This window comes from Paenibacillus sp. LBL (assembly GCF_029893715.1).
Taxonomy (GTDB): domain Bacteria; phylum Bacillota; class Bacilli; order Paenibacillales; family Paenibacillaceae; genus Paenibacillus_AQ; species Paenibacillus_AQ glucanolyticus.
In genome coordinates this window covers 288357-403699 of the sequence record NZ_JARXYU010000001.1, presented here as the reverse complement: position 1 = coordinate 403699, position 115343 = coordinate 288357, and the positions used below count along the sequence as shown (strand labels likewise).

Annotated in this window: 107 protein-coding genes; 83 read left to right on the top strand and 24 right to left on the bottom strand. The window is 48.7% G+C overall.

Translation table 11 applies throughout. The features are described 5' to 3' along the window. Positions 1-72: 72 nt before the first annotated feature. From M2277_RS01950 to M2277_RS01935, 4 genes are read right to left on the bottom strand one after another with little or no spacing between them, the layout of a single operon-like run. A complete protein-coding gene (locus M2277_RS01950) occupies positions 73-888 on the bottom strand; it encodes an ABC transporter ATP-binding protein (protein WP_036641744.1) in 816 nt (271 codons plus the stop codon). Continuing rightward, positions 888-1919, bottom strand: a complete 1032-nt coding sequence (locus M2277_RS01945; protein ID WP_280754011.1) for a FecCD family ABC transporter permease — start codon at positions 1917-1919, stop codon at positions 888-890. The genes M2277_RS01950 and M2277_RS01945 overlap by 1 nt, the downstream gene beginning before the upstream one ends. Continuing rightward, the gene (locus M2277_RS01940; RefSeq protein WP_280754010.1) at positions 1916-2956 is read right to left on the bottom strand and encodes a FecCD family ABC transporter permease; all 1041 of its coding nucleotides are present in this window, start codon (positions 2954-2956) and stop codon (positions 1916-1918) included. The genes M2277_RS01945 and M2277_RS01940 overlap by 4 nt, the downstream gene beginning before the upstream one ends. Continuing rightward, positions 2949-4046, bottom strand: a complete 1098-nt coding sequence (locus M2277_RS01935; protein WP_280754009.1) for an iron-siderophore ABC transporter substrate-binding protein — start codon at positions 4044-4046, stop codon at positions 2949-2951. The genes M2277_RS01940 and M2277_RS01935 overlap by 8 nt, the downstream gene beginning before the upstream one ends. 647 nt (positions 4047-4693) lie before the next feature. On the opposite strand from M2277_RS01935, the gene M2277_RS01930 reads away from it, so the two are divergent. The 6 genes from M2277_RS01930 to M2277_RS01905 all read left to right on the top strand — a co-directional run bounded on the left by M2277_RS01930 (position 4694) and on the right by M2277_RS01905 (position 15077). Continuing rightward, complete coding sequence (locus tag M2277_RS01930; RefSeq protein ID WP_481857759.1) at positions 4694-6733, top strand: alpha-galactosidase; 2040 nt, start codon at positions 4694-4696, stop codon at positions 6731-6733. Positions 6734-6794: 61 nt separating this feature from the next. Continuing rightward, complete coding sequence (locus tag M2277_RS01925) at positions 6795-9371, top strand: carbohydrate-binding protein (protein ID WP_481857758.1); 2577 nt, start codon at positions 6795-6797, stop codon at positions 9369-9371. A 141-nt stretch (positions 9372-9512) separates the two neighbouring features. Then, the gene (locus M2277_RS01920) at positions 9513-11822 is read left to right on the top strand and encodes a glycoside hydrolase family 95 protein (protein WP_280754006.1); all 2310 of its coding nucleotides are present in this window, start codon (positions 9513-9515) and stop codon (positions 11820-11822) included. Positions 11823-12202: 380 nt separating this feature from the next. Then, a complete protein-coding gene (locus tag M2277_RS01915) occupies positions 12203-13048 on the top strand; it encodes a sce7726 family protein (protein ID WP_280754005.1) in 846 nt (281 codons plus the stop codon). A gap of 5 nt (positions 13049-13053) precedes the next feature. Beyond that, positions 13054-13989 (top strand): sce7725 family protein, encoded by a 936-nt coding sequence (locus tag M2277_RS01910; protein ID WP_280754004.1) that lies wholly within the window; start codon positions 13054-13056, stop codon positions 13987-13989. Positions 13990-14006: 17 nt separating this feature from the next. Beyond that, positions 14007-15077 (top strand): RES family NAD+ phosphorylase, encoded by a 1071-nt coding sequence (locus M2277_RS01905; RefSeq protein WP_280754003.1) that lies wholly within the window; start codon positions 14007-14009, stop codon positions 15075-15077. A gap of 85 nt (positions 15078-15162) precedes the next feature. On the opposite strand, the gene M2277_RS01900 is transcribed toward M2277_RS01905, so the two are convergent. Beyond that, on the bottom strand, positions 15163-16056 hold the full coding sequence (locus M2277_RS01900) for a carbohydrate ABC transporter permease (protein WP_280754002.1): 894 nt from the start codon (positions 16054-16056) through the stop codon (positions 15163-15165). Positions 16057-16076: 20 nt separating this feature from the next. After that, positions 16077-17054, bottom strand: coding sequence for an ABC transporter permease (locus M2277_RS01895; protein ID WP_006211556.1), 978 nt, complete (start codon positions 17052-17054; stop codon positions 16077-16079). 173 nt (positions 17055-17227) lie between these two features. Between M2277_RS01895 and M2277_RS01890 the strand changes: the two genes are divergently transcribed. The 4 genes from M2277_RS01890 (at position 17228) to M2277_RS01875 (ending at position 24520) form a co-directional block, all read left to right on the top strand. Continuing rightward, positions 17228-18769, top strand: coding sequence for a response regulator (locus M2277_RS01890; protein WP_280754001.1), 1542 nt, complete (start codon positions 17228-17230; stop codon positions 18767-18769). Beyond that, positions 18747-20585, top strand: a complete 1839-nt coding sequence (locus M2277_RS01885; RefSeq protein WP_280754000.1) for a cache domain-containing sensor histidine kinase — start codon at positions 18747-18749, stop codon at positions 20583-20585. Before M2277_RS01890 ends, M2277_RS01885 begins: the two co-directional genes overlap by 23 nt. Positions 20586-20703: 118 nt before the next feature. Next, positions 20704-22317 (top strand): ABC transporter substrate-binding protein, encoded by a 1614-nt coding sequence (locus M2277_RS01880; protein ID WP_280753999.1) that lies wholly within the window; start codon positions 20704-20706, stop codon positions 22315-22317. A 91-nt stretch (positions 22318-22408) separates the two neighbouring features. Then, on the top strand, positions 22409-24520 hold the full coding sequence (locus M2277_RS01875; protein WP_280753998.1) for an alpha-galactosidase: 2112 nt from the start codon (positions 22409-22411) through the stop codon (positions 24518-24520). 95 nt (positions 24521-24615) lie between these two features. Here the strand turns inward: M2277_RS01875 and M2277_RS01870 are convergent, their stop codons facing one another. Both M2277_RS01870 and M2277_RS01865 read right to left on the bottom strand, forming a co-directional pair. Beyond that, positions 24616-25101 (bottom strand): DUF3221 domain-containing protein, encoded by a 486-nt coding sequence (locus M2277_RS01870; RefSeq protein ID WP_152825609.1) that lies wholly within the window; start codon positions 25099-25101, stop codon positions 24616-24618. A gap of 68 nt (positions 25102-25169) precedes the next feature. Then, positions 25170-26063 (bottom strand): AraC family transcriptional regulator, encoded by an 894-nt coding sequence (locus tag M2277_RS01865; RefSeq protein ID WP_006211551.1) that lies wholly within the window; start codon positions 26061-26063, stop codon positions 25170-25172. A 165-nt stretch (positions 26064-26228) separates the two neighbouring features. On the opposite strand from M2277_RS01865, the gene M2277_RS01860 reads away from it, so the two are divergent. Then, positions 26229-29567 carry a DUF5107 domain-containing protein gene (locus tag M2277_RS01860; protein ID WP_280753997.1) on the top strand — a complete coding sequence of 1113 codons (3339 nt, stop codon included), beginning with the start codon at positions 26229-26231 and terminating at the stop codon, positions 29565-29567. A gap of 161 nt (positions 29568-29728) precedes the next feature. Then, entirely contained in the window at positions 29729-30667 is a 939-nt protein-coding gene (locus M2277_RS01855; protein ID WP_280753996.1) for an aldose epimerase family protein, read from the top strand. 51 nt (positions 30668-30718) lie between these two features. Here M2277_RS01855 and M2277_RS01850 read toward each other — a convergent pair whose 3' ends face one another. Next, positions 30719-31468: an MBL fold metallo-hydrolase gene (locus M2277_RS01850; RefSeq protein WP_280753995.1), complete on the bottom strand. Its 750-nt coding sequence runs from the start codon at positions 31466-31468 to the stop codon at positions 30719-30721. Between the two features lie 184 nt (positions 31469-31652). On the opposite strand from M2277_RS01850, the gene M2277_RS01845 reads away from it, so the two are divergent. The 14 genes from M2277_RS01845 (at position 31653) to M2277_RS01780 (ending at position 41288) form a co-directional block, all read left to right on the top strand. After that, complete coding sequence (locus M2277_RS01845; protein WP_036641781.1) at positions 31653-32120, top strand: hypothetical protein; 468 nt, start codon at positions 31653-31655, stop codon at positions 32118-32120. 184 nt (positions 32121-32304) lie between these two features. Then, positions 32305-33093, top strand: coding sequence for an ABC transporter ATP-binding protein (locus tag M2277_RS01840; RefSeq protein WP_280753994.1), 789 nt, complete (start codon positions 32305-32307; stop codon positions 33091-33093). A 49-nt stretch (positions 33094-33142) separates the two neighbouring features. Next, positions 33143-34234: a winged helix DNA-binding domain-containing protein gene (locus tag M2277_RS01835; protein WP_280753993.1), complete on the top strand. Its 1092-nt coding sequence runs from the start codon at positions 33143-33145 to the stop codon at positions 34232-34234. Between the two features lie 40 nt (positions 34235-34274). Next, positions 34275-34718, top strand: a complete 444-nt coding sequence (locus M2277_RS01830; protein WP_006211544.1) for a DinB family protein — start codon at positions 34275-34277, stop codon at positions 34716-34718. 384 nt (positions 34719-35102) lie between these two features. Next, a complete protein-coding gene (locus M2277_RS01825; RefSeq protein ID WP_280753992.1) occupies positions 35103-36017 on the top strand; it encodes a Gfo/Idh/MocA family protein in 915 nt (304 codons plus the stop codon). 132 nt (positions 36018-36149) lie between these two features. Beyond that, positions 36150-36626, top strand: a complete 477-nt coding sequence (locus M2277_RS01820; RefSeq protein WP_006211541.1) for an NUDIX domain-containing protein — start codon at positions 36150-36152, stop codon at positions 36624-36626. A 24-nt stretch (positions 36627-36650) separates the two neighbouring features. Beyond that, on the top strand, positions 36651-37064 hold the full coding sequence (locus M2277_RS01815) for a VanZ family protein (protein ID WP_036641793.1): 414 nt from the start codon (positions 36651-36653) through the stop codon (positions 37062-37064). A 267-nt stretch (positions 37065-37331) separates the two neighbouring features. Further along, positions 37332-37643 carry a hypothetical protein gene (locus M2277_RS01810; protein ID WP_036641796.1) on the top strand — a complete coding sequence of 104 codons (312 nt, stop codon included), beginning with the start codon at positions 37332-37334 and terminating at the stop codon, positions 37641-37643. A gap of 37 nt (positions 37644-37680) precedes the next feature. Continuing rightward, positions 37681-38085, top strand: a complete 405-nt coding sequence (locus tag M2277_RS01805; RefSeq protein WP_076150851.1) for an RDD family protein — start codon at positions 37681-37683, stop codon at positions 38083-38085. A gap of 22 nt (positions 38086-38107) precedes the next feature. Next, complete coding sequence (locus M2277_RS01800) at positions 38108-38665, top strand: hypothetical protein (protein WP_006211536.1); 558 nt, start codon at positions 38108-38110, stop codon at positions 38663-38665. Positions 38666-38673: 8 nt separating this feature from the next. Then, positions 38674-39333 (top strand): HAD family hydrolase, encoded by a 660-nt coding sequence (locus M2277_RS01795; RefSeq protein WP_280753991.1) that lies wholly within the window; start codon positions 38674-38676, stop codon positions 39331-39333. 51 nt (positions 39334-39384) lie between these two features. Next, complete coding sequence (locus M2277_RS01790) at positions 39385-39666, top strand: hypothetical protein (protein WP_280753990.1); 282 nt, start codon at positions 39385-39387, stop codon at positions 39664-39666. Between the two features lie 64 nt (positions 39667-39730). After that, complete coding sequence (locus M2277_RS01785; RefSeq protein ID WP_280753989.1) at positions 39731-40591, top strand: Cof-type HAD-IIB family hydrolase; 861 nt, start codon at positions 39731-39733, stop codon at positions 40589-40591. Positions 40592-40733: 142 nt separating this feature from the next. Next, on the top strand, positions 40734-41288 hold the full coding sequence (locus M2277_RS01780; RefSeq protein WP_280753988.1) for a GNAT family N-acetyltransferase: 555 nt from the start codon (positions 40734-40736) through the stop codon (positions 41286-41288). Here M2277_RS01780 and M2277_RS01775 read toward each other — a convergent pair. After that, positions 41283-42149 carry a LysR family transcriptional regulator gene (locus M2277_RS01775; protein ID WP_063480114.1) on the bottom strand — a complete coding sequence of 289 codons (867 nt, stop codon included), beginning with the start codon at positions 42147-42149 and terminating at the stop codon, positions 41283-41285. The two genes, M2277_RS01780 and M2277_RS01775, sit on opposite strands and share 6 nt — an antisense overlap. 152 nt (positions 42150-42301) lie before the next feature. Between M2277_RS01775 and M2277_RS01770 the strand changes: the two genes are divergently transcribed. From M2277_RS01770 to M2277_RS01715, 12 genes are all read left to right on the top strand, one after another. Beyond that, a complete protein-coding gene (locus M2277_RS01770; protein WP_006211530.1) occupies positions 42302-42649 on the top strand; it encodes a DMT family transporter in 348 nt (115 codons plus the stop codon). After that, positions 42649-42963: a DMT family transporter gene (locus tag M2277_RS01765; RefSeq protein WP_036641804.1), complete on the top strand. Its 315-nt coding sequence runs from the start codon at positions 42649-42651 to the stop codon at positions 42961-42963. Before M2277_RS01770 ends, M2277_RS01765 begins: the two co-directional genes overlap by 1 nt. 141 nt (positions 42964-43104) lie before the next feature. After that, positions 43105-44799 carry a M3 family oligoendopeptidase gene (locus M2277_RS01760; protein WP_280753987.1) on the top strand — a complete coding sequence of 565 codons (1695 nt, stop codon included), beginning with the start codon at positions 43105-43107 and terminating at the stop codon, positions 44797-44799. Between the two features lie 147 nt (positions 44800-44946). Next, on the top strand, positions 44947-45828 hold the full coding sequence (locus M2277_RS01755; RefSeq protein WP_280753986.1) for a GNAT family N-acetyltransferase: 882 nt from the start codon (positions 44947-44949) through the stop codon (positions 45826-45828). 41 nt (positions 45829-45869) lie between these two features. After that, positions 45870-46418: an NUDIX hydrolase gene (locus M2277_RS01750; protein WP_006211527.1), complete on the top strand. Its 549-nt coding sequence runs from the start codon at positions 45870-45872 to the stop codon at positions 46416-46418. Positions 46419-46582: 164 nt separating this feature from the next. Beyond that, positions 46583-47590 carry a phosphotransferase enzyme family protein gene (locus M2277_RS01745; protein ID WP_006211526.1) on the top strand — a complete coding sequence of 336 codons (1008 nt, stop codon included), beginning with the start codon at positions 46583-46585 and terminating at the stop codon, positions 47588-47590. A 31-nt stretch (positions 47591-47621) separates the two neighbouring features. Then, complete coding sequence (locus M2277_RS01740) at positions 47622-47831, top strand: hypothetical protein (RefSeq protein ID WP_234973042.1); 210 nt, start codon at positions 47622-47624, stop codon at positions 47829-47831. Positions 47832-47842: 11 nt separating this feature from the next. Further along, positions 47843-48535 carry a Type 1 glutamine amidotransferase-like domain-containing protein gene (locus M2277_RS01735; RefSeq protein ID WP_280753985.1) on the top strand — a complete coding sequence of 231 codons (693 nt, stop codon included), beginning with the start codon at positions 47843-47845 and terminating at the stop codon, positions 48533-48535. Between the two features lie 50 nt (positions 48536-48585). Then, positions 48586-48939: a DUF952 domain-containing protein gene (locus tag M2277_RS01730; RefSeq protein WP_036641816.1), complete on the top strand. Its 354-nt coding sequence runs from the start codon at positions 48586-48588 to the stop codon at positions 48937-48939. Between the two features lie 45 nt (positions 48940-48984). Next, positions 48985-49272: an antibiotic biosynthesis monooxygenase family protein gene (locus M2277_RS01725; protein ID WP_076150845.1), complete on the top strand. Its 288-nt coding sequence runs from the start codon at positions 48985-48987 to the stop codon at positions 49270-49272. 170 nt (positions 49273-49442) lie between these two features. Further along, positions 49443-49970: a DinB family protein gene (locus M2277_RS01720; protein ID WP_006211521.1), complete on the top strand. Its 528-nt coding sequence runs from the start codon at positions 49443-49445 to the stop codon at positions 49968-49970. A 22-nt stretch (positions 49971-49992) separates the two neighbouring features. Then, a complete protein-coding gene (locus tag M2277_RS01715) occupies positions 49993-50904 on the top strand; it encodes a phosphotransferase family protein (RefSeq protein ID WP_280753984.1) in 912 nt (303 codons plus the stop codon). Positions 50905-50938: 34 nt separating this feature from the next. On the opposite strand, the gene M2277_RS01710 is transcribed toward M2277_RS01715, so the two are convergent. Together M2277_RS01710 and clpP are read right to left on the bottom strand one after the other, a co-directional pair. Then, entirely contained in the window at positions 50939-51151 is a 213-nt protein-coding gene (locus tag M2277_RS01710) for a hypothetical protein (protein WP_006211519.1), read from the bottom strand. Between the two features lie 75 nt (positions 51152-51226). Further along, positions 51227-51808 carry an ATP-dependent Clp endopeptidase proteolytic subunit ClpP gene (gene clpP, locus M2277_RS01705; protein WP_006211518.1) on the bottom strand — a complete coding sequence of 194 codons (582 nt, stop codon included), beginning with the start codon at positions 51806-51808 and terminating at the stop codon, positions 51227-51229. A 177-nt stretch (positions 51809-51985) separates the two neighbouring features. Here clpP and M2277_RS01700 point away from each other — a divergent pair, with 177 nt between their 5' ends. The 11 genes from M2277_RS01700 (at position 51986) to M2277_RS01650 (ending at position 62795) form a co-directional block, all read left to right on the top strand. Then, positions 51986-52729: an RNA polymerase sigma factor gene (locus M2277_RS01700; RefSeq protein ID WP_280753983.1), complete on the top strand. Its 744-nt coding sequence runs from the start codon at positions 51986-51988 to the stop codon at positions 52727-52729. A gap of 326 nt (positions 52730-53055) precedes the next feature. Then, positions 53056-53817, top strand: coding sequence for an IclR family transcriptional regulator (locus tag M2277_RS01695; RefSeq protein ID WP_006211516.1), 762 nt, complete (start codon positions 53056-53058; stop codon positions 53815-53817). A gap of 22 nt (positions 53818-53839) precedes the next feature. Then, positions 53840-54826 carry a tripartite tricarboxylate transporter substrate binding protein gene (locus tag M2277_RS01690; protein WP_280753982.1) on the top strand — a complete coding sequence of 329 codons (987 nt, stop codon included), beginning with the start codon at positions 53840-53842 and terminating at the stop codon, positions 54824-54826. A gap of 72 nt (positions 54827-54898) precedes the next feature. Further along, positions 54899-55345: a tripartite tricarboxylate transporter TctB family protein gene (locus tag M2277_RS01685; protein WP_006211514.1), complete on the top strand. Its 447-nt coding sequence runs from the start codon at positions 54899-54901 to the stop codon at positions 55343-55345. A gap of 15 nt (positions 55346-55360) precedes the next feature. After that, entirely contained in the window at positions 55361-56863 is a 1503-nt protein-coding gene (locus M2277_RS01680; protein WP_280753981.1) for a tripartite tricarboxylate transporter permease, read from the top strand. A gap of 149 nt (positions 56864-57012) precedes the next feature. Further along, the gene (locus M2277_RS01675) at positions 57013-57972 is read left to right on the top strand and encodes a sugar kinase (RefSeq protein ID WP_231888202.1); all 960 of its coding nucleotides are present in this window, start codon (positions 57013-57015) and stop codon (positions 57970-57972) included. Positions 57973-57983: 11 nt separating this feature from the next. After that, positions 57984-58637 carry a bifunctional 4-hydroxy-2-oxoglutarate aldolase/2-dehydro-3-deoxy-phosphogluconate aldolase gene (locus M2277_RS01670; protein ID WP_063480106.1) on the top strand — a complete coding sequence of 218 codons (654 nt, stop codon included), beginning with the start codon at positions 57984-57986 and terminating at the stop codon, positions 58635-58637. A 173-nt stretch (positions 58638-58810) separates the two neighbouring features. Next, positions 58811-59323, top strand: coding sequence for an 8-oxo-dGTP diphosphatase (locus M2277_RS01665; RefSeq protein WP_063480105.1), 513 nt, complete (start codon positions 58811-58813; stop codon positions 59321-59323). Positions 59324-59470: 147 nt separating this feature from the next. Further along, a complete protein-coding gene (fosB, locus tag M2277_RS01660) occupies positions 59471-59896 on the top strand; it encodes a metallothiol transferase FosB (RefSeq protein WP_063480104.1) in 426 nt (141 codons plus the stop codon). Between the two features lie 42 nt (positions 59897-59938). Next, a complete protein-coding gene (gene pgsA / locus M2277_RS01655; RefSeq protein WP_036641855.1) occupies positions 59939-60523 on the top strand; it encodes a CDP-diacylglycerol--glycerol-3-phosphate 3-phosphatidyltransferase in 585 nt (194 codons plus the stop codon). Between the two features lie 136 nt (positions 60524-60659). Beyond that, on the top strand, positions 60660-62795 hold the full coding sequence (locus M2277_RS01650) for a hypothetical protein (RefSeq protein ID WP_063480102.1): 2136 nt from the start codon (positions 60660-60662) through the stop codon (positions 62793-62795). 112 nt (positions 62796-62907) lie between these two features. Here M2277_RS01650 and M2277_RS01645 read toward each other — a convergent pair whose 3' ends face one another. From M2277_RS01645 to M2277_RS01630, 4 genes are read right to left on the bottom strand one after another with little or no spacing between them, the layout of a single operon-like run. After that, positions 62908-64353, bottom strand: coding sequence for a methyltransferase domain-containing protein (locus tag M2277_RS01645; RefSeq protein WP_280753980.1), 1446 nt, complete (start codon positions 64351-64353; stop codon positions 62908-62910). Position 64354: 1 nt separating this feature from the next. After that, positions 64355-65215 (bottom strand): hypothetical protein, encoded by an 861-nt coding sequence (locus M2277_RS01640; protein ID WP_006211505.1) that lies wholly within the window; start codon positions 65213-65215, stop codon positions 64355-64357. Positions 65216-65243: 28 nt separating this feature from the next. Next, complete coding sequence (locus tag M2277_RS01635) at positions 65244-66842, bottom strand: glycosyltransferase family 2 protein (protein ID WP_280753979.1); 1599 nt, start codon at positions 66840-66842, stop codon at positions 65244-65246. Beyond that, a complete protein-coding gene (locus tag M2277_RS01630; RefSeq protein WP_280753978.1) occupies positions 66842-67951 on the bottom strand; it encodes a glycosyltransferase in 1110 nt (369 codons plus the stop codon). The genes M2277_RS01635 and M2277_RS01630 overlap by 1 nt, the downstream gene beginning before the upstream one ends. A 227-nt stretch (positions 67952-68178) precedes the next feature. Here M2277_RS01630 and M2277_RS01625 point away from each other — a divergent pair, with 227 nt between their 5' ends. From M2277_RS01625 to M2277_RS01540, 18 genes are all read left to right on the top strand, one after another. After that, positions 68179-68505 carry an alpha-helical endospore appendage domain-containing protein gene (locus tag M2277_RS01625; RefSeq protein ID WP_063480097.1) on the top strand — a complete coding sequence of 109 codons (327 nt, stop codon included), beginning with the start codon at positions 68179-68181 and terminating at the stop codon, positions 68503-68505. A gap of 476 nt (positions 68506-68981) precedes the next feature. After that, complete coding sequence (locus tag M2277_RS01620; RefSeq protein WP_280753977.1) at positions 68982-69314, top strand: alpha-helical endospore appendage domain-containing protein; 333 nt, start codon at positions 68982-68984, stop codon at positions 69312-69314. Positions 69315-69350: 36 nt separating this feature from the next. Beyond that, a complete protein-coding gene (locus tag M2277_RS01615) occupies positions 69351-72131 on the top strand; it encodes an alpha-helical endospore appendage domain-containing protein (RefSeq protein WP_280753976.1) in 2781 nt (926 codons plus the stop codon). 210 nt (positions 72132-72341) lie between these two features. Next, on the top strand, positions 72342-72989 hold the full coding sequence (locus tag M2277_RS01610) for a GntR family transcriptional regulator (protein WP_006211501.1): 648 nt from the start codon (positions 72342-72344) through the stop codon (positions 72987-72989). A 266-nt stretch (positions 72990-73255) separates the two neighbouring features. After that, positions 73256-74389, top strand: a complete 1134-nt coding sequence (locus M2277_RS01605) for a betaine/proline/choline family ABC transporter ATP-binding protein (RefSeq protein WP_036641876.1) — start codon at positions 73256-73258, stop codon at positions 74387-74389. Then, positions 74386-75042, top strand: a complete 657-nt coding sequence (locus M2277_RS01600; protein ID WP_006211499.1) for an ABC transporter permease — start codon at positions 74386-74388, stop codon at positions 75040-75042. Before M2277_RS01605 ends, M2277_RS01600 begins: the two co-directional genes overlap by 4 nt. Before the next feature lie 64 nt (positions 75043-75106). After that, positions 75107-76024: a glycine betaine ABC transporter substrate-binding protein gene (locus M2277_RS01595; protein ID WP_148246863.1), complete on the top strand. Its 918-nt coding sequence runs from the start codon at positions 75107-75109 to the stop codon at positions 76022-76024. A 195-nt stretch (positions 76025-76219) separates the two neighbouring features. Then, on the top strand, positions 76220-77113 hold the full coding sequence (locus M2277_RS01590; RefSeq protein WP_280753975.1) for a PhzF family phenazine biosynthesis isomerase: 894 nt from the start codon (positions 76220-76222) through the stop codon (positions 77111-77113). A gap of 34 nt (positions 77114-77147) precedes the next feature. Continuing rightward, positions 77148-78077 (top strand): phosphotransferase family protein, encoded by a 930-nt coding sequence (locus M2277_RS01585; RefSeq protein ID WP_063480092.1) that lies wholly within the window; start codon positions 77148-77150, stop codon positions 78075-78077. A 61-nt stretch (positions 78078-78138) separates the two neighbouring features. Further along, positions 78139-79233: a saccharopine dehydrogenase family protein gene (locus M2277_RS01580; protein ID WP_280754299.1), complete on the top strand. Its 1095-nt coding sequence runs from the start codon at positions 78139-78141 to the stop codon at positions 79231-79233. 269 nt (positions 79234-79502) lie between these two features. Continuing rightward, positions 79503-80114 carry a hypothetical protein gene (locus M2277_RS01575; protein ID WP_006211494.1) on the top strand — a complete coding sequence of 204 codons (612 nt, stop codon included), beginning with the start codon at positions 79503-79505 and terminating at the stop codon, positions 80112-80114. Positions 80115-80167: 53 nt separating this feature from the next. After that, positions 80168-81388, top strand: coding sequence for a glycosyltransferase family 4 protein (locus M2277_RS01570; RefSeq protein ID WP_143767829.1), 1221 nt, complete (start codon positions 80168-80170; stop codon positions 81386-81388). A 25-nt stretch (positions 81389-81413) separates the two neighbouring features. Then, positions 81414-81587: a hypothetical protein gene (locus tag M2277_RS01565; protein WP_006211492.1), complete on the top strand. Its 174-nt coding sequence runs from the start codon at positions 81414-81416 to the stop codon at positions 81585-81587. 24 nt (positions 81588-81611) lie between these two features. Beyond that, a complete protein-coding gene (locus M2277_RS01560) occupies positions 81612-82181 on the top strand; it encodes a class I SAM-dependent methyltransferase (protein ID WP_076150384.1) in 570 nt (189 codons plus the stop codon). A 163-nt stretch (positions 82182-82344) separates the two neighbouring features. Next, positions 82345-83232, top strand: a complete 888-nt coding sequence (locus M2277_RS01555) for a TIGR01777 family oxidoreductase (protein ID WP_280753974.1) — start codon at positions 82345-82347, stop codon at positions 83230-83232. Positions 83233-83587: 355 nt separating this feature from the next. Continuing rightward, a complete protein-coding gene (locus tag M2277_RS01550) occupies positions 83588-86917 on the top strand; it encodes a DEAD/DEAH box helicase (RefSeq protein WP_280753973.1) in 3330 nt (1109 codons plus the stop codon). Positions 86918-86965: 48 nt separating this feature from the next. After that, entirely contained in the window at positions 86966-87541 is a 576-nt protein-coding gene (locus tag M2277_RS01545) for a hypothetical protein (protein WP_280753972.1), read from the top strand. 90 nt (positions 87542-87631) lie between these two features. Further along, positions 87632-87982, top strand: coding sequence for a potassium channel family protein (locus M2277_RS01540; protein WP_006211489.1), 351 nt, complete (start codon positions 87632-87634; stop codon positions 87980-87982). A gap of 121 nt (positions 87983-88103) precedes the next feature. On the opposite strand, the gene M2277_RS01535 is transcribed toward M2277_RS01540, so the two are convergent. Beyond that, positions 88104-88412, bottom strand: coding sequence for a hypothetical protein (locus tag M2277_RS01535; protein WP_216642867.1), 309 nt, complete (start codon positions 88410-88412; stop codon positions 88104-88106). Positions 88413-88600: 188 nt separating this feature from the next. Here M2277_RS01535 and M2277_RS01530 point away from each other — a divergent pair, with 188 nt between their 5' ends. Then, positions 88601-89218, top strand: a complete 618-nt coding sequence (locus M2277_RS01530) for an NUDIX hydrolase (protein WP_063455942.1) — start codon at positions 88601-88603, stop codon at positions 89216-89218. A 30-nt stretch (positions 89219-89248) separates the two neighbouring features. Next, entirely contained in the window at positions 89249-91315 is a 2067-nt protein-coding gene (locus M2277_RS01525) for a peptidoglycan D,D-transpeptidase FtsI family protein (protein WP_481857757.1), read from the top strand. Positions 91316-91524: 209 nt separating this feature from the next. Here the strand turns inward: M2277_RS01525 and M2277_RS01520 are convergent, their stop codons facing one another. The 6 genes from M2277_RS01520 to M2277_RS01495 all read right to left on the bottom strand — a co-directional run bounded on the left by M2277_RS01520 (position 91525) and on the right by M2277_RS01495 (position 99269). Next, the gene (locus M2277_RS01520) at positions 91525-92556 is read right to left on the bottom strand and encodes a glycoside hydrolase family 88/105 protein (protein WP_280754298.1); all 1032 of its coding nucleotides are present in this window, start codon (positions 92554-92556) and stop codon (positions 91525-91527) included. Between the two features lie 76 nt (positions 92557-92632). Beyond that, entirely contained in the window at positions 92633-93466 is an 834-nt protein-coding gene (locus M2277_RS01515; protein ID WP_006211486.1) for a carbohydrate ABC transporter permease, read from the bottom strand. Positions 93467-93471: 5 nt separating this feature from the next. Further along, on the bottom strand, positions 93472-94371 hold the full coding sequence (locus M2277_RS01510; protein WP_006211485.1) for a carbohydrate ABC transporter permease: 900 nt from the start codon (positions 94369-94371) through the stop codon (positions 93472-93474). 123 nt (positions 94372-94494) lie between these two features. Continuing rightward, entirely contained in the window at positions 94495-95835 is a 1341-nt protein-coding gene (locus M2277_RS01505; protein ID WP_036641893.1) for an ABC transporter substrate-binding protein, read from the bottom strand. Positions 95836-95981: 146 nt separating this feature from the next. Beyond that, complete coding sequence (locus M2277_RS01500) at positions 95982-97520, bottom strand: response regulator transcription factor (protein WP_036641895.1); 1539 nt, start codon at positions 97518-97520, stop codon at positions 95982-95984. 15 nt (positions 97521-97535) lie between these two features. Further along, the gene (locus tag M2277_RS01495; RefSeq protein ID WP_063480080.1) at positions 97536-99269 is read right to left on the bottom strand and encodes a cache domain-containing sensor histidine kinase; all 1734 of its coding nucleotides are present in this window, start codon (positions 99267-99269) and stop codon (positions 97536-97538) included. 220 nt (positions 99270-99489) lie between these two features. Here M2277_RS01495 and M2277_RS01490 point away from each other — a divergent pair, with 220 nt between their 5' ends. Next, positions 99490-100587, top strand: a complete 1098-nt coding sequence (locus M2277_RS01490; protein ID WP_280753970.1) for a rhamnogalacturonan acetylesterase — start codon at positions 99490-99492, stop codon at positions 100585-100587. 95 nt (positions 100588-100682) lie between these two features. Continuing rightward, complete coding sequence (locus tag M2277_RS01485; RefSeq protein WP_036641899.1) at positions 100683-101057, top strand: sensory rhodopsin transducer; 375 nt, start codon at positions 100683-100685, stop codon at positions 101055-101057. A gap of 96 nt (positions 101058-101153) precedes the next feature. Here the strand turns inward: M2277_RS01485 and M2277_RS01480 are convergent, their stop codons facing one another. Then, positions 101154-101555 (bottom strand): hypothetical protein, encoded by a 402-nt coding sequence (locus M2277_RS01480; protein WP_280753969.1) that lies wholly within the window; start codon positions 101553-101555, stop codon positions 101154-101156. Between the two features lie 632 nt (positions 101556-102187). Here M2277_RS01480 and M2277_RS01475 point away from each other — a divergent pair. The 12 genes from M2277_RS01475 to rbsK all read left to right on the top strand — a co-directional run bounded on the left by M2277_RS01475 (position 102188) and on the right by rbsK (position 115245). Beyond that, the gene (locus M2277_RS01475; protein WP_280753968.1) at positions 102188-103255 is read left to right on the top strand and encodes a Gfo/Idh/MocA family protein; all 1068 of its coding nucleotides are present in this window, start codon (positions 102188-102190) and stop codon (positions 103253-103255) included. A gap of 248 nt (positions 103256-103503) precedes the next feature. Further along, complete coding sequence (locus M2277_RS01470; protein WP_148246871.1) at positions 103504-104295, top strand: lipid II flippase Amj family protein; 792 nt, start codon at positions 103504-103506, stop codon at positions 104293-104295. Positions 104296-104335: 40 nt separating this feature from the next. After that, complete coding sequence (locus M2277_RS01465; RefSeq protein WP_006211476.1) at positions 104336-104626, top strand: hypothetical protein; 291 nt, start codon at positions 104336-104338, stop codon at positions 104624-104626. Positions 104627-104978: 352 nt separating this feature from the next. Next, the gene (locus M2277_RS01460) at positions 104979-105677 is read left to right on the top strand and encodes a FadR/GntR family transcriptional regulator (RefSeq protein WP_006211474.1); all 699 of its coding nucleotides are present in this window, start codon (positions 104979-104981) and stop codon (positions 105675-105677) included. Between the two features lie 91 nt (positions 105678-105768). Next, on the top strand, positions 105769-107118 hold the full coding sequence (locus M2277_RS01455) for an acyclic terpene utilization AtuA family protein (protein WP_036641907.1): 1350 nt from the start codon (positions 105769-105771) through the stop codon (positions 107116-107118). A gap of 13 nt (positions 107119-107131) precedes the next feature. Further along, positions 107132-107458 (top strand): DUF4387 domain-containing protein, encoded by a 327-nt coding sequence (locus tag M2277_RS01450; protein WP_006211472.1) that lies wholly within the window; start codon positions 107132-107134, stop codon positions 107456-107458. A 3-nt stretch (positions 107459-107461) separates the two neighbouring features. After that, positions 107462-108355, top strand: a complete 894-nt coding sequence (locus M2277_RS01445) for an ABC transporter permease (protein ID WP_280753967.1) — start codon at positions 107462-107464, stop codon at positions 108353-108355. 14 nt (positions 108356-108369) lie between these two features. Next, a complete protein-coding gene (locus M2277_RS01440) occupies positions 108370-109242 on the top strand; it encodes a carbohydrate ABC transporter permease (protein WP_006211470.1) in 873 nt (290 codons plus the stop codon). Positions 109243-109306: 64 nt separating this feature from the next. Next, the gene (locus M2277_RS01435) at positions 109307-110800 is read left to right on the top strand and encodes an extracellular solute-binding protein (protein WP_280753966.1); all 1494 of its coding nucleotides are present in this window, start codon (positions 109307-109309) and stop codon (positions 110798-110800) included. Positions 110801-110813: 13 nt separating this feature from the next. Next, positions 110814-111974, top strand: coding sequence for an ADP-ribosylglycohydrolase family protein (locus M2277_RS01430; protein WP_063480077.1), 1161 nt, complete (start codon positions 110814-110816; stop codon positions 111972-111974). A 218-nt stretch (positions 111975-112192) separates the two neighbouring features. Then, positions 112193-114313 carry an ADP-ribosylglycohydrolase family protein gene (locus M2277_RS01425; RefSeq protein WP_280753965.1) on the top strand — a complete coding sequence of 707 codons (2121 nt, stop codon included), beginning with the start codon at positions 112193-112195 and terminating at the stop codon, positions 114311-114313. Between the two features lie 20 nt (positions 114314-114333). Continuing rightward, positions 114334-115245: a ribokinase gene (rbsK, locus tag M2277_RS01420; protein WP_063480075.1), complete on the top strand. Its 912-nt coding sequence runs from the start codon at positions 114334-114336 to the stop codon at positions 115243-115245. Positions 115246-115343: the final 98 nt, after the last annotated feature.

Below are 115343 nucleotides of genomic sequence, written 5' to 3'. Positions count from 1 at the left end.
ACATGAGTTTGCATTCTTTAACTTCATCGCGAGAATTGGAAGCAGCCCCCGAGGGGGGGGCTTGTTCCTTATTTAAGAAGGATGTGGATCACTCACATGATATCGTCCTTTGGGTACTACCAGAGGCGATCCCGAGACGGGGTCCGAGATCACTGTGCAATTAAGCCCGAAAATGTCTTTGACCAGCGTGCTAGTAATAACCTCGGTTGGCGTACCTTCAGCGACAAGCTTTCCTGTATCCAGCGCAAAAATATGGTCTGCATAACGCGCGGACAAGTTGATATCATGAAGCACCATGACAATTGTTGTTCCGTGTTTTCGGTTTAGATCGGTGAGCAGGTCCAGAATCTCGACTTGATACGTGATATCCAAAAAGGTTGTCGGTTCATCGAGAAACAAGATATCGGTTTGCTGCGCCAGAGCCATGGCAATCCAGACGCGCTGTCGTTGACCGCCAGAAAGCTCGTCAATATTATGGTTGGCAAACTCGGTTATATTCATAATGGTCATCGCTTCGGCAACAGCCTCGTGATCCTTCTTGGTCCATCCGCTCAGCAGCGATTGGTGCGGAAACCTTCCTCGTCCAACCAAATCCGCTACAGAGATCCCTTCCGGAACAATGGGGGACTGCGGCAGCAATCCTACCACTCGCGCCAATTGTTTGGCCGGGATTTTGCTGATGGGCTTGCCGTCCAGAGTAACGCTCCCCGATATGGGCTTGATAAGCCTGGCCAATGTTTTAAGCAGCGTAGACTTCCCGCAGCCATTGGATCCAATAATAACGCTTATTTTGTTGCTCGGGATAAGCAGGTCTACACCGTGAATAACTGCTTTATTATCATAGCCCGCTACGATTTGCTCACCTTGAAAAATAGGTGTCGGTTTCATTATAATTCCCCCTTTCGATTCATTCGGATTAACAGGAAGATCAGATAAGGCGCTCCGAGTAATCCGGTAATGATGCCTACGGGGAATCTGTACTCAAAAGCAAACTGTCCGATTAGATCTGCCGCCAGGACTAGATTAACGCCAACAAGGCCTGCCGGAAGGGCGTTCGAGGAGCCGGCGCCAACGAGTCTTTTGGCGATTGGTCCCGCCAGAAAGGAGACAAAGGCGATCGGACCGGTCGTAGCGGTAGCAATGGCAACCATGCAGACGGAACTCACAATAAGCGCAATTCGGGTCTTGTCCGTGTCCACGCCGAGAGAGGAAGCCGTTTGTTCTCCAAGCTCCAATATGCTTAGATGTTTGCTCAGCATTATGACGATTGGCGAACAGATGATCACCGTAATAACCAGAGGCGGCAGCTCTTGCAATTGGGAGCCGTTGAGGCTGCCCGTGAGCCATCGGAGCGCTGAGGGAACATCTTTCTCGGAACTAACCAATAGAAGGTAAGAGATGACAGCGTCAAGCATAGCCTGAATGCCGATTCCGATCAGGATTAACCGTCCGATGGAGAATACCTTGCCTCTGGAGAGTACATAAATGAATAATACTGTGGCCAGGCCCGCAATGACCGCAGCCAGGGAAACGACAGCTCCGTTTGCATGAAGGATTACGATGCAAAAAACAGCTGCAGCGCTTGAGCCTGACGTAATCCCGATGACATTGGGGTTCGCCAGGGGATTTCGCAGCATGGTCTGGAACGTGAACCCGGCAACGCCGAAGGCAAACCCGGCAAAAAGACCCGCCAGCATTCTCGGTAGACGTATGGTACTTACGGCAAAAGAAACACCTTTGATTTGTTCTCCCGAAAGCGCTCGGATTACATCTTGAATCGGATAGATGGTGTTCCCGAGTAATAACATGGCACAGCACAGCAAACATGCAAGCACAGCAAGGAGACTGGTAACAAGTATCCAGCGGCGGCGTCTTTGACGTCGGCCCGCCATAATAAATTCCATAGAATGATTTGTCATAATGAACGCACTTTCGATCGCATCGCTAGTATGATTAAGATGGGAGCTCCTATAAACGCTGTAACTACACCCACTTCAAGTTCTCCCGGGTTGCCCATGAGCCGGCCGCCGACGTCGGATACCGTTAGAATGATGGCTCCGGCGATGGCTGACATCGGTATAACAAAACGTAAATCAGGTCCAAGAATAAGGCGTACGACGTGAGTGGATAACAAGCCGATAAAACCGATAGGTCCAGCCAGAGCGGTAGCGGCTCCGCACAACAGAACGCCAGCAAGCGCTGCAATAAAACGCAGGGTTCCTGTTCGTACGCCGAGTCCTGTCGCAACATCGTCTCCCAGTGCCAGCGCGTTTAATGCCGGGGCGGTCATAAATGCGATAATTACACCCACAATCAGAAACGGGATGAAGGTGCCAATCGCACTCCAGGTTGCCGAGCCAACGCTTCCCACTTGCCAGAACCTGAACTGGTCCATGACGTAAGAGCGTGGAATCATGATGGCTGTAACCAGGGAAGATAGAGCAGCGCTTACGGCGGCACCGGCCAGCACAAGCTTAATGGGCGTGGCTCCGCCACGCCCCATCGAGCCGATTCCGAATACAAACACTGCAGTAATCGCAGCCCCGGCTAAAGCCAGCCATATATATTGACTCGCGCTGGTGATGTTCAAGAACGCGATGCCGCACACCACAAACAGGGATGCGCCTGTATTTACGCCCAATATACTGGGGTCGGAAAGTGGGTTGCGGGTGACTGCCTGCATAAGGGCTCCGGAAACGCCCAGAGCCGCCCCGCAAAACAAACTGAAAACGGTTCGGGAAACCCGTTTGCGGACAATGTTTGCCCCGAAGGAATCCACGTCCGGGCGAAATAAGCCGTCAATCAGCTCATGAAATCTCACGGGCCGAGAGCCAAACGCCAGTGAAGCTACCACGCTTGCACCCAGCAGGATAACACACATGACCAGAACCCATGTAAAATGCTTCGGGGTATTTGAGCGCAGCGTATTGTTATTCGGAATCGATGAACTATTCATTTATCTTGTCAATAGCTCCGCCAATTAATTTCAGGTAATCATCGATGGTATAAGAGATCGACAGCGGATTTGGCGTTCCGGCAGCTACCAATGGTGTGTCGCTCTCAATAAATGCAACAGAACCTCTCTTGATTGCAGGGATTTTACCAAGCAGCGGATCGGCCTGAATGGCTTTCAACAGCTCGTCATTGCCATATCCAACGATTAGATCTGCATCATTTAGGGCCTCAGCATTCTCTCCGCTTAAATTCAAGGAGTAGCTGTTAGGGTCCGTGATCTGTTTCGTAATGCTCTCAGGATAAACCATCCCGAGCTCATGCAGGAAAGATACGCGAGAATCCACGGGTGTGTATATATGTAGTTTAGACATATCTTCAGCGGAGAAGTTAACCCATACGACTTTTTTGTCTTTAATCTGAGGATAGGCGCTTAGTTTTTCTTTAATCATGTCCTCGGTGTCCTTAATGAGCTGTTCGCCTTCGGCTTCCATACCCATGCCCATTGCGTTATAAGTGACTTGCTCACGCCATGTGGTTGCCCAAGGAGCGGTTGGATAAGCTACAACCGGAGCGATTTTGCTAAGAAGATCGTATTCTTCCTGGGTTATGCCGGAGTAAGCGGCAAGAATAACATCGGGGTTGGAGTCTGAAATAGCTTCAAAATCAAGGCCGTCCGTATCCTGGAATACATTCGGGTCCTTGACGCCGAGCTCTTCAAGCTTCTTCGCTGTCCAAGGCAGAAGTCCGCTGTCATCCTGAACGCCGAAGTTCGCCGCCGAGAAACCTACAGGAACCACGCCAAGAGCGAGAACAACGTCGTGATTGGCCCATTGAACGGTAGTGATGCGTTCAGGCTTGCTCTCAATAACCGTTTCTCCAAAAGCATGTTTGATGGTAAGTGGATATTGAGTCTCTGTATCTGAGGAAGCGGGTGTTTCCGTACTTGGTGTTTCGGTGCTTGCTGAATTCGTAGCGGCTGAATCAGTTGCAGGCGTTGAGCTGGATTCCGGGCTGGAACAACCCACTAATGCTACTGTAAGCACGAGCAGAAGTATTAGTGTTTGTAGTAAAAATTTACGGTTTGCCATCATTGAAATAACCCTTCCTTATTATGATCTGAGTTTGTAAATCGTCTATCTTGGAAAATATGTATTCGCTTTCTGCTCCGGAGATCAAAATCGTAACTTTCGGGCCCTTGACAGTCATGATAATGATTATCATTTTCATCTTAATATATAGTCTCTTTTAGAGGTTGTCAATGAAAAAATTTGTCGTTTTATCACAAATCATAGGGGTTGTGATGGGATAAAAGATGGTTATGACGTTAGTGTTTTCACCATGATATCCTGTACATATGAAGTGAATATCATTTAGCGCATCTGCGCACGTTCCTTAGATGGAGTGTGCGCTTTTTTGCATTTGGAGGAGGAACTTCAATGATGGCTAACCAAACCACAGGTTGGCTGGCTTGGGTGGACTTAAATACCCCCGAGTATTGGCACGACCAGAACGTTCTATGGATTCCTTAGCGTAAAGGGCCATATTGCATTTCAACAACGGCATCGTTCAAGAAACGTTACATCCCGATATGGATCGGAAGATCGTTGTATAGTAAGCGCTTTACCCACGCTTCTATAATGGTAGCAAGCTGCGAAAGGCGTGTTCACCAAACGGCTTCAATGCAGCACAGATGCAAGTGTAAAAAGGAGGCAATCTACAAGTGATAACGAATCGCGATATGGCCGTGAAGGTGGGGGTGAATGCCGATACTCACGTTCGGGTAACAAACGGCTTGATGGCCCTTGAAGTGGATCTGGTAAAAGGCGAGTACGCTTATGCAGGCAGCAAGGGATTTACACTGCAAGCCGTGCGCAGCGGCTTCCGGTGGCATGGCCGGGAATACCATACGGGGAATTATGACCGCCACGTTATGGCAGGTCAGCCCGAGAAGATTGAGGATGCATTCGGAACAGGCGTGCACGCCGTAATTCAGCATGAATCCGACCTGCTTCCTGGACTGGAGCAGCATTTTTATGTTTACGAGGGAGCTTCGTTCTTCATCTCTCGGGTCGTCGTCGTAGGGCAGGAGGAAATCAAGGTCAACCGCATCGCGGTTGTGAGCACCCAAGCGGTATCGAGCGGGAATGAGACGGTTCCGGATGAGGCGCTGCATGTGCTTCGCGTTCCTTATGATAATGACAAATGGGTGCGTTATCTGACAGAGACGGCTCCGCTGGAAACCGAGAGTTATGAAGTGACGGCCTTGTTCCAGCCGGATAGCCGGAGCGGGCTGATTCTCGGCTCGATCAGTCATGATGTGTGGAAGACCGGGATTCGCGTGAAGGGAGAGACGCCGAAAAGACTGGATGAACTCGAAGTGTACGCAGGCGCAGCGGACATCATGACCCGCGATTCGCAGCCCCATGGTCATGTGAGAGGAACGCGCATCGAATCTCCGCTGGTTTTTGTAGGGGTTTATGACGATTACCGGGCAGGGCTCGAAGCGTATGGGGAAGCAAACACAAAGGTTGCGCCAGCGCTGACATGGGAAGGCGGCGTCCCGATGGGCTGGAACAGCTGGTCAGCGGCGATGAGCACGCTGGATTACGAGCTGTATACGGCAACCAGCGATTTTCTGAAGCGGGAGGTTCAGCCGCAGGGTTTTCACAATGAGAACAGGCTGTACATTAATTTCGATGCCTTCTGGGATCGGCTTACACCGGCCGAGATGGAGGATGCCTTGCGAAGGGTCCGCGAGAATGGGCATCGGCCCGGTACATACTGGACGCCGTTTGCATTTTGGGGAAGTCCGGCTGGGTTCGGCAGCCCCGTTGAGGGCACCGATGGGAAGTATACCTATGGCGATATCCTGCTTCGTGATCAGGATGGCGAGATTTTGCCGGATATTGCAGGCGGACTTGCGATTGATCCTACGCATCCCGGGAATCTGGCCCGAATTGATTGGTACATGGATAAATTCGTAGCCGAGGGCTTTGAGTACATCAAGCTGGACTTCATGGCGCACGGGGCTCTGGAAGGCAAGCATTATAACCCGGATATTACGACGGGGATCGCTGCATACAATTACGGTCTATCATATCTGACGGATAAGCTCTCTCCTAAGCGTATCGGCAGACCGTTCTTCATCAACCTGTCGATCGCGCCGCTGTTCCCTTATTCCTATGCGCACAGCCGCAGAATCTCCTGCGATGTGTTCGGGACGATCCAGGACTCGGAATATTTGCTGAACTCGCTGACGCACGGGTGGTGGATGAACGATACGCTGTACCGTTTTAACGATCCGGATCATGCCGTGATCTATAAAAGCTTCAATCAGGACTCGACGACCCGTCACGAAGGGCGAAGCCGCCTGACCGCGTCCGTGATCTCGGGCACGGTGCTGCTGCTGGGCGATGATTTCCGTCATGAGGAAGCCGCATGGCGCGCCAAGAACTGGCTGGGGAATGAGGGGATCATCGAGATTGCCAGACTGGGCAGAACCTTTGTCCCTGTCGAGGGGAATCTGGGCAAACATGCTGCGGATACGTTTGTGTTGACACATCCAAGCGAAGCGGGAACGGCTTATATTGCGGTATTCAACTTCGATGGGGCCCAGTCCGCACAGAAGACCGTATCCTTGGCGCGCTGTGGGCTGGATGCTCACGCTTCTTACAAGGTGCTGGACGTGTGGGAAGATACGGTCGCTGAGGCCAATGAAACACTCGTGGTTGAGCTGGCGCCAGCCGAGTCGAAAATCCTGAAGCTAAGTCCAAATTAAGAAGATGAGGAGGAGAGGTTCAGTGAATATCCCAATACACAGGTTCTTCCGAAGGTCATTCATGCTGTTCTTATCGATTCTGCTTGCAGGTGCTGCGCTTGGAGGCTCACTGGCTGCGGCGGAGCAGCAGGAGACGGCGAGTACGACGGCGGGAAGCGTCCTATCTTACGAGGCGGAGTCCACTCCGAACACGTTGACCGGGAATGCGGGCGTTGTCGATTGCGGCTTTTGTTCAGGCGGGCAAAAGGTCGGCAATCTGTATGGCGGCTCCTCGCTGAAATTTAATCAAATTCAGGTCGATAAAGCCGGTGTCTACGATATGAATATGTTCTACATCTCCGGGGATTCCCGCGCGGCTTCGATCTCGGTGAACGGGGCGGAGAAGGAGAACTTCAGTTTTCCGAAAACAGCGGATTGGGACACGATGGGCACCTATAAGATTCAAATTGTCTTGCATCAGGGCAGCAACACGATTCTGTTCGATGACGCAGGCGGTTACTCTCCGGATCTCGACAAGATTGAGCTGAGCTATCATTCTGCGGGCGATGACGGATCAGGCAGCGATGGGAACATTGGCGATCTGGGCCGGCAAAAACAAGTCACTCCCTACGGCGGCTCCATCACCCTAACCGAGTATGCCAAGGGCTTCAAGGTATCCAATCCGACGTATGAGCTGATGTACAACACCTCAACCGGGTTGTCGCAGTTCAATTGGAACGGCCAAGCGGTCGCCAAGGGGTTATACAGCGAGATTGAACTCGACCAGATGGTGGCGAGCACCGATTACAAACATCACAAGTTTAACAAAAATCAAATTATCCCGTTTCAGGATGCAACCGGCGAGGGCATCAAGGTAACAGTCGTGAATGAGCACGGCGGATTGCCATCGCTTAGTCAAATCTATTACATCTATAATGACGGACCGTATTTACTTACGGAAACGGCAGCCTCACACAAAACGGAGCTATCTACGGCGAATATAGCACCCATTGCGATGGAAGCGAGGGGCGGCATCGATATCGGCAGCTATGACGATAACCGGGTTCTCGTCGTCCCGTTCGATAATGATGCGTGGTCCAGATATCAGGCGAAGACGATGAATACGGGTCTCAACAACGATCTGTACATCAGCTCGGAGCTTACAGCCATCTATGACAATACGAGCCGGAACGGCCTGGTCATCGGTTCGGTAACGCATGACACGTGGAAGACCGGCATCTATTGGAGCGGCTCGAATGATAAATTGAATACATTGCGTGTATATGGCGGATTTACGTCATCCACCTCCACGTGGGACACGATCCCGCATGGAAAAGTAACGGGCAAGCAAGTTGCTTCGCCTAAGATCATGGTCGGTTTTTTCGAGGATTATCGGACCGGTCTTGAGGAGTTTGGTCATGTGAATGCAGCCATCGAGCCTCCGTTAGCCTTTGGCGAGGGTATTCCTCAAGGCGTTCCGGTCGGCTGGAACAGTTGGGGAGCGTATGACAGTGGTCTGAGTTACGACAAGGCGGTTTCCGTCTCGAATTATTTCAGAGATCATACTCAGGATGAGTCTTTTAACAATGAAGGTCATATCTATATCAATCTCGATTCCTACTGGGATAATATGACCGATCAGCAGCTGAGCGATCTGGTTCAGGTGATTCACGGCAATGGACAGAAGGCGGGCATCTATTATTCGCCATTTGTGTATTGGGGCAACAACATGGAGCAGGTAGTGGAAGGGACGAATGGTCAGTACAAGTACGGTGACATTGTGCTTCGTGATCCGGAAGGCAATGTGCTGCCAACGCTGGACGGTGCATACGCCGTCGATCCGACGCATCCCGGCGTGAAGCAGCGGATCTATTATTATATGAATAATTTTAAGAGCAAGGGCTTCGAATATATCAAAATCGATTTTCTAAGCCACGGGGCAATGGAAGGCAAGCATTATGATCCGAAGGTTCAAACCGGCATACAGGCCTATAACCAAGGGATGGCTTACCTGAATGAGGTGCTGGACGGCTCGATGTTCATCAGTGCTTCCATCGCGCCGCTGTTCCCTAGCCAATATTCGCACAGCCGCCGCATCTCCTGCGATATCGACGGCAGCATCGGCAGCACGGAATACCAATTGAACAATCTGACGTACGGCTGGTGGCAGAACGGAACGATCTATCATTATACCGATCCGGACTACATGCACTTGACCAAGGGCGGATCGATAGAAGGAGCGCGTTCGCGCGTGAATGCGGCTGCCATCTCCGGCACGGTCTTCCTGAATTCGGATGATGTAACCGATGCAACGGCCCGGCAGTACATGGAGACGCTGCTGACGAATCCGGAAGTGAATAAGCTTGCGATGAAGGGCAAGGCGTTCCGGCCGGTAGAAGGCAACACGGGCACGCAGGCCGCGAACGTATTCGTGCTGGACGATCAGGGAACCCACTATGTAGCCGTGTTTAACTATACTCAAGTCTCGGCACAGCGCACCGTGGATCTCGTCCGGGCAGGTATTACGTCCGGAGGGTCGGCGTCCTATACGGTGACGGACCTGTGGAGCGGTGAATCCCGGACGGTGTCTGGCACTTCGCTGGATGTGGTGCTGCAAGCGGCTGAATCCAAGCTTTTGAAAATTGTCCCTAATCCATAACAAGTCGTCATCGATTCATTATGTACATCTACAAGTTCATCGCGGTTCTCGGCTCCATCCGGGGATCGCGATTTCTTGCTTTTGCTGTAAGGATAGTGCTTGTCTCCATACTGGAAAATCAAATGAAGAGGAGAAAACAACATGACAGATATGAAACTATGGTACACGAAACCGGCTCAGAGCTGGACGCAAGGACTGCCGATCGGCAACGGCCGAATGGGGAATGTGGTTCTGTCCGCCCCGCATCGGGAAGTCTGGAATATTACCGAAACCACCTACTGGTCCGGGCAGCCCGAGCCGGTCCAGGGCCGCAGCAATAGCCAAGCGGATTTGGAGCGGATGCGGCAGCATTTTTTCCAGGGTGATTATCGCGGAGGTGATCGACTGGCCAAGGAGTATCTGCAGCCGGAGAAGCTGAATTTTGGCACGAATCTGGGACTATGCCAGGTTATTCTGGATTTTGAGCAGAACACGAAGCCAGAGCCAGCCTTGGATTCTAGTGGAGAGGCGGAACCGCTGTTCCACCGGGAGCTGGATCTGGATGAGGCGGTTGTGCGTTCGGCTTGCGAGGTGGAAGGGATGGAGATGGCGCGGGAGGTATTTGCTACCCATGCGGATCAGGTGATGGTATCCCGGATACGGAGCCATGGTTCGTTAGGCGTGACATGCAGCATCTCGATTCAGGGGGACAACGGTCCTTTTCAAACCACGGTTACAGGGAAGGACACAATCGAATTCCAGGGGAAGGCATGGGAAAACATTCACAGCAACGGCGAGTGCGGCGTGTCCTGCCAAGGCTTGCTGCGCGTAGTGGCAGAAGGTGGGCAGTTGAGCGGCTCTGCTGGTACCCTTACGGTCGCGGGCGCGGCTGAGGTGTCGATTTATTTTGCGGTGAATACGGATTACCGTCAGGAAGGTGAGAGCTGGCGAGCGAAAAGCGCGTTGCAGCTGGAGCAGGCCATGCGGAAGGGATACGAGGCGCTGCGGACAGATCATCTTGCGGATTATCAGCCGCTGTATGCACGCGTAAGTATGGATCTGGGAAGCTCGGTGCACTCGGGTCTGCCAACGGATGAGCGGATCGCCAGGTTCAAGGGGGGGCAGTTGGATGACCCGGCGTTGTTTGCACTGTTTTTTCAATATGGGCGGTATTTGACGATCAGCGGTTCCCGCGAAGATTCTGTCCTGCCGATGCATCTGCAGGGGATATGGAATGACGGTGAGGCCAACAAGATGGCCTGGAGCTGCGATTATCACCTGGACATGAACACCCAGATGAACTATTTTCCGACGGAGGCGGTGAACTTAAGCGAGAGCCATCGGCCGCTCATGCAGTATATCCAGGAATTATCCGAGGCTGGTCGCTCGGCAGCCCGACATTATTACGATGCCGACGGCTGGGTGGCGCATGTATTCTCCAACGCGTGGGGATTCGCGTCACCGGGGTGGGAGACGTCCTGGGGCCTGAACGTGACGGGCGGGCTGTGGATCGCCACGCATATGATGGAGCATTATGCTTACAGCCGCGACGAGATGTTCTTGGAGGAGCTGGCTTATCCCGTTCTGAAGGAGGCAGCGGCCTTTTTCATGGATTACATGACCTTACATCCGAAGTATGGCTGGCTGGTGACCGGACCGTCGAATTCGCCGGAGAACAGTTTCTATACGGACAATCGGGAGGAAGGGCATCAGCAGCTGTCCATGGGTCCGACCATGGATCAGGTCCTGGTCCGGGATTTGCTGGAGTTCTGCCTGAAAGCCGCGCAGACACTGGGCAGGGACGAGGAGCTTCAGCAGAAGTGGCAGGCTGCGCTGACTCAGCTTCCGCCGCTGATGATCGGCAAGCAGGGGCAGCTGCAGGAATGGCTGGAGGATTACGAGGAGGCGCAGCCGGAGCACCGCCATCTGGCGCATCTATTTGCCTTGTATCCAGGCAGCCAGATCACGCCGCACCATACCCCGGAACTAGCTGCGGCCGCCCGAGTGACCTTGGAGAAGCGCAACAGCCGGGCCGACCTGGAGGATATCGAGTTTACCGCCGCCCTATTCGGTCTCTTCTACGCCCGACTGCATGACGGTAACCAGGCCGTCCAGCATATTGCTCACCTGATCGGAGAGCTCTCCTTCGACAACCTGCTCACCTACTCCAAACCCGGCGTAGCCGGTGCCGAAGCCAACATCTTTGTCATCGACGGCAACTTCGGCGGCACCGCCGCCATTGCAGAAATGCTGCTGCAAAGCCACGAAGGCGAGATTCATCTCCTGCCTGCACTGCCGGCCATATGGCCTACGGGCAGCGTGAAGGGGCTGAAGGCGAAAGGGAATATTGAGGTGGATATGAGCTGGGAAGATGGGAAGTTGGTTGAGGCGAGGGTGAAGGGGAATGAGGACTGGAGTGTGAAGGTGTTTTATGGGGGGAGGGAGAGGTGGGACTGCTCATGGAAAGATTAATGGAACGATTTTTATGGTCGGCATAATAAAGCTTTATGAAATAAATTACTTTAAGGGATAAACGTCTTATTATGGGCTGAATTCAATATGGATAATATAAACAATCCTCTGGTTCTAATTAGAGGGTTGTTTAGAATGAAACACTGTTTTGGCTTTGATATCTCTAAATTAGGAGATCATTTGTACTTAATCACTTTAGAAAGAAAAAGTAATAATGAAGAGCGAAAATGGCTAAAACTAATTTATGTGCACTAATTTACGATTTCAATAGTGTCAGGGGAGTATTAAAAAATGATTTTAAGTAGCAATCAGAATGGATATACTGTATGCTTTAGACAAAAAGATTTGAATTGAATTTCTTAAGAAGTCAGGTGAAAAAAATGAGTAATAATACTATTCTTAGCCGAGTATTTACTCAAAATACTTTTAAAGATTTAATCAACGGAAAGCCAAATGAAGTTTACATCAACTGTGTTGAAAGGTATACAAGCAATACAGTTGATCTCGAAAATAAGTTTGTTATTGATCAAATATATAAGTTTTTAACACTGGAGTACCGTAATGAATATTTTTATAAAAATACTTTATTAAATAAGTTACTTCTAGGAAGACATAGTATTAAAAGTACAGTAGCATTAACAGAAATTCCAATTAGAAAATCAAAAGCAGATTTTATTTTAGTTAACGGTAAGGCAGTGGTGTATGAAATCAAAACAGAATTGGACTCATTTGATAGATTAGAAAATCAAATAAATGATTACTACACAGCGTTTAATAACGTTTGTGTAGTAACTTGTGAATCCAATTATGACAAAATAAATTCTCTTTTAAAAAAGACAGATGTTGGAATTTATATTCTAACATCTAGAAACACCTTAAGTGTTAGAAAAGAGCCAGTCGAGAATAATTCCAAACTCAATCATCATTCGCTTTTCGGAGTTTTAAGGAAGCATGAATTTGAACAAATAATATTAAAACATTTTGGAGTGTTACCTAAAACAAATCAATTTAATTATTATAAGGAATGTCTCAAAATGTTTGAAAATATTGATATTATGAAAGCTTATAAATATACACTTTCTGAGCTGAAATCTAGAAAGCTTAAGAAAATTGATGAATATAAAAAAGTACCATCTCAATTAAAATTTCTAGTCTATTTTTCAAATTTCAAGGATAATGACTATGACAAATTAAATATTTTCTTAGAGAGAAAAATAAGGGGGTAAGGAAAATGTATTTTCCATATCTACGAGCTAAACAGTTCGAATTAATTGCATTAAGAGAATTAGTAGAATACGGATTGATTGGTACTAAAATATTTCCAATTATCGAGCCTGTTAAGTTCTCTTCTACACTAATAAAAACAATTGAACAGTTTAGCATTGAAAAAAAATTCATAGGTGTAGTACGTAATCCACAGGTAGGGAACTTTATTAATGAGATAGGGAATGTCAATAATGATAAGTCAGCAGAAAAGTTAATTGAATTATTGAGAGTTCAGACTGTTCTTAGTTCGCACATTACAAACGAAAATTCTGTTTTTGATTTAATGAAGTTAATCGAACAAGGCATCAATAAAAACGATATTATTTTGATTCATAATAATAGAGATTATTTAAGTCAATATGCCGACACATTTCACGATACAGCAGCACGATACAATTTAATACCTGATGAGAGTGTTTACAGAAGAACAGTTAGACATAATAGAATATTATTTAATGATAAGTTTGCAAAAAAAACAAGGAATACGGATTACACTGAGGACGAAGATGAATTTTTCTCGGACGATCATTTATACTACGAAGAAGATGGATATAAGGGATTTTCGGACTATTCGATTATTGGCTCGGATTATAATGAGACTGGATTCGCTCCATATGCGGTTGCCATACATATTGTATATTTTGATACTAAGAAAAATCTAAGAATTAGGCACTTTGTTTCTGATTCAAATAAAGATACAAAGGATCCCGCTGGTAAATTTGGTGAAGCTTTACTCAAGCTCGTTGAGTGGAACAAAGCACAAAACTTAAATACATATGGAATTATGCAATTAATTAGCCATTTCAAAAAAGGAACTTACCCTGGTCTTGGAACAGTAAAGAAGTTATCGCTTATGCACCATTTTGAGCTTATGAGCAATTTTTTAGAAGAGGTACAATAGTTATGATATGTTGCTCGATGTGTTTCAAGGATCCTGAAATCAAGGCAATCATAGAAGGACTTCAGGTAATAGGGGATTGTGACGTTTGCGGTAAGAGTCATGTCTATATATATGATACTGGCGAACCTAATACTGATCTAATTCAATTGTTTGATGGTTTACTTGATATTTATATTCCATCAGCTAATCTTCCTGATCATTTTCCTAAAGAAAAGAGAGATTTTTTACGTAATGAGCTTTTTGAAAAATGGAATATATTTAACATCGAAAAAGAAAAGATAGAAAGATTAATGAAAAATATCTGCAAACAGAGATATGAAGAAAATCCGAGTGTTTTTGATGAACCAGTTGGTATTCTTTCAACCGAAGATGAAAGCTACATTAAAAACAACTCCATTCTTAAAGGTTACGCGTGGGAAGATTTTGTAAAAGGAATTAAGGGTGATAACAGGTTTCATACTGATTTTTTTAATTTAGAAATTCTTAATACGTTTTTAAAATACGCTCAAAAATCTTATGAAAAAGGAACTATTTTCTTTAGAGCAAGGATATCTGATGTAGGAGGACTAGAAAGAAATAAAATGGGTGCCCCTCCTGTGGGTATAGCAACAGATGGACGTGTAAATGCTTCTGGAATTAGTTGTCTTTATTTATCATCAGAGAGAGAAACAACTATACATGAGATAAGAGCTGGTACTCATGACTATGTCACAATAGGTAATTTTAGGCTAAAAGAAGATATTTCAGTAGTTAATCTTATGAAATTGCATCAAATATGTCCTTTTCGTACAACAGATGACATTGATTTTATTCAACATGCAGTAAATAGAAAACATCTAGAAAAAATAGGAAATGAAATAGCTAGACCTTTGAGACGACAGGATAGCCCGCTTGATTATTTGCCCACTCAATACATAAGTGATTTTATTAAAAGTAAAGGTTATCAAGGAATTGAGTACAAGAGTACAATGTATGAAAACGGAAAAAATCTTGCTATCTTTAATGAAGATCTATTGGAATGTATAGATGTTTCAGTTGTGAAGATAAAAGAAATAAATTATAGGCACAACCCCGAATCAGTGGAATGAGGAAATGATTGTTATTATATTATAATTCGTAAGAGAGCCCTTACCCCTCCCGGGTAAGGGCTTCACTTTCTTTCCCAACAAACCCCTAACTCTTAATAGCCCCCATCATAATCCCCTTCACAAAATACCTTTGCACAAAAGGATACACCATAATGATCGGCAGCGTGGCGACCATGGTCACCGCCATCCGGATGCTTTCGCTGGATACCGGGATGCGCTTGGAGCCCTGCGCAAGCTGCTGCGCGTCGGATATCATGCCGGCGGTTTGGAACTGGTTGAGGATCTTGACCAGGACGGCTTGCAGGGTCTTGAGCTCTGGCTTGTAGGTATAGACATAGGAGTCATACCAGGAGTTCCAGTGGCCGATGGCCAGGAACAGGCCAATTGTGGCGAGCACCGGCACGCACAGCGGCATGATGATGCGGAAGAACGTCTGCAGGTCGTTGGCGCCGTCGATTTTGGAGGATTCCTCGATCTCGCCGGGGATCTGCTCCATGAAGGTACGCACGAGAATCATCAGGAAGACGCCGATCAGGCCGGGGAAGATGTAGACCCAGAAGGAGTCGATCAGTCCCAGGGATTTGATAATCATATAGGTTGGAATGAGGCCGCCGCCAAAATACATCGTGAACACAAAGAAGAAGGAGAAGTATTTCCAGCCGAGCAGGCTGCGCTTGCTGAGCGGATAGGCGAGCAGCGTGATGAAGAAGATGGAGGCCGCCGTTCCGACAACCGTCCGGAGTACGGTCACCTGAATGGCGTTCCATATCTCCGGATTCCGGAAGATGGTCACGTAACTCTCGATGGTAGGCACTCTTGGCCAGAAGTACAGATTACCCCGCATCGTATCCGTTGCATCGTTCAGGGAGATGACCAGGATATTCCAGAAGGGATAGAAGGTCACGAGAAAGATGCCGGCCAGGAATACATATAAAGAGGCATCAAAGATACGTTCGGGCATGGTTTTTTTGCTGATCATGGGTGGACCTCCTTATGTGTTTAGAATAGGGACTGGCCGTTGAGCTTCTTCGCCGTATAGTTGACGATGACCACAATGATGAAGGCCACAACGGAGCTGAACATGCCGACGGCTGCTGCATAGGAGAACATGCCGTTCTGGATACCGTAACGGAACGAATAGGTGGACAGGACGTCGGAGTAATCCCGCGTCAAGTCGTTGCCCAGCAGGAAATGCTGGTCGAAGCCCGCATTCAGAATGCCGCCGAGTGCCAAGATCAACAGAATGACAATGGTCGGTTTCAGATGAGGCAGGGTGATGAACCGGATCTGCTTGAATCGGTTCGCGCCATCCACCTTGGCAGCCTCGTACAACTCCGGGTTAATGGACGATATCGCTGCCAGATACATAATCGAGCTGTAGCCCATATCCTTCCACGTATTGCCGAGCGCGACGATCCACCAAAAGTATTTTCCATTCTGCAAGAATAAAACGCTTTCATTGGTGATATGGAAGAACTTCAATATGCCGTTTATTGCACCGTCTGAAGACAGCAGGGTGACGATGATATTTGCCGCAATTACCCAGGAAATGAAATACGGAAGATAAGAGGCGGTTTGCACCGTCTTTTTGAATTTCACGTTCTTGATTTCGTTAATCGCGATGGCGATCAGGATCGGCATCGGGAAGGAGAACAGAAGCGTGATCAGCGTGGAAGCCAGCGTATTGCGCATAACGATCCAGAAGTCGCCGTTGTTGAAGAAGTAGCGGAACCATTCGAAGCCGACGAACTCGCTTGTGAACAGGGTCGACCAGAAGCCGCCCAGGGTAGGCTGGTAATTGACAAACGACATGTATAAACCAACCATGGGCGTGTAGGCAAATACAATGGCCCAGATCAGACCTGGCAGCATCATCAGGAATAGATATTTCTGCTGCTTCAGAATGGCCCATCGTCTTTTTCCGGGAGGACTTATGTTGATGTCACTCCGCGTCTGTAGTGTTGTAGCAGGTTTCATATGGGGCACCTCGCATCTCAAGTTATCTAAAATTATAAGACTCCCAAAAAAAGAGTGTCGATATGACAATGTAACGAATGATGCTTGAAAATAACTTACATTGTTTGTTCCCATAGTTAAAATGGCGAAATCGCTATAATATTAAGGGATAAGCTGACACAGGGGGTATGAACATGTATAGCATTTTTCTCGTGGATGACGAAGAACTAGAGCTTGAGATGATCCGAGATTATATTCGTTGGGAAGAGATGGGGATATATGTCGCCGGAACAGCCCTGAATGGCAGGGATGCTGCTGAGAAGATTGAAGTGATCCAGCCTGATATCGTGCTGACGGACGTCCAGATGCCTGTGATGAACGGACTTGATTTGGCTAAGCAGGTGAGTGAGCAGTTCGACTGGATTCAGTTCGTATTCCTGACCGGACATGATGAATTCAATTATGTGAAGTCAGCTTTGAATGTGGGAGCGGTCGGCTATTTATTGAAGCCGCTGGACTTAAGTGAAATTGTAAGCGTTATCGATAAAGTGAAACGGCGCTGCGAGGAAGTACGGATGAAGAACCGTTCGATTCGCGTGACCAAATCCAATATTGTTAGAGAAATGATTTTTGAGAAGAACGAGGAACGCTTATTGAACCTGGCTGGCAGCTACCATAAGCTGTCCCGTGATTCGGAGCCGAAGACGTATACCCTTGCTCTGCTGAGTATCGATAGTCAAAGCGTCACACCATCGGGACTGTCCATGGAGGATGGCCTGGCACGCCTTCAGACTTATATGGAGGAATGGCTCGCGGATAAAAAGCTGCAGGCTGACTTTGTTGTCTGCCGGGAAGGGGAGCTTGGCATCCTGATGGATGCTGCTTACCATCTGAGCCGGTTTACTTGGGAAGATGTGCTGAAGGAGATGCAGGGTACGCTCGGCTTTACGATGACGGCGGCTGTCAATGAAGAACCGGAGGAGCTGTCCCGCGTCCAGGATTTATACCGGGAGACGCGTTTCATGCTGGAGGAGATGTTCTACGTGGGGAACGGGAGAGTCATCTATGCCAAGGATGTGCAGCGACAGCTGGGGAGCCGCCAAATTCCTCCCTTTCAAGAGGCCGCTTATTTTGAGGATATTCATCAGCTGGCATTGGAACAGGCCGCGCAGAAGCTGCGGGAGTTCTTCAGTCGGCTGGTTAAACTTCGGATTACGAAATCGGAGGTATGCGACTTTGCGATTGGCGTGGTGGAGCGTCTGCTGGAGCAGATTCATGAACCGATGATAGAGAGCCACAAGCGGGCAGAGCTCTACCAATCCATCTATCAATGTCGGACGATTATGGAGATCGAAGCGATTGTCTTGGAATTTGCCCGGCATGCAATCGATACGCTGGAACACCGGTTCATGGACAAAAATGCGAGACTGGTGCATCAGGTGAGAACGACCATCGATCAGACCTTTCATCAGGCCATTACCATCAACAGCTTGTCCGATCAGGTATATCTGTCTCCCAACTACTTGCGTTCCATCTTCAAAGAGAAAACCGGGATGACGATCCATGATTATTTAACGAGAATTCGCTTGAGCAAAGCCAAGGAGCTGCTGGCTGACGATTCCCTGAAAGTCCAGGATGTCGCTCAAAGGGTCGGTTACGAGAGCACGTCCTACTTCATTTCCTTATTCCTCAAGAGCCAAGGAGTCACGCCTAATGAATACCGAAAAAGCATATAGCCCACTCGGAAGGCTGGGCCGTATCGCGAGGTCCTTCCCACTCGGCCAGAAGCGCGCGTATTCCAATTGGCGGCTTCGGCACAAGTTCTTTTTTATCTTCCTGATCGTGATCATCCTGCCGTTCTCGCTCTTGATCTATTACTCGTATTCCTCGACCCGCAGCACCATTACGGAGCATACCTATACCGCGCTCAACGGATCGCTGGCACAGATTAACACGAATGTGGAGAAGCGGCTGGAGTATTACAATCAACTGTCGAACATTCTCTACATGGATGCCCAGCTCCGTAATTACCTGTCTACCGATTATGAGCAGGCTTATTATTATCTGGATGCATTCCAATATATCAACCGCACGCTGCCGTCCCTGATGACGCTGAATGCCAACATTCTGGGCATTACGATTTATACGGGCAACCATACCCTCTATTCCGACGGTCAATATGTCAAATATACGGAGGAGCTAGCCCCATCGTTAGAGGAACAGGTGCTGGAGGCCGCGGGAAACACGGTGTATTTCCATTCCGAGGACTTCCGGGCCGAAGATGCGTCAATCACCATTGCGCGTTCATTGAGTTATTTCAGCCTGCAGCATCCGTACGGCATTCTGACCATCGACATTAACGATAATGAATTTTACTCCCTGATCAAGATGGAGAACTATAACAAGAGCGTCTATATCATTGACCAAAATGGCAGCGTGATCAGCACGGGAGATCAGGAGCTGAAGTCGAACCAGCTGTTTGACGTATTTCCCATTCAGGAGAAACTGACGGAGGACGACGGTTATTTCGATATTCGAATACACGGGCAGGAACGCTTTTTTACATATAAAAAGCTGAGTAACGGCTGGGCCACGGTCATTACCGTGCCATATGACGAGCTGCTCGCCAATACAAACAAGGCGACCAGGAATATCATCTGGTATTCTGCCGTAGCGATTGGCATCGCGGTCCTGCTGCTCTATTTTACGACCAAGTTCATGACAAAGCGCATCGAGGTGCTGCTGCAGCAGATTCGGAAGGTGGAGCGCGGGGATTTCCGGCTGTCGATCAAACCGATGGGGCATGACGAGATCGGCCAGGTGTCCTTTGCATTCAATAAGATGGCCTCTACCATTCAGACCTTGATCCATGACGGGTACGTGAAGGAGATAGCAAGGAAAGAGTCGGAACTGAACACCCTGCAGGCGCAGATCAATCCCCATTTTCTGTACAACACCCTGTCCTCGATATCTTCCCTGGCGTTGAAGGAAGGGGCGATGCAGGTGTATCAGATGGTTAATTACTTGGCCAAGTATTACAGGGTATCGCTGAATAAGGGGAAGCGCATCATTCTGCTGGAACAGGAAATCAATCTGGTGAAGAACTATGTGGCGATTCAGAAAATACGGTTCCGGGACAAGCTGCATATGCATTATGACCTCGATGAGCAGCTGTTCGGGACCACGACCATCAAGCTCATTCTGCAGCCGTTCATTGAGAACTGCATCAATCATGCCATATGGGATGAGTCGGGGATCAACATCATTGTGAAGGTGAGGCGTGAGGGTGACGGCATTGTACTTCAGGTTATTGATGATGGCATCGGGATGACGCCGGAGCAGCTGGATCAAGCCCTGAATAAATCCGGCAATCTGTCCGGGTATGGCGTGAAAAATGTGGATGACCGGATCAAGCTCACCTACGGGGAGGAATATGGCGTCAGCATCTTCAGCCGACTTGGCATCGGAACGGCGGTTACCATTCGGATACCTGTAATCTCCGATAGGCATCCCGAATATCAACTGGACAGGCAGCAGCCCTTGTTGGAATGACAGACGTTTTGCATTATGAATTGTAAGATTGCGTTATAGAACAATGAACTCCCTGTTTTTACAATGATAGATATATTCGATCACATGAATATGACGACCTTAGAAAGGGGTTCAGGGTATGAAGAAACTAAAATTGATTCTGGCAGCAGCCCTTGTTATGACAACGCTTTCGGCTTGCGGCGGCAACCAGAAGGCGGCATCGGGCGGAGACAGCGGTACGGAAGGGGACAGCAGCGCACCCATTACGTTAACCTGGTTTGACCAAAATACGGGGGATGCCTTCACCAATCCGGTCGCGCAAGTGATTACGGAAAAGACGGGGGTCACCGTTGAAATCCAGCAGCCTACGGGCAATCCGGTAGAGAAGCTGAATCTGATGCTGGCCAGCGGCGATCTTCCCGATGTTATTTTGATGAGTCGTGGAAGCGATATCATGAACAAATATATTACCTCCGGTGCGGTCATTCCGCTGAATGATCTGATCGAAGAACATGGACCTAATATTCAGAAAATGTACGGCGATACGTTGACCAAAACGAGAAGCGAGGACGGCAACAATTATTATTTCTCCAATTGGTACGGCCTGGAGCAGTACCCGGTGTTCGGATTCATGATGCGCAAGGACATCATGAAGGAGCTCGGCATCGGCGATAAGATGGACAATGGGGAGCCGTTCACGGCGGAAGAATTCGAGGCATTGCTGGTGAAATTCAAAGAAAAATATCCGACCATCGACGGCAAAGAGAGCATTCCGATGTCACTTAATGGCGAGAATATCGGGAGCGTCAGCGGCAGCTTCAAAGGGATGTACGGCATGATGCCGTATTACGAAACGAACGGTGAGCTGAAGAAGGACATTCGCGATCCCCGCTACCTTGCAATGGTTAAATTCCTGAATTCCCTGTATCGCAAGGGGCTGCTCGATAAGGAATGGGCCACGATGAAGACCAAGCAATACGAGCAGAAGCTGGGCAACGGCAATGTGTTTGCTACAGCGGAAGCGCTGTGGAATGTGGGCAATGCGAATGCGCTGCTCAAAACTGAAGCCGCCGATAAGGCCACCGAGGACGAGCGCCAATTCTATCAATATAAAGTGCTGGCCCCGGGCATGAAGCCGGATGAGGCAACCTACGGACCGAAGAGCTCTCTGGGTTGGGACGGGGTCACGATCAGCCGCTCCAACAAGGATCCGGTCAGAACGATGAAGCTGCTGGATTTCCTCGCCAGCGAGGAAGGCCAGTACCTGCTGATGTGGGGGGTTGAGGGCGAGCATTGGGATATGAAGGACGGCAAGCATGTGCCAAGACAGGAAGTGCTGGATGCTTTCAAGAAGAACTGGGACGAGGCCTCTCGTACGACCGGTATCCGCAAGTGGACCTGGATGATCAAGAACGGTCCCGGCGAGGACGGCACCCCGTATGACCTGATGGGCCGTTACCAAACCGATCCGGTCACGGATCTGGCGATTAAGAATCTGGCGGACACATCCTTTGATACGGCACCTTATGACAATTTGGGACCTGCAGGCGGAACGCCGGAGGCCATCATGGAGACGAAGGTGAATGATACGATCAATAAATATTTTCTGAAGATGGCCCTGTCGCCTTCCGAGGATCAAGTGGTGGAGTCTTATAACCAGATGATGGCAGAGGTTGAGGCAGCTGGACTTGCCAAGCTGGAAAAGATCTATACGGACAACTATAACCAACGTCAACAATTATGGGATAAATAATCGTGCTGAGGGGAGTCAGAAGATGCTTCGTCTTTTGGCTCCCCTTTGCTCTATGATCCAACATCAATGCGCGGCGGAAGGATGATATTCAGTGACCATTCAATATCAAGAGTTGCATCGGGTCTTTGCCATTCAGACCCATCACAGCACTTATCTATTCGGGATTAACGACCAAGGCAGCTTGCAGCATCTGTATTGGGGACAGCCTGTCGGGGTGGAAGATGCGGCACGGCTGCTTCAGCCGAGATCACATAGCTCGTTCGACGCGGAAGTGCATTCGGAGGTAGAGGAATACAGCTTCTGGGGCGGAGTCAAATACAGCGAGCCCAGCCTGAAGGTCCGCATGTCTAACGGCGTGCGCGACCTGTCGGTTCGTTATGCCGGGCATGAAACGGTGGAGCGGGATGGCAGGCAAGCCCTGGTCATCACGACGAGAGACGACGTGTATCCGTTTGAGGTCCAGCTGGAATACCGGGTAATCCCTGAACATGACCTCATCGAACGGACAGCCCGGATCGTGAACCGCGGCGAGACGGATATCGTTCTGGAAAATGTGCAGTCTGCCGCTTGGGTTATGCCGTATCTGGCGGATTACCGACTCACGCATGTGACGGGAAAATGGTCCGGCGAGTTCCAGCTTCGGAACACCTTCCTCAGTGAAGGGAAGAAGGTGCTGGAATCCCGAAGAGGTTTTACGGACAGCCATGCGAACCCGTGGTTTGCGATGGATAACGGACAGGCAACGGAATCGGAGGGGCAGGTCTGGTTCGGCGCGCTGGCCTGGAGCGGGAACTGGAGAATCACGGCGGAGCGGACGGTGTTCGATCATGTTCGTGTGACCGGAGGCATTCATGATTTTGACAGCGAGTGGGTACTCGGAGCAGGTGAAACCTTTGATACCCCTTGCTTCGTTGGGGGGTACAGCAGCGGCGGCTTCGGCGGGATGAGCCGACAGCTGCACCGGTACCAGTATTCGGACGTGCTGCCGAGTGGTGAAACCAGGCCTGTGCTGTATAACTCCTGGGAAGCGACGTATTTCGATGTGAACGCCACCGATCAGATGGCCCTCGCCGAGCGAGCGGCACACATGGGCGTTGAACTGTTTGTTGTGGATGACGGCTGGTTCGGGCAGAGGAATCACGACCGAGCGGGGCTGGGCGATTGGTACGTGAACCGGGAGAAATTCCCGAACGGCCTGAGCGAGCTGATCGACAAGGTACATGAGCTCGGAATGGAATTCGGGATCTGGGTGGAGCCCGAGGCCGTCAATCCGGACAGCGATCTGTACCGTGAGCACCCGGATTGGGTGTATCATTTCGCGACACGGGAGCGGTCCGAGCTTCGCAATCAGCTGCTGCTGAACATGTCCAAGCCGGAGGTTAAGGCGTACATTCTGCAGTTTATGACCGACCTGCTGGAGAAGCATGACATCAAGTTCATTAAATGGGATATGAACCGGACGGTGACGGAGCCCGGAATGAAGGATCATCCGCTGCACCGCCAGAAGGAGATTTGGATTCGCCACGTACAGAGTCTGTACGAGATCTGGGCGGAGCTGCGGCGCAAATTCCCGCATGTGGCGTTTGAGACCTGTGCCGGAGGCGGAGCGCGCATTGATCTTGGCATCTTCCGTTATGCGGACCAGGCTTGGCCGAGCGATAACACCGATGCTTTTGACCGTCTCAGCATTCAAGAAGGCTTCTCGTATTCGTATGCGCCGCGGATGATGACCTGCTGGGTAACCGAGTCGCCGACCGGCATGAACAAGAGAGAAGTATCTCTTAAGTACCGCTTTCACAGCGCCATGATGGGGACACTCGGTATCGGCGCAAACCTCAATGAATGGAGCGATGAGCTGATGGAGCAGTCGGCCGCGTATGTCTCGCAGTATAAATCGATTCGTCATTTGGTCCAATTCGGCAGCCAGTATCGGTTGTCCTCGCTACAGCATAAAGGCGTAACGGCCGTACAATATGGCAGCGAAGACGGAAGCGACAATGTGCTGTTTGCGTTCCTGCACAGCCAGAAGCTGGGCGAACCGCTGCCAAGATTGCGGCTTACAGGGCTGCAAGCCGATCAGCCGTATGCTATTGAGGGAGTGGAGGGCGAGTGGAGCGGCAGGGCTCTGATGAACATCGGAATTGAGCTGCCCTTGCGCGGGGATTTTGACAGCTTGGTTTATCGGATACAGATTCAAGAATAGATGCTGTCTACCGGAACGGAAACGTCGTGTTGTCTTATAGACGATACGGCGTTTTTTTGCCGTTGACTTCTACGCTTACGTCAATATTATCGTTGCTAGCCCTCTATTGTAAATTCCATATCCTCCACTACATCGGATTGGCCGTCAAGCATGACAACGGTCCAAACATTCTTCGCCTCGGAATAATGTATCGATTTAACAAACGGCAATCCGATCGTGTTAAAGTGGTCCAATGTCCTGATAATGACTTCTTGCTGAGTGAGTCGGGATGTTTCAGGCTGTTCGGTTTTGATGATATCTATGTTCTTAGCTGAAGCTTGGGCAGGATAGGAGGTTTCGATGCCGCCATCGAGTTCAATGGAAACTTTTTGACCTAACGCTATATTTTTCTTGGTTCTTATCCAAATCGCGTCATTTAATTCGGATTGTTCATCGTAATGGGTTACCAAGATCCTGTTCCCTTCTTGTTGAACGACATACCCGATATACTTAGGCTCAGGTTGGTCCGCGCTATCACTGTTATTACTGCAACCACAGATAAGGATAGCCAATATCATGAAGACAAGCAGAGATTTGTTCATCGCTTTTTCCTCCTGAAAATAGTAAGGGCTAGTAGACGTGGTAAAGATCGAATCGGGCGGCGACGAGACTACCCCTTCCGGGTATCCCGATAATCGGAAGGGGACTTTCCCATGATTTTTTTGAACAGCCGCGAGAAGTAGTACGGGTCCTGGAACCCGAGCCGGTGGCTGATCTCCTTGATGCTCTGGCCGGTCAGGTCCAGATGCTGGCAAGCGAGCTGGATCTTGAGGCGCAGGTAGTAATCGATCGGGGAATAACCCGTCGCTTCCTTGAATCGGAAGGTGAAGTGAGGGACGGACAGATTGGCATAAGCCGCAAGCTCCTTCAGGCTCACATTGCGCTCCAGATGCTCTGTCATGAAGCGCAACGTCTCGTCCAGATCGTGCTTGTGCGGCGGTTGAAGCCCATGCTGGGGCTGAAGCCGGGCAAGCCGGATGATAGCCGCCAGGTGGCCCGCCAATTGCGAGACATGGATAATATGGTTCAGCGTATATCCCTTTTGCAGCAGATCATAACTCTCCTGGAACAGCTCCACCATTCGCCGCGATTGATCGACCGGAATGACCGCCGGTTCCGCGGCGTCGCTGAAGCCTTCGTAATAATCGCCCGCAGATTGCCCTTTCATATGCCACCAGTAAATACTCCAGGGCTGCTGCTCCGACGAAGCATACGCATGCGGAGTACCCGGCGGAATGACAACCACCTGGCCCTTGAGAAGCCGGAACGCTTTATGGCCGTTCATCCGGCACCAGCCTTCTCCATCCACGCAATACATAACGATGTAAGCCGCGCTGCCTTCCGGACGCTCCCGATAGTGATGAAGCGCACGCGGGAAATATCCAATGTCCGTCACATGCAGAGGCTGAACAAGCGGATGCCGGGCAGCTTCTTGCATAATATGATCCGGCAGGACGATAATTTTCTGGGATTGAAATCCGTCTGATTTTCGTAAATTATCCATAGTTATACTATGATTCGGGGGCTGGTGTTTGTCAACCGTGTGGAATATGAAAAATCAGAATATAATCCATCATGAACATGAGATCGTCAATGGCTCCTGTGAACTCGGACTACTAAGATAGAAACAGAAGCAGCCGAGTTTACGAAATCGAAAGGGATGATGATCATGACACAGCCATCGCAAGTAAGGGTATGGGAGCAGACGGTGGAAATCCCCACGTATGAGGTGGGCAAGCCGGACCGCAACCCCATGTTTCTGGAGAAACGGGTATATCAGGGGAGCTCGGGGAGAGTATATCCGCTACCTGTCATTGATAAAATTCACAATGAGAAGGTGTCCAAGCCTTACCGAATCATTTTCCTGGAAAATGATTATGTCCAGATTCAAATCATGCCCGAGATTGGCGGGCGGATTTACCGGGCTATCGACAAAACCAACAACTATGATTTTGTGTACTACAATCAAGTGATCAAACCGGCTTTAGTTGGACTTGCCGGCCCCTGGATTTCCGGGGGGATCGAATTCAACTGGCCTCAGCATCACCGTCCGAACACCTATGGGGAAGTGAATTGGAGGCTGGAAGGGAATCCAGACGGCAGCCAAACGGTATGGGTCGGCGAGATCGATCGAATGTACGGAACGAAGGTGTCCACCGGGTTCACGCTCTATCCGGGGAAGGCTTATCTGGAAATTCATGCGCAGATGTACAATCGCACCTCGGAGCCGCAGACCTTTCTCTGGTGGGCGAATCCGGCCGTGGCCGTCAACGATCACACCCAGTCCGTATTCCCGCCGGATGTTCATGCGGTGTTCGACCATGGGAAACGGGATGTGTCGAAGTTCCCGATTGCGACGGGCACCTACTATAAGCAGGACTATTCCGCAGGCGTGGACATTTCCAAGTACCGCAACATCCCGGTACCTACTTCCTATATGGCCTATCATTCGAATTACAATTTCGTGGGCGGGTATGATCATAGCTTGGATACGGGAATTCTGCATGTCGCCAATAAACATATCTCCCCCGGCAAAAAACAGTGGACGTGGGGTCACGGCGAGTTCGGCCAAGCCTGGGACCGCAATCTGACCGACGAAGACGGTCCGTACATCGAGCTTATGACCGGCGTATACACCGACAACCAGCCGGATTTCACCTGGCTCGCGCCTTACGAGGAGAAGAGCTTCAAGCAGTACTTCATGCCGTATAAAAACATCGGCATGGTGAAGAATGCTTCCATCGATGCGGCTGTTAACCTGGAAATCCAGGGCAAGCAGGCGGTTGTACATGCCTATACCACCTCGGTTAGGGAAGAGGCTCGCATTCTATTGACGGGAGGGGGACAGACGTATTTGGACCGTAAGGTCAAGCTGTCCCCTGCCGATACCTTCAAGAGCGTGATCGAGCTGGATCACGATGTGAATGAAGAGAATTTGAGGCTTGCGGTTATTGCTGCGGACGGCAGCGAATTGGTGTCCTACCGACCGAAGCCGCGCGGATTGGAGCGAACTCCGGAACCGGCCCAAGCGATTAGTGCACCGGAGGAATTGAAGAATACCGAGGCCCTTTACTTGGCAGGGCAGCATCTGGAACAGTACCGGCACGCCACTTATGAACCGGAAGCCTACTATACGGAAGGACTTCGGCGCGATGCGGGGGATGTGAGGCTGAACAACGCCTACGGATTGCTGCTGCTGCGCAGGGGCTGCCTGGAGCAGGGTGAAGCCTATTTCAAAAAAGCCATCGAGACCCTGACTCGCCATAACGCACGTCCGTATGACAGCGAGCCGTTCTACCATTTGGGCAAAGTCCTGAAATGGCAGGGGCGTCTTGATGAAGCATACGCTTATTTCTACAAGTCTGTCTGGTCGGGAGCCTGGCAGGGTGCGGGTTATCTGGCATTGGCGCAGATTGCCTGCGAGAAGCAGGAGTATGAGGAGGCGTTCGAGCTGATCGAACGATCCCTGGCTGCCCAGTACCGGAATTACAAAGCGCGCCATCTCAAGAGCATCATCCTAAGAAGGCTGGGACGCTTGACCGAAGCGGAACTGTGGCTTCAGGAAACCATCAAGCTGGATCCGATGGATGCGGGTGCGAGAAATGAGCTGGTGAATGTATATCGAGAACAGAAGCAAGAGGATACCAGTCAGCGTACTTTGGAGTCGCTCTTCCAGCTTATGCGTGACGATCCGCACCACTATATCGCCCTTGCCCAGGATTATGCGGATGCGGGGCAGTATGGCGATGCCTTGGACATTCTCAAATTTATCGAACGCCGTACCAGTCCTGCGGTATATCCGATGGTTCATTATTATCAGGGCAGCTACCACATGAAAATGAACCAAGAGGAAGAGGCATCCGCCTCTTATCGAATGGCCTCTGCGGCCGATCCGTTCTACTGCTTCCCGAATTCCCTATATGACTATGTAACATTGAAGCAAGCGCTCAAGGTTTATCCTGATGATGCCAAGGCGTTGTATTACCTAGGGAATCTGCTGTATGACAAGAAGCGCTACGAGGAAGCCGTAAGCAGTTGGGAAGCGTCAGTTGCTCTGGATGACAGCTTCCCTACGCCGCAGCGGAATCTGGCGCTGGCTTACTATAACAAAAGGCAGGACCACGCCCAGGCGCTGGCCTCCTTGCAAACCGCGTTCTCGCTGAACCCGGCGGATGCCAGAGTCTTCTACGAGCTGGACCAGCTGTATAAGAAGTTAGGGCATGCCCCGGCTGATCGCTTGAAGGCGATGGAGGAGCACATGGAGCTGGTAGAGCTGCGCGACGATTTATATCTGGAGTACATTACGCTGCACAACACGTTGAATCGTTACGAGGAGGCATTGGCATTGATTCTGAAACGTCACTTCCATCCATGGGAGGGCGGTGAGGGTAAGGTGCCGACGCAGTACGTACTGGCTCGGGTAGAGCTCGCGAAGGGTCTGTTGATGGAGCATCGATATGAGGAAGCCGTGACGCATTTGCTTGCAGCCAAGCAGTATCCGCTCAACATCAATGAAGGCAAACTCACGGGCGCGCAAGAGAATAACATCGACTATTATTTAGGCTGTGCGTACGAAGGTATTGGCCGACCGGAAGAGGCGAAGATATACTTCCAGCGAGCATCCGAAGGGCTGGATGAACCGACAAGTGCGATGTATTATAACGATCAGCCGCCGCACATGATTTTTTATCAAGGGGCTGCGCTAAGACAGCTGGGCAGAGAGCTTGAGGCGCGGAGTCGCTTCAACAAGCTGATTGATTACGGGGAGAAGCATATATTCGAGCCGCAGAGCATCGATTATTTTGCGGTATCGCTGCCGGATTTCCTCGTGTTTGACGAGGATCTGAACAGAAGAAACGAGATTCACTGCCATTATATGATGGGCCTTGGCTATCTCGGCCTAAATAAACGGCAGGATGCTGAGAAGCACTTGGGGCAGGCGCTCAAGCTGGAGCCTCATCATCAAGGAGCGGCGCAACACTTGGCGCTGTGCTCGGCTTCCATCTAATTGTGTTCGGACGCCCTCCAGGTGTGCCCGTGCTACTGGCCATGTGTGCGAAGGGACAATACGCAAAGATGTACAAAATCAAGGACCGTATGGTATACGGTCCTTGAGCATTTGTGTTGTGTTTTTCAAAGGTTATATGGAAGGAACGAAGGAGGATGACCATGTTGATCTGGAGCCAAGGGAAGCTGGATGGATATGAGGTATGGACAGGAAGCACTGGGGTTATGGAACTGGTTATGGTGCCTGAACTGGGAAGCAGGGTAATCTCGCTCCGCAATTGCAGAACCGGACGGGAGTGGTTGACGCAGCCAGCCGGAAAGCTGGAAGCGAACGAATATGCAAGCTCCTTCGGAGATCGGGACGGCAGCGGCTGGGATGAGATGTTTCCGACGATCAATACATGCCGGTACCCTGCATTCCCATGGAAGGGAACTGAGCTCCCGGATCACGGCGAGGTATGGTCCATCCCGTGGGCGGTTCACTGCGAGCAAGAGCAGCTTCATTGCAGCGTACAGGGGATCCGAATGCCTTACCAACTGCGCAAAAGATATTCCTTCCCCCGCGAGGACTGCCTGCGGATCTATTATGAAGTCTGCAATCCGAGCCAATTTCCGTTCTCTTTCTTATGGGCGGCCCATCCGCTATTTCAGATTGAGGAGGGGATGGAGATGATGGTTCCCGAAGAGCTGACCGAGATGATTGTATCGTATTCCGCCCAAGGCCGATTGGGCATAACCGGCGATGTCCTGAAATGGCCGCAGCCACTGGAGGAGAGAGTGGATATCCGCTTGGATCGAACCGGCAGCCGGCATGAGCAATCAGCAGAGAAATATTATTTTGCGGGAGAGCTGCCCGAGGGCAAGGTTTCACTCTATGATCCCCGGACTGAAGAAGGCATCCGCTTGATGTTCCCTCCAGAGAAGGTGCCGTACTTATCGGTGTGGGCGAACTATGGCGGTTACCAAGGGCAGTATCATCTGGCGATTGAGCCTGCTACGGGGCTGCTTGACGACCTTTCGTATGCGATGGGTCATCAGGCGGCAGCGGAGGTACCGGCGGGCGGCACGTATACGTGGTATCTTGAGATTTGCTGGATATGATGGTTGAAGAAATAGGATATCTTGCTCTTGGGTGAGGATGCTTTCACGATTTCATTCGTAAGCTAATTCACGGATTCGTTGATTGGGGTTATCGGTGTATAAGCCGCCATGATAACAGATCACGTTATGAATATCATAGTAAGTGAGCTTCTGTAAGGAAAGCTTGGCTAACGCCAAGTCAGAACTGGCTGCCGGGTCCGGTCCCAGCAGCTGACCGTCTCTAACGTTCATTGCGTCTGCGGCAATCAAGGTTTTGCTCGGTCGGTGATAAAAGCTGGTATGACCTGGGGTGTGACCCGGAGTGTGAATAACTATGATGCCGCCACCTAGCGGAAGTTCCTCGCCATCGCGCAGGATACTGTTCACTTCCGCTTTGGGAGGGTTCTCAAGAGTATGCCTAAAAGCGTTCTTCCACTCCGGCGGAACGGCGGCAGGAAGCGAAGCTAGCGCTTGTGTTATGGACTCAGGAGATAATTTGACAAGTCTCTTGTCCCCTTCGATGTAAGGCTTCTCTATTTCGCTGGCGAACACTTCAGGTGTGCGGTTGCTGTTACGAATTACATCCGGCAAACTGCCGATATGATCCAGATCCTGGTGTGATATAATGATTTTGGTTATATCCTGAACGGATACTCCGCAGCTCGATAGCTGCTCCTGAATAAGCGCGAACTGTCCGGGATAGCCGGTATCGATGAGAACCAGATTCTGATGATCCCATATCAATGTCGGATGGATCGTTTCGATTCTTCCCATCATCGCGGCGGAAATTTCCAGCATTTTGATGCCTTGATTGATTAGCATATCTACATACCTCCACTATTAAGGGATATCACCTATCCCTATTTCATCTTCCAGAGAAGTTTAAGCAGAAGTAGAATATCAAATCAATATAATTGTGTAAATAGTAAATATTTTATCATAACATATATAAATTAATTTGTCAATATTTATTTCGTGATTGCTTTCAGAATGGGGAGTTTGTTGGATGCTTGTTTCCATATTTAAATTACTAGTAATAACTTCGCCTATTTTAATATCGGGGATAATAGAATACGCGATGTCCAAAGAAAGTGAGAAACGAATGTTAAGTTTTATCATAAAGGCGTACGTGGATGGCTTGAAAATACTTGGTAAACCGCTAGTGTACGTTTTACAAAAAACAGAACTGCTGCTCAATCGGAAGGAAATGATCCGTTTTTCTCTTGTTGTGCTTGCAATCTTATTCTTTATCGGCGTGTTCAGAGTTGTAGAGGGGTTAAACTCAGGAATTGACCTTACCATATTAGCTGAAGGTCTGACGATTTGTTCGGCCGCGATCAGCTTTATGCTTGTATTGGATAGCGCTAAACGAAATAAGGAAACGAAGAAACAAAATGAAGACTTGATGCTTCGAAATACGGAGCTTCTGGAGGAAATCCAACAAATGCTAAAGGATCGTAACCATGCTGGGTAGCGCAATAAGGCTGTATCAGTCATTTATCACCCCCATTGCGTCACTTAACCTAACAGTCATTTATCACCCCCATTGCGTCACTTAACCTAACATCATTTAACTATTGAGGAATATGTAATTGCTGGTATAATCCTTGAAAAGAGAAACGCGGCGACCAAGCGAATAAAAAGGGGGAGGAACAGCAATGAACACGACGATTGAACTGAATAATGTAACCTGGAGACGGGAACAGAAGACCGTTCTTACAGGCGTGGATTGGACGGTACAGCAAGGAGAGCATTGGGCGGTTCTTGGGCTGAATGGCTCCGGCAAGACAACGATTTTGAATATGATTAACGGGTACATCTGGCCGACTAGCGGGACTGTTTCGGTGCTCGGGAATCTTTTTGGCAGAGTGGATTTAAGAGAATTGCGTAAATCGATAGGCTGGGTTAGCTCCTCTCTGCAAGAAAGAATCCGGCCCAGCGAGTCTACGCTCGATGTCGTGATTAGCGGTAAACATGCATCGATCGGTTTATACCAGAAGGTTGATGAAGCGGACCGGGAACAAGCGGAGCAGCTGATGAAGGATTTTAATTGCATCCATTTGCTGGGCCGTACCTATGAAACCTGTTCGCAAGGGGAGAAGCAGAAGCTGCTGATCGCCCGTGCGCTTATGGCATCCCCAAGACTGCTGATTCTGGACGAGGCCTGCAACGGACTTGATTTTCTGTCGAGGGAAGCGCTGCTGTCGAGTATCACTGCACTGGCATCAAAACCCGATGCACCGACTTTGCTGTTCGTTACGCATCATATTGAAGAGATTCTGCCGATTTTCTCGCACTCCTTGCTCATTCGCCGGGGCAGTGTATTTGGCAAGGGGCCTTCCAAGGATATGCTGACAAGCGACAATCTGACTTCGTTCTTCGAGACACCGGTAGAGGTGAACTGGCAGAATGATCGTGCCTGGATGTCCATTCCGGATTTAAAATAAAGAGGTGTCGAGCACGCTGCGATATTCATGACCAGGGGGAGTGGATGGGGTGCCAAGTCAAATCATATCGGATCCAAGGCTGTTCAATCAGCGGATAACAGGCACGAAGTATGAGAGTCCGGAGGCAGCAGTCAGAGGACTCGGGGCTGTGCAGGCACAGGATTATCATCAAGCAGTGTGGGGGATCGGGCTGCGTACGCAATCTGCGAGGCTGTATGATGTGGAGCAGGCGGTGCTGGATCGCAAGATTGTGCTGACCTGGCCGATTCGCGGGACGATATTCTTCGTACCGGCTGAGGATGTTAAATGGATGGTGAAGCTGACAGAATCGCGCCTGTATTCCAATGACCAGAAAAAACAAACGGAGCTTGATCTGGATGCAGCCAGCATGAACAAATGTAAAAATGTCCTGTATGAAGCCATGAAGGACTGCACGCCCGTCTCCCGTCCCAGATTGATGGAGCTGCTGGAGGAAGCGGGAATCAGCACAAAGAATGGTCGCGGCTATTATATTCTTGGATATTTGGGGCGAAGCGGCATGATCTGCTTCGGCCCGCTTGAAGGCAAACAGCAAACCTTCGTGCTGCTGGACGAATGGGTACGCAATTCCAGAGAGCTTACATACGAAGAAGCATTGACAGAGCTTGCGCTTCGATATTTTACTGGTCATGGGCCTGCAACGATCCAGGATTTTGCATGGTGGAGCGGTCTGACGCTGACAGAAGCTAGACGGGGCCTGGATATGATTAAACCCGAGCTTCGCTCTGTCCATGTGCATGGTACGGAATACTGGGTTTCAGCCTCTGGTCCACCGGTGTTTGGGGATACCCATTCGGTTGTTCTGCTTCCGGGATTCGATGAATATTACTTGGGTTACAAAGACCGCAGCGCAATCATAGAGACCGAGCACGATCCCAAGATCGCCCCCCATCGCAACGGGGTTTTTCAACCGTTGATGGTCACAGGCGGGGAAATCGTCGGCGTGTGGAAGCGGGAGATCAAACGCAGCGGCATCGAAATCACATTAAACCCGTTCGCATCGATAGGCGATCTGGAAGGGAAGTTCATGGAAGCCGCCAAGGATTATAGCGATTTTATGGGACTGCCGCTTACAAGAACAGAACTGAATCAATCTCTCTAAGCTTGTTGGCTGAGAGGAGTTTTTAAGGAGGAAGAGAAACATGGAATCGATATTGAAGCTGGACGAATTAATTGCTGACATGACGGAGATTGTAACGGCCACGAGCGAGATGGAATTTAATTTGAAACTCTCGCCTGATAAATGGTCCAAAAAGGAGATCCTGGGCCATTTATGCGACTCGGCGGTTCATAACCATGTTCGGTTCGTGAAAATTTTGCTGTCCGAGTATCCCATTGCCATTCAGGGGTACGCGCAGAACGACTGGGTTCAGGTGCACGATTACCAGAATCAGTATGATCCATCGGAAGTTTTGTCGCTATGGCAGCACCTTAACCGGATGATTCTGCGTGTGATGCGAGCAGCCGAGACCTCCGATTTTCAAAAAAAGTGCGTGCTCCCGGACAAAACGGAGGTTACGCTGGAGTGGTTGTTTAACGATTATGTGGATCATCTGATTCATCATCTGGAACAAATCGAGGCATAACCGCAGCCGCGGGGTTAGCGTGCACATGATAAATGGAAGGTATCTTGTAAGTTCAGGCGCTGAATTTGCAGCCTTAGGATCTGTTGTTGTTAAGGTTTTGGATTTAGGCATGGAGCGATTGCCCGTTGTTCAATTGCACGAAGCATTTATAGCTCGACCTAAGAAGGCTGTCAACGTCTGTAATCGGACGAGGGCAGTCTGTTTCTATTGGATGCAAGCCTGGATTAAAAGACGAATTAAAGTTGCGTCCGTTAGACAACAGGGGTGATATGATGGAGTGAATGCCTAGGCATATGCTCCAGCGCTGCTGGATCTCGTCCCGTAACACGGGCAATGGCAAGGCTTGCGCATCATATTCAAACTGAAGGTGAGGGAGATAAACTCATGACAGTAAAGATCGGTATGATTGGTTTGGATACATCGCATGTCTCCATTTTCTCGAAAATGCTGTTTGACACAAACCATCCATATTACGTTCCCGGCGCACGGATAACGGCAGCTTTTCCCGGCGGGTCACCGGACTTTGAGCTTAGCATGAGCCGGGTGGAGGGATATACGAAGGAACTCGCTGCATGGGGAACCGAAATATTGGATCGTCCGGAAGACGTGGCAAAACAAGTCGATGCCGTGATGCTGGTAGCGGTTGAAGGAAGGACGCATTTATCCTTGTTTCGTGCGATTGCTCCGTATTGCCGACGGGTGTTTATTGACAAACCGTTTGCGGTGACAAGTAAGGATGCCAAGGAAATGATCGAACTGGCCGAGCGGTTTCAGGTGACGGTGATGAGCAGTTCGTCCCTTCGGTATGCCCAAGGGCTTCAGGATGAACTGGCCCGTTGCGGGGAAGGGGATATCATCGGGGTAGATTGCGCGGGACCGCTTCCCCTTCAGCCCACACAGCCAGGATTGTTCTGGTATGGCATTCACGCGGCTGAGATGCTGTACAGAGTTCTCGGTACAGGGTGCGAAAGTGTACATACAGCTGCAACGGAGTTCCATGACGTATTAACAGCAGTTTGGAAAGATGGGAGAATCGGGACGATTCGTGGCAATCGTGCAGGCAATGATCGCTTCGGGATCACCATTCATCGTACAGAGGGCAGCAGCTTTGTGGATATCATGGAGCATCCCAAACCGTATTACGCGAGTCTGTTGGACCAGATCATGCAGATGTTCACGACAGGTGTATCGGGTGTTCCCTTATCTGAAACTCTGGAGATCATTCGTTTTCTGGAGGCGGCGAATGTCTCCCGCGAAACCGGAGAAACGGTGAGGCTGGATGGTTATAACATGGCGTAACATAGGCATGACATATGTCGATGTCCGTTCGTGTACTTTCCAGTAGAACCTATTCCTATTCGGTACCGCTAATTGTATGATGGACAGACCAAGGGCGTTTGCCCCAAGTTTTTAGCAGAGAGAGGTGGATACGTGACATATCATATCCGGGTGAGACCGACGGCCCTGGTCTTTCAGGACGAGCAGATTCTATTGGTTGAATATGATGACGAGAACGGAGTCCATTATAATTTGCCCGGGGGAGGAGCTGAGCCGGGAGAGTCGATTGTGGAAGGCGCCTTGAGAGAATTGTACGAGGAAACCATGTTGGAAGCTGAGGCAGGACCTGTCGCGTTTGTGTATGAAAATGCCCCGCATAAGCAAGTACGCCATAACATATCGGATATTCATACGTTGTATATCGTTTTTGAATGTTATCCGCTAGAGGGGGCGTTCCCTAAACTTCCACCTACACCGGATCCGAATCAATCCGATGTGAAATGGATACCGCTTAGCCAGCTTGACGGCATTATTTTATATCCTAATATCAGGAATCACATCAAGCAGTACGCTCAGGAGCGTAGAAATATCGAGATCATTGAGGATTATATGTTGGATAAATATGTATGAGCCAGACGAACCGGGAGAACGTAAATGAAATCACCTTATAAAATGATCGCCTTGATCCTTCTAATCGGATACACCATTTTGCTGGGTTATTGGATGCTCTGGGGCTTCGGCCGGACCGTACGTCATGAATACAGCTATAATCTGGTTCCGTTCTCGACGATGGTCACCTATTTTCCTGTTCGCTCGACGAGCTCGATCATTAATATTATGGGGAATATCGCTGTGTTTGTGCCTTTTGGCGTGCTGCTCCCGCTCCTGTTTCGGCTTCGTTATCTGAAGATGCTGGGTGTCTTTGTAATCGGGTTGTTCCTGCTCGAAATGGCACAGCTGATCACACGGAGAGGGAGCTTCGATGTCGATGATTTTATCTTGAATTCGCTAGGGGCTACGATTGGTTACGGGCTGCTGCGTATCAGTATGAAATGGAGAGCCAGGTAGCGGCATATTTTAGATAGAAAACCCGATCGTTTATGATAAGGAGCAGAACGGCTTCACTACGGTGATTGTTCGATGAGAAGCTGGAGTTTACAATGATATCAGGGATTGGGAAAATATGTGCGGGAAGGTAAGGCATCCGTGAGAGATTCTGTGTTCAGCAAGCTGACTGAGGCATAAAGTGTACATAGGACTTAAAGGATGGTGTAGAGAGCTTTTTTATCAAGCATGGAGAGCAGGCCAGTGATCATAAGGAAGGACTGAACACCTATGAATCATAAAACGATGGGCATGATATTTATCTGCATATCCGCCTTTTTGTATGGAACCCGGTATATCGCAGCTGCCATATTCGGATCGAATGTCTCGTCATGGAACAAAGAGATGTATGAGGCGATGTTAAGTTATGTAGGAAGAGGACCGTTGATATTGAGTATAATTAGCCTGACCATCGGTATTTTGTGTTTCATGGGGCCTACGATTCGTCGATGGCACGAGCAGGATCTCAGAAAAATCAAGAGCAACTGGAGAGAATTTGATCAGCCTAATGATAAACGAAGGGTGCAAAAAATAAAGCGTTGAGTTGTTTGAAGTTCTTCAACGTTGAGGGGGGAATGGGATGAACGACAACCAAGTGGCTGGCTTTTGGATCCGACTTGGCGCAAATATTCTGGATGGATTGATTATTGGACTTCCTTTATCCATCATTGCAGGCATAATCACAGGGAATTATGAGAATGAGCCGATCAGTAATTTGATTTATGCTCTATACGGCCTTCTAGTGCCGGTGTATTGGAATGGTTATACCATTGGGAAGCGCATATGCCGCATTCGCATTCGAAAGTTCGATTTTCTTGAGCCGCCGGGCATTGGAACGATGCTGCTCCGAAACCTCGTAGCAGGAATTGTGTATGCGTTAACGCTTGGCATCGGAATCATTGTGAGCATTTTTATGGTGGCATTGCGTGAGGATAAGCGTTCCCTTCATGATTTTATTGCGGGTACGGAAGTTGTACACGACTAGGGAAACAGGGAGAGTATGAACCATGCGAGTAGGGATTAACAGCAGGTTGATGTTTGCGCTGCTTGTAGCCATGACGTTGTCTTCGGGATGTTATGATCAGAGGTCGGGCGAGTCATTTTATACAGAAAGCGTGAGCGAAGAAGAACGTCCGGGACAAGAAGCCGATTATCGGGAAGTTCCGTACTCTCAGCTCTTATACTCCAAAACCGCCCCAGACTTTACGTGGGAGTATCGCACAGAAGAGCACCTTGATCCGGAAATTGAGAAGCTTTACGAGGATGGAATTCATCTGGCTCCCGGAGGATGGGTACTCAAGGAAACGGATGAGGAATTCTATATGTTGATTAGCGGGGGATTCCTTCCGACGTCCAAAGGGTTTCGGATTACGTCGATTCAGATGGCTGGCGAACAGAAAGGGAACGATAAGAATCACCTTTATATCACTTTGGAACCTCATCAGGGCGATGGCACGAAGGATTACCCCGGCGATGCCAGCATTACGTCTCTGATCAGCATCCCCAAATCAGGACTGCCCGCAGGGGCTGCGATTGATGGAGTTTCCATGAATGGGGTTGAGTAGATATCGAAATGATGATAAAAGGCATTGTGTTTGATATGGATAATACGCTGCTGCATTCAAGCATTGATTTTGGAGCCATGAAACGTGAGATCTATACATTTTTATGCGACCACCGATTGTTGCCCGCAGGTCTTAGCTTGGACCTCCACACAACCTCTACCGTCATCGCAGAAGCCATGAACACGGGTTTACTGTCGGAAGAGCTGAGTAGCGAAATGTGGGATATTGCGAAAAAACATGAAATACAAGGGATGATCGGAGCCCATCTTGAGGAAGGGTCCATGGAGCTCATCCAGCAGCTGCACGGGCAGCTGCACCTGGTCATTGTGACCAATAACGCTTTAGAAGCGGCGATGTCGGCACTGAACGAGAACGGGGTCGCTCATTATTTCGATCTTATTATCGGCAGAGAAGCCATGGGCTCATTGAAGCCTGCACCGGACGGTTATCTGGAGGTACTAAAGCATTTTTCGCATACGTCGCCTAAGGAATGGCTGTCTGTGGGAGATGCATGGGTTGACGGCAAGGCTTCCGAGAGTGCTGGAATGCCGTTCATTGCTTATCGTGGAGACGGAGCGAAAATGAACAGCATGGATGTTGCTCCGTTTGCGCAAATTCAGGATATACGGGAAGTTCTCGGTTTTCTTCAGCCGCTAGGAAAGGATTGAGGTCATTCGCAGGGCAGGCATTCTGTCAGGTATGTTGACCGAGGTTACGTGATGAGAAGATATGTATCCCACTTGTCTCTTGTTTTATTTGTCTGCATTACGCTGTTCACGTTGTACAGCTTCCTGTTTCCGTTTGTGGCGGGCAGTCCGTTTCAGGGACTATGGTTCGCTGCGATTCTTCTGTTGTCGCCCGTAGGTATCCTGCTGGCGCTTGTAAGCAAATATCGCGGCAGTCTCTCGCGAATCGGTATCACAGCCATTGTTGGACATTCGATGTTATTGTTATTTCTGGTTCTTTATATGACACTGGGTTATCTGATCCTTGGGGTCTAAATCATATTAATATGAAGCAATTTATCTGTACCCAACAGTACGGGGAAGGAGGCAGGGCTTCTACATGAAGAACAAAGTTTATATTACCGATCTGGACGGAACGCTGCTGCGATCGGATCAGAGACTCTCGTCCTACACAACGGAGGTTATCTCCAGTGCGCTGGAGCAGGATATGGTCGTTACGTTTGCGACAGCTCGCGGATATATTAGCGCTTTAAGCGTTGTCTCGGACATCACTTGGAGATACCCCTCGATTCTGTATAACGGTGCATTGATATACGACGGCTTGACCCGTTCCGTTATAGATGGATACTGGCTGGAGCGGGATATCTCGAATGAGATTATCCACGTTGGGAGGAAGTATGGCATTACTCCTTACTATTTTTCATTGGATGTGGACCATCAGGAGCGTGTTCTGCATGAGTCGCTGCAAAGAGAGGGAGAGAAGGCCTTTTTCCATAGTCGTCCCCATGATCCGAGGTTCATGGAAGTGAAGTTCTTGAATTGCCCGCCGGATTACCGCACATTAGCTCTTACATACATCGGATTACATGAGGAATTGGAGCCGATCAGGCACGAGGTCACGGAATTATTCGGGGATGTGATTCACGCGCATATGATGCCCGATTACTATATCCCGAGCCATTATTTTCTGGAATTCAGCCATGCCAAAGCGAACAAAAGAGACGGGCTTCAATTATGGTCCTCCCATATGGGCATCGATCTGGAGAACACGGTGGTGTTCGGCGACCACATCAATGATGTAGGGCTGTTCGAAGCCGGAGGCACCCGGATTGCGGTGCGGAATGCGCATGAGAGCATTCAGCGGCTGGCCGACCATATCATCGACTCGAATGAGCTTGATGGCGTGGCGCGTTATATCCAGCAGCAGATGGAGATGTCGATTACAGAGACCATTCTCTAAAGAACACATGCAACAACCATCGGATAATGGGTCAGATACAGATGGCCGAAGTATTCAGAACAGGGTTAGAATATGAACTTTCTGGGGGCGAATAATGAGAATGAATCTAGCAGAAGAAATCTATTGATCTGGAGGTGGGCTTATGAAAAAGATTGAAGATGTTTTTGATCCATTCCCTATTCTGGAGACGGCAAGAACCTTGTTAAGACCCATCACCCAAAGGGACCTGATGGATATTTACAGATACTGCTCCGTGCCTGAGGTATCCAGACATACCTTATGGAATACGCATCAATCGACAGATGACACCCAGCGGTTCTTGGAGTTTGTGCAGCAGCGATATACCTTGCAGAAGGTCGGGCCGTGGGGGATTGAACACAAGGGGACCGGCGTTATCATCGGAACCTGCAGTTTCATTGAATGGGATAATGATCATCGCAAGGCGGAGCTCGGGTATGTATTGTCCAATCAATTCTGGAACCAGGGAATCATGACGGAAGTGATCGAGCGGGTCATTACATTCGGGTTCGACCAATTGCAGCTGGTTCGTATTGAGGCCAAATGCCACCCGGATAATACAGGTTCCTATAGGGTGATGGAGAAGACCGGGATGAAGCTGGAAGAGAGGCTCCGCCATTATCTCAAGGTGAAGGGGCGCTATGAGGATATTCTGGTTTACTCCATTATTCGGTTATAAATGCTCCTTTATTTCAAAGTTGACCTTGACCAGCTCGGCAAAAGCGGAAAAAGCCTTGTTCCTGAACCGGTCGTTCCGCCGAATCAGGCTTGTTGTGCTATGACGATAGGCCTCCGGTATGGAATAGCTGCCCATATCCGCACATTCTCCGCTCAGTACGGAGCTTGGCAGCAATGTAGCGGCAAGACCTGAACGCACGATACCGAGCTGAGTTTCGAGCGACGACACTTCGATCATCCTGGTAAGCGGAATGCCTTCACTTAACAGCCATTTTTCAAGGGTGCTTCGAAACGGACATCCCGACGGGGCGACGGCCCATTTTGTTGTGGCAAGATCGGGAAATGGCTGCTCCTTCGATTTCGTTAACAGCTTGACCTCGTCCTGATCCACATATTCGGCAACGACTTTCGGCGGCAGACTTCCTGTTACAAAGGCCCCGTCCAGCTGGTAGTTCAGCACTTGAGAGATTAGCTCGGCTGAGCTTCCCGTCAATAACGAAAGCGAGACGTCCGGGTACATATTTTGATAGTCCGACAAGGACTGTATGAAGTACCCGCAATGAACCGTATCCACAACGCCAATGGTTAAGCAGCCGCTGGGATACGGTGTTTCCTGTACCGATCGAATGGCTTCCTCCGACAAATTGAGAATGGAGCACGCATAATCCCTGAGCGTGGCCCCCTTCTCGGTCAACGTCACGCCGTTGGAGTGCCGGTTGAACAAGGGGACACCCAGTTCATTCTCAAGCTTTTTGATCCGGGCCGTCACATTGGACTGCACATATCCGAGCTGCTCAGCAGCACGGGTGATGTTCCCCTCCTCGGCAATCCTTAGAAAAACCTTCAAATCCGTAAGCTCCATAACAGCTGCCGCCTCTCCATCCTTCGGACATCACTAATAATGATGATAACATTATTAATTATCATTATACGATATGTCGATTTTAGATTACAATCACAACTGCGAATCAATAAGGTTCACGATTATAAGAGCAGAAAGGAAGTGGTTGCAGGATGAAGAAGGAATGGTGGCTTTTATTGTTGGCGGGGGCGCTGGAAGTGGTATGGGTATCCGGCTTGAAGCATTCCGATGTCTGGTGGCAGTGGCTCATTACCATTGTCTCAATTTTATTCAGCTTTAAAGTTTTTTTGGATTCTGCGGCGAAGCTGCCCATTGGCACGGTGTACGTTATATTCACGGGTCTTGGGACAGCCGGAACGGTGCTGGTGGAGATTCTGGTTTTTGGAGAGCAGGCAAACCCGGTCAAACTTCTGCTGATTGGCATGTTGGCTGCGGGTGTGCTCGGGCTTAAACTCGTTACGAAGGAAACGGATAGTCAGGCGAAGGAGAGTGGTTTGTGATGGAATGGATCGCTCTGATCGCCGCGGGGTTGTGCGAAGTGCTGGGTGTCATTGCATTGAGACGTGTGGCCTTGTTTCGCAGCTTCGGCTCCTATTTGTTTCTGACCTGTTCGCTTGGATCGAGTTTCTTGCTGCTGACGTATGCGATGAATTTTATCTCCATGGGAACCGCCTACGCCATCTGGACAGGAATGGGAACGGCAGGAAGCACACTGCTGGGGATGTTCGCATTTGGAGAACCGAAGGAATGGCGGCGCGTATTCTTCATTAGTTTAATTCTGGCTTCAGTCATCGGTCTTAAGATGATAACGTGACGTCGCAATCGAACAGAAATTCGAAAGCTTGTGAAGGATATTGAGATTCGCATATAGAATTTACATAGAGTTTGGTGTTATGAAATCATTCCATCTGACGCCACGATGCATTTTTTATCATTGAAAGGACAGGTGTATCCTATGAAATTCAGCGAATATCGCTATGAACGTCCCGATGTAAAAGCTTTTGAGCAAAAGTTTAAAGAACAACTCAACGCCTTTACTTCAGCAAGCACGTATGAAGAGCAGGATCAGGCGATGACCCGCATCAATAAACTCCGCAGTGAGATGGATACACTCGGTCAGCTTGTGAGTATTCGTCACTCGATTGATACAAACGATGAGTTCTATAAGGCTGAACAGGATTTCTTTGACGAGAACGGACCGGTGATTCAGGAATACATAACGGATTATTACCGCGCTCTCGTGGATTCGAAATTCAGAACCGAGCTTGAGGATAAATGGGGCCGGCAGCTGTTCCAGCTTGCAGAGCTATCACTCAAAACCTTCAGTCCCGAGATTATTGAGGATTTGCAGCAGGAGAATAAACTGACCACCGAATACTCGAAGCTGATCGCTTCTGCCAAAATCCAATTTGAAGGCGAGGAGCGTACGCTACCGCAATTGACGCCTTTCCAGCAATCCAAGGACCGCGATATGCGCAAACGCGCCATGGAGGCTTCCAGCGGCTTTATGGCCGAGAATGAAGCAACTTTCGACCGCATTTATGATGATCTGGTAAAAGTGAGAACCAAGATGGCCAAGAAGCTGGGTTTCAACAATTATGTTGAGCTTGGTTATGCGCGCATGGCACGCACGGATTACAACGCAGAGATGGTTGCTAATTTCCGCAGCCAGGTGCTGGAGCATATCGTTCCGGTTGCATCCAAGCTGAAGGAACGTCAGCAGAATCGTATCGATGTGGACCAGCTGCTGTATTATGATGAGAACTTTGCATTCAAATCGGGGAACGCAACACCGAAGGGTGATCCAGACTGGATCGTGAGCAACGGAGCGAAGATGTATGAGGAGTTGTCACCGGAAACCCATGAGTTCTTCACCTTCATGCAGGAGAACGGCCTGATGGATCTGGTAGCCAAAAAAGGCAAGCAGGGCGGCGGTTACTGTACCTATATCAGCGAGTACGGCGCACCTTTTATTTTCTCCAACTTCAACGGTACGTCCGGTGATATTGATGTGTTGACACACGAAGCTGGTCATGCCTTCCAAGTATACGAGAGCAGAGGTTTCGAGGTTCCGGAGTATGGATTCCCAACGTATGAAGCATGCGAAATTCATTCCATGAGCATGGAGTTCTTCACATGGCCTTGGATGGACCGTTTCTTCGAAGATGAAGCGGACAAATACCGTTTCGACCATCTCGCAAGCGGGCTGATCTTCATTCCTTACGGAGTAACGGTTGATGAATTCCAGCATTTCGTTTATGAGAATCCGGATGCAACGCCGGCTGAGCGGAAACAGGCATGGCGTGAGATTGAGCGGAAGTATTTGCCGCACCGGAACTACGATGACAACACGTACCTGGAGCAAGGCGGTTTCTGGCATAAACAGGGTCATATTTTTAGTTCGCCGTTTTATTATATCGATTACACGCTGGCTCAAATCTGCGCTTTCCAATTCTGGAAGAAGATGCACGAAGATCGATCGGCCGCATGGGCAGATTATCTGCACCTCTGCCGTCAAGGCGGAAGCAAGTCCTTCGTCGAATTGGTGAAGGTAGCCGGCTTGATCTCGCCGTTCGAGGATGGCTGCGTCACTTCCGTCATTGGCAGCATTAATGCGTGGCTTGACAGCGTATACGATGCAGCTCTTTAAATCGTAAATAAGCAGTGACAACGCATGCAGGGGGACACTATTGAGTTACAGCTCAGGTGCTCTTCCTGCATGTTTTTAAATGGAATGAAATTTTGCGTCTGAACCGTTTCGCATTATCCATGCCTATGGAGCAGGAGGAAATAAACCATGATTACCTATAAACCCCTTAGCGAGCTTCCGATTCGGGATGCCTCGGAGCTATGGAACCAATCGTTTGAAGGATACATCGTGAATGCCTCGATGCCGCTGGAGCGTTTCATTGCTCGAATCGGAAATGATGGCTTAAGTTTGGAGGAATCTCTCGCTTGTTATGTGGATGGGGCTGCGGCAGGCATCGTCATGAACAGCTTCCGTGAGTTTGATGGCGTTAAGCTTGCACGTAACAGCGGTACCGCCATCGCTCCGGATTTTCGGGGCAAAGGGCTCGGCAAATCCATGATGGAGAAAAACTCGGAGCTTTACGAGAAGCAAGGCGTACATCGTGCCTATCTAGAGGCTATCAGCACGAATACAGCAGCGATCCGACTCTATCAAAGTGTCGGATATGTAATCATTGACCGGCTGCTTATCATGTCGAATGAGCAGTCGCTTGAGGAGCTTAATGTTCAGAATGCAGCTTCAACATATACTTTGGTCAGAGGCCAGGCCGCTGAGGTCGCCTCCGCCGCCTTCTATCTGCCCGGCGAAGTCTGGCAGACAGACGCCTCCAATATTAGGGATGGTGAGTGTGTTTTTGTATATAAGGAAGAAAAGCTCGCGGGTTACGGATTGTTTAAGCGAGTGTTTGACGCTGCCGGAAGTTTGACTGCAATCACACTATTTCGCTGTGAGGCAGCTCCCGGACATCCTGACGCAAAAGGGGTCCTTAAGAGGGCAGTGCTTGAGATCATGCAGCCTGGACATGCCTGCAAGCGATCCGCGTTCAATATCCGGGCCTCCCATAAGGAACTGGTGGAAGTTCTGACGGAGCTTGGATTTAACGCTGGAATGGAGCAAGTGCTCATGGTTCGCGAGTATAACGTGGAGTAAAGCAAGCATGAATTTTAGCATAGAGCGAAAGGGAACAGCGCATGAGAATAAATACGGATTTAAGCTCCTATCGGGCGTTATCGAATGATATCCATTGGGGTGTTGTGAAGGCCAGGTTTGATTTAGACGAAGATATTGATGAGTCGAAGGTGAGCAATGTCACGATTATTCCGTTTACCGGAAATCGCTGCGTTGTCTTTCAAGTGGCGGATGGAAGCTGGGAGCTTCCAGGAGGTACGCTGGAGCCCGGGGAGCGATATTTGGACGCGCTGCGACGGGAGGTGAGGGAGGAGCTTGGTGCAGAACTGGAGTCGTACCGAGTCTTCGGCCAGTTTCGTTGTGAATCCAGTTGCAAGACCCCGTACCGTCCGCATATCCCTCACCCGCGCTTTGTCAGATTGGTTGGCTACGGGGATGTATGCATCGTCGGGGAACCGCTGAATCCTGAAGACGGCGAGCAGGTGATCGCTGTGGAGGCGGTCGAATTGGATGTGGCGGTTCAAAGATTTGAAGAAACGGGCAGGCAGGATATTGCGGACCTGTATAAGCTGGCTTATGCCATAAGACAACAAGACCTCTCGGGTAGATAAACCTATAATATCTTGAGCATGGGAATGGGAGGAACGAAGTAAGGCCATGTGTCGGATAACAATCAGGCATACCAGGATTATTGCAGAGTGAAGCCATGAATGAAGACGGAGTTTATGAGATTGATCCTAAAGGCCATGTTCTGGACAATAAAGAGGGGTAGACAATGGAGCACTTATTTCAAGAGCTGCTGCAGCATTATTTTAATGAGCCTGTGCATTCTATGGGCAATGTGCCATTTGGCATGACGAATGACTCCAGAATTGTTGTACTGAACCAAAGCAAATATGTTGCAAGAATATATAATCGTCATACTAAAAATGAAGAAAGATTACAGTTTGAGGTGGAATTAACAGCTTATTTGGAACATTGCTCTTTATCGTTTGGTGTTCCAGGGTTCCTCTCGAGCAAGGATGGCTCGAAGTATGTTATTCTGTCGGATGGTTCTTTAGGCTCCATAACCCGGTTTATTGAGGGTGAGGTTCCAGATTTATTAAGAAATTCGGATGTGCTTAGTTATGGACAGACGGTTGGAGAAATTTCGTATGCCCTTCAGCAATTCTCATCGGTACCCGTTGATTCGGTTCGTCCTACTATCGCATTTCATGACCCTTACAGCCTTCATCCGCTGTCGTATCAGAAGAGCATCCATGAATTTCTGTCCAGTCCTCCCTTTGCAATTGATGCCGATCAGATTGCTATTATCCAGGCGTATTACCAGAATATTTACAGGCACGCGCCTGAACTCAATCTTCTGCCTAAACAAATTGTCCACCATGATATTCTCATCTTTAATCTCTTGATCGAGCCTCAATTCAGGAAGATCAGCGGGGTATTGGATTTTGATTTTGCCGCTAACGATATTCGTATTTGGGAACTAACGATCTGTTTAAATCATCTCCTTCAATTTGAAGACCAAACTTTTGAGAAGATAGAGCTGTTTTTGGATGAATATCGAAAATATATGACATTAACCCCTGCGGAGATTCAGTGGATTCCGTATGTTATGCAGATATATTACGTATCACTATTAAGCATCTATATTGGACAACATTATGCCGGCCGGAGCATCGCCCCTTATTTTCGGTTGATGTTGAAGCAGCTTTTGAAGAGAAGAGAGTGGCTGGAATATAACCAGCATGCCTTTTCCGATTTGTTGCACTCGAAATTCTAATGTCCCAATCAACTTCTAGGATGTGAATGCTGTGAGATTACCTTATAAAATAGGATATGCCGTCACGATGGTATGGCTGGTTTGGATTGTGTACGGTTATATGAATTACGATAGTATAACTGATCGCGATCTGCTTCCCATAGTATTATGGAGTGCTGTGTTAGGCATCATCATCCTACCGATTTATTTTATCTCGGTGCTGCTGTACTATGTTTACAAGCGAGCACAGAAAAAGGAATAGAGAGGGGTGCTATGATGAGAGAACGATATGTATATCTGCTCGGAGGGAACTCCTTCCAAGCAGAGGCGAACAGACAGTTCATAGAGCAAGCGGGAGGTTCCGACGCCACGATTGCCTTGTGCATCATGAACAGACCGGGCTGGGAGGAATATGTTCCGCTGTTTCAACAGACGTGGAGGGAGTCGGGTGCTCACGATGTACAGGTGATCGTTCCTGATGCGGAAGGGCATTTGGATATGGAGCACGCGGAGCAGGTCCTTTCTCGCGCCACGGGAATTTTTATCGGTGGGGGAGATACGGAAAAATACCATCACTACTATGCGACGGGTGCCTTCAAAGAGCTGTTAATCGACCGTTATGAAAACGGGGTTCCGATTGCAGGGAATTCGGCAGGCGCCTTAATTCTTCCCGAGATTTGCCTCATTTCCCCACTTGATAATGAGCAGAGCGTAATGCTGTTTAAACAGGGTGTAGGCCTGCTCTCCAATATTTTGATCAGCGTTCATCATACGGAGTGGGGCGATCAGACTAATCTGCTAGAGGGTATGAAGGCGAAAAAAGTACAGCGTGGTCTCGGCATTGATGAGCAAGCATGCGCGGTGTTCATTAACGAGCGGCTGGCATCCTCATTAGGCGAATCCGTCCATATGGTAACCATCCAGGATGTTGAACAGGATGAATATATAGCGAAGGAAACATCGTGAATGATGATGTGTCAAGATATACGAAAATATGGACAGGGGGACTGGATGGAGTGATCTATCATATTATTTCGATGGAAGCATGGACGGAAGCACAGCAGCAAGGAGTATACGAGCCGCACAGTTTACATACGGATCAATTTATTCATTGCTCAACAGAGGAGCAAGTCAGCGGAGTAGCCAACACGCTTTATAAGGGAACAGCGGATCTATTCGTTCTGGGCATTCAAGAAGATGATGTGGATGCTGAGATTGTATACGAGGACTTGTATGGATTGCATCAGTTGTTCCCGCATATCTATGGAAGGCTGAACCTGAACGCAGTTCATAAGATATATCGTTTGGAAGCTGACGAGAATGGGGTATTTGCGTTTCAAGCTTCTGCTGATTTCGAATATCAGGGATAAGGCAACTAGAAACCAGCTAACCCACTATGACCAAGGAGGAATTCTATGATACTTGAAGTAGCGATACTGCAGGTGAGAACAGGGCTAACGGATGATTTTGAACGTAATTTCGAGTTGGCGTCAGGGATCATCTCTAAGATGAAGGGTTATGTCCATCATGACTTGAAACGGTGTCTGGAAGATGATCATAAGTATATTCTATTGGTAAAATGGGAGACGCTGGAGGACCATACGACAGGTTTCAGAGGATCGGCTGAATATCAGGAATGGAAAAATCTCCTGCATCACTTCTACGATCCGTTCCCTGTTGTTGAACATTATGTGGATCTTTAAAATCCTTATATAGTACATACCTGCTACATGATGAAGCGATCATTCATAAATTCCTTCACTTGTTTAGCTGTATTCGGTGCTTCTTGGAATATTCTCGGGACAAGTGATGCAGCGGCAGCGCTCTGTGTTTATATAGAGGGATAGTGAATGAGTTGGAGGAGATATTGATAGTGAATTTTCAGGATATTGTACCTTTTATGGATCAGGTTCGGCAGAAATTAATGATGGTGCTGGGGTCTTTCGGAGCGGATGAGAAGGAGCTGCGTGAAGTTCCGGACGGCTGGAGCGTAACCGAGGTGGTGGAGCATTTGGGCAAGCTTGAAGGAATGATTCAGTATCAGCTTCGGCAGATGCTGGAGAAGGAGCCTGCCCTGCCCTCGGAGCCATGGGATGAGAAGCTGACGGATGTAAGCGAAGTGCTGCAAAACAGCGGCATCATCGGCAAAAAGATAGAAGCGCCTAAAGCAGCCGTGCCTAGCGGTACATTGTCCTATGAAGAAGCGATGGATAAGCTGAATCAGGTCCGGGACACAACGAAGGAGATCATTGCGAGACTGGCCGAGCGGAATACCAATGACCTGCGTTACCCGCATCCCTTCGGTTTCGAGATGAACGCGAATCAGTGGGCCCATTTTATCGCAATCCATGAAACTCTTCACATCAGACAACTGGGACGGATTCGGGAAGCGAACAAGTAACCCATCGAGGCAGGTGTTTGAGATGAATTTGGAAGAGCTTATGGCGAAGCTTTATGGCCGCCGACCGTTAAGAATGAAACTCATGTCATTCGGTCACACCAACCAGGTGTACAGCGTGACTTTTCCACACGAACAAATTATGCTTAGAACCAATCACAAGCCCGGAATTCTGGAGTTTACAGCGAAGAATATGGAGATTCTCTCCTCTTTGAGCTTACCGGTACCGAAAGTCATTCATCATGATGTCTCTCTTGAGAAGGAGACGTACGCCTATATGATACTGGAACGCTTTCCCGGTCAGGATCTGCGCTATGAGCTGGAGGGAATGACACATGAACAATTGGCCGTTCTCGCAGGCCAAATCATTTCATATGAGCGCAAGGTAGCCGAGCTTCCCAAGGGCAAGGGATTTGGATGGGTTCCCATCGGTGAGCAGGGTCCATTTTCATCATGGGCACAGATCATTGAGCGCAATCTTGAGAGTCATTTGGGGAATATAACCGATGATGTGTCATCAGAGGCCGTTAACCAACTCCAGGTAATAAAACAGCATTACGAGCCTTATCTCAACCAGGTGGAGCCTGTCTGTTTTCTGGATGATCTCACGATTAAGAACGTGATCGTACATGAGGGCAAGCTGCAGGGCATCGTGGATTTCGATTGGGTATGTTACGGAGATCCGCTGTACATGATTGCTCTCACGCAAACAGCGGTTGTCTTTGACATTGGAGATCAGGGTATGCCTTATGTGGAGGAGCTGTGCAGGCAGTGGGGAGCGGATCAGGAGTTGCGGGAGCTGATTGATTTCTATTCCGTCATACATGCCCTGCAATTTATCGGTTTCCATAAGAGGGAGAAGAATGATGTCTGTATGCAGCGAGTGTTGTCATTCATAATTGATAAAATAAACAGCCATACGAACAGAACCGCATGAGCGTGAAGAAGCCCATGCGGTTCTTGTATTCCCATCAGGAAGATGGCGTAAATCCAACTCGTGGTTTGTCTCTTTCCTTCGTATTCACCGATACGTAGCGGATGGCAGTTAACGGTACATACAGCATGTCATATTCATCCTTGTATCGGATGAACTGTTCTCCCACCTCTTCAAGCGTGCCGCTCCGCACATAACTTCCATCCGTAAAATAAAGGGTCACTTGTTGATTCAGCAAACTTTTCAGCATACCTGATTTCACTCCTTGTGAATAGAATATATAACGGGTGCTTCGCAGAACCTGTTCATGCCTTTCGTTCCATCGTCACAGGTTGGTGACGATATCATCGATGATCCCGTAATCCTTCGCTTCTTGTGCGGACATAAAGTAATCCCGCTCCATATCCATTTCGACACGCTCCACGGACTGACCTGTTCGCTCCGATATAATATGTGCCAGCTTCTCGCGGGTTTTTATGATGCGTTTGGCTGTAATGGCAATATCGGTTGCCTGCCCTTGCACTCCACCATGCGGCTGATGGATCATAATCTCGCTGTTAGGCAGTGCGAGTCGCTTGCCTGTGGCTCCAGCCAGCAGAAGGATTGCACCGTAAGAAGCGGCAAATCCCGTACAGATGGTGCTCACTTGAGGTTTAATAATCTGCATGGTATCGTAGATGCCAAAGCCCGCGGACACGGAGCCGCCTGGACTGTTGATATACATATGGATATCCTTCTCCGGATCTTCAGCTGCCAGGAACAGCAATTGTGCAATAATGCTGTTAGCGATTGCATCATCAATGGCTGCACCGACAAACACAATCCGATCCTTCAGCAATCTGGAATAAATATCGTAGGATCGTTCGCCCCGATTGGTCTGCTCAACAACATAAGGAACAATATTCATGGTTTCCATCCTCCATATTCGTTAGGTTTTCTTGATTCAGCAAGTAAACGAAGAGGCAGCTGCAAAAGATACGGAGGAAGCAAGAAATAAATGATGGATATGAGAGTAACGAAAGGCAGACCTCGTTCGTTTACATATAAGATATCTTACCGAGAGAAGGAAGGGAGTTGGCTTCTGATGACGATCTATCGACCGAGTGTCACCTCGCCGGGGGATCAGGGCTTGGCGGAGCTGAACGCGATGCTGCACAGGTACTGTCTGTCCCTCACAAACTCCTCATGGGATACGGATGATCTGGTGCAGGACACATGGATCAAAGCACTCGAGCATTTGAAGCAGCGGAACCATGTCAATCCTGAGGCCCTGCTGCTCCGGATTGCCAAGAATACATGGATTGACCGGATACGCCGGGATCTGACCTACAGACGAATTCTTGATGAGAAGCTGGAGCATATCTTACCGAGAGAAGAACCATCGAATGAGGACAGCAAACTGAACATCGAGTTCGCTTTTCAATGGCTGATGGAGCATTTGTCCCCACTGCAGCGAACGGTGGTGGTGCTTCGTGATGTGTATGAATATTCCGTTTCGGAAACGGCAAACATGCTGCAAACGACGGATGGGGCAGTGAAAGCGGCTCTTCATCGTGCACATAAAGTGCTGCAATCCTTGGACATAGAAGAAGAGGAACACGGATTAACCATGCCGGAAGAGGAAGAGACCAGCTTGAATCTACAGGCATTGGCCGAGGCATATCAATCAGGTGATATTGAAGCTGTTGTAAGACTGATCCAGTGGAATAACAGTGAAGTTTCGGCCATTGGCAGCATGGAGCCGTTTCAGGTTCAGGGGGGCCAATCATCGAGCGCGGGTTATATGCTGTATAGCGGATATCAGCCAGAGATGAGAATGGCCGCGTAAAGCGGAAGTTTTTTCTTGCGAGATCAGGGGGTAAGCCTCTAAAGTTTATACTTTCTTATCTCTTCAAAAAGACCAAAGCAGAAGATGCTATGGTCTTTTTCTATATAGTGAATGTTCTGGAAACCTTTTCTTTGGAAAAGAGAGCGAGGATCCAACACGCAGCGGTTGGTTGATACACGAAGTCGAAGGCTTTTGTAACATAATAGAACAAGGTTTTTTAGATCAAAACTATTGACAGCGCTTTCAGTTTATTCTTATAATTAAACAAAACCACATTAAGGAATGATGTTCCGTATTAAGGAACGAGATAAAAAGGGGGCCATGAATTGATTCAGTCAGTAACTAGGGCGCTGGATATACTGGAGTTTCTGAAATTGAATCCCGGAGGTTTAGGTGTTACAGAAATCGCCCAAAAGCTGGACGTAGCAAAGAGTACGGCACATCGGTTGTTAGCTTCGCTTGAAGAGCAGGATTATGTTCAGAAGACGGGAAAGGATAGCATCTACAGCTTGGGATTGAAGTTTATTGAAATGGCTGAGGTCGTTACCGAGAATCTAAAGATTGTGGATATCGCCAGACCATTGATCGAAAAATTAAGTAGAGATACGGGCGAAATCGTGCACCTTGTCATGCTTGACGGGAATGAAGTGTTATACATCGATAAGGTTGAAAACGCTTCAACTATCCGGATTTACTCACAAATTGGTCGCAGAGGCCCATTGTATTGCACAGGGGTTGGTAAAGCGATTTTGGCTTATTTACCGGAGGATGAGGTGGATCAGCTTCTTGCAGGAGTTATGATGCAGCCATTTACCGAGTATACCTTGACCACACTGGAAGATCTAAAGCAAGAGTTCCAAACCATTCGGGCCAACGCATTTGCGTACGATAATGAAGAGCATGAGAGAGGGATACGCTGTGTTGCGGCACCTATCTTCGACCACACGCAAAAATCTCGTTATGCCATCAGCATTACGGGTCCCATCACCAGAATGTCGGATGATATTCTACGTGAATACATTCCGTGGACTAAAGAAACAGCCCTGGCGATTTCGAGAAAAATGGGTTTCAATCCACCTAAATCATAAAAATAATAAAAGGGGAGTTCTTATGAAAAAGTACAAATTTGGTTTGATTTTACTGGCGATGTTCGTTGTTTTAACCGCATGCGGCGGGAATGATTCAGCAAAGTCTGGCTCGAGTGAAACCGGCAAGGGCAGCAACTTTCCGAGTAAACCTGTAGAACTCATTGTACCTTATGCTGCAGGAGGAGGAACGGATACCGTGGCTCGTTCCTTTGCAGATATGGCTAAGAATGACCTGGGTCAGTCCATTGCCGTTGTGAATATGGAAGGTGGCGGTGGAGCGGTTGGTATGCAGAACGGTGCCAAGGCAAAAGCAGATGGCTATAAGGTATCCATGGTAACCGTTGAATTGCTTACATTACCGCACTCCGGTTTAGCTCAATTTTCTCATACGGATTTCAAACCGATTGCGCTATTAAATGAAGATTCAGGCGCTATCACAGTAAAAGCAGATGCACCATGGAATACGTTAGAAGAATTTATCGCAGCTACAAAAGAAAAAAAATTAAAGGTCGGGAACTCGGGAACGGGTGCGATCTGGCATTTGGCCGCCGCTGCTTTTGAGAAAGAAACGGGTGCCCAATTTAATCACATCCCATTTGAAGGAGCTGCTCCTGCAGTAACGGCCCTGCTGGGAGGACATGTGGATGCAGTTTCTGTAAGCCCTGCAGAAGTTGTTACACAAGTACAAGCAGGTGAGCTTAAAGTATTGGGTGTGATGGCTGAAGAACGTGTCGAGTCTCTCCCAGATGTACCTACACTAAAAGAAAGCGGAATTGATCTTTCGATCGGCACATGGCGTGGACTGGCTGTTCCTAAGGATACGCCGGACGATGTTGTGAAAATTCTTGAGGAGTCATTCGGCAAGACAGCTCAAAGCGACGAATTTAAAGAGCAGATCAAAAAGATGAACCTGGGTTACCGTTACGAGAATGGAGAAGGATTCACGAAACTGCTGGAAGAACAAGATCAGTTATTTGCAAATTTGATTCCGTCTTTGAAATTGAATTAACCTTCAACAAATGAATTGGATAGAAGAGGCTAGTGATGACCAGCCCCTTCTATCACAAGAGGAGGTGCAGCCATGACCATGGCCAACCGAGTGATTGGATTTGGATTATTGATCTTGTCTGTGTATGCATGGTTAACAGCAAATGCGTTTCCATCTTCCAACGGTCTGGGACCTGGACCCGACTATTTTCCCAAAATAGCTGCCAGCGCATTAGGTGTATTATCAATTCTGCTCATAGGCCGGAAAGAGAAACAAGACGGAGCGGTTTATGCTGTTTCAGGGAAGCCTGCGGTTTTATTGTTTGTAACCGGAATCATCGTCATGATGGTTTATGTCCTGTTCGTGCAGTGGTTGGGGTTCACGGTTTCATCAGCTTTAGTCACATTGGCTTGGATGATATTGATGGGCATCCGGAAGTGGACAACATTGATTGTGGCGTCCGTTCTGATCAGCGCCGGAATTAGCTACGTGTTTGAATTCTTGCTGAGCGTTCCGATTCCGCACGGTATTTTGTATTAAAGGAGGGCTTGGTGTATGGATTTACTGCTTCAAGGATTGGGGAATGTCTTTCAGCCGGAAGTGATTCTCCTATTAATTGGTGGAGTTATTATCGGAATCATCATCGGCGCCCTTCCAGGACTTACGGCCACAATGGGGGTTGCGTTGTTTCTTCCGGTCACATTTGGGATGGATGCTGTAACCGGGGTTCTACTGTTGATCGGAGTATACTTCGGCTCCATTTATGGGGGCTCCATTGCAGCTATTCTATTGAATACACCTGGCACGCCGGCGTCAGCCGCGACCGCGCTTGATGGACATGCCATGACGAAACAAGGTAAAGCAGGTAAGGCTCTGGGGTATGCAGCCATTGCTTCAGGTGTGGGTGGGTTAATTAGTGTTCTCATGCTGATTCTGATAGCTCCTCAACTTGCCGGCGTAGCATTAAATTTCAGTGCTCCTGAAATGTTTGGGCTTGCCTTGTTTGGACTCAGCATTATTTCCAGTGTATCGGGAGGTTCTGTTCTAAAAGGGTTGATCGCAGGGGTGTTTGGTATCCTGATTTCTACGATTGGGATGGATCCGATGACGAGTTATCCTCGTTTCACGTACGACCAGCTTTCTCTGTTAAACGGATTCTCCTTTATTCCCGTTATGATTGGACTTTTTGCCGTTTCCGAAGCTTTGGTCATTATGGAAGGTGAGATTGGCGTGGGAGACAAGATCAAGAAGATTATTGCCAATTATGTCCTTCCTAAATGGAATGAATTGAAAAGGCTTTGGTTCTCGATGATTCGATCCGGGTTTATTGGAACAATAATCGGGATTATACCTGGCGCAGGGGCCGATATCGCCGCATTTGTTTCTTATAATGAAGGAAAGCGTTTTTTGAAAAAAGAAGAGAAAGAGACTTATGGTAAGGGGAATCCTAAAGGGATTGTCTCAGCTGAGGCCGCTAACAATGGTGTTACGGGTGGTGCCATGATTCCTTTATTGACACTGGGAATTCCGGGGGATGCGGTTGCGGCAATTCTGCTTGGAGCACTTGTAGTTCAAGGTATTCAGCCAGGGCCACAGTTATTTGCCACCAGTGGTGAGCTAGTGTATACGTTGTTTGCCGGAATGATTATTGCGAATATTCTTATGGTGATATTTGGGATTAGCGGTATCCGGTTATTTGTCAAAATTCTATTGGTTCCGAAGAAAATGCTTGCACCTTTAATTTTGATTCTTTCCACAATCGGCGCTTATGCGATCAGTAACAATATTTTTGACGTGTTTACGATGCTTGTTGCCGGTATTATCGGATATTTTATGAAAAAGTACGGCTTTCCTGCATCGCCAATCGTGTTGGCCTTGATTCTGGGGCCTATGGCGGAAAGCGAATTCAGACGTTCGCTTGTTATGTCAGAAGGCAGTTACAGTATCTTTCTTGAAAGACCCATTGCACTCGGATTTATTATTATTGCCGTCTTGTCGCTCATTCTGCCTCTCGTATGGGGCAAGCTGAAGAAAAATAAAAAGGTGAACGCAGCATAAGAAAACCTTTAACGAGGCCATTCAAGGATGAGCGACCGCGATTCAATGGTAGGTTTTCTTGCGATTATAGAATTGTTCAGTGTAGCAAGAAAGCTTATAAATTCTATAATCTTAAAAAAAAATGATCACCTGGAGTGGAGGTCTATATTGTGTATCCTGAACTTGTAACTATTGGTGAAACCATGGTCGTATTTGAGGCAGCCGTCGATGGCCCTTTAAGATATGCTTCCCAGTTTAACAAGCGCCATGGAGGGGCTGAGTCCAACGTAGCGATTGGAGTAGCCAGATTAGGGAGATCTGCCGGATGGATAAGCCAGGTAGGGGATGACGAGCTTGGAAAATATCTGGTATCTTCGATACGCGGTGAAGGTGTGGATACCTCATGCGTTCGATATGATCGTCACTATCCAACCGGACTTTACATCAAAGAAAAGATTCGTGAAGGCTCCACGCAGGTCTACTATTATCGCAGCGGATCTGCTGCCAGCCGCATGAAGAAAGAGGATATCGATTGGAATTACGTAAGGCAGGCAAAAATGATCCACCTGACGGGGATCACTCCATTTCTGAGCGAAAGCTGTCTGGATATCGTTTTTGAAGCGATTCGTATGGCTAAAGAGAACGGAATCCAACTCTCATTCGATCCGAATCTTCGCTTTAAATTAATGAAGCATGTACCGAATGCGAAGGAAATCGTGCTGGATATTGCCAGACAGGCTGATATTTTCATGCCGGGTGTAGATGAAGCGGAGTTTTTAATTGGAACAAGTGATTATAAGCAAATCGCCGACTATTTTTTACAAGCAGGAGTGTCCAAGATGGTCATCAAGAATGGAAGCTCCGGCACTTATTACGAATCAGTGGATGAGGGAGCGGGATTCTGCCCGAGCCACAAGGTAGAACGGGTGACGGACCCGGTCGGTGCAGGTGACGGTTTTGCTGCGGGCTTGTTGGTCGGCCTGCTTGAGCAGAAGCCTCTTAAGGAAGCGGTTGAGCTTGGGGCCATTATTGGCGCCATGGTAGTAACGGTAAAAGGTGATGTGGAAGGGCTTCCGGACCGTGCCTCTATTGAAAGCTTCAGCATGAATCAGCGTGATATTTTGAGATAGGGAGTGACAGGATGGGACAGGATCAACTCAAGAAGCTTTTACATTCCGGCATAATTGCGGTTGTACGGCGTGTGGACGAGGATAAAGTAATGCATGTTATTTCCTCGCTTGTAGAAGGCGGGGTTACCGGAATTGAAATGACGATGGACTCTCCAAATGTTTTGCAAGTTATACGAGATGCCAAGAAGAAATATGGGGATCAGGCTGTAATAGGAGCCGGAACCGTATTGGACGCAGAAGCAGCGGGATCGGCGATTCAGGCCGGAGCCGAATTCATTTTTGCTCCAACCTTAAACGAAGGGACCATCAAGGCAGCCAAGCGCTACGGTAAAATTGCGATTCCGGGCGTCTTTACTCCAACGGAGATGCTGCAAGCACAGGAATGGGGTGCAGATGTTGTCAAATTATTCCCAGCATCCGTACTAGGTCCTAAATTTATTAAAGATGTTAGCGGACCGTTAGGCCATATTAAAATGATGCCGACAGGCGGGGTCGATCTGGATAACATTGAGGATTACATCCGGGCCGGCGCCGTTGCAGCCGGTATCGGCGGATCACTGATGAAACCGGCACTCATCGAAAATGAGTCTTGGGATGAATTAACTGCGCTTGCACGGCAATTCACATCCAGTGTGACAAGAGCGAGAATGCAAATGATTAGGTAGTGGCTATCATGAAATCATATGAACGAGCAGATGTGCGAAGCTGCTCGTTTTTTTGGTGCTTGATTTCCCATTTCGTGTGGATTTCTGCTGGAAGATATAAATGAAGAATTTCAATGAACAGCTTCCGGTTGTATACTATAACCACGTAGAACCGTACGAATGAGGAATGAGGGATGAGGTTGCAGACCGAAGTGAAGTTGTACACCATGTGCATGATACAAGACGGAAGCAGAATCCTGCTGATGAATAGACCGGATGCCAAGGGATTTCCCGGTTATATTGCGCCCGGCGGCAAAGTGGATTTTCCGGAAAGCATTGTGAACGGAGCGATTCGGGAGGTTCGGGAAGAAACCGGTTTGATTGTGAAGGACATCATCTATAAGGGCCTCGAGGAATCGTGTGAACCCAATACAGGTCTGCGGTACATGGTGTTTAATTATTTAGCCACTTCCTTTGAAGGGGAATTGCTGGAGAATCCTCCCGAAGGGGAGCTGGTATGGGTGGACCTGGAAGAGGCATTGAAATTGCCCATGCAGAATTGGTTTAAGCGTCGGTTTCCCTTGTTTTTTGAAAAAGGCACATTTGAATTAAGCGAGATATGGGATGAGAAGACGGGGATTGTTCTGGAAGAGACGGTTAAGCAGTATCCGGCCAGATTGCCTCAATTGGCAGGTTTCGCAGATTAGCGAAGGACAAACAAAGCCGGCCTTAGGCCGTATCATGCTTACTGGTTTAATCGGCATATTGAGACTGAGTACGAGAAGATACGTCAACCGCTTCATCTACTGGATGGATATTATAGAATCTTCTATCTGAAATGGGGTCGCATAACCATGAACCTGCAAGTCATTAACCATCTGTGCTTTTCTGTTTCGGAATTGGAACGGTCCATCGCTTTTTACAGGGACGTGTTTGAGGCCAAACTTCTGGTTAAGGGAAGGAAGCTTGCCTATTTCGATTTGAACGGATTGTGGATTGCTTTAAATGAAGAAGATGTCGACAGAAGCACCGCGAATAGAACGTATACCCATATTGCTTTTTCGATGGAAGAACATGATTATGAACCGACACTTCTCCGGCTTGAGGCGCTCCAGGTGGAGATTCTGCCGGGTAGGTCAAGGGATGAGAAGGACAAGAAGTCGATTTATTTTCTGGATCCGGATGGTCATATGTTTGAGTTCCATACAGGCGGTTTGCAAGACAGACTGGATTATTACAGGGCGGATAAGGATCACATGACCTTTTACGAAACCGAATAAACGCGAAGGAAGAATCCAATTGCGGATGAAGGAGATGAGCCGGTGAATCTTGCGAACAAAATAACGATAGCCAGGATATTGTTGATTCCGTTATTTATTCTTTTTTTTGCGGAGTACCCACTATGGTTGACAGAGAACCATCGTTTTTTCGGATTTATACAAGAGGATGGACGTTACATAGCATTAGCTGTATTTATTCTTGCTTCGGCTACAGACAAGCTGGATGGTTACATCGCCAGGAAATACAATCAAATCACGAATTTGGGGAAGCTGCTGGACCCGCTCGCAGATAAGCTGCTCATATCGGTTGCCTTAATCATGATGGTTCAATCCGGTATGGTTGCGACGTGGATAGCCGTTGTCATCATCGCGCGGGAATTTGTTATTACGGGGCTCAGGATGGTAGCTTCGGAGCAGGGCATTGCCTTATCGGCTGACAAGCTTGGTAAATTAAAAATGGTGCTTCAGGTTGTTGCCATCGCAGCTGTATTGCTCGATAACTATCCGTTCCAATTCGTAACCCTGATCCAGGTTGATGAATGGTTAATGCTTGCTGCTGCTGGCTTGACGATCTATTCCGGCATCCATTATTTGCTGAACAATTACAGACTCATCAAATTGAACTGAATCTTAGACACTGGTATATATCCTACTTTGTGCCCAATTTATTTCTGGAAGGTAACGATTTAAACCGGGACTGTCGATATAACAGATAGATTGGTAAAAATACCTGCGAGACAGAAGGTACAAAGGAGAGAAATAAATGAGCTTAAACAGAAAGACAACGAAGATCTTTCTAGTCGTTGTGATGATGTTGGCGATGGTTTTTCCAACCAGCGTATTCGCCGCCTCCGGGGACGTAACGTCGATTGAATTTGATACGAACGAGAGCAAGATTTACTTAACCGTTAATGAAACAACGGAGCAACTTCGAGTATTGGCCAACATTGAAGGTTCAACTACGAAGAAGGATGTAACCAATGAATCGACATGGACTTCGTCCAACACAAGGATCGTAAAGGTTGATGGTGGACTCATTCTTCCACTGGAGAAAGGTACGGCAAGAATTACGGCAAAATATAAAGGCGCTATCAAGACGATTGATGTTGACGTCAAATTTGCCATTGATGATCTGAAGCTGGATCAGCCGGACAAAGTAGAGCATAAGCTTGGAACGGAAGGTTTAACCGTTAAAGCGTTGGCTGACGGAACGAACGATGTAACCACGGAAGCAAAGTGGACGACATCCGATGATAGTGTAGTAAAAGTAAGCAAAGGCGAGCTGACGCTTGTAGGTCTGGGCAGCGTAACCATTACTGCGGAATACAAAGGGCTTAAAGCTTCGTATTCGATCAAGGTTGTTGCACCTTACCAAAAGCTTGCTATCGTACCAGGTGAGGATCAGGAGCTGTTAGTTGGCGATGCACCTGTAGAGCTTAAAGTTTTAGCTAAACAATCGGAGACCGATGCCGGTACGGATGTAACGGACAAGGTAGAACTGAAATCCTCCAACACTTCTGTAGCTACAATAGAAGATGGCAAGCTTAAACCCGTAGCGTTGGGTAAATCTACAATCAGTGTAGGCTACCTGGGCTCAACAGCTAAATTGGATGTGTATGTGCGCAATCCATACGAGGCTTTGATCCTAGATCAAACGGATTTTGTGAAGAATCCGGTCCTGTTTATGAATGATTCCATTACGGTTAAGGCAAAGGTTAGAAACGCTGCCTCGCAATCCGTTGATGTCACGGGTGAATGGACATCTTCGAATCCGCTTGCCGTATCCGTTAACGGAGGCGTAATTACAGCCAGATCTTCAGGAACCTCCACCATTAAGGTAAGTCATCTTGGAATCAGTAAAGAATTTACGGTGAAAGTGTATCCAACGGTTACGAAGTTTGAAGTAGCCGATTCGAAGGTAGAAGTGCTGAAAGACGAATCCAAATCCTTCCCTAAGGTGACAGGAACGCTTCTGGACGATGAGGAACAGGATTTCAGCAGCGCAGTAACCTGGACCTCCAGTGATGAGAAGGTCGTAACCACCGAAGATGGCAAAATCAAAGCCATCGAAGCCGGTACAGCAACAATCACCGGTAAGATTGGGTCCAGAGAAGTAGCATCAGTGCCTGTTACCGTTAATGAGAAAGTGCTGGTTCTGCTGTCTGATGTAGAAGAATATCAACTGGTTATGGGTAGAAGCAATACACTTCCGAAGGTCAATGCTGTGCTTGAGGATGGCGAAGAGAAGGATGTGACGTCCTTGGTTGAATGGTCACTGACTGGCTCCGCAGCTGTCATCAAGGATGGTACGCTTAAGGGACTTACCAAAGGTTCGACAACGCTGAAGGGAACGTATCTGAATAAAGAGGTAAAAATTCCCGTCATCGTTGAACAGGAAGTTGTAAAAATCGTGGTGGAGCCTGAGAATATCGAGCTTAATATCAAGAAATCCAAATCGATTAAAGTCACAGGTTACTACAGCAATGGTAAGGCGGTTTCCCTATCATCCAAGATGAATTGGAGTACTTCGGACACCGCTCTTGTGACGGTATCGAAAACTTCCGTTAAAGCCGTTGCCGAAGGCACAGCTACAATTACGGGCTCCTACCAGGGCAAAGAAGTTAAGGTGAAAGTCAACGTTGTGCCGAAGTTGACCAAATTGACCGCAAGTGACAAGAGGCTGGATCTGAAGCCGGGAGATGTCAAAACCGTTACGGTGACAGCAGAATTTGATACTGGAGCCAAGACAAGTGTGGGTGACAGCGCGGTTTGGACGACCAGTAAATCTAGCGTTGCCAAAGTGACAAACGGACGGATTGAAGCGGTCTCCAAAGGAACTGCGCGGATTAAAGGGCAGTACAATTCCAAATCCGTAACCATTACCGTGTCTGTTAAATAGAGAGATTGATAGCAGCAGCCCGGCTCTACCCAGAGCCGGGCTGCTGTTTGTCCAAAAGAGAATCAATTGTTTTTTGAGTTGATTGGAATCAGAGGCTTCATACAGTAAAGCGTTATTTGTTTACAAACCAGGCGAGCAGATGTCCGTTGTATACTTCGAATGATTTCACTTGAAACGCTGTGTTCTCTGCTAGGGCATACATTTCATCGATCGTATAATATTTAATCTCCGCATCTATGAATCCGTCACCAGGCTGATAGTACGGCATATCCAGAAGATCCGGATCGTACTGATTGGGAGCAAAGTGACGTTTCCACGGCGTAGAGATGAGCAGGCTTCCGCCGGGAGTGAGTCTGTCCTTTATTTTACGCAGGACTGGAAGGGGATTGTAATTCATATGTTCAAGAATCTCGGTGAACAGAATAACATCGAATTGTTCTTTTCCCGGGATCTCCTCAGCTTCAATATTGCATAGATTCCATCGTACACCATAATCCTGTTCCAACTCTTCGGACCAGTAATCCGGAATCATATCCAGCCCGTATGCCTTGGCTCCCGACAGGACGCTGTACATCAAGAGTGTACCGTAAGCTGCGCCAATGTCCAGTACCTTGGTACCTCGTGCCACTAACAATGAATCCAGTATCGCAAGCAGAGGGAACCAGTAGGTGGATTCTTCTTCCTTGTAGGAGGATAGATAGTGGCTTTTCTCCCGTTTGGCATGATAGGAGGAGATAATGGTCTGAGCACGGGAAAGTTTATCCTCTGGCGATAATTGGGTTTCAGGCGAAGGGTGTAATGAAGACATGGCTTTACCTGGCACGGTTCCCACCACTCCAACGCTTACGAGGAGGTACCCCGGCACATTGCACTTTTCTTCCTTCGTCAAGCCATGATACCACTTCGTGAGCCAATGCTTAACGGTCTGAGAATCCTGGATGAAATCAAGAAAATCCAGACTGTTTAAAAAGCCGATGCTGCTCTCTTCAATGAGCGCTATTCCGCTCCGCTCAAATGAATCCTTCAGTGAGAAGATAGGATACTCTGTTCCATACATCCAGGTGCCGAGCTGCTCTGCGGCTTCTTTACCGGCGCGGTAGGGCAAGCATTCTGCAAATGGAGTAATGACAAGAACGGTCCCTCCCGGCTTGGTGACCCGTATCATTTCCCGTAGAATCGTTACTTGCTCATCTTCATCAAAATGTTCAAGCACGCCAGCGTTCCAGGTCAGATCAAATTGGTGGTCGGGAAGCTGCATTTCTCTAATATCGGAGAGGATGAAGGTGCCCGGTACTTTGGCTCTATAGAAGGCGCTGCGGCTGTTATAAAGTGCATTCTTCGAATAATCGACCAGGGTAACCTCTGCTTCCTCAGCGGCCAGACGAAGCGAGATTTTCCCAGAGCCGGAGCCAGCCTCTACCATGCGTTTTCCTTGAATGCCCCCGGAAATGTCGATAATCTTGTCGTATATCGTTTGGCTTAATGAATCCCAGTGGTATGACACTTCACGAGACCATAACTGATCCCAAACCAGCTTCTGCGGCTCATCCCTTAACATGTTATTCAATCCCCCCTTTACGGTTAGGTGTATATTTATGAAACAGTTGGAGGAAGCCTTGCGAGTCCCTGTGGATTTCAGCCAATTCCCGTAACCCATATGCTCCATACTGATGAAACAAGCCTTCTTCGTTGATGGAGAAATCAATATGTTTGTCCTGAAGTGACATGCGCTGTGCCATCGTTGCATGGTATACCCACGATTCCAAGCAGCATTTGGGCCTCCACTCCGAACGAATGCCCATATAATAGCGCATCCCCAGAAGCAGACTGTCATCCTCGTATCCCTGCTTTCCGGGTAGAAAACGGGTATCATAACCGCCGATTCGGCGCAGGATCTCCGCATTATGAACGACCGGATGCACGAATCCATATGCCGTCCCTTCTCTTGAGAGCTGCTGGAGCGCTGTCATCAGGTGTTCCGGTGTCTCTGGTAGTTGAATGAACTCCTTCAGCGGCTGCAGTTCTCCGCTTGATGTCACGATACCGGGAGAAACCATGGGCTCTCCCGTATATGCCAGGTAACGGAGAAGCGGTTCGTACCAGCCGGTAGGGAGAATCATATCAACATGAATCTCAGAGATGTACTCCGTTTCAGGGAAGTGCTCCCATATGAACTCAAAACATGCTTGTCTAGCGGCTGCGATCCCTATATTGACTCCCTCTCCCTGAATGACGCACGATATGCCTTGAGTTAGCAGCCAGTCCTGAAGCTCTTCGTTTGTAAGACACCCTTGGTTGAACAGTACCGTATTATGGTCTTTGGAGTTTTGCAGACTGCTTAATGCCAAGCCAGCCATATGCAAATCTTCCTCCCGTGAATCTTCCCGAATGAATAATGGCAGTGTATGAATTATTCTCATTACCTTCGCTTCCTCACATTAGTTAGTTTTATTCCTCCCATTCAACCAGAGAAGGTGACTCATCCAGAATGGATTCGTACTGTTCCCTCCAGCCGAATTGCGCTTCAGGATCAAGCTGTGAGTAGCGCTTATATTTCTCTAGCCTGTGTTCCGGTTTGGCCCATCCATAATGCTTCAGTCGGATAGATGACAGGTGATGCGGGAGATCGAATACATTGACCGGGAACCTGCCACAATGCTGTGCGGATTCCTTCCAGAAGTAGATCATATCAGGCTGGTAACGAAGGAGAAAAGGACGATAATACTTATGCGAGCTCCAGTATTCATCATCCCTGTAATGGGTCTCGCTCCAGAAGTCATATAGCCTGAAGCAATATAAGTCGACTTCCTTCTGTTGAAGCATGGAGGGAAGCTCATCGGCAAAGGAAGATTCAAACCACTCGTCTGCATCCAGATTCAGAATCCACTCGGGGTGGATATTCAGGGTTTCACGCCATTGCTGCTTTCGAAGTTCGATTTCATTATGAAACAGGGATTCCGTATTGCTGATCAGCCGTATCGGAACCCCTTTCAGTGCCTTCAAACATAAATCGATGGTATGGTCAGTACTGCCATCATCGATGATAACAGCTTGATCGATATAACTGCGATGTCTTTCGAGTGCTTGGCGTAAATAGCGATTGGCTTCATTTTTAAGCACCATCGTCAGGGTGAGGGATGGGCGTGCTGAGCGGTTTACTTGGGTAACCCGACCTAGACTCTCTTCATCATGTTTTTCTAATTGGCTTAGTGTAACCTCGGGGATGGAGGAATTGGCATCCGTTGCTTGCAGAAACAGCTGGGCATTATGAAGGTCACTGTCGCGGTATATATGATAGGCCGGGTAATGAGTGTCCACATACAGGGTAAAGCCAAGTGCGGCTGCACGAATGCTGAAATGCCGGTCTTCCCCCCAGAAGGATAAGTTGTAGATCGGCTTGAAGTTCGCACCGCGGATAAGAGCACGACGGCTGATTAAGGTGCAGGCTCCGAGCCCACCGACTTCATATATCCCTGGTTCAATCAATTGGCTGACAAATCGCTGATAACGCTCTTCTTTTTGAGTTTCATCCAGGATTTCACCTCTGGCCTGTTCCCACTGCGTATATTCATCTTTAAGCCACACTTGGGGATGAGGCCTTGATTCGGGCTGCCACCGTGTCCAGAAGATTTCCGAGATGATATCTTTATCGGCTGCAATGAGATGGTTTAATGTGTGAGGGTCCAGCAGCAGATCCGAATCAACGAGGAATAAATAGTCGTATTGTAAATCGATAGCGTATTGAATGATCTTGTTCTTATAGTCGGCTACTTTCCATATCAACTGCTCATTCCAATAATGGGTTGTCTCGTTGCGGATATAGTCGTCCTGTCTATGAATGTTGTGGATTATGACATGGTTAGCTTTTCGGATAAATTCGCTCAATAGGACGCTGGATTGCTCCTCCTGATTGTCATCGATAAAAAAGTAGGTTATCTCCATAGGTTCCTGCTCCAATCGAAGCAGCGAAGTTAGAAATCGGTCCAGTATTTCCGGTTTCTGCCGTATGGGGCTGCCAATTAGAACACGAATGCGCTCCTTGGTCATCAGACACCCTGCCTTTCACCTTCATCCTGAAGTTCTTTTAACTTGGTGCGGAAGTATTCCTGATTTGCCAGCATCGTTTCATCGCCGGGACGATAAGTAAGTGCGGTTTCATTATGCTGATTGGCCAGCACATGTTCCCCGATCCGGTCATAACAAACCGCCAATTGCAGATGAGGCAGCCACGTGGAGAAGGAAGGATTGTGAAACCCCATATAATCCGCGGGCAATTCAAGCTCAGTCGCTAGTTTATACCAGTAGATTGCTGTATTGTAGTTGTTTAATTCCAAGAAACGATAACCAATCCGGCAGCAGAATTCTGCCCGGGGTGCCGCAAACTGCAGGGATCTGATAGAGGATTCAAATGCGGCTTGCTCATTTCCTAACTCGTGATAGCAATCGGCCAGCCTGCTGCACGCCGTAAGAATATCTTCTATCCATCCTTTTCCGGTATGTAAAAACTGTTCATAGTAATTAATGGATTTCTCGAACTGGCGGTGATCCTTTAATTCATTGGCATAATAAAATAAATCCCGTGGCGGGAACGATTCACCGGCAGCTTCACGTTTCTCGTAAATTTTTAAATTCCGGCCGCTATCGGGATCATGATTCAGGCTTAAGTGTGTAACCGCAACGTCGCTGTTTATAACATTTCCATAGACTTCCAGATATTCATGGACAGGCCCGATCCACCGGAAGGACTTGCTTCGTTTGACCAAGCGGTTGCGACGCAGGCTGAAAGTGACATTACCATATTCATCGGAGCTTAAATGATAGAGCATGGTGACAGAGTCGGTGTCGGGGGAAAGTGTTTCCTTGAGAGCTCTTAGTTTATGCTGGTCTTGTTCCAGCAGTACATCGTCTGCATCCAGCCACAGGATATAGTCTTTGGAAGCTTTGCTAAATGCATAATTTCGTGCCGCGGAGAAATCATCGATCCATTCAAAATCATAGACAGACTCAGTGTAAGATTGAACGATGGCCTTTGTACGATCCGTAGAGCCAGTATCTACGATGATTATCTCATCCACAATGTCGGCAACACAGGACAGACAACGGTTAATGACAAGCTCTTCGTTTTTTACGATCATGCATAAACTGATTGAGATCAATGAGATTACCTCCACATAGAATGGATTCAAACCAAATATGATAGATATATATTCAAGTCAGCTTATGAAATGAACCGTGTTTTATTTACATAATTCAAGTTGACTATACAGAAATGATGAATATCGATCCTTGAAGCTCAATATTCTAAGTGATATATGGGAATGAATGATATCCTAGCATCCATTTCACTTCAGGCGCAGCAATCATTCCACAAGGAGGGCTTGGCATGAGTATGCCGAAGATTCCCGAAGAGAATTTTCGACCAACCAAAGATGAAGTAGTTATTGATCTGTTAAAGTCTATTGCGATGGAGGAAAATGCAATTGCACACTTGCTTCATGCAGAAGCAGAGAAAATTCAGGCTTTTGCAGGGCATCATCACAGCATCTCAGGCGAACCTAGCCATGCGGACATCATCAAATTGAGCAGTCAGGTATCTAAGCTGCTGGATGTAATTGTGATGAAGGAATGGCTGTTGCTGCGCAAATTGGAGAATGTCATGGAACTGCATGACTCGGGACATGACTGCGATTATTGTGATGGTGAGGAGTAGTAGCCAGATGAAGCATACCTTGGAGAATGAGATAAGTCGCACATTTGCGGAGACAATGATACCGTCGCTGTTGGAACTGAATCAGTCATTTCAACAATACATGGACTCACTGAATGACCTTCAATTTTTGATGTTAAAAAGGGGCTTAGTCAGCTCGGATTCAGCTACTGGTATTCATTTTGTTTCTCAATTCCTATATATCTATCACCAAAAAATTAATATAAGTTTGTCTTGGATGAATAAAAAAGATCGGGTCACATGGATTCCAATCACAATACATATGGTGCGGCTCACCGAACAATTAAGAGACAAGATGGGGCACCTGGTTTTGCAATCCAGACTGTCATCGAGATCGACGGTTTTTTATGCTGAAGAAATTAAGCGGACTACTTCGCCTTCGCCTCCTCTTTTGGCGAAAACCATGTACTCACCCGATAAATCCAAGACGAAGCCATAAAGATGAAAGAGGTGAGAAGATGACTCAAGCACATTCTTCTTCCAATATGTCCTTTGATATGACGGAATTAAGTCAAAGTATAACGCTGCTGCTCTCTTCAATCGCTGTAGAGGAAATGGCGCTCGCTCATATCGTAAACGGAGAAGCCGAGAAGATTCAGTATGTGCTTGGTACTTTACAGCCATCGCTGTTCCAGCCGGAAGATGTTTCAGTTGATAATTTGCTTGCTATTAATGATTCTGTTCAAAGAATTATGGAGGATGTGCTGCTGAGGGAAGTTATGCTGCAGATGAAGTTTAGTCATATCATGATGGCGCTGGAGGTAAACAGTATGCGTACGCATCGTACCTAATACTCATGCATGCATACGAGTGACGGGAGGTACGGAATGCCCAATGATAATCTATCTAAAGTCACTCCAGATCTATTGCTGAAAAGAGATCAAGCGATAAATCTTTTACTCACCTCCATTGCGATGGAGGAATTGGGACTAAGTCATATCATTAATGCGGAAGGGGAAAAGCTGCAGTATGTACTGGGTACAATCCCTGGATTAACGGGTCCTCCTGCTACGGTTAATGATCTATTAAATGTGAATGAAAGCGTAAGACAGACGATACAGGTGTTAACAAAAAAGCAGTGGCTCCTGCTCAATAAGTTAGACAGTGTACTATTCTCCTTGGTCGCTCCTACAGGTTCCCATGGTGGGGCGACCGGTACAACAGGCGCGACTGGAGCAACTGGGGCAACTGGGGCAACAGGTGCTGTGGGACCAACCGGCGCTACAGGTCCGACAGGGCAGTCTGGGGGAACGGGCTCTACCGGAGCCATGGGTGCGACAGGCCCGACGGGTTCTACAGGACCAACCGCTGCAACCGGGTTCACGGGTGATTCGGGGGTAACGGGTCCGGCAGGAGCAACGGGAATCACGGGTGCGACTGGACCTGCCGGAGCTACCGGAGTAACAGGAGTGACGGGACCTACTGGGCCCGCGGGACCAACGGGAGCCCAAGGAGGAGGTGCTACCGGAGTTACTGGGCCGACCGGATTAACGGGCGATCCGGGTGTGACGGGAGTAACAGGCCCGACAGGAGCAACAGGAGTAACAGGTGCAGCAGGTTTGATGGGACTTACAGGAGCGACGGGGGCTACAGGCGTAACGGGAGTAACAGGTGCAGCTGGAGTGACGGGAGTAACAGGAGTAACGGGAGTAACAGGTGCAACTGGAGTGACAGGAGCGACTGGAGTGACAGGTGCAGCAGGTTTGATGGGACTTACAGGAGCGACGGGGGCTACAGGCGTAACGGGAGTAACAGGTGCAGCTGGAGTAACAGGTGCGACAGGAGCAACGGGAGCTACTGGTGTGACGGGTGTAACCGGGGCACCCGGTGTAACGGGAGTGACAGGATCAACCGGAGTAACCGGAGCAACTGGTGTAACGGGAGTTACTGGAGTGACAGGAGCGACAGGAGTTACTGGACCAACCGGAGTAATGGGTCCAACCGGTGCTACTGGAGTAACCGGCGCTACTGGAGTAACAGGCCCAACGGGGGTAACGGGAGCAACCGGTGTCACGGGAGAAACAGGTCCGACAGGGTTGACAGGAGCAACAGGAGCCGCGGGGTTAACAGGAGCTACTGGAGTTACTGGATTAACGGGAGCTACTGGACCAACCGGAGCAACAGGTACAACAGGGATAACTGGAGCAACGGGGGTCACAGGAGCAACCGGGGCCACTGGAGTAACAGGCCCAACGGGGGTAACGGGAGCAACGGGTGTTACAGGAGTGACAGGATCAACCGGAGTGACGGGCTCAACGGGGGTAACGGGAGCAACGGGTGTTACAGGAGTGACAGGATCAACCGGAGTGACGGGCTCAACGGGGGTAACGGGAGCAACAGGGTCCACGGGAATTACTGGACCAACCGGAGAAACAGGTCCAACAGGGATAACTGGAGCAACTGGGGTCACAGGAGCATCCGGGGCCACTGGAGTAACGGGCCCAACCGGTGTTACTGGTGTAACCGGGGCCACTGGAGTAACAGGCCCAACGGGGGTAACGGGAGCAACGGGTGTTACAGGAGCAACTGGGGTCACAGGAGCAACCGGGTCCACTGGAGTAACGGGCCCAACCGGTGTTACTGGTGTAACCGGGGCCACTGGAGAAACAGGTCCGACAGGGTTGACAGGAGCAACAGGAACCGCGGGGTTAACAGGGGCTACTGGAGTTACTGGATTAACGGGAGTAACGGGACCAACCGGAGCCACAGGAGTGACAGGATCAACCGGAGTGACAGGATCAACCGGAGTGACGGGCTCAACGGGGGTAACGGGAGCAACCGGGTCCACGGGAGTTACTGGAGCAACCGGAGTAATGGGTCCAACCGGTGCTACTGGTGTCACGGGAGAAACAGGTCCGACAGGGTTGACAGGAGCAACAGGAGCCGCGGGGTTAACAGGAGCTACTGGAGTTACTGGATTAACGGGAGTTACTGGACCAACCGGAGCAACAGGTCCAACAGGGATAACTGGAGAAACTGGGGTCACAGGAGCATCCGGGGCCACTGGAGTAACGGGCCCAACCGGTGTTACTGGTGTAACCGGGGCCACTGGAGTAACAGGCCCAACAGGGCTAACGGGAGCAACCGGGGTCACAGGAGTTACTGGAGCAACAGGCCCTAACTTTGCAACGACAGGGTTCTCTGCTTTTCAAACAGCTTTAAGTGTAAGTACATCTGCTCAGTTAGTTAACTGGACTGTAACAGCACCTTATTACACGGATCCAAATTTGAACCCAACGACCGGGAATTTTACGATTCCGGCGACAGGAAGATATGCGATTAAGGCTACAATCAACTATTCTACTTCAGCTGCCGTGTCGATTTCTCTTGGGGCTGGAATTAATCCGGCATTTACCGTTCGAAGAACCTCACCGACAACAACGGATTTAATTAGCGGATTATTCCCGCTGTTAAATGTTAACGTGGCCTTGGTTTTGACCTTGAGAGCAGTGTTAGGCAACGGTGCAGTGACGTTGGCAGGCGACGTTCAACTGAATGCAGGTGATGTGGTGGGCTTGTTTTACGATGCCAACGGCCTTACCATTTCGCTCAATCTCGGAGGAGCGACCTCATCAGGGATTGTATGGTCAATATTCAGGCTGTCTTAACATGAAATCCGTAAACGCCGATCATCTTTTGAGTGGCAGTATATCCGCTGGTAACGGCTGATATACTGCTTCTTTTTTACTCAAAAGGACTATGCAAGCCTTGCTTGAATAATCCGATTTATTTTGAATGGACGATGAGGTATACTGGATTTGGGATTTTTCATAATCCTTGACATAGTATGTGAGCGAACATGAAGGAGCGAGTTTAACTTGCAGGAGAAAGCCGGATATAAATCGATTGCGCTTGATATTGCCCAGCGTATTGTCAGTGGGGAATTTCCCGTCGCCAGTAAAATTTCTGGACGTTCTTTATTAGCCGGTCAATACCAGGTATCACCAGAAACAATTCGCAAGGCGATTGGCTTGCTGAAGGAAGAGAATATTGTTTCTGTATCCCAGGGTAAGGAAATTATTATTGTCTCGGATCGTAATGCATTAGAGTATACGACCCGGAACAATTATTTGAAATCGGCGTATTCCTTAAAACAGGATTTACAACAGCTTCTTCAGGAGAAGAAAGAGATGGACCGTAAATTTGCCGAGCTGTTCACTCAGATCATTGAGGCATCGGATCGGCTTCAAAATTTAAAGCCCTACCATCCCGTTGAGATCAAAATCAGCGATTTATCGCATGTTATCGGTCGTACGATTGGAAATCTGCTGTTTTGGCAAAATACAGGCGCCACCATCATTGCCCTTCGCAGAGGGACGGAAGTGACCATATCTCCGGGTCCCCATGTTATCTTAAGAGAAGGGGATATCATTGTTGCCGTCGGAGATGAACGCATGTATGAACGAACGGAGCAGTTTATCAACCGTCCGCTGGATGAGGAAATTCAAGCAACGGATCCATCATAATTTCATATCATGAACGGCAAATAAAAGCTGCACAGAACCCTGATTCTGGCGGCTTTTTTGCTATGAGAAATGGATCCTACCATATTTAAACAAACAATCTATTAGTTCATGATAAGTTGTCAGTAGGTCTAAGGTCTGGTATAGTATTAGTTGTACTTACAAATGAATGCTAAATGAGTTGGTTTGTTTGGAGAGCTTGGTCAGTGGGTAAAAGAATTAGCGAGTAAGCTAATTTTTGTTGCATCACAAAAAAAAGGGGGGTATATATGCTGAAATTTGAACATGTCGGCAAGAAATACGCCAATGGTTTTGAAGCAGTGAAAGATATTAATTTTGAAGTGGAATCAGGAGAAATCCTGGTGCTGATCGGACCGAGCGGATGCGGGAAGACCACCACGATGAAGATGATTAACCGCCTAATACCGAACACATCCGGAAAGATTTACATCCACGGTAAAGATATCTCGAAGGAAAACCCCGATACCCTGCGAAAGAACATCGGTTATGTTATCCAGCAGATCGGTTTGTTCCCGCATTATACGATTGAGGAGAATGTCGGACTTATTCCTCAGCTTAAAGGATGGGACGCAGGCAAGAAGAAAGAGCGCGTTCTCGAGATGCTCCGTCTGGTGGGATTAGACCCTGATGTGTTTGCCAAAAGATATCCGAAGCAGCTATCAGGTGGGCAGCAGCAAAGAGTAGGCGTGGCGAGAGCTCTTGCAGGCGATCCCGAAGTTGTCCTGATGGATGAGCCCTTTGGAGCGCTCGATCCCATTACCAGAGAGCAATTGCAGGATGAGTTATTGAAATTGCAAAAAGAAGTAAAGAAAACCATCGTATTTGTAACGCATGATATGGAAGAGGCACTGAAGCTCGGCGATAAAATCGCCATTCTCAAAGACGGAGAATTGGTGCAATTCGATTCACCTGAACAAATTCTTAGCCAGCCGGCGAATGAATTCGTGGAAGGCTTTATCGGTAAAAATCGAATTTATCAAAACCCCGAATACATTCCGGTCACCGATGTGATGCGGGATAATCCTTCTACATCATATCCGGACAGGACTCCGGGCAAAGCACTTGCCTTTATGCGACAGCGGAAAACGGATACCCTGCTCGTTGGCGATGAATCAAACCACTTACTTGGGATTGTATCTGCCTATGATCTCGCCGCCAAAATGGAGGGAATCCGTACGATCGAGGAAATCATGACATGGCCTACGATTGTACTTCAGGATACGGCTACAGCAAGGGACGCATTGTCCTTGATTACACAAGCGCCACATGGCGTCATTCCCGTAACTACAGCAGACGGCACCATTGCCGGAATCGTTACGAGAAGCAGTCTCTTGACCGCTTTTGCCGCTAAATGGGTGGGAGAAGAGGAGGAGACATTATGAGAGATCGATCTTTATGGGAACAAATGAAACAGCAGCTGGAGAGCCGTGGGGATGACTTGATTCAGTCATTGGGTGTTCATATCCAGCTCGTCCTGATATCCATGCTTCTGGCAGTCATTATAGGTATTGCTTTCGGAATATTAATATCACGGATTAAGGCATTAAAGGGAATTACGCTGGGTACTGCAGGCATCTTGCAAACCATTCCGAGTCTGGCGATGCTTGGGTTTATGATTCCGTTGTTTGGCATCGGGATGAAAACGGCCATTGCGGCATTGTTTTTATATTCTCTGCTGCCAATCATCCGCAACACCTATGCAGGCATTACGGAGGTTGATAAATCGGTGGTTGAGGCAGCAAGAGGGATGGGCATGAAGAGTGGACAGATTTTGTTCAAAGTGCAATTGCCTCTGGCGATGAGTGTCATCATGGCGGGCATTCGAACAGCTGCGGTTATCAATGTAGGTACAGCGACACTTGCTGCCTTTATTGGAGCGGGTGGATTAGGTGAATTCATCTTCCTTGGGATTCAGCGCAACATTGAAGCGTTAACCTTAATGGGCGCGATCCCGGCAGCTCTTCTGGCACTTGTCATCGATTATTTGCTGGGATTGCTTGAAAAGGCAACGACCCCAAAAGGACTAAAGGTGTAATTGTAATAGGATAGACCCAACAGGATGTTCTCATAAAAATAATAAGGTAGCACAGGAGGTACGAATGAAGATAAAAAAGATTATGGTTGTATTGGGAATGCTGGCATCGATTGGTATGGTTCTAGCTGCTTGCGGTGGAAATTCGGATGGGGATCAAGCCGCCGAGGGCAATAAACAAATAACCGTCAGCTCCAAGAACTTCACGGAAAACGTTATTCTGGCGCATATGATGGCTGAGCTGATCGAAGCCAAAACGGATATTAAAGTGACAAGAACCGTGAATCTTGGCGGCTCCAACGTAGTATGGAACGCGCTGAAGAATAACGAGGTTCAGCTGTTCCCCGATTATACGGGCACCATTGTAGCCAATTATTATCAAGAAGAGACAGGGACATCGGAAGAATCTCTCAGCAAGACAAGAGAGCTGCTTAAGGCGGATAATCTTGCCTTCCTGGAGCCATTCGGTATGAACAATACGTATACTTTGGCTGTTACCAAGGAAACGGCAGATCAATACAATCTTAAAACCTTCAGTGATCTTGCCAAGGTTTCGGATGAAATGACACTCGGCGTAGAGTTCGAATTTCTGGATCGGGATGACGGCTATCCGGGAATCCAGAAGCTGTATGACATGAATTTCAAAGATTCCAAGGGGATGGACCACGGAATCATGTACCAGGCCATTGAGAAAGGTGAGACGGATGTAACGAACGCGTATGCCACGGATGCACAGATTATCGTGCATAACCTGGTGATTTTGGAGGATGACAAACAATTTTTCCCTCCATATGATGGCGGTCCCGTCATTCGTCAGGATACGCTTGACCAATATCCGGAGCTTGAGGACGTGCTGAACCTGCTCAAGGGACAGATTACGGATGCTGAAATGCAGGAGTTGAACGCTCAGGTGGATATGGAAGGATTGAAGGAAGATGATGTAGCTCGAGACTTCCTGGTGAAAAAAGGCTTGATCGAAGGATAATGCAGCACAGCAAAACCGGTCTTTTTAGACCGGTTTTTTTGTGTGCATTTAGTTTTCTCGCATACAAAGGAGATGGGGGGCCCTCAGGGCAGGGCAGAGGTCAAATTTGTTCTGGATTTTAAGCAATGTCTAATGGTAAAATCCTCTTAAATTTCCAACACATTTCATAGATGATAGAGGAAGGAGGATTAGTAGATGAAAATGGTGCCCGTTCTTCATTATGATGCATTCTCCGTTCAGCCCAATAAGGGGAACCCTGCCGGCGTTGTCTTGCATGCAGATACGCTGACCGAGGAAGAAATGTTAGCCATCGCCCGCAAGGTCGGCTTCAATGAAACCACGTTTATTTTAAAGTCTGAGAAGGCAGATATCCGCTTGAGGTATTACACTCCGGGTCACGAAATGAACTTGTGCGGTCACGCAACCATGGCATCTATGTATGCATTGCGAACCAAGGGGCTGCTGCCAGAGAAAGAAACCGTGTGGATTGAAACCAACGTGGGTGTGCTGCCGATAGAATTCCTTCATGAACAAGATCGGTTAACGATGAAGATGAAGCAGGATCATCCTCAATTCATTCCCTTTGAAGGTGATGTTGATCAACTGGCCGCCTCTATCAATCTAAAACGCGAGGATTTGGATCTATCGATGCCCATCGTATACGGAAGCACGGGAATATGGACATTACTGGTGCCGGTGAAAGGGTTAAGCGGATTTGATCGGATGGTCCCGAACAATGCGTTATTTCCGGACATTTTAACCGAAAATCCAAAGGCCTCGCTGCATCCGTTCTGTATGGATACGATGGACGATTCTTCCTTCATGCATGCGAGACATTTCTCTTCACCCTATTCAGGCACAGTCGAGGACCCGGTGACAGGGACCGCATCCGGCGTAATGGGAGCATATTATTTAACTTATCTGAACACCGAGCTGCCCTCCGCGCAATTTATCGTTGAACAAGGCCAAGAGATGGGTAAAGACGGCAGAGTCCAAGTTCAAGTGAATCGTAATCAAGACAAGATGGACGTATATATATCTGGTACGGCGGTTTTTGTACGGGAGTTCGATGTTCATATTGATGGATGACTTAGAGCGAGGGACGTAAGAAGGAGCGTATGTTATGAAAACATTTAAACCTGAGATGACTTTGGATTTAGCGATTGAGCATCTGAATCATATTGAAGGCGAGACCGTGAGGAAGGTCACACCTATAGAGATGGGTGAGCTTAGCAAGGTGTTCAGTTATCGGAAGGGCGATGCTGACTATGTTATTCATTTCAAAAGCAATAGGGAAAGTCTTGATAAACAGCTCTATATTTACAATAAGTACGGCGCACCATCCTTGCCCATTCCCCGCATTCACAAGATAGGGGAGTTTGGGGATATTCACTACTCCATCTCAGACAAGGTATCGGGCACACCGATTAGTGCCCTGGAGCCGGAGCAAATCCGAAATCTTATTCCGAGTTTAGTTCATCATTTTATACTTATAAACCAGGTAAGTGTTGGGGACTCCGGTGAAGGATTTGGCTGGATTACCCCGGAAGGAAAGGCGTCCCATCGTTCGTGGCCTGATTGCCTGGAATCTTTTTTTGATCAGGAGCAAGAGGGGTTCCATCATGGATGGAAGAGCTTATATGAGAGCAGTTTTCTGGAACAAGATTTTTTTGAAGATGTGTATGAAACGATGCTCGGGCTTGCTCAATACTCACCTCAAGAACGCTATCTGGTACATGGTGATTTTCATCTGGGCAATATGCTCGGCGAGGATCCGTTTGTGACAGGGATTGTGGATTGGGAGATGGCGATGTACGGAGACTTTATGCTGGATGTCGCTGTTCTTCACATATGGCATCCGATGCTGGAATTTCCACAAAGGCTGCTGCAAGCTATGACGGAGCGCGGTGTCGAGATTCCTTATTTTGAAGAGAGGCTGCTGTGCCATCAGCTCTTTAAAACGCTGGATGCACTCCGTTTTTATGCGAAGAAGGATGACGCCAACAGCTATCAATTCATAAAAAATCGTATCATGTCTTTGATAGATTCATAGACCCAATGATGCTAGTTGGGATAATGCGGTCTCGGTAGGAGCTGATCATTTCGTGAAAAAAATGATGGTTGTAGGTGCATCAGGTGTTCTTGGTACATGGATTTGTCTGGAAGTCCTTCGGATATTTACTCATAACGTAAGCTTGGTCGTAAGTGATTATAAAGCAGACAGAGGTAAAAACACGGCAGTTTCTTTAGGTGAACAAGTTCAATTTCGTTTATTAGATATTACTCATAAAGAGAGTATCGAACAGGCCGTTTGTGATATTGATCTTGTAATTGTGTCAGCCAAACAGCAGCAGCCGCTAATTCAACATGCCTGTATTAAACACCAAGTTCGATGTATCGATGTAACGGTGTTTTATGACTTTGTGTGTGAGACGAGGTCCTTGCACTACGATGCGGTAAATAATGAGATTGGATCGATAGTAATGTCAGGTTTTTTCCCGGGATTATCTGGATTAATCGTTAAGAAGGCAGTATCTCCGTTTAGCGAGATTACAGAAGTCAACGTGGGATTGTTGCAAAGCACGAATGCCAAAGCCGGAGTTTCAGGCATTATAGATATGCTGCGAATGATAAGCCAAGATGTTAGGCGTCACGATGGACAACAATCAGCTACCATATCGGGTTTTAAGATAAAAAGAAATATGATGTTCTCCAGTTCATTACGCAATCGAAAAGTCCGGTTAATCGAGCATGCTGAAAGAGCTTTTTTAAGAGAAATACTGCAAGTTGAACAGATTCATTATTGGACCGCGTGGAACAACAATATGTTCAATATCTTTGTAGGTTTACTTAAACGGTCTGGTATTCTTGCTAGAATTCTTAAATTTGATGCGAATGTCCTTGTTAAGTATGTGAAGCATAATCCTGCGCAACCTGAGGAGGCTTCTCTCTCTATTGAGGTAAAGGGAGTAATCGGGAACCAGCAGGGTGTCAAAACGTTTGTATTGTCTACTTTTTCTGATTATCATACAACAGCGATGTTCACTGCCGCATTAGCGAAAATAGCGATAAACAAAGAGATATCCGGTGTTGTGTTCCCATTTGAAATAACAGATATCGATGAAATTTTATCCATAATGGATTGCCCTCGAATTACGCTAACAGAAGCCGGGATTTCGTGTGGTACAGGCATTATAAAAAAAGAATGAGCCATAGGGGAAGTCCAAAGTCATTCCCACCTTGGACTTACTGCTTATCTCAGAACACAGCGGATGACATATTTCATTGTCAATCCGTTATCCAAAACCTTCACAGCCATGAAGGTTTTTTGGTCTTGTTTAAAAACGGGTATCAACAAGAATGCCAATCACCAACAACAAGAAGGTTAAATGTGTGAAATGGAATAGTTAACTGACGAGTCCAGAATGGAGGGCAAAGAATATACTGGACTAGGTTGAATTGAAGGGGCGGGAACGTCATGAACCATATCGACAGGGTAAGGAGAAGCGTACCGGAGGGCACGTTGATTCGGGGAATACATCCTGCTATTTATTTGTATGAGCGAGGCAAGAAACGTCCTGTAACTGATACGGAGACATTCCATTCCTATCGATTAAATGCAGAGGGCATTGTGGTATTGGAGGAGTCGGTGCTGGAAGAGATGGAGACCGGCACGCCGGTGAACATCTATGGGGATTTTAGAACGAATAGCCCTGCAACTCTTCTGGTGAAAAGCAGCGGTTCGGAAATTTACCTATGGACCGATGGTCTGCTTCATCCGATTGCATCGGGCGAAATTTACGACAGACTGCGATTTCATTATTCAAGCGTAGTGACTTTGCCGGATGAACTGATCGCTTTCCTTCCGGAAGGGGATCCGATTCATGATGCAACGCTGCTCACGCATTCCCTGGTGAACGGAAGAGTATACAGTGCTCCTAACGGATTGATTTATTATGGAGAGCGAAACAAGCTGCGAAAAATCGAGGGTCCCTCCGTATTCTCTTTCTATCGATGGAGAGTGGAGGAGATTGTTCATTTAACGAGGGAGGAGTTTAACCACTGCCGGTTAGGGGAACCGATTCTGTAGATAGGTTTGCACTCCCATGGAGCTGTTGATGACGATAGGGGCGTTCGGGAAGGGTGAGAAACTTGAAGGTACTGCTCGTTACGATATTCATGATTCCTCATGTCGGGGGACTGTGGAAGTACATGCTGCAGGTAAAGCAGGGACTTGAAGCTCTCGGGCACCAGGTCGACATGATGGGTGACGGAATTGATTGTTTTTATATATATGGAGAGGACAACCGGAAGGTACTCAAGAGCCATTTTAAACCGATGCTGGAATATAAGCTTCCGACAACCTCCCCTATATTCACAGATCATTGGGTCAGGTATGCCGAGTCCGAGCGATTATCTCTTGAGCTGTCGCTTACGTATTTGGGCTTGGAGCAATATGATGTCATTCATGCACAGGATGTGCTGGCCGCAGCGGCCGCAAGTCGCGTGAAACCTGCTCGGATACCCCTGGTTACCAGCATCCATGCCTCCGTGGCTTTCACGATACGAGATATGCTTCAGACGGATCAGGGCATTAAACCTTCCAGCGCTCCCCTCGTATGGAATTATTACAGGTCGATTGAGAATATAGGCGGTTCTTTCAGTGATCATGTCATGTTAGCTTCGAAGTGGCTGCAGGAAGTGATGGTGTCTCATTTTGCACTGCCGGAGTCAAAGATATCACTGATCCCCTATGCAATGGACATATCGAGCTTTGACAATCGAATGAAGATGGAGCATGATCTGTCCCGGCCAGAGAGTAAGAAAGTAATGATTAGCACCTCCAGACTAAGCTCTGAAAAAGGCATTCATGTGCTGCTGGAAGCCCTCGGCAAGCTGTTTAACATCCGTCAGGACTGGGTGTGCTGGCTAGTTGGGGACGGGGATCAGCGTTCCATGTACGAAGAACGTGTGGATCAGCTGGGTATAGGGGAAGCTGTGCATTTTTGGGGCTCGCGCGATGATGTTCCAGTATTGCTTGGCATAGCGGATATTTTTGTTATGCCGAGTTTGATGGAGACCTTGTCCTATTCCGTGATGGAAGCACAGCTTGCAGGATTACCGGTAGTCTCATCGGACGCAGGCGGTTTGAAGGAAGCGGTTCAGCATGAGGTGAACGGTCTTCTTTTTCCGGCGGGGGATGAGGATATGCTGATGGCGCACCTGGATCGATTGCTCGAAGATGAAGCATACCGGCAATGGCTGGGGGAACAAGCACGGCAATGGGCTTTGGCCCATCGAGGTTTGGATACTATGGTGACGCGTGTGCTTGAAGTCTACCGGAAAGAGATAAGCAAGAAATGATGTTGCAAAGAAGGGGGAGTGGACCATGAATTCGACAGAGGTACCTGGAGATCAGTATCGGGACCTGTTTTTATCCCAGCATACCCACCCTTTTATAATGGTCAATCAAGAAGTATGGGAGCTGACGATAAGCCGGCTTCCCAAGGATTATTTCATACCCGATTATCGGATTATTAATATGATGATGAACATGGTGTAGGAGAATAGAACGGAGGTGGGTGGAATGGGAACATCGAACTGGCAGAATTTATCTTATTGTGTAGATCTGATTCGGTATGTATCTCCTAAGTCCGTGCTGGACGTTGGCGTTGGGTTCGGCCGTTGGGGGATGATTTGCCGTGAGTATTTGGATGTATGGGAAGGGCGGGTATTTCGCGCGTATTGGAACACACGAATCGAAGGGATAGAGATCTATCCGGTGAACGTCGATTCTTATCATTCGTGTTTCTATAACAAGATTCATGTTGCGGATGCATTTGACCATCTTCATGCGGTAGTGGAGCCGGGGCAGTTCGATTTGATTATTCTGGGTGACGTTCTGGAGCACTTTACAAAAGAGCGTGGTCTTGCACTGCTGCAGACCTGTATTCAGAAATCCCGATTTGTTCTCTTGAATATCCCCATTGGAACGAACTGGCCGCAGGGCGCGGCATATGGCAATGAATTTGAAGCTCATCTAAGCACATGGACAACGGAGGAACTGGATCAGTTCCCGGTGGCCGACAAGAGGCATTTTAAAGATTACATCGATCGTGATTTCTCCACGTATTTGTATTCCATGAAAGGCATGTAGGAAGCTACGCCGATCTTGAATCTCTTTCTGTTGAAACATCTTCTGTGAAGAAGATGTTTTTGCGTTAAACCCGTACTTGATTCATGGTATAGTGTAATGGACTTTCGATATATGGAAAGAGGTAGTTCAGATATAACTTAGAAAAGAGAGCTGATTCTATTCTATGAAAAAGATCGTTCTGGCCGGTGGAACAGGTTTTATAGGAAGTTATTTTGAGAAAAAATTCACGAGTGAACAAGCACAAGTATATATGATATCCCGCCAGGAAGGGCATATTTCGTGGGACGATCATGAAGGCATGGTTGCAGCGCTGGAGGGAGCCGATATGCTCATTAATCTGGCGGGCAAATCCGTAAACTGTCGATATCATGAACGGAATAAAGAGCTGATCCTGAAATCAAGAATCGATACAACGAAACGATTGGGAAGGGCCATTCAAGCCTGTGAGAATCCTCCCCTCACGTGGTTTAATTCCAGTACCGCTACTATCTACAGACATGCCGAGGATAGGCCGATGACGGAGGAATCGGGAGAGATTGGCTCCGGTTTTTCCGTTAAGGTAGCGGAAGAATGGGAACGGGCATTTTTCTCATTCCCGCTTGACCGCACAAGGCAAATTGCGCTGCGTATTGCCATTGTGTTAGGTCCTGACGGCGGCGTTATGACACCCTATATGAATCTGGTAAAGTACGGGCTGGGTGGAGAGCAGGGTACAGGCAACCAGAGGTTCAGCTGGATTCATGTCGAGGATTTGTACCGGATTGTTCTGTTCCTGCAGGAGAATAAAGAGCTGAGTGGTATCTTCAATTGTGCATCCCCGCATCCGGTACCAAATAGGGAACTGATGAAGCTGCTTCGGCAGGCGTTAAACCGAAGGTTCGGACTGCCGTCACCCAAGTGGCTGCTCGAGCTCGGGGCCCGAATGATCCAAACCGAAACGGAGCTTATACTTAAGAGCCGCTGGGTTATTCCCGACAGACTGATGAAGTCGGGGTTTGATTTTAAGTACGATAAACTGCATAAGGCATTGACGGAGATCGTGAAGAAGTAAAGAGAGGAGCACTTCTTCTGAAGGCTCTCTTCCAGCCGGATTGTTCCATCGAGAATCCATTTTCAATTCTTGGAGAATGAAGACCGATCCATACATGAGCTTCAGGAATGGGCGAAAGAGAATGATATACCCTTTCTCAAGAGGAATTTTTGGATATGGTTATAAAGTAGAACGTGAATAAGAGAATCGCAATTGGGCGTGGATCTAGGAGAAACCGAAGAAGAACTTGCCATAGCGCAGGTTCTTTTTTTGATGCCTAAAGCTCAGCGAATAAATCAATGGAAGTGTATTATTAGCCACTCGCCACAAAGTGGTATACTGTTTTTTAGCAGTATTGAGAGAAAGGATAGTGGTTATGGGTTACCAGCTGACCGAACGGGTGATCAAGCTATTGTGCGGAAAAACCTCCTACGATCGCGGTGGGGTCTTATATAGAGATGGGCAGGTAACGATGCGGATTCAAGATCCCGACAGCCGGAAGTACGAGGCGGAAGTGAGGGACAGGGAGTCCGGCATCGTCTATGCAGAGATTGACTCGAACGGAGATGTACTCGCCGAATGCAGCTGCACCGACTATGGATTATCCCGTAAGCGATGCAGACATATTGCAGCGGTGCTCCTGAACATCCGGGATATTGAACAGACGGCAGAAGCGCCAAAACGTCCTTATCCGTCGTTATTGCATACTTCTGCTCGCAAGCATAGCGAGGATGGAGGCATGACCCCCAGGTTCTCAGCGGAGCTGCGCAGAGGTTCCGGCGGTAGCGAGGATGATGCGGTGTTGAGCAGCCAGCTGCTCGGTCTGTTCTCTTATTCCGGGAGCCAAAGGTCCACGGCAGCCTCCCGTTTTGATACGCGTGAGGTATTGGAACTGGAATGCATTTTTAAATTATTCCCTTACGGAAATCAACAACATCTGTTTGGCATTGAGCTGCGAATAGGTCAGAAACGCTTATATATCGTCCATCGGATCAGAGAGTTCCTGATGTGCCTGAAGCACGGACAATCCTGTGTGTTCACGAAGAATTTCGTCTATGATCCGGAGCGGCACAGCTTTAAGAAAGAGGACGACGATATCCTTCAAGCGCTGATCCGCATTTACGATCATGAACGGATGCTGCAGCAGACGCTGGCCATGCCTAACCATGGCAGAAACGGGGGCAGCGACCGGATGCTGATCATACCTCCGACGTTTTGGCCCGAAGTCAGGGCAATGCTGGATCGTTCCGTTGATTCCCTCTTGTCCCTGGATGGGGTCCTCACGGATAAGCTGGAGTTTAGTCAAGATCCAATCCCCCTCCAATTCGAATTTGATGAAGACGGGGATGATCACTATCTTATGAAGATAGAGGGATTGGATCGCATGACCGTTCTCGAGGAATACGGGCTAGTCATTGCGGACGGGAAGCTGATTGACATAGAGCTGGATGCTTGCCGGAGGCTGGCCGAGATGAAGTTGCTGCTGGAAACATCGTTTAAACCGCAGATCCGGATTCAGCCGGAGATGATGGAGTCCATTATGGAGCGGGTGGTTCCGGGACTAATGAAGCTTGGCAGCGTTCATGTGGCACAGACCGTATCAGACCGGATCGTGAAAACACCCTTAAAAGCGAAGCTGTATCTGGATCGGGTTCGTGGACGGCTGTTAGCGGGACTGGATTTTCAATACGGCGACATCACCATCAATCCGCTGGGAGGACACCGCGCAGCACGGGACAGCAGCTCGATCCTGGTTCGCGATGGTGAGGCGGAGCAGCGGATTCTTACGCTTATGGAGGACGCCTCCTTCGCCAAGACCGATGACGGCTTTTTTATGACCGATGAAGCTGCCGAATATGAGTTTCTGTATCATACAGTCCCGCAGCTGGAGAAACTGCTGGTGGTTTATGCAACAACGGCCGTGAAGGAACGTGTTCTTACAGAACCTATGGGTGCCAAAGTTCGAGTGGATATTGATGAACGGACGGACTGGCTTGAATTGAAGTTCGATATGGAGGGAATTCGGGAAGCCGAAATCCGGGAAATCGTCAAATCGCTCGAGGAGAAGCGTAAATATCACCGATTGCCTAACGGAGCACTTCTACCGCTTGAAAGTGATGAATTCCAGGCGGTGGTTGCGTTGATGAATCGGATTGGCCCTTGGCTATCGACGGATGGTACAGCGTTTAAATTACCGGCGGTCCAAGGGCTGCAGCTGATGGATTGGGAGGATTCCGGGTCAACGGTTCAGCTTGGCCGATCCTTGCGCCGAATGCTTCAGAATATGAAGAATCCGGATCATCTGGATTTTGCGGTTCCACCCAGTCTTGAACCCATCCTTCGGGATTATCAAAAATTAGGCTTTCAGTGGATGAAGACCTTGGCCCACTATCGATTCGGCGGCATTTTGGCAGATGATATGGGGTTGGGAAAAACCATTCAGAGCATCGCTTTCATTCTGTCGGTGCTTCCTGAGATCAGAGAACATAAAGAACCTGCGCTCATCGTTGCGCCGGCTTCACTGCTCTACAACTGGCATAACGAACTCAAGAAGTTCGCGCCGGAGATCAAGGCTGTCATTGCTGACGGGGTGCAGACCGAGCGGAGGCAGCTTATCAAAAGCGCGGGCAGCGCGGATGTTATCATTACCTCTTACCCGCTGCTTCGCAGAGATGTGGAACGATATGCAAAGCTGTCGTTTGCAGCGTTAATATTAGATGAAGCCCAAGCCTTCAAAAATTATGCAACCCAAACGGCTCAGGTCGTAAAAACACTTCATGCGCGCTATCGGTTTGCACTCACAGGCACGCCTGTAGAGAACCGTCTGGAGGAATTGTGGTCCATTTATGATGCCGTCTTCCCGGCTCTCTTCGGTGACCGAAAGGCCTTCCATGAATTGTCGAAAGAAACCGTGGCAAGACGGGTGCGTCCCTTCCTGCTGCGCAGGTTGAAGTCGGATGTGCTGAAGGAACTGCCGGAGAAAATCGAATCGATTCAGGCATCGGGTCTGCTCATGGAGCAGAAGAAGCTGTATACCGCCCATCTTGCAAAATTAAGACAAGAGACGCTCAAGCATCTGGCGCAGGACGGCTTCCAGAAGAGTCGGATTCGCATCTTGGCAGGCATTACCCGCCTGAGGCAGATCTGCTGTCATCCGGCCCTTTTTGTTGAAGGCTACGAGGGAAGTTCGGCCAAGTTTGAGCAGCTCTTGGAGACCATCGAGGAATGTCGTCTTGCAGGAAGGCGGATGCTGGTATTCTCCCAATTTACGGGGATGCTGAAACTAATTGCCGGAGAGCTTGGATATCGGGGGATTCCGAGTTTTTATCTGGATGGGCAAACCCCGTCTGCCGAACGGGTGGAGCTCTGCGAGCGCTTTAACGAGGGGGAACGCGAGGTATTCCTGATATCGCTGAAGGCCGGTGGAACGGGCCTGAACCTGACGGGGGCCGATACGGTTATCCTGTACGATCTGTGGTGGAATCCGGCCGTTGAGCAGCAGGCCACAGACCGGGCGCATCGCATCGGTCAGAAGAAGGTTGTGCAGGTGATTCGCCTAGTGGCTCAGGATACGATCGAGGATAAAATGTATGCACTGCAGCAGAAGAAGAAAAACCTGATTGAGGAGCTGGTTCAGCCAGGGGAAGTGTCGCTGCCTAGCTGGACCGAGGCGGAAATTCGGGAGCTGCTGACACTTCAGGGCTAACGGATCTGATAAGGTTGCGGAAGTTTTTAAGAGATGGCAGGAGATGTGATGATGAAAAAAACAATCTTTTTCATACTGGCCGCTGTAGTGGTTGTCATCAGTTACATGCCGCTGTTCTTCGGCGGTTATGTCTACAATGAAGAGCAGGCCATGCGCCGCTTCCATCCCGCCTATACGGGGGATAAGCTCTACGAGAAGATCGGGGATCAGCACAAACTGATCGTCTGGCATGATGGTCATGTGAAGATCGTAACAGCCGTAGAGAGTAAATGGGGACTGCTGCACAGGGTCAAGAATGCCGTCGTTCTGGAACACAGGACGGAAGAGGGACCCTTCACACGCATTTGGTCCGCCAGCCGGAATGGTGACGGGATGTACGACACGCTGCTGGCGGTTGAAACGCCTGAGCCCAACAGTAAGAAAATTCTGGTCACCAATGAGCCATGGGAAGATAAGCTGATCGATAATCTGGATCAAATTAAAGCTTCGTCCGGGATATATATCGAAATGGATGTGGAACAAGGGTATGCCGTGGAATATGAATCATTACCCTATGGACAGACCGGGGGTTTCATATTCCGCAGTATAGACGCGGAAGGAAATATTATCTCCGTTCACCCCTGAGTATAGCTGATCAGCTGCAAACACTGATATAATAGAAGAATGTGGTATTTATAACGTATACTCCAGTCATAGAATAGGACGGTTATCGGTATGCTATCTTTTGTATTAACATTAAAGCGTCTCTTAAGCGGATTGTTTCGAGCGTTTAAGCAGCGGTATTTTCTGGCGCTGTTCGTCCTGATTGTCATCATGCTGATATCCGGTACGATGTTTTACACTAAACAAGAGGGGTTATCGGTGCTGGACGCTCTTTATTTCTGCGTTGTGACATTGAGCACGATAGGCCATCCGGAATTCGTACCGCAGACACCGCTTGGAAAAACCTTCACGATGGTTTACATTGTTGTCGGAACAGGCCTGTTCCTCGGAATGGTTGGACAATTGGCGTATGCCCTAATCCGAACCAATCAAAAAGAAGAGAAGAAATCGACGCCGTCATAGGGATCAAACGAAAAGCAGCCCAGGATTCAACCGGGGCTGTTTTTTTATGGGCCATTGAAAATTGAAGGGTTCAACTGAGTCCATAGGAACACCAACATGTTTATACCCACATATGGCAGTTCTACTCCACTGTCACGGCAAAATAAAAATTGGCGCGTCCCTGGTCCTGAGGCCATGTACACTGAATTTCGTACAGGTAGGAACCGGGGGTGGTCGGTACGGTGTACCCGTCGTTGCCGGGCTCCGTCAGGTTTTGAAGGGCGAAACCGTTAATGCCTTCGGGCGGTGTCGTCTTGATGACCGCTCCGCCTGTGGCTACAACCGGCGTCATATCTTCAAGCCTGGGCATGGCTGAATCCGTCGTGGAGCAATGATCTTCGTTGCACCATGAATATCCGCTTCGAAGCAGCTTGATTTCCGAATATGACAATGAGCAGGAGCACGTATAGTATCGCGCGTTTGCTTTTCGTTATGATGGAAATCCCCCTTATCTATCACGATCTTCCTATATGGGCTAGTAAATATGTTATAATTTTGAAATCAAACACTTCCATTATAAACCAATCATAAGCAGCAGGCGTTATATAATATGAGATTCTTATAAAGAGGATGGGACACATGACATTGAAATGGTTAGAGTGGGCAAAAGAGATGCAGGCGATCAGTCAAGCCGGATTGGAATATACGAAGGACGTCTATGACAAAGAGCGGTTTGAGCAGCTGAGGGAGCTTAGCATCACGATCATGCAGGAGTATACGGGCGCAGGCAACGAGATGATTCGAACGCTGTTTGCTAGTGAAACCGGGTATCAGACGCCGAAGGTCGATGTCCGAGGGGTTGTTTTTCAAGACGGGAAGCTGCTGCTGGTGAAGGAGAAGGCAGACGGCGCTTGGGCGCTGCCGGGAGGCTGGGCGGATGTTGGTCTGTCTCCGTCCGAAGTTGTTGTGAAAGAAGTGAAGGAAGAAGCGGGGTATGAAGTACGTGCAGCCAGGCTGCTGGCCGTATTGGACAAGAAATTTCATAACCATCCGCCTTCTGCCTTCCATGTGTACAAAATGTTCATTCAGTGCGACATTACGGGTGGATCGGCAGGAGTGGGAACCGAGACCTCTGCGGTCGGTTTTTTCCATAAGGACGAGCTGCCGCCGCTGTCTGAAGAAAGGAATACCAAGGAGCAGCTGCAGCGAATCTTCGAATTCGAGAACAACCCGCATCTGCCAACGTGGCTGGATTAATACATATAACAAAGGAGCGTAGACAATGTGATGGGTTTTAGACCTTACAAAAACGTACCGGATGAAGAGGAAACGAAGAGCAGATTCCATGGACGGATCAACATTTTCTTTTTCAGTGCCTTTTTAATCTTTTGTATCATTATCGTGCGCTTGGCCATCTTGCAGTTCGTTGAAGGCCCGGAGCTGGCTAGCCAGGAATCCGGGGGAGAGCAAAAGCACTTTCCGCTGCAGCCGATCCGGGGCAGCATCATCGACGCCTCTGGCGAGAAACTTGCCTACTCTACAGCTTCGAATTCCCTGTATATCACACTCATGAAGGATTACAGTGAGAAGACGGACAAAGGGAAAGCCAATCAGCCGGAAGCGGAGGAGATGGCTAAGCGGATCGTTCAGGTCTTTAACAAGTATGGGGATCCGAACATCGAACAGAAGACTGTAAAGAATGTGATGGATGACCTGGATCTGGAATATATCAAGCAGCATGGCTATGAACCCAGACTTATCAAGTCAGATTTGACCAAGGAAGAAATCGCTTATTTCATGGAGAACCGTGCGAAATTCCCCGGCATCCAGATTGTGGAGGAGAATGTAAGGCACTACGATCCGGATACGGTGGCGGTTCAGACGATCGGATATCTAAAGAAGTTCAAAGGTTCTAAAGACCTTAAGGATTATCAGGCTATTGATCAGAGCAACAAGGATCAGGATAATCCGGGATTAATTTATACGGAAGAAGAGTGGATCGGTTATGACGGATTAGAGCGGATGTACCAGGAGGAGCTGCGCGGCAAGAGCGGGTATCTCAGTATTCCGATTAATCCGCAGAATATGGTGGATGGCGTACCGACGATGGTTGCCCCCGAAAAAGGCCTGAATATCCACACCACGATCCATAAGGACATTCAGGTCGCGACTGAGCAGGCCATTATGGATCGGCTTCAATATCTTCATACCAACCCTGTGTCGGGCAAACTTCATAAGGATGCTGTCACCGGCTATGCCGTCGCCATGGAAATTGATACTGGCCATGTGGTCGCGATGGCCACCATGCCGGATTACGACTCGAATGTGTGGGGAAGCGGAGGCAAAATTACGCAGGATGTCGTGGACTCGTCGGGTAATGGCACGATCACGATATACGGATCAGGCAGATCGGGACACGGGTTCGAATCCATGATCTTTCTCGGTTCCGTTATCAAGCCGTTGACGGTACTGATCGGGTTGAATGAAGGATTATTTGGCCCTAATGATACGTATCCTGATCAAGGGTACGCTTCGATAGGTCGGGAAGGAAGCGAAACGAAAATTCGTAACTCCAGCGGCCATAGAATCGGACCCATTAAACCTCAGCAAGCGATTCAGCAATCATCGAATGCCTTCATGATCGATTGGGTTGGCAAAAGGTTAGTCAACAAGTATGGCGGCGAGAAGGGCGTTACGGTCTGGGATAAGTATATGGAGCAGTTTGGTCTTGGAGTAGTAACGGGGAGTGGTTTGCCTAAGGAGCATAAAGGACTGAAAAATTATACGGATACAAAAGCAGCGGGAAGTAATCTGGCGGCGTTAGCCTACGCTTCCTTCGGTCAGCAGGGGAAATACACCCCTCTACAGCTTGCTCAATACACGGTGATGCTGGCGAATGAAGGCAAGCGAATCAAGCCGCAGCTGGTCAGCAAAATAACGGATCAGAATGGAAAAGTGGTCAAGGAATTCGGGCGCGAGGTCCTTAATGAAGTTCATTTTCCCAAGCAATACTGGCAAATCATTAAACAGGGGATGAATACACAAGGTATCGCGGGTTTCGAAGATTTTAAATATGATTTTGCCCGCAAAACAGGTACATCCGAGCAATCATATAAAGGTGTTAACCTTGATAACGGCGTCTTCATCGCCTTTGCTCCGCGCGATAACCCGAAGCTGGCGGTCGCCGTTGTTGTGCCGGAAGGCGGCTTCGGCTCGCAAAGCGCCGCGCCGATTGCGAGGAAGATATTCGACGCTTATGACGAAGTCTACGGACTTGACGGAACGCCGCATCCGAAGAAGGCTGACGAGCAGGCAGAGGATGGCAGCGAGGACGAGACAGAGGACAATCGATAAGAAACGTAGACGCAGAATCGCGTTAAGATTAGCGATGGGAAAAGGGGCGATAAAGCAATGATATTAAATGTAATTATCCTTGTTACAGCTGTCATATTAACCGGTTATTTTTCAATAAAATATCGCTTGTGGAAACGCATATAACAAAAGGCAGGCTGTAGAGGCGAACTTGATCCTCTGCAATCCTGCCTTTTTTGTATCTCATATAATCAATAAGGATTACTCTTGATCTTCAGCACTTCCGCGAGAAAGGTTAATGCCAACCCTTGACCCCAACCTTGTATCCGCTTATCAGGCACGCCTTTGTATCCTGCGGTATCCTTCATGACGGCCGTTCCCGCAGATACGCCGGTAACGGTGCCATCTTCGGTGATCTTGGACAAAATGCCGTCAATCGATTTCTGCGTGTATTTATTATAGATGCGTCCTTTGGTTAGAAGGGCGGCGGCGATGCCGGCCGAGCCGGACGTTTCCAGCGGGGATTGCGGATCGGTCGTAATCGTATGCCACAGGCCGGATTCATGCTGCAGCCGGACCAGGGCGCTGAGCTGGTCGCGCAGCGAGCCTTCGATGATCATGAAGGATGGATGCGTGACCGGCACAAGCTCCAGGGCACGTGCCATCGTGATGGCGGCCCAAGCATTGCCCCGGCACCAGAAGACGCCTGACATATGATTGCCGGCGATATTGTCCCAGCCATGATAATACAGATTCGTGACGGGATCCTGCAGATAATCCTCATGGCCGTGATACTGCCTCAAGCCATCCTCGAAGTAATCCTCACGGTCCAGCATTACGCCGATCCGAAGCAGGAAGTATCCTGCCATAAACATCGTATCGACCCACGCCTGCTCCGGGAAGTTATACGTTTCGGAGTTAACGGTATGCTGAAAGATGCCGTTGCCGAAACGCAGCGCATCATGCGTGAGATACTCGGCCATTTCCTTGGCCGTTTCGATATACCGCTCATCCTCATAAACCTCGTACAAGGTCAGGAGGGAGTGGCCGATGGAGACGCCGTTGACCGAAAGCTTGGGCAGGCCCTCCTCCATATTTTCATCCACCCAAGCTTTTAATTGCTCCATATAGTTCTTCTTTCCGGTTGCAGCGTAGGCTTCACAAACTCCATAAAAAGCGACTCCGCCCGGCCAATCCCAGCTGAAATCCATTCGGAAGGTTCGGTCAACCACCTGGTCGATCACTTGCTCAATACGCTGTTCATCAAAGACGAGTGTTGGCATAACAGTTACTCCTTTCATAATGGGCCTCCTGATCAGATGGGAAGGTTATCGTGTCATGGGAACCAAAATAAGCTGATTATCCTTTCAGTCCGGTCGTGCTGATCCCTTCCACAATGTATTTCTGGAAGATGAAGAAAACGATGACGACCGGCAGCAGCGATAGCGTAGCCATAGCAAACATCCCGCCCCAGTTGTTAAGCGACTCTCCATCGAGGAACAGCTTCAAGGCGAGAGACACCGGATATTTCTCCGGGTTGTTCAAGTAGATCAGCGGATTGATGAAATCATCCCATCTCCAGTAGAAGGAGAAGATCGAGCAAGTAATCAGAGCAGGCACGATCAAAGGCACGACCACCCTGAAAAATATCCCGTATTTGCTGCAGCCATCTATTTTAGCCGCTTCATCCAGCTCCTTCGGAATGGTGCGGATGAACTGCATGATGAGGAAGATGAAGAACGGAATGCCGAAGAATTGGGGTACAATCAACGGCTTGAAGGATGATAGCCAGCCGAACTTGGCAAACATCACGTACTGCGGGACGATCACCACATCATGCGGCAGCATCATCGTAATCATCATGCAGGCAAACCAGAACTGCTGTCCGAAGAACCGGGTTCGAGCCAAACCGAAGGCAACAAGGGCGGAGGAAGCCACGGCCCCGATCGTGGAGATGATGACAATGATGAACGAGTTTGTAAAGAAGGTAGCAAACGTGGTCCCTGCAAAGCCCTTCCAGCCTGTGGCATAGTTCGAGAATTCAAGCCGGCTTGGAATCAGGCTGTAGGCGGTCGTAAATATTTCATGATTGGGCTTAAGCGAGCTTGCCACCAGCCACAGAATCGGATAGGTCATGCCGAGGGCGAACAATCCGACCAGGGTGTGGTAGAGGATGCGTCTGGATTTGGTCATAACCGTCAATCTCCTTTCGACTCGTAGTGAACCCAGCGGGTAGATGATCTGAAGATGAGCAAGGTCAGGACACCGACGATAAGAAGCATGATCCAGGCAAGCGCTGATGCGTAACCCATTTCAAAATGCGAGAACGCCTTGCGGTATAAGTAAAGTGAATAGAGCAGCGTCTGATCCAGAGGTCCGCCTTCTCCGCGCGATATGATATAGGCGGGGGTGAATGTGAGGAACGCCGATATGGTCTGAAGTGTCAGGTTAAATAAAATGATGGGGCTTAACATGGGCAGCGTAATCTTGAAAAAGCGATGGACCGCGTTGGCGCCGTCCACGCTGGCAGCTTCATAGTAATCCCTCGGAATGTTTTTGAGCCCGGCCAGAAATATAATCATCGAAGAACCGAACTGCCAGATCGATAAAGCGATCAGTGTCCAGAGTGCCGTACTGGGATTCCCAATCCAAGACGTGGTGGAATGAATCCCGAACAAGGACAGGGCAGAGTTCACGAGCCCCTTGTCACCGAAGATTTGCTGCCACATGATGGCTACAGCCACACTGCCGCCGATGAGCGATGGCAGGTAGAAGGCAGAACGGTATAGTCCTACCGCCTTGGTAGCGGTATTCAGAATCATGGCAACGAAGAGGGCGAAGATGAGGCGAAGGGGGACACTTGCAAATACATAGGTGAAGGTGACCTGAAACGACTTGCCGATTTTGTCATCCTCCAGAAACAATCGTTCATAATTGGCCAGACCGAGCCACCTGGGCGCTTCCATCAGGTTGTAATTCGTAAACGAATAATACAGGGATGACAGGATGGGATATAACGTAAAGATGAGAAAGCCAAGAACGAACGGAGCAGAGAATACATAACCCGTAATATGTTCGTTCTCACGGAGTCTCTTCATGATCTTCAACCCCTACAATTCAGATTTGATAACGCCCCGTGTTGGGGTCATTGATGTAAAAAAGGCATCTCTTGCGCACACAGGTAAGACGTGCGGGAGATGCCTTGTCTAACCATGTTCTGGTTACTGCTGAGATCTGGCCAAAATGGCGTTGGCTTCCTTGCGGAACTCAGCCGCGGCATCTTCGATCGAGATTTTCTTGAACAGGATGCGTTCGCTGAGATCGCGCAGGAGCTTCTCAATCTCAACTGCTCCGATTGGATTCGGAGGATCTCCTTGCGTGCTGTTGGCTTCCGCCCAAGTGACATAGTCAAAGATCTTGGCTTCGTTCTCTGACAGCAGCGGTTTGAGCGCTTCCTTCACCTTGGCGGATACCGGCACCCCGCGTTCGCCCTTGATCAGCTTGTTGGCTTCGATATCATTGATGAAGAAACTGATGAATTTGGCGGCTTCTTCTTTATGCTTCGAGGTTTCGGTGACCGAGAAATACATGGAAGGTTTCAGGAAGAGACCGTCTTTCGTTCCGGGACCCGGCATGGGATTCAGCTCCAACGGACGATCAGTCACCAGATTGGCCACGGCGAGGAACTGGTTGGACCAGCCGGTACCCGATATGGAGTTGCCAAGAACGATTTCATCTTCTTCGGCTACGCCTTTCTTCTGGGCTTCCTTATCCAGAGACAGGATATATCCGTTGTCGTACCATTTCTGGTAGCGGGTGAAATAATCGATGAACGCCTGGTCATCGCCGTATCCGATCGTCTTGCCGTCGGCACTGTACATTTTCTGGCCGATGGTTCTTAGATAATAGGGGAAGAAGACGTCATGCCGGTAAGCAAAGCCCCCGATTTGCAGTCCTTTTTCCTTGGCTTGGGCCCCCATTTTGTCCATGTCGTCCCAAGTCCATTCCTTGGATGGAATGTCAATGCCATTCTTCTTCATTGTCTCGACGTCGAACGTTGTTTGGAGTGCATTCACGCCGAGATTCAAGGCAACCAGCTTGCCGTTGACCTCGCCTCCGCTCAGCGCATTCTCGCTGACGTCGGCCACATCCAGCTCGCCGCTCTCGGTGAACGGCTTCAGATCAGCCAGCTGATTCCGGCCTGCGTATTGATTCAGATAGGAGATGTCCATCTGAATAATGTCCGGGAGTCCGCCGGCCACCGCTTGGGGAGCGAGCTTCTTCCAGTAATCATCGAACGGGGCGTACTCAGGCTCAATTGTGACGTGTGGATTCTGAGCTTCATACATCTCAATGACCTTCAGGGTGTAATCATGCCGGGATTGTCCGCCCCACCATGCAATGCGGAGTTTGACCGGATCCTTGCTATCGCTCGCAGCAGCTGGCGGTGTCTCGGTTCCGGTTTCATTGCTTGCCGGCGTCTCTGCAGCACCGCCGCCCGAACAGCCGATCAAACTTCCAATCAGGGAAAACATCAGAACTGCGGTTAATACTTTTTTCATTCCATTTCCTCCCCTTTGTTAATAAACCATATCGACCCTAAATGTTAGTGCTTACATTCCCAATTATCTTGTGTTAGAGGGGAAAGAGTAAGGAAAAAAACCGTGCAGTTTGTTTAAAAAGCAGAGATGTACGTACAAGTTAACCTCTATTTTTTCATAAATTCGGAGGGTGTACAGCCGATCTGCTTCTTGAATACCTGACTGAAATATTGAGGATTGTCACCGAAACCAAGCAGCTCCGCCATCTCGAATATTTTGATATCCGGGTCGCTCTGCATCATTTCGATTGCACGCTTCATCCGTAATTTCATAACGTAGTTGGAGAATTTCTCGCCTGTCTCCTTCTTGAAGAGTTTGCCGAGATAGTCTGCGTTCATATACAGCATGTCATTGGCTACCAGATTGAGCGTAAGCTCCGAGTTCCCAAGCTGCTGTTCGATGATCTCAACGACCTTGCGAACGATGGCATTGTATTTGACTTTGTTCTGCTCGAAGTTCCGCTGCGTAATTTCCCTTACCGTGTCTTCGAGAAATGCTTGAATGGCATGCAAGGTGCTCATCTCGGCGATTTCCGGAATCCGCGCATATCGCTGCTGCATCTGTTCAGGGTCGGTTAGACGGATGAGGGACACATATTGCTGGATCACGTAGGATTTGGTCAGTTCAATGCTGAGCTGCGCCCGCTTCAGCTCTTGAACGAATTCTGCCAGGGCAAGCTCCGCTTCTTTGCGGTGACCGGATCGGACAGGCATGCACAGTCGTTCCTCATCGAGAACAAAACCTCCCTCCAGGCTGCCACTATGAAGGGTATCCTCTGTGGTGATCATCCCGCTTTCATCCAAGTAGAAGCGGTAGTTGAGGCACTGCAATGTATCCCGGTAGAGCTTCCGCGCCAGAGTAACAGGCCCGGGATCGCTAATGGCGATCGTTACATCCATCTTGTAATACTGTTTAAAGGTACAGCGGATATCCTGAAGCTGTTGATGGAGCTGTTCATCGTCTCGATTCTCGATAAGCACCAGAACCTGCTGCCCAATGGTAGTGCTCAGCAGGGTGGAGTCTAGGAGGTCTTCGGCAATATTCTTTACGGCGAATTGATGCTCAAATTCCACGTTGCCCTCCAGCTGGAACAACAGCAGGCGCACGGGTTGATCGAAGCTGTATTGAAACAAGCTGCGGTATTCCTCCAGGTCATGACGTCCATAGGTTTTGTTGGTGACAAACTCCTTGAGAACCTGCTCTTTGACGTGAGGCAGCACCTTGCGGAGGCGGCCCTTCATCTCTTGAATGAATGACTCCTTATGCTGCAATGCCGTCAGTTCGCCAATGACCTCCTTCAGGGCTTCGCCGATTTTGATCTCGTCGGTAGGCTTCAGCAGGTAATGCTTCACGCCGTACTGCATGGCACGGTTGGCATACTCAAATTCGCCGAAGCCAGACAGCAGCACGAATTTGATATGGGGATGGGAGGCGTAGGTTTTGGCTACGAGCTCCAGCCCATCCAGTCCGGGCATGCGAATATCGCAAACAACGATATCCGGTGCCTCTCTCATGATTTTTTCATATGCCTGGATCCCGTTCTGGGCAGTGCCTGCAAGTATGGTCTGATATGCTGGCCAGTCTACCATCTGGGATATGCCGTCCAGAATAATTCGTTCATCGTCCACAAGCAGAACCTTATACATCGAACAATCCCTCCGTTATTTAGGTAACGACAGAATCACCCGGGTTCCAAGCCCCGGCCCGCTGTCAATGGTTAAGCCATAATGTTCGCCAAAAGCAAGCTTGATTCGTTCATCGATGTTTAACAGTCCGATTCCGTTACCACTGGTTGTCAAATTGCCGCTTCGCAGTTGCATAAGCGTATCCGGCCCCATGCCAGGGCCATCATCCTCCAACACAACACAGAAAGCGGAGGGGGTCTCCTTGCAGAACAAGATGATTCGGCAAGGCTCAATTGAAGGCTCCAGTGCATAATGGATGGCATTCTCAAGCAGGGGCTGAAGGGTCAGCTTGGGAATGGGGCGCTGCCAGTCCTGCTCCTGTACATCCATTGTAAATTGGAGGCGGTCTTCAAACCGGAACCTCTGAATGAGGATGTAATTCCGGACAATCTCCAGCTCCTCGCCCAGCGTCAGAATCGGTTCTTTCAGGCTGACCGAGTTGCGGAGAAGGAAAGCCAGGGCCTGCACCATATCGGAGATTTGAGACTGCTTGTTCATCTTCGCCAGCCAGTTCACGGATTCCAGGGTGTTATACAGAAAGTGGGGATTGATCTGGGCTTGCAGTGCTTTGAACTCGGTTTCTTTAATTAACAGCCGGTTCGAATAGTTCTCGGTAATGAGGGCATTGATTCTCTCGATCATGAGTCGGAATGTCCGGTGCAGCAGGCCCAGCTCATTCATGGCTACAGGCGTCGCATCCTGGGGCAGAACATTGGCTTCTGCAAAGTTTCCTTTTTCCGCGAGTTTCATCCGGGTAATAAGACTTTCGATGGGACGTGTCAGCCCTCGGCTGAACCGTATACCGAGCAGGATCGCAACAGCGAATATCATCGTGAACACGATAATGACGAGCTCTTTAATGAATATGATTTGCTTGAAGGCTTGGTTGAATGGCGTGACGTTCATATAAGTCCAGCCCGTATTGGCGGAGCGGTTATGTGCGATGAAATAGGTATGGCCGTCCATTTCACGCGTGAGGTATCCGTTTCCCGATGACAGGGAGGATTGAATAGCTGCCGGATCAAAGTGCGGTGTTTGCGGATAGATTAGATCCGTACCCGCAGTCATGATCAGATCCCCTTCCCCGCCAGCGGACTTGCGAACGATTTTATCCATATTGATTCGGATAATGATGGTCCCCAAGTAATGCAGGTCGAACAGCGTACCGGTATAGGAACGTATTTCCCGGGAAAGTAACAGGGCCGAGTCCTGTTCGTCAGGGTAGATCCAGCGTTCCTCGCCATCGGCATCCCCGGCAAGCTGAAGGATATGTTCTTTCTTAGCCGGATCAATTGGAACGATGCTGCCGACATCATGCTGTTTATCGTAGGAGTCAATCAAGTGGATGGAATAAAGCATGGGCTCGGAGCCGACATAATTCAGAAGGCGGTCCACAAGATGCTGCCTCAGTATGAGCCGGTCATAATCAGAGTCGCTCCCCGAGATGGAGCGCAACAGGTTTTGGATCTGGGTATCGGTTATGATGTTGAAGGAGAGCTGTTCGATCCGCTCGAGCTCTGACTCAATGGCAGATGAGGACAGGTGCAGAACCTGGGATGATTTGAGGTACAGCTGCTCGTCGTAGATGGAGAACGCATACTGCTGGACGATGACGGCGAAGGTAAATGCCATCGCAACAATCAGGCTGATAAGAAGTGAGAGTTTGTTTTTGATTTTCATATTTTTATAGATGGCACTCCATTTTTGCACGGCAACGTCTCCTTGTGCTTGACCTTGAAATGTTGTGTACACATTATGTACCGGGTTGTAAACGCTGTCAATATTGTTATTGGGCAGTAAACCAGTGCAAGGTTTCAAGATACAGTCGGTTATTTAAACAAGATGGACGGTTATTTGGATTTATTTCGGGAGGCGTGCGGTACATAATGGTTCAGAGGGTAACAGCAGCCTTGGGGAGGTGTAAAGTACTATGTACAAGTTTGATTTTGGAACAGAAACACCGTGTCATGATCATATCAAAATAACGGCAGAGACCTTATATAGTCCAGAGCTTGGCTACGGCTTCCATTCCCTGTCTCCGTTATCCGCTGTGAACCGATTGGGGGAGCAGACGTTATCGGGAGATTTTGTAATCCCGCTGAATGCGGCATTTCAAATCGATGTGCCGGATGGTCTGTACACCTTGCACCTGCTGATCGGTGATGCCTGGTTTGATACCGAAACCTCCATCCGGGGAACGGAAGGGCAGATGCTGCTGGATGGTTTGCGGACACAGGGAGGTCACTTTGAACGATACAGCGTTACGGTGCCGGCTGTCCAAGGCGCAATCATGCTGTCCTTTTCCGGCCGCGCTCCCCGGATTAATGCCATGGAGGTAGCAGCTTCCCCGCATGCCTGCCATTTGTTTCTGGCGGGAGATTCGACGGTGACCAACCAGCCAGCGGGCGGATTTCCCTACACCGGTTGGGGGCAAATGCTGCCTTCCCATATCAAGGCCGATGCTGCTGTTAGCAATTACGCGCGTTCGGGCCGAAGTTCCAAGAGCTTTATAGCTGAGGGGCTTCTGGATCCGATTCGGGAAAAGCTGAAGCCGCATGATTATATGCTGATTCAGTTTGGTCATAACGATCAGAAGCGGGACGAGGAGAGATATACGGAACCCTTTACCACATACAAGGAGTTTCTGAAAATATACATTGACGTTTGCCGGGAGAAGCAGGCCACTCCGATCCTGCTAACACCTGTCCATCGGCGTTATTTTGATTGCAATGGCAGGCTGAGGGACACGCACGGAGATTATATTACAGCTGTTCGGGAATTGGCGGTGGAGGAGCAGGTCCCCTTGGTGGATCTTGCTGCGCTGAGTTTGGAGTATTTTAACCGACTCGGGCCGGATGGGACAAAATCGGTGTTTATGTGGGGAGCACCCGGTGAATTTCTGTTGTTCCCGCAAGGGGTGATGGATAATACCCATTTTCAGCAGCGCGGTGCAGTCAATGTGGCGGAGCTGGTGATTGGCGCTTTGAAAGGGCTTGGTCTTCAGCCGTTGTCTCTCTATTTGCGATAGCCTTTATTTTGCGGGGGATGATTCGTCATACAAGGAACTTCGGTTGTGAACAGCGAATTGGTTCTAATACCTTATACACGAGGAGAGATTACGGCATGTCAAAAGGCGAGAAACAATGGATCATCCCGGACGCTTACATTCCTCCTGTGAGCAGTGGAGAGCTTACCAGTCATGAGTCGGTCTGTGTCTTGAACTTAAGCGATCAGGATGTGGTGATTACGGTTCACGCTTACTTCGAGGATCGTGACCCCCTGCTCGGAATGGAAACAATCGTTCCAGCCCAAAGAACCAAGCACATACGGACCAGTTCGCTTGCAGCGGAGGATGGAGAAGGCATACCTTCGGGTGTTCCCTATGCGATGGAAGTAACCAGCAGTGCGCCTGTGTTTGTTCAGTACAGCCGTCTGGATTCCACTCAGGCAGAGAATGCCTTGATGAGTGTCATGGCGTATCCGGTATCAACAATTTAATGTGAAAAAGGATATACTGCGAAGGATTTACAGCGATAAAACAAAAGAAGGACCGAGTACACACGGTCCTTCTCTTTACGTTGATATGAATTCAGTTTAAATAATGGCGTCTTTCGTCATTTCGTAGAGCGTAATGGAATCCTGGCGTATTTCCAGTGAAATCACCGTATCCTCTTTTTTGAAAAAGTAGACATGACCCAGCCGGTTATCCTTCAGTTCCGTCCATCCTGAATCCTGTATCTCTTGGATGTATCGCTCTGGCGTGGACAAGCCCTGCTCCCCGCCGATGCCCTTTATTTCATATTTAACGCCGTTGTCAATGTTGGGATTTTCGGATGAGGATATGGTCTCCAATAGTGCCGAACTTTCCGGGATGGGGAAATCGCCATGAATGGAAGAGGTTGTGTACCCGTCGACAGGCTCCTCATATTTAGGGGTACATCCGATGGCCAGCAGGAATAAGGGTAACAACACGAAGGTGATAAGATATTTTCTCATGGGCATCGCTCCTTTCTATAATGAACACAACAATTCTGGAAAAAGTTGTGGGTGCATCCACTTTTCTAATTGAATACTTCATTACCGAATGAACCAACGGCGTTATGCAGGGACAAGCGGGGGCGGCATTATCTATGCACGGGATTTTAGCGAATACAGGACGATAATGGGGGAGAGCATGGCAACTACTTGCATCAGATGACAATTGAAGAGTGGGTATTCCGGTCACTAGCCTCTAGATACGAACGAGGGGAAAAATGTTAAAATAAACATCAGGCGGTTAGCTTGACGTTTATTTGTATGCTGTCCTGATGTTGCGAAATGAGAATGAATTAATACATATAACAACCATGGTAAGGTGATTTTGGATGATTGATGATGAGCCCCATATAACCGCTTGCCGCCATACTTGGAAGAGAAGAACGTTTTTTTCGGCCATGATTTCCTGGGTGGGACGGGAGCATATTTGATGCAGGTCAGAATCTAGTAATCCGGTAATCTTTAGCAATCTAGTTATCCAGCAATTTAGTTATCCAACAAAGATCATAGGACAGCTTTCCCCATCAGTTGAAGAGCTGGCGTAGCACGACCCTACTTCATACGAGAATACGAGAGAACACGAGGTGATAATCATGAAGCCATTGTCAGTAGGAATTATCGGGACGGGGTTTGGTGGCCATGTTCATGCCCCCATCTTCTCGTTGCATCCGGGATTCGAGGTCAAATCGATTGCGAGTGTCTATCGGCAGCAGAAGGCTGAAGAGCATACGTGGAAGGGAATTCAGCATTACAGAAATTGGCGCGACATGCTGGAGAAAGAACAGCTGGATCTCGTATCCATTGCATCGGCTCCCAGCCAGCATTATGAAATGACGATGCTTGCGCTGCAATCCGGTCATCATGTCCTGACAGAGAAACCCCTCGGCATGAATGCGGAGCAAACATTGCACATGCTGACGGAGTCAGAACGGGTCAAGCGCAAAGCCTTCGTTAATTTTCAATGGAGATGGACACCAATCCGACAACGCATCAAGCGTATGATGCAAGGCAAAGAGCTTGGAGATATCCAGCATATTCAATATACAGGGAGCTTCTCTGGACATGGCGTGCTTGCGAATTCCTATCGTGGCTGGGAAGCGCGGCGTGAGGAGGGAGGGGGATTCTTGTTTGCAATTGGGTCCCATATGGTCGATTCCCTTCTATGGTGGATGGACGAGGAGATTACGGACGTGTACGGCGATTTGAGAACACAGATACCGACATATAGCGGAGACGACGGGCTTGAAGTCAGGGAAACGGACGATGCGTTTACCTTCATTGGGCGCTTCAGAAGCGGGGCCTCACTTGTTGCGAATGTGTTTTTTCCCGGAATCCGCGGAGCGGGCTGGAAGCTGGAGATCCACGGGACCAAGGGGACGCTGATGATGCGTAATGATGATACTCTTGAATGCAGCTTCGGCGGTTCATTTGAGAGAATCGATCTTGAGCCGGTTCATGCCCCGGCTAGCCTGGAAGCTCCGGCGGTGCATTACTATAATGGTTTTTATCAGATGGTCGATGGCATCTATAGCACCCTGGCTGGAAATCAAACCTTGCCGGATATTCCGACTTTCCTGGATGGCCACAAGGCACAAGCCGTTCTAGATGCGATACGTCTCTCGTCAGAGACGAACACCCGAATAAACGTTGATTATACCTAAGATAAGAGATTCGGCATGGATTAAACGGTAAACAGGAGGGAGGCGTGGATATGAGCCAACGACGTCTTGAAGTGGGAATGTGAAGTCAATGGACGGAAGAGAACTGGGAGGGCACGTACTATTCCGATGATGACAGGGATACATATATTAATAGTTGATTTCGGTGTTTTTTGATCGAATGGAGTGAAGAGTAACGCTATGATGAACCGGTGGGATCATCCGCTTATTAGGGGGAGGAGGAATCCTCGATGATTCAGAGTTTGATCGTTGTATTTCTGCTTACGATGGTTATTCATACGGCTGAGACCTTGTCTTACTCCGTCAGGTATGCGGGCGTGAAGCTGAACAAGATTGCTGTGGCGCTGTCGCTGACAGGGATTATCGTGCTGGTGTCCAGAACGTCCAACCTGATCCAGGCCCCGCTTACAGCCAAGTTTGTTGATTATGCACGAGAACATCCCACATTTGACGTGCTCTCTTATTTCAGGGCGATTCTGTTAGCCGCTTCAATCGGAACGATCATGGCCATTGCGCTGTTTCCGACCTTCGTGAACTTGTTCAGCAGAATTATCAGTAAGCTGGAGGTTGCCGGATCGATTCCGAAACTGGTCTCCAGCGTAACCATCGGACAGCTCAAGAATACAAGGCATTACGTCCGGAAGCCGAATCTGAAGTGGAGCCAGTTCCGGTACTTAGGGATACCTAAGCGATTTATATTCATGAATGTCGTGGTGACGGCTATTTATACCGTGGGCGTCCTGTCATCTTTGTATGCTGCCCATCTTGTTCCGCAGTACAGCACAACGGCGTCTCAAGCCTCCGGTTTGATCAACGGGATTGCCACTATTATTTTGACAATATTCATAGATCCGCAGCTTGGCTTGATCACAGACAAGGCTACGCGGAATGAAGAAGCCAGAGATCAGCTGGGCAAAGTGTATACGATGCTGATGGTTTCAAGATTTTTCGGAACGATGCTGGCCCAGCTTCTCATTATTCCCGCCGCTTATGTGTTAAGCGTGATTGTAATGTGGATCTAAGAATAAATTGCCCGAGAAAAAGAAGGAGACACGATAAAACATGATCACCCGTAAACGAATTATGCTGGAATCCGTACTGTTTGCAGCAGCGATATATGGCGGTTATTTATTGTTCATGGTACTGCAGGGGATGATTCAAACCCAAAGATATGTACCGAATCTGGATGAAATCCGAGGGTACGAGCAGGCTGAATACCTCCAGACGGAGGTGGCTTTTGGCATGATCGAGCGGAACAGCGAATGGCTCGCAGTTACAGCCGTCGGAGGATTTATCCTATTGTGCGGGTTGTATGGAAGCATAAGATATATATGGGCAAAATGGCGTTCATGATGCCGACCTCATAAACAAAAGCCTACAGATTCAGATCAGCCCTGTTCATGGACAAACGTTCATGATCAGGGCTGTTTGGGTAGGGAAATGGAATCTAGCTTTTACCCATAGCTTGCTCATGGAATGAAGAGTAATATCCAAACCGTCATTAAAAAATGTGAATTTAAAAGAGTTAATTGGATGACCCAATTACCCGGAATATTGCGATAAAAGGGAAAAACTACCTGCATAAAGTGTTTGAAAGCGCTATTTTGATTCTTGACAGCCTTTTCAGTTGCGTTTATGCTAAACATGCGGTTAATTGGATGACCCAATTATCGTTTGCGCAAGAAGTGATAGAAAGGGTAGTCATATGACCATTAAGAAGATTAAATATCATCGGGTGTACGAGGATGTTATTGAGCAGATCAAGAATCTGATTCTGGAAGGAAATCTGACTCCGGGCGATGTTCTTCCGACGGAGCGGGAGCTGGCCCAATCTTTTGGCATCAGCCGCGGAACTTTGCGGGAAGCATTTCGTATTCTGGAGCGCGAAGGACTCATTGAAGCAAGACCTGGTGGCGGGCGCTTTCTGAGCAAGGCACTGGATGTAGCCGAGGATCGCAGCCGCATTCTGGACAATATCGAACGCGCTACCATTATTGAGTTATTAGAGGCGCGGGAATTGTTTGAGACAGGGATTGTGGAGCTGGCGGCTAAGCGTGCAACCGATGAGGATATTGCCGAGATCGAGGCTGCCTTCGAGAAGTGGGGACAGATCGATCAGGAGGCGGAGGATCGCTCGAAGCCTGACCAGGCCTTTCACTTGTCGATTGCCAAAGCAACGCATAACGTGGTTCTCGTCAATATGATTGAACTGCATATGGATTTGCTCCAGCGGACTCTGAGCAAGACGGCCCAAATTCCAGGGCGCAAGAGCGAGGTTTATGAGGAACATTTACTTATTATGCAAGCTATTAAGGAACGTGATCCGGTGAAAGCGAAGCTGGCTTTGCTGAACCATTTGAGCAGAGTCAAAGAAAACATACAGAAAAACTACATTCATGTATAAGAGGGGAGAAACTCGCCCCTTTTTAACACAAATTGGATAATCCAATTATCCAATGGGCATGAGTGAATATTTTGGTAAAGAGGGACTGCAGATGAATACAGACATTCGAATTCTATCACCCTGCGGCATGCTGGGGTACGGATTTCCTGAACAATCCTTCATGAACGGGATGGAGTTTGAGCTGCACGGCATCGTTGTTGATGCGGGATCTACGGATGGGGGACCGCATAAGCTGGGCGCCGGTGTATCGATCGTCAGCAAGCGTGCGGTGAAGAAAGACCTGGACATTATGATCACGAATGGATTGTCCCGGAAGATTCCCATCATCATCGGCTCGGCAGGCGGCTCGGGAGCTCAGACCCATGTGAACTGGACGCTCGATATCATTGATGAAATCTTGGATGAACGGGGCCTGCAGGCCAAGGTCTCTGTCATATGGGCAGATTTTACTCAGCAGGAGATCCATCAGGCGAAGGAGGAAGGACGCATTAAGGCACTGAGTCCGAATATTCCGCCTCTGACGAGCGAGTTAATTGATTCGACGAACAGCATCGTTGCACAGATGGGACACGAACCTATTGTGGAAGCGCTTAAACAAGGTGTGGATATCATCGTTTGCGGCCGTGCTTATGATCCTTCTCCGTTTGCCGCGATTGGGATTTATCATGGTAAGGACCCGGGGCTTTCCTATCACCTGGGCAAAATATTGGAATGCGGCGCTTTATGCGCGGAACCGGGAACAACGAAGGATAGCATTCTCGGCACGATAAGCGACGATTCGTTCACCGTTCAATCACTTAATCCTGACCGGAACTGCAGCCCGACGAGTGTTGCAGCACATACCTTTTATGAGAAGGAGCATCCCTACATTCTGCACGGGCCCGGATTTACGCTCGACCTGGAGCATTGCCGATTCGAGGAAGTGGAGAAGGGCGTCGTTCGCGTAACGGGCAGCCGTTTCCTTCCGGCTGAGAAATACTTTATTAAGCTGGAAGGAGCAAGACGAGTAGCTTACCGGACGTTCGTTGTTGCGGGGATCCGAGACCCGATTCTCATCGGAAAGCTCGAAGAGGTTGAGGACTATGTCCGCAATCAGGCCAGGGAATATTATCGGGAAATTCCGGAATCGGATTACCAGATTCAATTCTATAATTACGGCAAGAACGGCGTTCTCGGAAGCAAGGAGCCCGAGTCGTTCACCGGACACGAGATTGGCGTCATGTTTGAAGTGGTGGCCAAGACGCAGGAGCTGGCGAACAGCATCTGTGCAACGGTTCGCTCTACGTTCCTCCATTACGGATACGATGGCCGCAAATCAACGGCGGGGAACCTGGCATTTCCATTCGCGCCAAGCGATATCGAGTTCGGTCCTGTCTATGAATTCTCCGTGTACCACCTGATGGAAATGAAAAATAATGCTTTTCGGATAGAGCATCGATAAGGAGGATCAAACTGTGACTCAACTCGGCGATTTGGCGAAGGTGCTGCGAAGTAAAAACTCTGGCCCCTTCGAAATTACATTAGACGTGTTGTTTGATTCCAAGGAGCAATATGACCAAGTAAAACAGTCCGGCCGCATTACAAAACGGACGATATGTGAGTTGTATCAGATTCGGGAGGAGCAGATTCATCACCTGGTATTTTTCGATCAGGCGCTGGGCTTCAAAATTACGATGTCGCGGGATATATCGTCTGGCAGCGTTGGCGACCGCGATGTGTATGGAGCCCAGCAGCATGCACCTCTCATGAAGCTATCCATCGATTATCTGGAGGAGGGGTAAGCCATGAAGGTGTTAAGACGCTTAAGGCAGGATTGGGTGCTGTACGCGATGCTGTCGTTACCTCTTCTCTACTTTTTTATCTTCCACATCATTCCGTTATACGGCATGAAACTCGCCTTTCAGGACTATCGGATTCTGGGAGATCATGTATGGGTAGGATGGAAGCATTTCAAGACACTCTTCAGTTCGCCTGCCTTCACAAGCGTACTGCAGAATACCATTATCATCAGTTTGATGAAGATCATTTTTGTCTTTCCGATTCCGATCATGCTATCACTTCTTATTAATGAAGTACGAAGCTCCAAATACCGCAAATATGTACAATCCGTTGTCTATCTGCCCCATTTTCTGTCCTGGGTCGTGATTGCCGGGATCTGGATCAACCTCCTGAATCCTGCAGACGGCGGAGTCAATCTGATTGCGAACTTCTTTCAACTGCCATCCATCGATTACATGACAAGTAAGGAGCATATCCGCTGGGTGCTGGTATTCTCCGAAATCTGGCGAAGCGCCGGCTGGGATTCCATCATCTATCTGGCAGCTATTATGAAGATCAGCCCAGGATTGTATGAAGCAGCCAAGATCGACGGAGCAACACGGCTGCAGCAGATGAGGTTCATCACGCTTCCTCATTTATACAGCACAGTTGTAACCGTCTTCATTCTGAATCTGGGCTTCTTCATGAATGCTGGTTTCGATCAAGTATTTAACTTTATGAACGATTCCGTCATTAGTGTCGTGGACATTCTGGACACTTATGTATACCGAATCGGTATTGGGAACGGACAGTTTGCTTATGCAACCGCAGCCAGTCTGTTCAAAGGCGTCATCGGTATCGTCCTTATCCTGGGTACGCATTTCATTTCGAAGCGCTTCTCGGGTAAGGGCGTCTGGTAAAGGAGGGATTTACGATGAGACGGCTGGAGATTTCTAAAATTGTCATTTATCTGATGTTGTTTGCGTTCACGCTCATGGTATTGGTTCCTCTCCTGCATCTGCTGGCGCTGTCTTTAACAGACCCTGGCAAAGCCCATCTGATGGGTGGACTGGATATCATCCCCAAGGGATTCTCTACAATAAACTACCAACTGCTATTGTCCAATCCTTTGATCACGGGCAGTATTCTGAACTCGGTCTGGATCACCGTTGCAGGTACGTTTCTCAATCTGCTGCTGACCTCCATGGCAGCTTATGTGCTGGCTAGAACCGAATTCATCGGCAAAAAATTCGTGTTGTTCTTCCTTATCGTCATTATGGTATTCGAGCCGGGCATGATTCCGGAATACCTGCTGGTGAAGGATCTTGGACTGATGAATACGCTAACTTCACTGATCCTGTACAAAGCGATCAACGTTTACTATCTCTTTATACTCATGCGGTTCATTCAGGACATTCCGGAGGAAATTCTGGAGGCCTCCCGCATTGACGGTGCAGGTCACTTCCGGTTGTACAGCCGGATTATCCTGCCGCTGTCCAAGCCGGGGCTGGCGACATTGGGCTTGTTCTACGGCGTGTATCACTGGAATGAATATTTCAGAGCCACACTCTACATTTCAGACCCGAGTAAATGGCCGCTGCAGGTCGTGCTCAGACAGTTTGTTGTACGCAAGGACAATACGTCGCTGATCGGCAACCAGAACATGTTTGACAGCTCGATCAATTTTGATTTTGCTTCCCTGCAGGCGGGTACGATCATGATTGCGATTGTACCGCTGTTGTTCCTATATCCGTTCATTTTGAAATACTACGCAAAAGGCGAACTGGAGGGAGGGGTCAAGGATTAAGCGGGGAAGGGCAGCTTATTGAAGGCATTGATGTTCAAATTCAAAAAAGGGGAGAAAGATGAACATGAAAAAATTAAGCCTGTTATTAATCGTTGCCATGCTGGCCATGGTCATGTCTGCATGCACCTCAAACTCGAACTCGCCGGGAGCGGGTCAAACAGAGCCTGGGACCACCCAGCCTGATGGAAGCGGCGATCCGGTTACGCTGAAGATTGTGTACAAGGATGAAGGAACGGCTAACCCCGTTTCCGTTAAATTTTTCGAAACCTTGGAGAAATCCCTCGCTGAAGATGAAGGCTTGAACGTGAAGTTTGAGCTTGTAGACCTCGCGCAGGGCAGTTATGCGGAGAACCTGAACCTCCTGCTCTTGGGCGGAACCATTCCGGATATCATCTACTTCCAGGGCGGAGACCAGCAGATTGCCGATCAAGGTCTGCTGGAGGATCTGACGCCGTATATTGAGAAATCTACCTACATTAAAGAGATCATGGAACCGCACAACCAAACACGGATGGCAAGTTATCCGTATCTGCTGTGGATTAAACCTCTTGCACCTAAGGCACCGGTTGTTCGTGCCGATTGGTTTAATGCCATGGAGAGCTCCAAGGCCTTGATGGAGAATCCGACAGTGGACAATTATTACGCCTTCTTCAAGGAAATGGTGGAGAAGAAGCCGGGTGAAGGCAAGCCGAGTTACGCGCTGACGGCAGCAGGCGATATCGCCGAGATCAACTTCATTTTCAACACGGCATTCGGTCTGGATACCACTTGGCTTAAAAAGGACGATGGAACTTATGAATACTCCAAAGTCTCTCAAAACGAGAAAGAAAAACTGACTTTCTATAACAAGCTTTATAAGGAAGGACTGCTTGATCCGCAATTCATTACGAAGCAGTGGGATACGAAGGAAGATGCCTTTTATAAAGGGGAAGCCGCGGTGATTACGGGGACAGCCGGCAAAATCATCGATTTGTATGATGGAAGAATGCAGGAACTGGGTGGAGATGACGCCAGCCTGATCGTGCTGCCGCCTGCAAAAGGCGAAGCGCAAGGATTCGGCGCCACCGACGTCACGAAGGAAGCAAGAGGACTTGCGATCTCTTCGCAGTCCCCGCATAAAGATGTTGCATTCAAAGTCTTTGATTACCTGGCAAGTCCCAAGGGCCAAATGCTGGACCGGCTCGGATTCGAAGATGAGCACTACAAGGTGGTAGACGGTGAGATTGAGCTGAACGAGAAATATTACAGTGAATGGTATGCACGTTTCTGGGAGCCAACCGAGATCCAATCGGAAACTCCTTTGAAAACGCCGCTCTTGGGCGAGCCGGGCACCGAATCGCTGAAAATGGCTTCGGATTACTACACGGAAGACAACAACTTCATTATTCCTGAGCAGTTCATTGCGAACTGGGATGCCATGAACAATCTGTACAAGGAATATTCAACCGACTTTATTACAGGCAAGAAGGACTTGTCCCAATTCGATCAATTTGTTGAGGCCTGGAACGCTGCTGGCGGAGCAGAGATTACGAAATACGCTAACGAAAACATCAAGTAAGGAGCTTATAACTATGACTTCGTTTCGTGACCGAGTAAGAGGCGTGGTGATATCCACCGCGCTTGGAGACGCAATGGGAGCTCCCATTGAGAAATTGACGTACGAAGAAATCAAGTCGAAATACGGACGCGTGGAATCCTTGATGACAAGATGGCATAAGATGGATCTTCCTGCCGAGGTCCGGCTTGGCCGGGTAAGAGGGGACGGGATTGTCACGGATGATACCCTGATGACGATTGCGCTCATGAATGTGTATCTTACCGAGGGCCGACATCTGGACGCCTATGATATGAGCAATGAATTCGTGAAGGAGATTGCGTTCCGCAAGACGTTTGTCCCTGAACTGAATGAGGAAACGCTCATTATAGACCGATTGTTTTATCCGGAAAAATACATCTTCATGCGTCATGTGCTGGCGAATTGCGACCCGAGAGAGGGCGGCATCGGGAATATGGTGAACTGCGGGGCGGCGATGTACATCGCCCCGATCGGGATTGTCAATGCGGGCCATCCGAAGGCGGCCTATGATGAAGCCATCCTCTTTGCGATGGGTCATCAGAGCAGCTATGGCCTGGAAGCGGCTGGCGTCCTCGCGGCATGCGTCGCGAAGGCTTTTGAGCCTGGGGTGAGCGTGGATGATATTATCGGCACGGCCATCAGCCTGGCGAAGGACGGTACGAAAGCTGCCATACAGGAGCTGACCCAGGCTGCCCGAGAACTGCGGCCGGAGCGGGACAATATGGACAAGGTGATCGAGGTGCTGCAGGCGATCATGCTCAAATATTCCCCGATGGGCGATGACGTGAGCCGTCATATCGACAAGGTTGGCGTTCCGAGCAATCATTATACGCCAAGCCGCCTGTGGTCGATCGAAGAGCTGCCCATGGCGCTTGCGTTCATGGTTCTGAATGAGGGGGAGTACTATCGTACGATCCTGGACGGCGTTAACTCCGGGCGTGACACGGACTCGATCGGCGTCATGGCCGGGGTGATCCTTGGGGCGATGCATGGCAGCGAGGTCATCCGCAAGGAAGATATCGAGCAGCTGAACAAGGTGAACCGTCTTGATCTGTGCGCCGTTGCTGACGAATTCAGCATGGTTGCCGCCAAAATCATTGAGGATGACCTTCGAATCCATGAAATGAGGAAGAACGTTGTTCAACACAAGCTGTAGCAATAAGAAATCATGCGAGGCTGACATTTTTTTGAATTAACCATTTGTTTTGGAGAAATGCAGTGTTCATCTTCCGCTCCCGGATCTCTGCGATAAAAATTTGGACTCAAGGAAACTCGGGGGCAGTAGAGAACGAAAGAATGATCCGAATTTGCGGTGGAACACACAAAAAATTCATGTTTCAACTTTGATTGCGCAGAGGCTAGGAGGGAGAGTTAATGATACCTAAACAGTATGTAGAGACGGTATATGCAGGATTTATCGGGATGAACATCGGCATAAGGCTCGGTGCCCCCATCGAACCGGTTGTTTGGACATATGAGCGCATCCGGGATGTTTACGGTGATATTCGGGATTACGTGAAGCCGTACAAAACCTTTGCAGCAGACGATGATGCGAATGGTCCGGTGTTTTTCATTCGTGCGCTGTATGACGATGCGACGGACCGCGAGCTTGAACCGGAGGATGTGGGAAAAGCTTGGCTCAACTATGCAAGGGAAGGCATTGGCATGTTCTGGTGGGGCGGCGAGGATATCAGCACCGAGCACCGGGCTTATGTAAATCTGCGCAAAGGCATTTCGGCCCCGCGCTCGGGCTCCATCGAGGTGAACGGGACGGAGATGGCTGAGCAGATCGGCGGCCAGATCTTCATTGATTCATGGGGGCTTCTGTTCCCGGGTCGGGCGGAGAAAGCGGCAGATTATGCGGAAAAAGCAGCCAGCGTCTCGCATGATGGCAACGGGCTGTATGGCGCACGTTTCATGGCAGCATGCATTGCCAAAGCATTTGATGCTTCATCGATGGATGAGATCATCGCTGAGGGACTCCGTATGATCCCGGATGACTCAACCTATGCACGTGTGGTGCATGCGGTTATGGATTTTCATCGGGAGCATCCATCCGATTTTCAGGCTTGCCGTCAATACTTGGAGGATCACTGGGGATACGATAAATATACGGGTGTATGCCATATTATCCCCAATGCAGGCGTATGCGTGCTTGCTCTGCTGTATGGCGAGGGGGATTTTGCGCGCACGATAGAAATCGCGTCCATGTGCGGCTGGGACACCGATTGCAATGCAGGGAATGTGGGAAGCATTCTGGGTGTGTACGGCGGCTTAGCCGGAATTCCGGATCATTATCGCAAACCCATCAATGACTTCATTGTCGCTTCCAGCGTTTCCGGGTACTTGAACCTGGTGGATTTCCCCACTTTCGCCAAAGAGCTCGCATTGCTGGGTTATCGCCTGAATGGGGAGAAGGCACCGCAGGAATTAGTGCAGCGCGTGAAGCAAGGTGAAGTGTACTTCGATTTTGATCTGCCTGGATCAACCCATGGCTTTCGGACAAGCAACCCGTTCAAAACGCCGGTTGTGCGCCATTCCAATCAACACGGATGCGATGGAAGAGGGTCGCTTGAAGTTGTTTTCGACAGACTGGTTGAAGGCGACAGCAGTAAAATCTACTATAAACCGTTCTACCGCCGGGCTGAATTTAATGATGAGAAGTATAAGCCTACTTTCGCGCCGCTTGCCTATAGTGGTCAGACCGTATCTGCGCGAATCTACGTGGACCAGTGGGAAGGCGCGCCAGTGACCTTGACTCCTTATGTTCGGAACACCTATACACAGGAGGACCAGATTCTGCAGGCGGTTACCCCGGTGGGCGGAGAATGGAATGATATTCAATTCGTTATCCCGGATACCGAAGGCGCCATGATCGATGAGATCGGATGGATACTGGAGAGCCCTTCGCCGCTCTTGAATCGTGCCATCGGAAGTCTGTTCATCGGACAGTTCCGTGTTACCGGCTCGGCGGAATACAAAATTGATTTTGCTAAACAGGCCAAAGAATTCGCTTCCATCACACCATTCTCTCACCATAGAGGCAAGTGGGAGCTGCGTGATGGAGCGCTGCATTGTACAGCAGAAGGAGACACTTCATCCTATTCCGGCAATTATTATGCCGGTGATACCGTGGTTGAAGCGACAATAAAACCGATTTCCGGCACCAGCCATTGCCTGATTACAAGAGCGCAAGGCGTGATGCGGCATTATTTGGCCGGTTTTGACGGTCCGAATTCTGTCTCGTTTATTAAACAGGACTTCGGGACCAAGCGCTTGATTACGGCCAGATATGATTGGGAGCTGGGCGAGGAATATCGTTTAAAACTGGTGTCTGAGAAGGATCGCTTCATCTTGTATATTAATGGAGATAATGTACTGGAATGCAAGGAAACGGCCTATGCTCATGGTATGTTTGGCTTTGGCTGTCTGGAGGATGGCGAGAACGAGATTAAGGATGTTCACGTCCGTACATCAGGGCAGAAGTCGGTTTAGAAGAGAGGAGCGGGGTATCTTTGCGTAAGCTGGTTGTCATTGGAAGCATTAATATGGATGTTGTAAGTAATGTGAATCAGTTCCCTCAGCCGGGGGAGACCATTCATAGCAGCGGAACGTCGTTTTTTCCTGGAGGCAAAGGTGCGAACCAAGCGGTGGCGGCTGCGTCGGCAGGTGCAGATTGTGCCATGTTGGGTGCGGTTGGTCTTGATCCTTTTGGTGATACCTTGATTGCTTCGCTGGAGGATCGCCAGGTCCGGGTTAAGTCCGTGCTCTCCAAGGAAGGCACCTCAGGCATTGCGATGATTACCGTCAACAAAGAGGGTGAGAATTACATCGTCCTGTCCGAGGGAGCCAATGGGCGTCTGACCGAAGAGGATGTTGCGTCTGAGGTGAATTGGGATGGAGTATACGCGGTGCTGCTGCAGAATGAAATTCCGTGGCAGACGACGCGGTACGTCATTCACTCGGCCAGTAAGGCCGGTGTCCGCGTCTGGCTGAATCCGGCACCTGCGAGAAGTATCCCCGAAGAGGTATTTCCGCTGCTGGATACGCTGATCGTGAACGAGACGGAAGCAGGAGTGGTTAGCAGCTTGAGAGTAGATGACGCGGCTTCTGCCGAGATGGCAGCCGATTGGATCATAGCCAAGGGTACCTCAAGCGTCATCATTACGCTTGGCGAACAAGGCTGCTTCTATGGAAACGCACGCGGGGAGCGCGTTGCCGTTCCGGCTTACCGCGTGAAGCCCGTCGATACCACGGCAGCAGGAGATACCTTCATCGGCGCTTATGCTGCTGCTTGCACCGATGGTATGGAGACAGAGGAGGCACTAAAGTTTGCAACCGCGGCGGCAGCCCTGACGGTGACCCGTCCTGGGGCGCAATCTTCCATTCCGACCAAGGACGAGATACTGGCTTTTATGGATAAGTAATGTTCATGCTGTGTAAGAGAGAGGGCGGTTGGATGCCTTCTCTCTTTTGTTTTTTCACCTCTTTGGTGCCTGAAGCACGAGAAGGTGTCAAATGTCGG

Coding starts and splice junctions, on each gene's coding strand:
- M2277_RS01735 (WP_280753985.1), top strand. CDS start 47,843: ATGATGAGAGAACGATATGTATATCTGCTCGGAGGGAACTCCTTCCAA.
- M2277_RS01460 (WP_006211474.1), top strand. CDS start 104,979: ATGACCATTAAGAAGATTAAATATCATCGGGTGTACGAGGATGTTATT.
- M2277_RS01770 (WP_006211530.1), top strand. CDS start 42,302: ATGAAGAAGGAATGGTGGCTTTTATTGTTGGCGGGGGCGCTGGAAGTG.
- M2277_RS01530 (WP_063455942.1), top strand. CDS start 88,601: ATGACATTGAAATGGTTAGAGTGGGCAAAAGAGATGCAGGCGATCAGT.
- M2277_RS01775 (WP_063480114.1), bottom strand. CDS start 42,149: ATGGAGCTTACGGATTTGAAGGTTTTTCTAAGGATTGCCGAGGAGGGG.
- M2277_RS01840 (WP_280753994.1), top strand. CDS start 32,305: ATGAACACGACGATTGAACTGAATAATGTAACCTGGAGACGGGAACAG.
- M2277_RS01710 (WP_006211519.1), bottom strand. CDS start 51,151: ATGCTGAAAAGTTTGCTGAATCAACAAGTGACCCTTTATTTTACGGAT.
- M2277_RS01885 (WP_280754000.1), top strand. CDS start 18,747: ATGAATACCGAAAAAGCATATAGCCCACTCGGAAGGCTGGGCCGTATC.
- M2277_RS01815 (WP_036641793.1), top strand. CDS start 36,651: ATGAAATCACCTTATAAAATGATCGCCTTGATCCTTCTAATCGGATAC.
- M2277_RS01620 (WP_280753977.1), top strand. CDS start 68,982: ATGACTCAAGCACATTCTTCTTCCAATATGTCCTTTGATATGACGGAA.
- M2277_RS01880 (WP_280753999.1), top strand. CDS start 20,704: ATGAAGAAACTAAAATTGATTCTGGCAGCAGCCCTTGTTATGACAACG.
- M2277_RS01615 (WP_280753976.1), top strand. CDS start 69,351: ATGCCCAATGATAATCTATCTAAAGTCACTCCAGATCTATTGCTGAAA.
- M2277_RS01625 (WP_063480097.1), top strand. CDS start 68,179: ATGAGTATGCCGAAGATTCCCGAAGAGAATTTTCGACCAACCAAAGAT.
- M2277_RS01440 (WP_006211470.1), top strand. CDS start 108,370: ATGAGACGGCTGGAGATTTCTAAAATTGTCATTTATCTGATGTTGTTT.
- M2277_RS01595 (WP_148246863.1), top strand. CDS start 75,107: ATGAAGATAAAAAAGATTATGGTTGTATTGGGAATGCTGGCATCGATT.
- M2277_RS01765 (WP_036641804.1), top strand. CDS start 42,649: ATGGAATGGATCGCTCTGATCGCCGCGGGGTTGTGCGAAGTGCTGGGT.
- M2277_RS01585 (WP_063480092.1), top strand. CDS start 77,148: ATGAAAACATTTAAACCTGAGATGACTTTGGATTTAGCGATTGAGCAT.
- M2277_RS01680 (WP_280753981.1), top strand. CDS start 55,361: ATGGATTTACTGCTTCAAGGATTGGGGAATGTCTTTCAGCCGGAAGTG.
- M2277_RS01665 (WP_063480105.1), top strand. CDS start 58,811: ATGAGGTTGCAGACCGAAGTGAAGTTGTACACCATGTGCATGATACAA.
- M2277_RS01690 (WP_280753982.1), top strand. CDS start 53,840: ATGAAAAAGTACAAATTTGGTTTGATTTTACTGGCGATGTTCGTTGTT.
- M2277_RS01580 (WP_280754299.1), top strand. CDS start 78,139: ATGATGGTTGTAGGTGCATCAGGTGTTCTTGGTACATGGATTTGTCTG.
- M2277_RS01750 (WP_006211527.1), top strand. CDS start 45,870: ATGAGAATAAATACGGATTTAAGCTCCTATCGGGCGTTATCGAATGAT.
- M2277_RS01870 (WP_152825609.1), bottom strand. CDS start 25,101: ATGAACAAATCTCTGCTTGTCTTCATGATATTGGCTATCCTTATCTGT.
- M2277_RS01845 (WP_036641781.1), top strand. CDS start 31,653: ATGCTTGTTTCCATATTTAAATTACTAGTAATAACTTCGCCTATTTTA.
- M2277_RS01945 (WP_280754011.1), bottom strand. CDS start 1,919: ATGACAAATCATTCTATGGAATTTATTATGGCGGGCCGACGTCAAAGA.
- M2277_RS01900 (WP_280754002.1), bottom strand. CDS start 16,056: ATGATCAGCAAAAAAACCATGCCCGAACGTATCTTTGATGCCTCTTTA.
- M2277_RS01550 (WP_280753973.1), top strand. CDS start 83,588: ATGGGTTACCAGCTGACCGAACGGGTGATCAAGCTATTGTGCGGAAAA.
- M2277_RS01855 (WP_280753996.1), top strand. CDS start 29,729: ATGTTGATCTGGAGCCAAGGGAAGCTGGATGGATATGAGGTATGGACA.
- M2277_RS01520 (WP_280754298.1), bottom strand. CDS start 92,556: ATGCCAACACTCGTCTTTGATGAACAGCGTATTGAGCAAGTGATCGAC.
- M2277_RS01890 (WP_280754001.1), top strand. CDS start 17,228: ATGTATAGCATTTTTCTCGTGGATGACGAAGAACTAGAGCTTGAGATG.
- M2277_RS01850 (WP_280753995.1), bottom strand. CDS start 31,468: ATGCTAATCAATCAAGGCATCAAAATGCTGGAAATTTCCGCCGCGATG.
- M2277_RS01600 (WP_006211499.1), top strand. CDS start 74,386: ATGAGAGATCGATCTTTATGGGAACAAATGAAACAGCAGCTGGAGAGC.
- M2277_RS01700 (WP_280753983.1), top strand. CDS start 51,986: ATGACGATCTATCGACCGAGTGTCACCTCGCCGGGGGATCAGGGCTTG.
- M2277_RS01810 (WP_036641796.1), top strand. CDS start 37,332: ATGAATCATAAAACGATGGGCATGATATTTATCTGCATATCCGCCTTT.
- M2277_RS01925 (WP_481857758.1), top strand. CDS start 6,795: ATGCTGTTCTTATCGATTCTGCTTGCAGGTGCTGCGCTTGGAGGCTCA.
- M2277_RS01565 (WP_006211492.1), top strand. CDS start 81,414: ATGAATTCGACAGAGGTACCTGGAGATCAGTATCGGGACCTGTTTTTA.
- M2277_RS01895 (WP_006211556.1), bottom strand. CDS start 17,054: ATGAAACCTGCTACAACACTACAGACGCGGAGTGACATCAACATAAGT.
- M2277_RS01930 (WP_481857759.1), top strand. CDS start 4,694: ATGGCCGTGAAGGTGGGGGTGAATGCCGATACTCACGTTCGGGTAACA.
- M2277_RS01505 (WP_036641893.1), bottom strand. CDS start 95,835: ATGAAAAAAGTATTAACCGCAGTTCTGATGTTTTCCCTGATTGGAAGT.
- M2277_RS01485 (WP_036641899.1), top strand. CDS start 100,683: ATGTCAAAAGGCGAGAAACAATGGATCATCCCGGACGCTTACATTCCT.
- fosB (WP_063480104.1), top strand. CDS start 59,471: ATGAACCTGCAAGTCATTAACCATCTGTGCTTTTCTGTTTCGGAATTG.
- M2277_RS01490 (WP_280753970.1), top strand. CDS start 99,490: ATGTACAAGTTTGATTTTGGAACAGAAACACCGTGTCATGATCATATC.
- M2277_RS01935 (WP_280754009.1), bottom strand. CDS start 4,046: ATGATGGCAAACCGTAAATTTTTACTACAAACACTAATACTTCTGCTC.
- M2277_RS01790 (WP_280753990.1), top strand. CDS start 39,385: ATGAGAAGATATGTATCCCACTTGTCTCTTGTTTTATTTGTCTGCATT.
- M2277_RS01780 (WP_280753988.1), top strand. CDS start 40,734: ATGAAAAAGATTGAAGATGTTTTTGATCCATTCCCTATTCTGGAGACG.
- M2277_RS01715 (WP_280753984.1), top strand. CDS start 49,993: ATGAATTTGGAAGAGCTTATGGCGAAGCTTTATGGCCGCCGACCGTTA.
- M2277_RS01525 (WP_481857757.1), top strand. CDS start 89,249: ATGGGTTTTAGACCTTACAAAAACGTACCGGATGAAGAGGAAACGAAG.
- M2277_RS01430 (WP_063480077.1), top strand. CDS start 110,814: ATGACTTCGTTTCGTGACCGAGTAAGAGGCGTGGTGATATCCACCGCG.
- M2277_RS01650 (WP_063480102.1), top strand. CDS start 60,660: ATGAGCTTAAACAGAAAGACAACGAAGATCTTTCTAGTCGTTGTGATG.
- M2277_RS01725 (WP_076150845.1), top strand. CDS start 48,985: ATGATACTTGAAGTAGCGATACTGCAGGTGAGAACAGGGCTAACGGAT.
- M2277_RS01795 (WP_280753991.1), top strand. CDS start 38,674: ATGATGATAAAAGGCATTGTGTTTGATATGGATAATACGCTGCTGCAT.
- clpP (WP_006211518.1), bottom strand. CDS start 51,808: ATGAATATTGTTCCTTATGTTGTTGAGCAGACCAATCGGGGCGAACGA.
- M2277_RS01940 (WP_280754010.1), bottom strand. CDS start 2,956: ATGAATAGTTCATCGATTCCGAATAACAATACGCTGCGCTCAAATACC.
- M2277_RS01905 (WP_280754003.1), top strand. CDS start 14,007: ATGTGTTTCAAGGATCCTGAAATCAAGGCAATCATAGAAGGACTTCAG.
- M2277_RS01805 (WP_076150851.1), top strand. CDS start 37,681: ATGAACGACAACCAAGTGGCTGGCTTTTGGATCCGACTTGGCGCAAAT.
- M2277_RS01910 (WP_280754004.1), top strand. CDS start 13,054: ATGTATTTTCCATATCTACGAGCTAAACAGTTCGAATTAATTGCATTA.
- M2277_RS01635 (WP_280753979.1), bottom strand. CDS start 66,842: ATGACCAAGGAGCGCATTCGTGTTCTAATTGGCAGCCCCATACGGCAG.
- M2277_RS01555 (WP_280753974.1), top strand. CDS start 82,345: ATGAAAAAGATCGTTCTGGCCGGTGGAACAGGTTTTATAGGAAGTTAT.
- M2277_RS01755 (WP_280753986.1), top strand. CDS start 44,947: ATGATTACCTATAAACCCCTTAGCGAGCTTCCGATTCGGGATGCCTCG.
- M2277_RS01560 (WP_076150384.1), top strand. CDS start 81,612: ATGGGAACATCGAACTGGCAGAATTTATCTTATTGTGTAGATCTGATT.
- M2277_RS01920 (WP_280754006.1), top strand. CDS start 9,513: ATGACAGATATGAAACTATGGTACACGAAACCGGCTCAGAGCTGGACG.
- M2277_RS01745 (WP_006211526.1), top strand. CDS start 46,583: ATGGAGCACTTATTTCAAGAGCTGCTGCAGCATTATTTTAATGAGCCT.
- M2277_RS01545 (WP_280753972.1), top strand. CDS start 86,966: ATGATGAAAAAAACAATCTTTTTCATACTGGCCGCTGTAGTGGTTGTC.
- M2277_RS01465 (WP_006211476.1), top strand. CDS start 104,336: ATGATCACCCGTAAACGAATTATGCTGGAATCCGTACTGTTTGCAGCA.
- M2277_RS01515 (WP_006211486.1), bottom strand. CDS start 93,466: ATGACCAAATCCAGACGCATCCTCTACCACACCCTGGTCGGATTGTTC.
- M2277_RS01455 (WP_036641907.1), top strand. CDS start 105,769: ATGAATACAGACATTCGAATTCTATCACCCTGCGGCATGCTGGGGTAC.
- M2277_RS01670 (WP_063480106.1), top strand. CDS start 57,984: ATGGGACAGGATCAACTCAAGAAGCTTTTACATTCCGGCATAATTGCG.
- M2277_RS01915 (WP_280754005.1), top strand. CDS start 12,203: ATGAGTAATAATACTATTCTTAGCCGAGTATTTACTCAAAATACTTTT.
- M2277_RS01950 (WP_036641744.1), bottom strand. CDS start 888: ATGAAACCGACACCTATTTTTCAAGGTGAGCAAATCGTAGCGGGCTAT.
- M2277_RS01640 (WP_006211505.1), bottom strand. CDS start 65,215: ATGAGAATAATTCATACACTGCCATTATTCATTCGGGAAGATTCACGG.
- M2277_RS01500 (WP_036641895.1), bottom strand. CDS start 97,520: ATGTATAAGGTTCTGCTTGTGGACGATGAACGAATTATTCTGGACGGC.
- M2277_RS01475 (WP_280753968.1), top strand. CDS start 102,188: ATGAAGCCATTGTCAGTAGGAATTATCGGGACGGGGTTTGGTGGCCAT.
- M2277_RS01825 (WP_280753992.1), top strand. CDS start 35,103: ATGACAGTAAAGATCGGTATGATTGGTTTGGATACATCGCATGTCTCC.
- M2277_RS01865 (WP_006211551.1), bottom strand. CDS start 26,063: ATGGATAATTTACGAAAATCAGACGGATTTCAATCCCAGAAAATTATC.
- M2277_RS01645 (WP_280753980.1), bottom strand. CDS start 64,353: ATGTTAAGGGATGAGCCGCAGAAGCTGGTTTGGGATCAGTTATGGTCT.
- M2277_RS01590 (WP_280753975.1), top strand. CDS start 76,220: ATGAAAATGGTGCCCGTTCTTCATTATGATGCATTCTCCGTTCAGCCC.
- M2277_RS01605 (WP_036641876.1), top strand. CDS start 73,256: ATGCTGAAATTTGAACATGTCGGCAAGAAATACGCCAATGGTTTTGAA.
- M2277_RS01685 (WP_006211514.1), top strand. CDS start 54,899: ATGACCATGGCCAACCGAGTGATTGGATTTGGATTATTGATCTTGTCT.
- M2277_RS01760 (WP_280753987.1), top strand. CDS start 43,105: ATGAAATTCAGCGAATATCGCTATGAACGTCCCGATGTAAAAGCTTTT.
- M2277_RS01540 (WP_006211489.1), top strand. CDS start 87,632: ATGCTATCTTTTGTATTAACATTAAAGCGTCTCTTAAGCGGATTGTTT.
- M2277_RS01510 (WP_006211485.1), bottom strand. CDS start 94,371: ATGAAGAGACTCCGTGAGAACGAACATATTACGGGTTATGTATTCTCT.
- M2277_RS01785 (WP_280753989.1), top strand. CDS start 39,731: ATGAAGAACAAAGTTTATATTACCGATCTGGACGGAACGCTGCTGCGA.
- M2277_RS01575 (WP_006211494.1), top strand. CDS start 79,503: ATGAACCATATCGACAGGGTAAGGAGAAGCGTACCGGAGGGCACGTTG.
- M2277_RS01800 (WP_006211536.1), top strand. CDS start 38,108: ATGCGAGTAGGGATTAACAGCAGGTTGATGTTTGCGCTGCTTGTAGCC.
- M2277_RS01860 (WP_280753997.1), top strand. CDS start 26,229: ATGACACAGCCATCGCAAGTAAGGGTATGGGAGCAGACGGTGGAAATC.
- M2277_RS01425 (WP_280753965.1), top strand. CDS start 112,193: ATGATACCTAAACAGTATGTAGAGACGGTATATGCAGGATTTATCGGG.
- M2277_RS01470 (WP_148246871.1), top strand. CDS start 103,504: ATGATTCAGAGTTTGATCGTTGTATTTCTGCTTACGATGGTTATTCAT.
- M2277_RS01480 (WP_280753969.1), bottom strand. CDS start 101,555: ATGAGAAAATATCTTATCACCTTCGTGTTGTTACCCTTATTCCTGCTG.
- M2277_RS01435 (WP_280753966.1), top strand. CDS start 109,307: ATGAAAAAATTAAGCCTGTTATTAATCGTTGCCATGCTGGCCATGGTC.
- M2277_RS01445 (WP_280753967.1), top strand. CDS start 107,462: ATGAAGGTGTTAAGACGCTTAAGGCAGGATTGGGTGCTGTACGCGATG.
- M2277_RS01830 (WP_006211544.1), top strand. CDS start 34,275: ATGGAATCGATATTGAAGCTGGACGAATTAATTGCTGACATGACGGAG.